Consider the following 115,343-nt stretch of genomic DNA (forward strand, 5'->3'; position numbering starts at 1 on the left):
TTTTGTGTGTAGGCTTCTTCATTTGAAAATTATATCGCTGAAAAAGCCTTTACAGATAGGTTTGTGCAACAAAGCCCCACCAATGGAGGATGAGAGTGAAGAACATATAAAATTATTGAATATATATAGATTTTTAGAATGTTTCTTAACAAAAAATGAGCTTTTAGCTTTTCTAGGTCTAAATAAAAGCGAACAAAAAACAGAATGCCCCGCTTGCTTAATATATTCATTTCTTTTTAGTGATTTTAAAAGTGAATCTGCTAAAATTTTTAAAAATGATGATGGCGAAGATACATTAAAGTGTTATTTATGTCAGCTTGAAACAATAATTGAAAATTGAGTAAAAAAAGCACTGTGAAGTGCTTTAAATATTAACTATATGTAAATTACTATGTGGCTTAAAAACATCCCCACCAATTTTCTTAAATTTTTTTTGCAAAATTTGAAATTTAGTATTAAAGCTCGGAACACTTCCTGAGCCGCCACTCTTTACAATATGGCATTCGAACTTTTTAGTTGGTTTAATAATTCTTACTGTACTTTCTAGTTGATTTAAAGCTTTTACTATGTCTCCACCTTTTAATTCAACAAAGTATAACTTTTCATAACCTTTACCTTTAGGTTCAATAACATAGTCACACCGCTCATCATCTGGCTTTGAAATTTTACACTTACAATCATCAAATTTAACTCGTTCAAATACTATTGGAGTTTTAGCAGCAAGGATAAAAGTTGATCGACCTTCAAACACCTTACAATTCGACATAGGTTTTGTAATTTCTTTCTGGGTACATACATCAAAAAAAAGACTACAGCTCATAACAATTTACCCCAAAAGCTCATCAAAATCACTGCTTAGCTTAGATGAAATTAAATCAATCTCATCTGCGTTAATTAAACCTGTTTCAGCATCAATAATTGATCTAATCTTTCCATTTATTAGAATATATGCTGATACATTACTAGTATTAATAGCCGCATCAATCCACTCTTTAGCAGAAGGACTTTTTATTTCAAAATTTTCATATTTTGCTATATATGCTTGAATAGTATTGTTAATACTCATGAGAATATATGGGCTGTGCGTAGTAATAATAAAATTAGATTGCCCTTGATTTAAGTTATATGTTTTACCAATCAACTTAACTACTTCAGCTTGTGCTGATGGAAATAAATGTGCTTCAGGCTCTTCAATAATTAAAGTATTATTTTTTGATGTTGATACTACAGACAATAACATTGGTAAAGCCTCTTGTTGTCCTGAAGATGCAAACTCAAGATTTACTAACGCTCCATCTTTAGACTTAATAAAATCTCGGTCTTTTAATCTAATATAATTTCCACCAAGAATCGTCAAACAAGTATTTTCAAAATTTAATTTTCCTTTATCAGAATAAAAAAAGTCATCTTGATTCTCTGTACAACCATATTTCATACGCTCATAACGCGCACCAAATTCTTTTAAAAAGAAATCAATAGGTAAATTATTAGTTAAAAAATTAAAAATTGATTTCTGTAAATTTGCAAAAAATGAGCGTCCAGCAGGAACATATACTGATCGTGCTTGATTCATATATAATTTATCAAATTCTATCGCTTTATTGAGTTTAGCTTTAATAGTTTCTAAATCAAGCTGTTCGGAGTCTGTCGATTTCCTTGTAACAAAATATCTCGAGAAGCTATTTACAACATTATCAAAATCCACTCTATTATGGTGTTCTTCACCAATTAATTCGTAAAATGAAGGAAAACTAAAATCATCTTTAATTTTTTGACATTTTTTAAATGTGACCTTTAGCGATTTTAAATTACTTAAAAAATCATCATCGAAATCAATATTTATTTTTGAATTATTCGCTTTCTTGCTAATACTACAAATGAATTTTTCACAAGTAAATTTAATATCAATATCTTTATTTTGAAGATTATCCATATTAAATATTTGTAAAAATTTATCTCTTAACTTAGATTGTAATTGTAGTTTTGTTCCATTATTTAGTACATTACTAAAAACATCTTTTTCCAATCCCTCAAAAAAATATAAGAGTTTTGATATCAAACTTTTACCTTGAGCTTGAGGGCCAATAATAACCAATAAATCAGTATATTCTACTGTAATTGATTTTAGAATTAAGAATTTTTTTATCTCTAAAATTTTCATTGAAACACTCTAGGTACTTTACTGTAAACTATTACTTTCATTAAAAATTAAACCTGCCATCTGCTCAAAGTAGTTACTATCCATATAATCATAAACAGCTAAAGCCAAACCAAGCTCATTCACAACTGTTTTAAGCCCCTGATCATGAGAGACAATGGCTGTAGCATTATTAGCAAGTGCGATCCCAATAATTTGAATATCAACTTTGACTTTTTGGCGCGGATCTTGAGACTTTCTATTTTTTGGCAAACTACGATATTCACGGTAGACTTTTGCTGCACTTAACGCTGCTTTTGCATCAAAATCCAAATTTTTAAATTTAGAGTTGGGTTTAAGTAAACCTAAAGAACGTGCATCATCATTATCACCTGCAATAAATTCAGAAATCACAGGCATTGGTAAAGCCAAAGAAAAATTCTTTCTTTGATTGAGGAAGGAAACAAGATTCTTATATTCAGCCTGATCTTTGTCTGTCACTAATAATGTAATTAAGGCATTCGTATCTAAGATAATCAATCTTGTCGCTCCTTCAGCCACTCAGCTATCGGATCATCGTGTTTAGCCCAATTCGATGCACCTTTTGCTCTAAAATCATCAATCCATTCTTCTAAGCTGACATCCTCAATTACATGAAACTTATTGATGATGTATTTCTTAAGCGTTAATTGATAAGAATTAGATTTCGATAGATAAGTCGCTTCCCCTTCAAATCTTAAACTTTTATCTGTATTAAAGTACGGATGTAATTCTTCTAGTAATTTCTTAGAACACTGTGCAGGAACTTCATTCCCATTATTCAAAATAATCGTGATGTGATCAGACTTATCACGGCCTTTTTGGAGTCGAGTTAAACGACCATCCAAAGACTCTTCTTGAGTGAATGTTTCTTCTGTCTCTAATTCAGGAACAACATATAAAATTTCTTTAGGCTCATACACTTCATCATCTTTTAAAGTGCCGTAGGAAATTTCTGCACGATGATAACCATACTTACCCAATTCTTTTTGTATACGGGCAATTTGCTTATGCTTTGCTGCAGTATCCTTCAACACATTTGACATGGCTAATGATCTACAATCATTCGGGACTGTAACAGCAATGGTCGTAGAGCCTTCTTTAATTGTATTAAAGCTAGCTTCTTTAACGTCAACAATGCGACCTAGTGCAGATAGTAAATTCGCAACACTAGAAATTTCTAAATCATGTAAATGTCCGTCATGGATTTTTAAGACAAAATCAAGATCGCCATCCTGTTCTTTCTGAACGGATGAATCTTGTAGATCAAGACTTTGTTGAGGTGTTTTAGCACCTTTTTTATCCACTTTTGACATTTCAAATCATCTTAAAGTGCAGTTGCTTATATTATGTTCAACTTACAAAACAAATGAAAGACAACTTACATAATCAATTCAATTTCATCTTTTATGATTATTTCAGCTATTTGTCAACTAAAAATTCGGGATATTTCAATGATTTGTCAACCAAACCATTATTTCTAAGACTTCACTCCTACATTCATTGAGCAAGCATACTAAGAGTTGCTAGAATTCACGTAATGTTTTGACTTTAAAATAATTTATGAAATTTTTACTTATTTTAGTTTTGGGATTCACCTCTATCCAAGCTTATGCCAAAAAATGTGCTGACTTTAAAACACAAAAAGAGGCACAGGCTTGGTATGAACAACGCAAAAAATCAGGACAAACAGGTTGGAAAAGTTTAGACCGTGATGGCGATGGTCAAGCATGTGATTGCCTGCCTGGTGGAAACGGGACAAAATGCCCGAAGAACAAATAGTCATTTTTATAAATATTTTAATAGATCTCGCTTAACGGAAGCCCTCATCAGAGGGCTTTTTTAAACAATTCTTTTTCCTTACTGCGACGATTCACCAATCCTTGAATCTTTTTACCGTTATCGTACACCCAGCGATCAAATTGATTTGCAGCTAAGGTCAAACTGTTTTGATTAATAAGCGTAAGCATTGTGCTTTTTACAAATGCAGTTTCGCCTATGTTGTAGACAAAAGAAGCCAATGCATCAAATTGGTTTTGATTAAGATTAACTTTGACATTTTTATCAAGACAAGCATCGACCCATTTACAGTCATTTTTTAACCACTGTTCAGCCTGTTGAGTCGTACATACATCACCCTTTTGAACAGATGTGCCATTTGGGTACTTGATGGTACCAAAGCCAATTGTCCAAACGCCTCCCGTGTCCAAATACGCTTTTGAACGAAATCCCTCAGCATCTCTAATGATTGCATAACCACACTCAGAAATATCTCGTTGTCCAGAAACCATAGTTTTTGGAACATTAAAGCCAATTAATTGTGCAAATACATTCAAACCATTTTCTGCAATAATTTGATCACCAGCAATAACTTGTTCTTGGGTAAGCTTGCCACCTGACATTGCACGTAACCATGAAAAAGCTTGTGCAATTTGCTTATCTTGATGAATGCTCATTCGCTTTTTCCTCCTTTACCATTACCCCAAATTGCAATAAAGGCAGCTTTAATTTCACTAATGATTTCGGCTATTGTTTTACCTTTTAATAATGCAATTGATTGATAAAAAATGCCGATTGCTAATAGTCCAAAAACTGCAAAAATGAGCATTACAAAACCTTGGTACATAATCGATTTTGTTAATAAATTAAAATGCTCAATAAAGGCTGAACCACCATATAAGCTCACTGTTACACTTGCTAAAAACTTACCAATTACACCGAAAGAAACCTTAATTTTTCCATCTTTATCAATATCACCACTCAATACTAGAGCAAGAATTGCACCGACAACAGCTGGTACGACTTTGATAATCCAAGGAATTGTGTTTTCTTGCATGACTTGCCCCAAAACTTTTTAAAAAAATGTGATTTATCTTAGGAACATTTTTAAACATAGAGTTAGGCTTACAGGGGGAATTCATATATACATAATCCATATTAAAATATAGATATATTAATAACCATTAAATAATACCTTAATTACATTCAATAAATTATTATTTAATACCTGATTATTTTTAAAAACATATTAAGCAATTCCTAATTGTATTTAATAAATGTTATGTAGTATCTATTATTTAAAAAATAAAATTAATTTTTGTTTTATTAATTAAAATGCTTTTTTATAATTAAAGAAACAAATTAAATATTAGTTATCTTAATAATAAAACAATAGATAAAGTTACATGAATATTTTTAATAAAACAATATAATTCAATGTTATAAATCATAAATATGATTAATCACATCTATGAATTTATGATTAATCATATTTATGAGTTTATGATTTCATGGAAGTAAGTCAGCGGTGACTTACTTTTTCATCAAAACCACAAACCAAATAAGTAAACGGAAAAATTTAAAATAATCTACTTATTATTAGAAAAACAGATTCATTGGAAAAATAATAAATTTACGTATTGACAAAATAACGTTTTAGAAATTTAATAATCTTAATTTCACGTGGAGTAATAAATGTGATATTCAAAATAAAGGATGCATTAAAAAGAAATTTTTGCTTATATTCAGCATTAAATTTTTTGCACAAAAAAGCCCACAATATCTTGGCGGATCGGGGCTTAGTTGCAGTTGAAAGAGATATATCAACAATGAGTAATATACCTGAATTTACTCAAGGTCGGCAAGTTCAGGTCAGTGAACAGCAATTGCGAAATTTGCTTGCATTTGTCAGTGCGTCAAATCATAAATTTAATGAAATTCAAGTATTAGCGAGTGTTGTTGCTGAAAAGTCAGATGATTTTTCTACGGCACAAACATTAGCTCGCATAACGTCGAGTATGGCAAATAATTTTTGTGATCTATGTTCAGAGGAATTAAATGACTTCAAACAACAGCATCCTGATTTAGTAAAAACTTTTGCAGATGATCTAGCAGCATAAAATGAAGTAAAGCCACCTTAGTAGTGGCTTCTTTTTATTCCACAAAAGTAAGGTGACTCCCTTCACTTATATCTTGAAAATTCTGTGATAAATTATTTGTTCAATACGGTGTATGCCAAACTAAGGATTTAGTAAGCTAGTAAATCTTTCAAGGTATTGATACTACTCTAAAAGTAATCTATCGTAATTTCATAGAATTATTATCTTTGAGATGCACATGAGTTTATTAAAAATTACAATATTTCTTTTACTGTGTACCCCAGTAAATCTATATGCAGAAGTTTACAAATGGGTCGATGCAAAAGGGAATGTTACATATTCAAGTAAACGACCACCAAATGGCGTAAAACAACAGCCTATCGAAACCATTCGATCCCTAGGCACCACACAAAGCCATTCAACAGATAAACCGTATGAATTTAAATCAAATTCATCTATTCCCACAACTTATCGTAGTGCAAGTGAAACATATTATCGACCTACTTATAAAGCCATGACTCCACAACGGACACCTGAAAATGAAGCATTGCGCCAAAAAATTATTCAGGAAGCTAGCACACTATATACAGGAGCTAGAGGTTTAACCTCCAACCAACGTAATACATTAGCAGCAATGAATGGTGTAAATGTATCTAGTAGTGATAGTTACTCCAACTCAAATAGCTCTTACTCTGTCCCCGTGACACAACGTCAACCATCCACAATAACAAACTGTGATAGTGCGGGATGCTGGGGATCAGATGGTGCACGTTATAATCGTGGTGCAGGTGATACTTATTTCCCTTCTACAGGTGGCTCATGCCAAAGTGTTGGTGGGCAAATGCAGTGTAATTAATCACTTGAGTAGAAATTAAGAATAAAAAAAGCCACCTTTAGGTGGCTTTTCCCTTTAACGATTAAACGCAAACCCACCTTGCTCCTCAGCACCTTTCTGCCGTTTAGTAAGGTATACTCCTCCATCACCAGTTTCTTTTGCTTTACGCTCAGTAGCTTTATAGCTTTGCATAAGGTTCATGCGATTAATCCGCATTTTTGGATTTTTCTCACTGACATTTTCATTAAATTTTAAAATTTCAGCCCATGCCTTATTCATTCCATCACTATCATCATTCTGCCTAGCAACAACCCACTTATGCATTAATTCGCTGCGATGTTTTGAAAGTTTGGTTTTATATTTATAAATTGCTGAACGCCCCTCCATTGAAGTCTTAATATCGGAGGGAGAAAAACCAATAGCTTGAGAAAACAACTCAACCGCTGTCACTTCTTCATTATGAATCACATCCTTATTTTTAGTTAATACACCTTCATTTGCAAAACGCATAGATTTCATTGCATTCTTTAGTACCACGGGTAACATGGTTTCTATGCCACGACCATAATCACCATCATTGATTTCCTGAAAGCCTTTAGCAATATTTGTTCCAATTCCTACTACTGGCCCCAGTAATGCCGATTGCATTCCTTTAGCCCAATCAGCACCTTCAAGCCCATCCTGAACATCAGGGAAAATTAAGTTATTTAAACCAACTCGACCAGATAAATCTACTGGGCTGAATGCACGAGGCAAACCACCAAATACTAAATCAGCAAACTTAGGATGAATATCTGCCAACCAATTTCGAATAACAATTTCTAATTCATAGGGATCATCGTCATCACCATCCGCAGCACCAAAGAACCCCACAGCCCAAGCCGCAAAAAATGCAGCAGAACCGAGTTTACTTTTCTTTGCGATTAAAACAGAGGCAGTGAAAAGCATTCCTGTAATTGGTAATCCAATTGCACCAGCTGCCAAAGTCGTCATACCCAAAATACCAGCCAAAGCACGACGAGCCTCTTTTTGTTCCTTAGGGTCGAGCGCATAAATTGACTGATGGGCATTGCGTACCAAGGTATAAATCATATTCTGAGCATATTGTTTAAATAGTAATACCACTTTTGCAATATTACCTTGCATAAAACGTGCTCGGTTTCCTGTTGAATAATCAAAATGACCTTTATATACAGAATCGATTGCTTGTTCAAAAGCTTCACTGTGTGTTGCTTTTGAACCATTAGTACTAACATGCTGACGTGCTAGACGATAGGCTGCAATGAAAGTTACTTCACGGTTAAACCGTTCTGCATGATGAAACATGCCACTTGCCAAACGCATAGCTGGTCGGAAATACCACATTACCTTACTATCTTCACCTTGAGCAATACCTGCTAAATCATGAGCTTGCGTAACATCAATCACACCACGCTTTACAGCTTCTTCATACGCAACTAGTTCATCACCTTTTAATATCGATGCGATATCTGGGTTATAAATATCACCAACACTATTTTTAAAGCCCTCCAAGTTTGAAAAGTCTGGCGTTTTATATCCACTTTTTAAACCAATTCCAAAGTCTTGTGATGCTTTTAACAATTCCTTTCCAGCTTTATCAAAACCCCATTTCGCACCCATGATTGGATAAGCAATCAAAGCTGTCTGAGATAGGTTGACCATAGCTGCAGCAGGAGATAAACCCATGTAATACATGAAACCAACACTTGTGAGAAAACTTGATAATGGATTCCCTTTAGGATTCATTAAAAGCTCATGTCTTTTTTCCATTTCACTAATAACGCGTTGTGCAGAACGCTGATCGTAACCAATGTCTTTATTAAATTCATTGTCTGCATGTTTCTGCATATCAGTAAGTTGTTGGGCTAACTGATCTCCATAGCGCAGTTTCCCCAAATAATTTGCACCACTAAACATATGCTGAGCAAATGCACGACGAGCATCCTGACTGAACCCAGCAGTACCCTTTCGATGAATGCCATGTTTTGCCCAGGATAAATCAGGCATAGATGATAGATATAATTGACTTAAAGTATCTTCAAATTCTGCCCGAGCTTCCGTACTTAAGCCTAAATTTTCAACTTCATTAAAAAGTTCAGACATAAAGCCACGCCCAACACCATCACGACTTGCATTGTACTCTTTGTCTAATTTCACAGGATCCACTTTAAATTGTGGATATTTTTTCATTAATTCAGAACGTATAGATTCAGCTTCATTGTTAGTTTCCGCGCGGCTGACGCTTTCTACATCACCATTTTTATTACGCATTACAATAATATATTCACCAAAACGAGCTAAAGGGAAGTAAACACCTTTAATTTGACCAAAAGAACCCTCTATATTTTTTAGCAAATCTGATTTTTTCTGACTGCTTAACGCTGATCGTAGAATGCGCTCTCGAATCGCTTCACGAACTTTAGCATAATGCCCACTATAGGCATTTCGAGCCCTTTTATACATTGCCTGTGCTTCTGGGGATAAATTATTATACGCATGCAGTAATTGCTGATATTTAACTTTATCATCACCTGGTTGGTGTGGTTTTGCTGGGTCAATTTGAGCAAGAGTTGCATCATGCATTACATTTGCTAAAGCTTCTTCATCCTTTAATTTAGACCACTCACGCACAATATTATCTGCATTAGCAGCAATATCATTTTTATCAGCATCCATTTGAGCAGCAAGTTCATTATATTTATTTAGTGGTGGTAGTAGTTTTCCGTAAACTTCCGTTAAATGCCGACGACTCAACAAACCTAATCCAATTTTCAACCAATCGACACCTTTTTTATTAATCCAGTCACCTGTTTTGGGTAAATTCTTAAACCCATTAGCGATACGATTGGTAATATCATCATAGTTAGAACTACGACTAAATCGAATATCTGCACTTTCACTATTAAATGTGCCAGTGTTGCCCTCAGCCATTTTTACTTGATTAGGCTCTAATGCAACAATATATTCTTGATCATCAAAATGATGAATAACGCCTTGATATTTTCCAGTACTTGTCGCCTTAACAATTTCATCTCTTGATACATTTGCTGTAGTCTGAAATGCGTTACGAATATTGACAAATAAAGGCAATACAAAGCCATTTTTTCCACGAATATTGGCATACACATCAGCTGTATCAAAACTATCGGTTAAGTAAATACCATCACCTAATATGCCATGGCCTTGTTTAAATTCATTAAACTCAGATGCTGTGCCATGATATACAACTTTAGGTTCTCCATTTTCATCTAATACCTGTGAAGCATTTGCAGCATCATTTTCCCAATCACCAAACCATTTTTTAAACTCGGGTGTACGGACTTGTAACCATTGCTGTTCTGAAAGATTGGTAGCTGCACCGTTTGGTGCTTTCATCCATTGATGTGTACCATGATATTTTTGACGAACTAGATCCAACGATGATTGATGTTTAATTTGCCCAATCATGCGCTCTGACAATGCCAGCATATCGCTCGGATTCAAATTAAGATTGATACCAAAATGATCAAATACCCATACTTTTACATACGAAATGATATTGTTAATCAACTTTTGCAATGCATTCCGTTGGAGCACATTACGTTGTTGCATCGTTGCTGAAAGCGTTAATAAATAAGGTAAATATTCAAGCTGCTGACGTTCTGAGCCTTGCTCACGCTCAGCCAATACTTTGGCAGCCATAGCAACAGGATTACCTTGTTCAACCAATTTATTAAATTGATTCATCAATTCATCATATTGCTTTTGATTCATCATGTTTTGAAAACCAGCGTGACCACCCAACTCATGTAAGAATGTTGGTACTGTGCTTTCAGCAGTTAGATTTGATGCAACAAGTACGGCTTTGCCATTGTGATAAAAACCCTCAACACCCTCAACCTGATAGTCTTGAATGATTTCAAGCTTCCCTTGTCGTTCAAGTTCATCAATGGTCTCTTTACCAAAACGATTTACAAGAACATTGCGTACTTGTTGGATTGTAGAACCTGAGTTACTCGCTGATTGACGACTGTATAAAGGTTTATCCTTATTCTTTTCAGCATTTCTGTTTTGTTTGTGTTGCTCATGGTTTAACGCCATGATTCTTTGAACAATATCGTCAAACTCATCTAAAAAGTGTACTTGAGTCCTAGTTTCTCTAGTTCTATTTGAATTATTCTGTCGTTCAGATTGACTTGCCCTATTCTCTGCGCTTTCTCGACTTGCTGAGGAAGATCTTTCAGTACTTGCTGGATCTCTTGAGGGAGTCTGTTGAAATTCTGCATGGTCATTTTTTTGTGTTCCTGCAAAATTTGTTGCTTGCTCTTTTGACTCATTGAAAAGTTGCTCCTGTAATGAAGAAAATGACTGACGCACATCAAATTCAGCGGTAAATACTGCTATTAATTCATTATGATATTGATCATTTATACCATAATCAAAACGATATTCTATCCACTCATCTAACGCCATTGGATTTTTAAACATCCAATTTCTAAGCGTCTCACTCATTTTTTTTAAAAAATTTAGATCGTCTTTGGTAACTTTATTTTGGGCGATTGCCTGATATGTCACAGCATGTACAAGTTCATGATTTACCAAGCTTAAAATATCACTTTCCCAATTACCCTGTGGATAGATATAGATTTTTTCAGTACCATCTTGACTAAAAGGATAATAGCCACCTTCTGATAATCCTGTTGCGAGCTTAGGATTACGTGTAAAAATAACCTCTATATTTGGATTTAAAGTAGCAATTTTATTGAGCAACTGAACAGCATAGTCGTGATCATATTCAACTCCTTCCGTTCTCATCAATGCCAAATCATCAACGACATCACCCAATTTATTCACCGAGTCCATTAGGTGGCTTGGAATAAAATGCGTTTGCCCAATTTCAGAATCAGATTGAATAGCTATAGGCGTGGTAGGTTTGATATTTCGATTATATTGAGGAATATTAGAATCTTGTTTTGTTTCTATTTTTTGATCTTTATACTTTCCAAAATAACGTTGATCGACCACAGCCTTACGAGCTTCTGCCAAAAACATCATGAGGTCAGCATCATTATAACGTGAAAGGAATTTATCAAAACCACGATCACGAAACCATTGGCGGATATAACCAAGCACTTCTTTTAATTTCTGACGCACAAAGGGTTTCTTTTCAGCATTCTGTGCAACAAATGCAAATAGCTCACCGACCAAAGCCTGCTGAACATCATATTCAGTATAAATTTCATCTTTTACACCTTGGATATATGGTTCAATATATGCACTTTCAAATTGCTGCATATTCACGCCATTATCTTTGGCTATTTTGCGGATCCCCTCCAGCCCACCAAGTGCATTAAACAATTGTTGTAACTTGGTTTTATATTCTCGACCAAATATCTGTTGTACACCAAAATGCCCAACAATTTCATGTGCCAATAATTCCTCATAAGCATCAAATGTAGTAAGCTGTTTTTCAGGATCCCCATATATCTGATCAGCAACCACATAGAGTGTTCCATTATGCCAAACACCGCTTACATCATAGTTTTGGGTTTTGCCATTTTCATCTTGGTAGGTTGCATCATTTTGTATGACTTTCGGAAGATCACTAAAACTAGAAATAACCTGAACACTAAACCCATAGGTATTCATATCCCCAACTTTGTTGACCCTGATCCTATCATTAAGACTGACATTGATACGCCCACTAAAAGACGCATCTTGTGTAGCGGTCATTTTGAGATGTTGAAGAACAGAAAGAACTCTACGCGTAGCACTGACAACGGATAAAGGGATGAAGGTTGTATCAAGCGGTGAAACACCTTTACGCTCGTTGTCAGGTTTTAATTTGTCACGGCTATAGTCATCTATTTTTTTATTTCTTTGCTTTAATTCCCCATTCTTACGCGCCTTAATATAAGTTTCCAAATCCACACGATTTTTTAAAAAACGATCCAAAGCACCAGATGCAACAGCTTTACGTGTGCTACGCTTTCCATTGACAACTTCATTCTCACTTTGCCTTTGTGCTTTCTTGATTTCTTTATTTAAATGTTTCAGTGATTCCTGTAATTGTTCATCTGTAGCCAAACCATAAACACTGTTGTGCATATCAGCTAAATCTTTTTGGCGGATTTTTTCGGCACGTATATTTTCAATACTGTCTTTTACATTCTTCTGTATTGCTGGTTTGGAAGTATCCTTATTTTTAAGCCAATCTTTGAATTGTTCCATATCCATGTTATGAATAGGACCTACTTTCCAGCCTTTATCAAAGTTTGATTTATATGCTGTAGCCGCTTCTTCCTGACTGTCAAAACCCAGCATAACTTTATGTTCATCAAAGTTACCTGATTTTTGATCAACCTGATCTACGATAAACACCTGATTAGAATCTGGATTATTACCGATATAGGTATCAATATGCTCGTTATCAGCACCCTTGGTACGTTTGATATAACCATAATGATCGCTCATCGTATGAGCCCATTCTTTCCCATTGGGATCAGTACCACGACGTTCTGAACCTTTTGGATTTTCAATAGATATATCTAAGCCATGAACTTTTATATGACCTTTCTTATAGTTACCAGCTTCAATCTGGGCTTGAGTTGGTTCAGGGGTATTGTTTTGTGAACTTGTTGCAGCCTGATGTGCATTTTCATCAATACTCATAGCATTAGGCTTTTTACCTACCCATTCTCCTGTAGTTGGGTGTTTCATGCCTACAATTTCTACTGAACCATCGGCTTTCTGCACAGCGTTATAATTAGGATTATTTAATGCATTGGTCTTTTTATTTTTATCACGCAAATCAATTGTGAAATCATCACCCAAAATTTCAATATCAGACATTACACTTTCGGCTGTATCACCATATTGTTTTTGAATTTTCTCAGAACCAAATGGTGCTGTAGTAATTTCAGGCTGCTGAGATTTAAGCTGATCAATTTTTTTTTTGATTTTACTTTTTTCAATAGCCTGTTTAAGACTATTTCCCTTTATCGCATTAAAATTTTGCTCTAGTTGCGCAAGTTGATCTGCAATGCCACTAGTTTGAGATTTGTCAGTATTATTTTGAGCATCCAAACTAGTATTTTGACTATTTAAAATGCTATTTTGATTGTTCAAATTATCATTTTGAGTTTGAGCAACTTGAGATTTTGGCTGAATCTCAAAACGCTTACCATCCTGAACTACCTGATAATCATTGCCTAATTTTTTCTTATCAATAAATGCTTGCGCTTTTTCCTGATTACCAAACCATTTATTTTTACCGTCTTGGCCTAAGATTGGTTGAACAGTTTGCGCTGTTGTTGTTTTCGCTCTATCTGTTTCAATTCCTCCACCCATTGCATCCGCTGCATTGGCGTCATACTGTTGAGAAATTGATTCGACTGCATTGTCAGCTTGTGTATTTCCTTGCTGTACTGTTGCATCTTCAAAGCGTGCATCAAAGGGCTGTCCATCGCTCTGACTTCTTAATAATGATTGATAGTTTGACGGCACAGCATCACTGATCGGCGTATTGCCTTGTTCCTGTTCTTGCTGCTGTTCGGTATATCCCAATTGTGCGACCGGTGAAGCACCCGTATCCACAGCCAAGGCTGCTGCGGATGACATAGGCCCATCATTTGGATTAATACCTAATTGTTCAGATTTTTTAGGGATTGGCGTTACATCCACCCAATTCTCACCTCTTAATCGTCTATCATTTTTTTCTTGTTGTATTCCATGACGCTGTTCAGAAGTCCAAGCCTCTCCATTTGGAGATACCTGAATAACGTCCTTAGGTACAGCTAATTGATGGTTTAAATCAACCTCGTCTGGATGATACCCGATTCGATTTCCTAAATTTCCCATTTCTTCTATAGGTTGATTTAGAAATCGTCCTTTTTGATTATTAATATAATGTGATAAGTCGGCTAAAGATTTCGGATCATCATGTTCATTCCAATTTTTTTCTTGTTCTTGTTGTGATCTTAGATTGTAATAATCCTGCAAACGCTGTTGTGTTATATTATCTTCTTGATCCCATTGTCTTTGTTGCTGTCTTTCTGAAAGCTCTTGTATCGTTGGGTTGTGTCTATTAACAAACCAATCACCAGTTTTACCCGCACCACTTACCGCTCCCCCCATTACCATACCTGCCAAAGTCCCCATGACTGCTGCATCTTCAACACCATCATGCCAAGGCTTATCTAGGGCTAAGTTCTGTAAAATTTGCTCAGATACTGATTGAGGTAATTCTTCTAAAAAACCTTCTGAAATTGCACCTTTAACTACAGGCAAAGGTAAATCTTTTGCTTTAACCTTTGAGGTAGCTTCTCCAATTTGTTCCCGTGTTAGACGTCCTGTTTGAAGTGCTGTATCTATATCTGCAACTTTGAATACTTTATTCGCAACCCATCCACCAAATGCACCTATAGCACCACCAAGTGCACCTGTTGTTGCCCCTGCTAAAGACTGATCTGCTGTTAATCGCCCATCTACAGTTTCTTGGCGAATTTGTTCAGCTTGGCTACCTGCCATCACCGCAGCTTCGCCAACAGAACCAGCCACAACAGGATTGGCTATACCAGAAACACGACCTAATGCACCACCTAAAAACATTGAAGGGAGAGATTCAGCAACGGTATTTGTGATAAGTGATGGGTTGCTGATGGCATTTTTTGTTATATCAACCGCATTGTCGAATTTTTTACCAACCTTTGTTGCGAAGTCGTCACCTTCCTCAATTTTTCGATTGCCAATATTTGCAGAATCTTTTAATTGTTGTTGGTATTGTTCAGACTGCCAGCCTGTCATTACATTTTTGGCTGCTTTTGGGTCGTACCCAAGTTTTTCGGAAAGTATTTTACCTGTAGCACCATCGGACATCATGTTGCTTAGACCGACTGCTACCTCACCTACACCTACCGTACCCTTGCCAAAAAAGGAAACTGCATGATCTTTTGCTTGACCAAGAAAACCTTTATCTTTCTTTTCTTTAGGTTGTGAAATTTGACCATTATCCCAATCTATCTGATTTGGTTCTTGAATAGTTCCTTTTTCCCAATCGATTTGGTTTTGATCTGACATGACGCACTCCTAATTTTATGCGTCTATCATGATTTTTATTTAGAATTTGGTCGAACCTTACAGGGGATAATGAAAAATGTGTTACTAGTTTATATAACGTGTAAAATATAACTCTCTTAATTCATCGAAATTTCTGGAGGTAATGGATCATCATTTTTATATGATAATTCATCTAAATTAAATCTCTTATATTGCTTTAATGTACCAACAGAAACCTGAAACTCTGTCACAGTTTTTGTCTCTCCCACATTCATCTTAGCCTCTATTAATGCCTCTTTATACTTATCGGTTATGGAATTAATAGCTTTTAAGTCTTCATCTTCTAAATTTGGTACAACTAAAGCCAATAAATCAACAAAATAATTTTCACCATCTGCAATTTCCTTGTCAGGATAAACTTTTGCATATATTCCGATTAAGTTGTTACTTACCTTTGATACAGCTTTTTTACGCTTGTCTTTTTTCCAAGCAGCGTCTATTCGACGATCAAACTCTGTTGGAAACGCAGGGCGTTTGTATCTAGATGCTAACCAATCAATATAGAAATTTAATTCCTCTTGAGTGAATTGAATTTCCAGGTTTGGTAAAATTCCTTCAGGAATATCGTCTTTAATTATACAAATTTTTTCAAAAGCAATTAAAGTGACATACTTATTTCCCTGTAAAGATTCTAGAGTGCAATTCAATTTTCTAGGGTTTTTGTTAAAGCAAAAATTACCAAAACCAGGGTCTTTATCTACATATCGTGCAATAGAAAATTCAATCACTAAATCTGAACTATTTGCCACATCACACGAACCTGATGCAACGATCAATAAAACATCATCGGCAAATAACTCTGATTTACCAGCTAAATCTAATAAATGGGCGACATCTTCAGGCTTAACAATACAACCTTGCAACCAACCACTTTCTTCCATCCAATGTCGCACAATTCAAACCTCAAATTAAATCAGTTTCACCAATAGATTGATGCATTAAACGATTGCCAGCGAATAATATTTTTTCGCTATCACTATTTGAATCCTGTAACAGATCTTTAATAGTCTTACCATCTAGTACAGGACTATTTAATTTAATGTTGTCTGTAGGAAACTGTGCACCCTTCCAATTCTTTGCAAGAATGTATAACTCAAACATTTTTTGAGTTTTTTCCTTATTTGGTTCGGATTCGTACTTTTTCCAATTGAGTAAAGTTTTCCTTGTAACTCCAATACTTTTAGCAAGTTCTTCTTCTGTTAAAGAAAAAGTTGATTTAATGAAATCAAGATTTTGTTCAAGAATAGTTGTTTGCTTATTAAGAATTGTATATTTTTGGCCAGTTCTTGAATGTTCAGCCAACCAAGCAAAATTAGGCGAAATACTACCAGTTGAATAGTGATTAGGTTCTGATACTACATGTTGAATAAACACTGAACCCGAATGATCACTTAATGCCCTGATGTTCAGTACTGTAGATACAGTGAAAGCTGCTATATCCATTATTTCCAAACCTCCCGACCTTCAAAAGTTGTAATTTCCCAGAAAGCTTTCCTAGTAATTAAGTGTAACTCTTCCATTTTATTTGAAATAAAGTCTAACTCAAATAATTGAGTCTCTCCTTCAGGCTGCCAATAATGATCAAAATCTAATAAAATTCTTTTACTAAAGTTTGTGTCCTTATGAAAAGTAATTGGAGACTCAACTAAATCTTGCCATACAGGTAAATTGAGTACGCCATATAAACTTCTAATTGCAATAATACCTGCTTGTGTTTTATAAATAGTCTCATTAATCCGATGAACCTGATCTCCTACGCCATCCATGCTCCCAGCTTCACAAACTACTGATTGAACATACGATTCAATAGGTTCTTCTTTATTTTTTTCAATAATAGCATCAGAATAACGTAATCCTACTCTTAATAGGAGTGTTGGTTTAACTTCCTGGATTAAGAAATCGAGAGCTTTTTTACAATCATTCCAAAAATTAGGAAAGCGTTCATACTCACTACTGAGAATAACTAATCGACTTCTATCAAGAATTATTGCCCGTTTTTTATTACTTGACAAAAACACCCATCCAGTTGAGCTATTTACACGTATACCTTGTTGCTCAATTATCATTTCTTGTTGTTCTGTTGTTGAAAAAAGAGGGAAATCTTGTCTCAAAAAATTCTGAAATGCAGGGATGTAATTTTCCATTTGTAGAATGCTTGAGAAACGGAATTCTGCCAACACAACAACTAGAGGTTGATTTGTTAGTTTTTCATATTTACTCATAGTTTTTCACAAGATTACCCAATTTATAAAGTATATATTACCCATAAAATTACCCAATTAAAATCATATCTGTATCTTCATCGTAATTTTCGTTTAATTTTTTTATAAAGGCATCTTAATATCAATAATATATTGACTTAAGTTGCCTATATAGTCTGAAACCATCGTTAAAATGGCTTTATATTTACTGCTGAACCCAATTTTCACCATCCCAAACAGCAGTCTTACCACCTACCTTTGAAATTGTACCCACCGCTCGTTGTGGAGGATTCCCTTGTGGCGTATCAACAAATTGCCGTGTCTGAGTATCAAACAAACGTTGCGGTTGAGTGAGTGTTCCTTCAGCTTTGTCATCCCATTGTTGACCTCCACCCACAGTCATATAGCGATCTTTACCTGTATCTGCTTTATTACCTGTATAACGGTTAATTTTTTCTTGAATCGATTTACGATCTTCATCCGATTTCGCAGAATCATATTGCTCGTACAATTTCTCTAATCGTGCTGAGTTGCGAATACCAAAACCTTTTTCAGTGGCATTAAGATTAAATTCTCGATTCGCTAAATCATTGGTCGCTTGGAATTTTTGTGCATCAAAACCTAAATTTGCATTAAATCGGTTATTGGTACCTTGCTCACCTAGTTCTGTACGATAGTTCTGTCCAGCTTGCCCCATGGCTTCACGCTGTAAAGCAGCAACATTGTTTGCATCAGTGGTATAACGTTGATTTGCACGATTATCCTCACCTTGCTGTAAATCAGATAAAGTACGGACTTGATTCGCAGTTAATCCTCTTGCCCCTGCAATCGGTGTGCTTGCTGCACGAATTACAGCTTGACGTTCAGCTTCCTGTGCCTCATTACGTTGTGGCGCTTGAGGTTGACGAATACCACCATAACCTTGCATTCCTAAACTCATTTCACGTTGAGCAATTGCATTTTGAACCTGTTGTTCAGTCGGTCCCATTTCTTGAGTATTTTTCATGAAATTTGCCACACCTTTAGGATCATTTGCAGGTCTTACTTTGAATCCTAGTCCTTCACCTTCTCGAACTCCATCTGCGCGCGCTTGGGCTGCTGCACCAGGATTAGCATAGCTAAAACTGTTTCCTTTTTGTTGAATAGCATAAGGATCAGAGTTCTGTGCAAGGCTTGATGGAGTCTGAACTTCAGGCTGTGTTTGTGTGGTAGGTGGTGCTTTATTATTACCAAATGGATTGTCTACAACAGTATTTGGATTATTTTGTTTGGCATTAAATTCAGGTTGAGCTGCCTTTGCTTCACTTGCAATACGTTGTTTGTCTGCATACAAGCGTCCAGCCTGTCCAAATGTTAAAGCATTCCCTAAGTCCGAAGCATAACCCAATGCACGAACACCAAAATCTTTAGCAAATCCTTTTGCTGTACCTAAATCTTCAGGTGACTGATCACCTAAACCAAAACGTTCACGATAATCTTCACTTGGTGTGGCAGCGTTTGCGAACAAAGATGATGCTGCACCTAAATAACCTACACCTTTTACAAGTTTACTGTTATTCACAAAGTTTCTCACACCTGCACCAAAGCCCACACTTTGTGTGGGTGCTGGAGTAGTTGGACTTGTTGATGGTGCGCTAGTTGTTGAAGATGTATTTGCGGTTGTGCTTGGTAAGGATCTATTCACATCACGAGTGATACCAGATACATCACGCATTTGTGGCCCACCAACTCTATTTTGTTGTGCACGACGAATATCATCTGCACTTGGGTAAGCACTTGGTACCAGTCCACCATTCGCAAAAAATAATTCAGGTTTATTTTGACCGGGTTTAAAACCCAATTGAGGTTGATCAACAGGTACATGCGTTTGATTTTTCATGGCATCAAGTGTTTGCACACCCACCGAATGAACTTGGTCAGGCGAGAGTTGGAACTCACCGTTACTAAGATTGACTGGCGTGGGACTCCCCATGTTTTTTAAATTATCAGTACCAATCTGCTGAGTAGAATCAGCAGGCATAATATAGCTACCTGCTGGAACATTTTTTTTAACATCGTCAGAAGTGCCTGTACCTGCACCTTGAATCAGTCCACTTTCATCTTTTTGGCGTTTTTTTAAACCGTACATGACAAACTCCCATATATATGCCATGTATGGTTAATCAATCTAAGTTATAGGCGTTAGCCTTACAGGGTTAGTACGAGTAATTATGACTCGTACTTGTGCTAGAACTTTCCGATACGCTCCCACCGATAGATGCATTTGCACTAATACCAGCAGAAACATGCATCGCTGACATCGCGCCTGCTGCCAATTGAGATGAAAACTGCCCCACTGCTTTGGCTGCTTCTAATGCAAGTTGTGCTTTTTGTATCGCATTTTGCATCTTGGCTTCATATTCTTTTAATTGCATTTCAGAAAATGCAATATTGGTACGAACATTCATATCTGCATATCTTGCTTTTGTTTCAGCATTTGCAATCTGAGTACGAAGTAGCATGTCATTATATCGTGACTGCGTTTCAGCAAATGCAATATTTGTTCGGCTGTTCATGTCAGCATAACGTGCTTGCATCTCAGCATTTGAAATAGAAACGCGTGACTTCGATTCAATATAACGGTTATAAACATCTGCATTCGCAATCGTCGTTCTTAAACTTAGATCTGCATAACGTGAATGTGCTTCTGATACCGCAATCGCTGTACGTGATTTCATATCAGCAAACCGAGCCAATGATTCACTGTTTGCAATGCCAACACGCATACGCATTTCAGCAAACTTGGCTTGTGCATCTGCAAATGAGATTTTAGTGCGTGATATTGAGTCAATAACGCTTGCTTGAGTATTTACTCTGGATGTTTCAACGTCGGCTTGTGCTTTAAATAACTCTACTTGTGAATTAAATGCTGATGTATTACTTTGAACAACACCCATTTTTGCATCAATTTCCGCCTTGTACGCTTCAATATTGGCTTGATATTCAGATATTTTCACACGTGCAGCTTCGAGGTTGAGTTCAATCTGTTTAGATTTAACATTGGCTTTAGCAGATACGCCATCTACAGTTGCTGCATACATACGAGCAAGCGATTCATACATGGATGCCTTGGAAGTTTCAGCCTTAATTTGGGAATCATATGCTTCGACTTTAAGCTTTTCAGCTCCAATCTGTTCAGAATATGCTTGAACCTCTGATTTATATGCATCAAATTTAGTCGCAATCAATCCAGCTCGTGCAGTCGCACCTTGAACCAATGCTTTATAGACCTCAACATTGGTCATCACCGCTTCAATTTTAGCTTTAAAAGCATCAACTTTTTGTTGGTTGAGTTGCCCAATAACTGCCTGTGCATCAAGCATTGCTTTGTAGGCACTGATCCGTGAAATAGTTGCATCAATTTTAGTTTTATAAACTGTGATCAAACTCTCAAATGCAGAATTTTGAGCATTAAAAATACTAATCTGAGCATTTAGCACACTGATTTTACTGTCAATTTGAAACTTAACCAGTTCCATGGTGTTAGAAACATAAGCAAGCCACATATCTTGCTTCATTTTTTCCAAAGCCATACCTTGCTCAGTCAGGAAACGGATATGCTCAAGCTGTTTATCAAAAGACTGAATTAAAATATCACGATTTAAATCCGCAATAGCGAGTTTACCTTGATCACGAATGTCGCTGACCTGCTTTGCCAACATCCCTTGTGGCATTGAAAAACCACGACTTGCCCACTCGGTAACAGCTTCTTGTACTGCTCGTTCAGTTTCTCGACTGGTACGTTCTCTTGCTCGATTAAATAATGATTGCTCAACCGCTGCTGGTAAACCAAGTCCAGTATGACTTCCATCCAACCATGAACGGATTTCCAATACCAATGGCTTAATTGCACTTTCGGTATTAAAAGCATAATAATCTTGTTTAACAACCTGACTAGCTTCAGAGATTAAAGCATCAATATTATCTGGAATCGCGATATTAAACTCAGGTGGTTGACCTTCAAATACAGGAATTTCTTCATATTTGAAATCGGGCAATTGAATTTTTTCCATGACTTCCATTTCTGGAATGACAATTGTTGGTGCACTAGGCATTTCAACATCGTCATTAATTTCAGGTCTTAATGGAACCGAAATTACATCCATGCTAGGTGCTGTGGGTAAATTTAAAATTGGTGCTTCAGGCGTTGCTGGTAATTCCAGATCGCTTAAATCTAAATCTTTGATTAAATCATTTAAATTAATCCTATCTGGCAAAATACCTGCATCAAAATTTTGCACATTAAATGTGGGTGCTGTGGGCAAATGAATTGCTGTATCAAATTCAGGGACCAATGATGCATCAATAAAATCAGGTGTAGATAAATCTTCTGAAAAAATTGGCGTATCAGGAATATCGATATTTAAACCTGTAAATGCAGGACTCACCATCTCTTTAGGTTGCTGAATATCAAGATTAATGACAGGCGGTACGGGACGCTCAATATTTAATTCAGGTACCTTTAAACCTTCTAATGGTTCAAAACCAGACTCACTAGGCTTAGCCAAATTGGATGGAGGCGTAATTTCTGCAACAGAAATTTCAGTAAGATTACCTAAAGCCTCTGATACATCACCTGCATAACTATTGACTTTACGCTCAAAATAATCGAGTTTTTCCGTGACTTCTTTCGTCACAACATCAATCTGAGGAACTGTAACTGTCATCTTAAACTCTCCGTTTTGTGGCAGATAAATCAATATTTAAATCATTGATATATCCTTGCTCACCCGATATTTTGATTTCAAAAGCAAAGTGGCGACCACGTAAACCACGCCCAAATAAAACACGGCCATTGGTCAGATCATCTGATTTTTCTGTAGGCAATACATAGTAATAAGTTTGCTTGGTACCACTTTGAGTTGTGCTCACACCAATTTCCAACTTTCTGGTATTTCCAGAGAGTTCATATTCAAGATAAGCGCCTAAAGGATGAACTAGCTGTCCTTGTCCTAAATCTAATTGTCCTGTGACCAATTTTGCTTCGATGAATGCTTTAGCATCCAGTTGATGCACACCATCTTCAGCAACACCATAGAGCACACCATTAATGACGGCCAATTCACTAAAACCATAATCTTGGTAACGGCTCATTGCCCATGTATCAACATTTGCTGTCCATGCATAGCCATATTGCTTGTGTTTTGAATAATCATCTTCAATAAAAACAAGATCATTGACGAATTGCTTGGCAATATTTTTCCCTTGACTCAAATCAAATGCCATCAAGGTTTCATTAATTTTTTCTTGTGATTTACGCTGTTGCTGTAATAATTCATTGATGTTGATCGTATCAATAACGCGTTGTTTTGCTCGTATGTGCTGGGTATATTGTTCTGAGTAAGCAACATGATCCACAACAAAATCAGAATATCGAGTGACACAACTGTCCTGTGCCTTCAGTGTTTCTGTAATGACTGATCGTGATAGCTTTTTAAGCCGATAATTTTCTTGATAAACAATATGCTCATTCGTAAACGCGCGTAATTTAGACTTTAAAGAAGTATCCAAAATATTAAGATGATCAGTCATTGCATCTTTAAAACGAGCAGTTCCCTTAAAATTTTCTTTAATTTTTAAGGCTTCATTTAATTTAGATAGACTATATTTTTTACTGTTGAGATTTTCAGCAATTAATAATCGCTCAATATTGATATTTCGTTGCGTATCTTTTTGTGTTGATGTAGAGCTAATATTGTCTTGAATCAATGACTTTGCACGTAGACGGTTTTTAAAACCATCAGAAACGATGATTTGATCCATGATCAAATCTACATGACGTTTACGACCTATGAAATGATCAGTCACATTGACTTCATCTTTGACAGGAAAAATAGCAGAATCAACCAATTCATCTGTAATTAAAACAACATCACCAGACAACACAGCAAGCCGATATAGAGCATCCTCTTTGATTCTAATCAGTTCTTCTGTGACTGCTTTAGACTTCCCTATCGTATTATTGGAATATGCAATCGTCTCCTGAATATCATCACGATATAAGGTCATTCGTTAATTACTCCAATAAAATGATATGCAGACTTATGTTCAACTAAATTAGAATAACCCCACTTATAACGACGGTTATTCTGATCTGTTTCAGATATGTTGGCATACTCACTGTCTCCGAATACAACCTTACAGGCATCTCTGTAAAATACATTTCCATACTCATCTGGTGACACATAAAAATACCATTCTTGCGGTATTCGACTATGTACTTGAAAAGGTGTTTCACTTATATCGAAGTACAATGAACCTGTTGTGCTACTAGGCTCCGTGTTTGATATTGAATACTCTTTAATTTTTGGCGCTCCACCACCACCAGAATGATTCCATTGATTTGTATCTGGGTGAATGAGCCACGTAATGTCATAGGGTAAAGCAGGCAACCAACTGCCTTGATCCGCAAAGTCCGAATATTCCGAAGGGTTATAATTTTCTATTTCTACCCACACTGGGTTGCCATTTACTGGATAAGGCTTTCCAGTCATTTTCTCTAACCCTCCAGCCCAAGCAAACACTGCATCATTTGTCCAATATCTGTAACTAGTAGGATCTTGCATAGATTTCAAAGCTAATGATTCTGATTTTTTTTTACCAATCATTGTATCTTTCTTAGCTAATAGCATTGAATTACGTGTTAGATAAGGAATACAGACCGCTAATCCTACAGCGTCATATTGGGTTTGATTGGTGTGTGTTAAATGTGTGTAATAACGATTGCGCCACAACGTACCAGGTCGCCAAAAATAAGCATCAAAACTAAAAAAAGGCTGACTATCAAAACCTTTATCTTCACCTTTAATTGTTGTCGTTGTGACAACAGGTGAAAACACCTCTCTAAAGTCAAAATCAGTGGTATAGAAATAACCTTGAGGTGATGAACTGCCAGAGCTTTCTGTTTGCTCCCATGAACCCACTGTCATCATTGGTTCATAGTTACTCTCTATTTGTTTTTGATAACCTCGCCAATCAACAAAATATTTGATCACCTTTAAGTTATTGCCAACATAATAGCCATACATAATGGTGTCACAATTAGGTTTCTGTTTTGGCACTGTATATGCGCCAAAATCAAATGAAATACATCCCCCCATTTCAACCATAGGAAATTTAATTTGTGGTTGAAATTCAGGTTTCGCATGGTGATATAAAAATCCTTTTGCGACTTGTGAAATGTTTCCACGCAGTGATGCAATAGGCTCTAATTCTAAATTATCCCAATAACGAACATCATTACCTGTCACACCTAGTGGATCATGTAAGCTTGTTAAAGCACGTTGAAAAATATCCTCAGGATTAACTCGACGTAATTTATAAAGGATGGCTAAGGTTTTTTGATCACCCTTTGGCAAAATTTCATAGAGTTTGGATAAATAATTTGAAATAACTTTGGCTTTTTCACCTGTAATTTTAACTGCTTTTAACCATCCTTGATTTTCAACGGGTGAAAATTCACAGCGTAATTTGTATGCAACACCAACTGCGATCCCCTCGTGATTATACGTATAAGCTGTGTTAAAGCCTTCAGAGCCTGTTAAGTTCAGTGACCAACCACATGCAGGTGAATAATATGTATGTGAGTAAAAATCTGCTGTGTCACAAACCTTTATGATTACACCCGTTCTACGCCATGCTTCAAAGTCTGCACCTGTTGGAAATGTCTCACCACTCGGCATAGCAGCAAAACGATCTAAAATTTTTAGAACTTCTTCATCCCCTACTTCTTCAACATACTCACGAAAAGCTCGCGTTGCAGTCACTGGAACAATAGGCATTGGCATAGCAAAAACGCCATTGGATCTAATTCTTATTAACCAAGGTTTATTTGCTGTATCAAAAACAACACCATCGCTACTATGAAATTTATAATCATACTGAAATGCCCCATCTAGAGGTGGAATACCACTGTAAGCTGGCAACCGAATCCCCTCAATTTCTTGGACTATACGTTCCATATATTTTTCAGGTATTTGAATTCGTGATTTTTCAAATGGTAGATCAGGCAGATTATTAAAATCTTGTCGTCCATAACCCCCCACAATTTGCATGACTTCAGCCATTGCTCCGCTATACCATGTAGGACGTTGTTGCACATACTGCGTGGTAATGAAGTCACTAAAACTGTTTTGCGGTATAAATTCAGGTACAGTCTGAGCATTGGGCTCAATAATAAACCGCTGTAAATGTAATTCTTTATTGGGTAATGTTTCATTAGAATAATTAATTAGACGTCTGCGACTTTGCTCAGTGAGTTTAAGGCTTACACCCTCTGCTTTTCTTATTCTTGCTTTTGTAATCACACCACTATAGAGCATGGGCACATAGACTTTTGCCAAACCATCCGATTCAAACTCATCTAACGATAGCTCTTTGTGAGCAATTGCTTTTAGCATCCCTCCCATATCTTGCAATATGACATAACCACCATCAGGCAAGTCTTTGACCTGCCGAATGCTGTCTAAATTTGAGATGGCTTTTTGATTACTTAATTTTTTAAGTTGGTGATCAATGAACAAGCTGTCATTTTCAGTGAGTTTGCCATTGACCACTAAAAGCCCATAGGGACGTGGACTATGCATCTGTTACGCTGCAGTAAAACTCAGGCGATAACCGATTTCATATTCATCACCATCTTGGAATACACGCGCTGCAGTATATTTTGATGCTGAAATTAAGGTGCCCGTTGTGCCACCTTTTGTACTGTTGGTTAACATCGCAGCACCTGTCACTGTAAGTTGTGAAGATGTAGCAATCGTCACTTTAGCGACAGCATTAAAGTTATCAATTGAATTGGTTGATGTATTTTGCGGTGTCCATTGTGGACGTGTTGCAGATGTATAGCCTTCCGTCATACTCACAATTTCAGCTGCAACAGATGCAAAGTTTGCTGCCGTCCAATTGGCTGCTGGTGCTGTTGCACCACTGAACAACGCAAGATAGTAACCAGCAGGTTTTGCAGTTGTCCCCATGGCAACATTGAGTAAATGCGCAAGACCTTCATTCACCACTAGGTTGTGAGTTGTTTGCCACTCACCACCGTTAATACGGTCAAAATATTCACCTTGTGCCAAAATTCCCTGTTTTGGAAAATAGATGCCTTGCTCAGTCATCTGGTAGTTTTCGGCTGCTAAATCATTCGCCAGTTCTTTCGCGTTCATTATGAGATACCATGTCAGTAAACAATAATGTCACGTTACAATGGTTGTCACCCTTCTCCCTAGCCTTACAGACCTACCTGACTTTGCAGTGATTCCTTTTAATATGCCAGCTTGTAGCTCGATAATCTGACCACTCGATGTTCCAAGAATATAACCATTCTCTGCCAACCATAATGCAGTTGAATTACCACCCTGAGATATATCAGGACCAATATCATTATTGTCAATTTCAATCGCACTATCAGGGACAGGTGCATGGGAGGTCTTAGACTGAAATGTCATTTCTGCTGGATTAGTTCCTGTAAGAAAAACAACATGGGTGACTTGTCCAACCCAAATGCCGCCATCAACTGGCAGAATAAAAGTAATACGTTGGGGCATAACGACAAAGCCAAACTTTTCATCATGCAGATGATATGCCAGTGGTTCTGAAAATCTGAGTATGTTTTTATCTGCAGTGAGCAAACGACCTTGCCAATATTTCATATATCGACCTGTTGGCATAGGCGATAAGCCTTTAAAACGAGCTGTCATCCCCAAATCCAAACTGCTAATTGTGACGTTACTTTTGCTAATTGGATGATCAGAATGATGCAATAGCTCGCCACCATTGCGATCTGTCACATAAATTCTGACATGCGTAATAGATTGATCAAAACAGTAAGGTAAATTTATTTGGATACTCGAAAATGATGGATCGTCAAGATTGCTATTCGATGTAAGACTAATTTGATCTGATGCAATTTGTGATAAAGCTGATTCTTGTTGATCACGTAACCATGAGATTGCCACACTGTAAGTCCCACTTTTCAATGATCCTCCACTGTCTAGCATATTCAACATTGGCGTAGCAGGTGTATCAATCGTTAATGAACGAACGTTTTTCCCATCATAGATCCATAAACCCAATTCACTTGCAATATAGACCAGATTATTGATGACTTCATAACAGAGCTGAATATGACCAATTTTCGCCAATACTTCATGTTGCCATGTTTGTGAATCTAATTGAACAAACTCAGTGTCCAATGTTGCAAATACATCATGATGCAAAGGACTTTGCCAAATATTCTGAAACCTCAAAGGTGAAACTTGCTTTGAGCCTTGTCGTAATTTAACTCGACCTGTATCCGTAATATCAATATTAACAGCATCACGTAAATATAATTTCGGTGAGTCACCACCTTGTTGCAGTCCATCATCTGCTACAACATTATTCATACCAGCAATGGGAAATAATTTTTTAGCTGCCATTTTAAAAAGCCCCTTTCCTAAATTGATCAGCATTACCATCTGGACGAATGTAATGTACTGCTGGCTTGATATTAGGCACTGCGACGATTAAGGCATCAACACCCACAGGCTTGATCAACAGTTTTGGTTTAGGTAACTCTTGGCGAACAACGCGCATACGTTGATCAAATTGTGTGTAGTCATATTCCATGACAAAACTTTCAAAGCCTTGCGCTTCAACATTTCTGACTTTTAAGGAAATGAAAGTATTTCCAAATACTTCATTTTCAAAACCACCGTAATTCCCCTTAATTAGCTCACCGACACGCAAACCTTGCCACATAAAAGGGGTATCACCACTTTTCCTTGTTCCCATTTGTAGGTGGTTACTGCCAACAGTTTTGATCGTGCGATTAAAAAAATCTACAGTAGGTCTATTTAGCGCAGGGGAATTAAGACCATTTGGTTTGATAAAGAATGCACCACCATAAGGAATATTTAATGATGGCCATCCAAAATTCTGCATATCATTTGAATCAAATTGCATGACATTTTGATCAAATGGACCAACAACATGAAATCCAACACGCTGACTTCTAAACCCAAAGTCTTTCAAATTAATATAACGTTTTCTTAACTGAATTTTATGTCCATCATCAAAACGACTTTGATTCCCCAAACCAACAGCTATTTTTCTGTGTCGTAAGGTTATTGTGGTGCGACCAAAAACTTCTCCTGGCTCTCTAATACCACCGCTACTATTCACATAATGTAAGTTATTTGCGCCATGATTTGTTTGTGCTTGAGATGATGCTTCCATAACCGCATAGATGGTGTGTGGCGATAACCTTGGTTTTGAAACAATCATCGAATCACCTAAAGATAATACTGAGATGTTTCTATTTTTTAGACCAATAAAATGACGACCAATCGTCAACTCCTGCAAACCAGGTTGCACCAATATCCCATTAGATTGTGTGTGATGGCTACCATAACGGCTGGCTATAAAACTATCTGGAAAAATTACATTAGATTTAACAACTGGACGTGAAACTTGATCTTTTAAGGTTGGCGGTGGTTCAATACCATAACCATTTTTCTGATCGCCATCTATTTCAACAGCATCTAGCCAAATGTATTGCGGATAATATGGCGGAACACCTGTCTTAATGACTGTGTGTCTCGGTATAGCCCATTGGGTGAACCCATTCACTGAGAATTGTCGATCTCTAAATGCTACTTCACTCCTACCCCATACAACTGTTTCACTACCTAAATGTAATAATTCACGCCATTGTGTACGAATACTAGCCTGCCCAAAGTCTTCACTATTACGACCTTTAGTTCTTAATTCTGGTGTAAGATTTTTAATTGTTGGTGTGCCATAAGCATCTCTCATCGTCCAACGTGGAGTAATGATATTCCAGTGAATACTTAGAGATGGATTACCAAACCTTTGATGATTGTCAAATCTACCAACTTCCTCGATATAGCGTGTGTATAGATGGACTGAATGTATAGGAATATATGGAGGTGCAATGGTATACCTCTGCTCAAACTTTAAGGTTCTGATCCGATCAGTAATCATCGGTTTGCCCATCTCAAGACTTTCAAAATTACCTATACGATTGAAATATCTTCGAGTATTTAGAATAGTCCCTATACCAAAAGCATCAGCTTTAAAACCTTTTTGAGCAATAACAGGTGCAGCATTGTAAATCACTGACCAACTGCTCATATAAGGTGATTCAATACCTTGTAGTTTTAATTTTCTTATTCGATCAGCAATCATTGCCTGACCAAAAGCCAATGCATTCAATCCATTTGCTGACAATAAACGTGCTTTGTTTTCAATATTGGGTTCACCAATATGTGCAAAATTACTCCCTATAGCACCAATTGTTTTGTTTCGATTCTCAATACTTGTCCAACCTGTCCACTTAGGTGGAACTAAACCACTATCACCATCGTAAAATTGAACAATGTATTGTCTTAAATTCCAAAATTTATGTGTACCAAAACGATGACCACCCTCTTGCCCTGTAGTTAAAAATCCATTTGGTTTTATATATTTTTTCCATAAATCTACAATTGTTAAACCAAAGGGATTGATGAAACCTTGAGGATAAATCGACTGGCTTTCAGGGATAATTCGGCTACCAAATCGTGTTGCAACATATCCAAAAGGTTGAATATTTTGTGTTCCACCAACACGATGGTTAGGAATTTTAGGATAATCAATTGAAGATGGCTCAATGAATCTTCGCCCTTGAGATACCCAGACAGCCCCATAACTTGATTGATTCTCTCCTAAAAATAACAATCCTCTACGAGAGTGTTCAATGCGTGGATTAGCATATAGATCGAATGCACTCCCTTGTGTTTTCAAATACCGTGTGTAATGCCATATGGTATGTGAGCCAAACGCTTGTGTATCACGCCCAAGTCCTACATTGATTTCTCTCACACGGTGAGATGCCCAAGCATTACCAAAAACGTTTTTATTAAATCCTAATACATTTAATTCAGGTGTTTTAGTTAAAGTTAGTTGACCAAATTTAGGTTGATAAAATCCATTTGGCTTAATAGTACGAATTCGATAACCAATAGCAGAATTTAAACCAGCAAAAGAGTAAATCCCAATGGGTGCAATAGATGGCGTTTTATTGCGTATTGCACTGCTACCAAAATTTTGACCATCCAATTCTTTAGAAATTATATTCCTTAAGTTACTTTCAACAACTCCCCAATCACTGAAAGATTGTGCATAGAACCCAGATGCTTTAATTATTCTTCTCGTATTTCTTATTGAAATATCACCAAAAACACCGCCAGGAATTACGGTATTTGTCACTCCAATTTTTTGAGTAGGATCAAATACCTTTGGATAGCCTGAATTAAAAGCATCAATATCGTTTGGTTGTAGGTATCTTGGGCTATTTGAGATCCAAGCTACACCATAACTTGTCGCCAAAAAACCCTTCGGATGTGGTGGAAATTGCACTAGAGCATTTCCCCAAAGTGTGGCTATTTGGGATTTAGCATAAATGATACGTGGTGAAACATTAGGACTTGGAATAGCGATTGAAGGTATTCCGCTTAACCCTATATATTGATTTGCTTTAGTATTAACTACTTTTGGATTTGTTAATGCACTTGAATTAAATCCAATAGGCTTTACATATTTAACACCGCCTTGCATAAAAGGGGTGCCAAAACCAGCTGTGTGATAACCAACGTTACGAACATATTGGCGCAGGTTATATGTCGTTGGCTTACCGTAATAAGAGTTTACAAAACCCATAACTTTAATTTCTTTATTAAAGTTATAAATACTCAAATTACCCATAGATGAGGCTACATAACCTTGTAACCTAAAAATCTGAGTTGAGTTGTGTATCTTCCCTGTACCAAAAACACTATGGTTTGACCCACCTACCTTAATAAACTTTTGCTTATTTTCAGTAAATGGTTTGCCAAAATTAGAGTCATCCAATCCTATAGGATTTACAACCTGATTGTATTGTGCGGATACATTGCCGAATGTGGTTGAGACCAACCCTACTACAGAAATACTTAGTGTATTCCAAGTTGCATCTTTGTCATATACGATAAGAATCGGGTATGGCTTTGTTAGTCCACTCGGCTCAATTGTTGCGGAAAACTTTATCGCGTATGGTTTTTCGAAACTGTTAGTCATACCCGATCACTCAATAATTTGTGAACATTTCGCTTGGTGGTGTGAACCCTTCAATATTGTAACGCACAGCACGTGTAATTCTTAGAGAAGAAATATAACCAATTAGATTAGAAGAATAACCTCCAAGTCTAAAATTATTCTTAGTTATAGAGTATTTTAAGAATTGATCATAAGTTGATTGTAATAAACCATCAATGTAGTAGTAAAAAATACCATTTTTTCTCATTAAGCAATGATGCTTTAATTCAGTACCGACTGCAGATGAACTAATGCCCCCCTGTCTAATTGTCCCATTGTTTATATACCATCTGAAAGTACCATTATCCGCTAATTGCAATTGCAATGCTCCAGTACTAACTATTTCTTGTGTGTCGAATATCAATACACGATGGTATACGCTTGTGTATGAGTTAATTTTTGCAAAGAACTCAATTGTAAAATCATCTAAGTTAAGCGATGGAATTGATGCAGCTTGTATATATCTAATACCTGAAGTATTACTAAAATCAAAAGACCCACCATCTATAGTTTGCAATGAACTTACAATAGTGACACCACTAAAGGTTAAAGACCTAGCATATGAGGACTTATCCGTGATATTAGTGGATGGATAAATCGGTACATTTGCGAGTAACAGTAACTCAACTTTATCAAAGTAAATGTCTTTTAATTTTATCTCATCGCTTACAATGTAGTTTACCCCTTGCCAAGCTCTGATTTTATAATAAGCAGTCCTACCCAAAACAAACGTCGTATCGACGTAATACATTGACTTTAGACCGGTCATAATAGGTTCTGGTAGGTTTGCATCGCTTACATTCGCTAAGGACGTGTTCGATCTAATCACATCAAAAGAATCAAAATGACCAAAGTGTCCCCATTCAATTCGAATACCTGCCATTGCAGTTTATCCTTTTAATTGTCCATAAACATCTTCATTCTTCCAATAACCCTTTTCATCATGCCAAATTGAATAAGCATCAAAGAGCCACTGTTCACCATTGGATTGAATACAATCCTGCATCCAGCCAACAATCCACTCCATGACATTGCCGACATGACCATATTTGATGCCAGCGACTTCTACTGCATACATCTGGAACTTTGGTAAATGAATCAATATATGCCACTCGATCTTGGTAAGTTCTTCACTTTTTTCTTCAATATCATTGGCATATAAATCAGCTTTAAAACCTTCAACACCTACGGCTTGCGTAGGTGGTTTAGGGTTATTTTCCATATTCACACCTTGAAAATTTTATTTGTTCCGTTGTCCCAAGTCACAATGATGTCACCGCCATTAGGCGTGATCGGTAAGCCTGTTGCGGTGTCAATGTATGCGATCAATGGGCTTGTGCTGTCAGTCCCTGTATCTGCATAAATAACTATGGCTTCAATAGATGCACCCGATACCGTAGGAAATGTAACGTCTGCCGCATCAGCTGCACCGCCTGTAGTAGCTTTAGCAGTTAGTGTTACTGGTCCTGCAATACGTGCTGATGTTGGAATGTCAGATAAATATTGGTGTACAGATGTTTGTGGTGTATACGCACCTGTATCTACCAACAAAACCTTAATTGTGTCGGTCATCCAGTTGATTTGTGCTTCTAAAAAACGCTGACGTGCGAAATCATAGAGTGTGTTTGCCATGTGCTTGAGTCTCCGTAACTGAATCGGAAGCACTCATGCGCTCATGTTTAATTTCAATGTGATTATCTGCTTCAACACAAATTCGAGCCAATTGTCCTGATTTTTTGATCAATTGAACTTTGGCACCGCCAATGTAAAGCGTATCTTCGGTCTTTAAATCAATTGTACGTTTGCCCATCTTTGTGCATGATTAAATAAAATAAGTGAGATCATTATGTAAAAAAAACCTGAAAAGCTTTAGCCTTACAGGGGTGCTTATGTCACAAGCAAGTTACGGCATGAATGGTTGCACCAAATGTGGTGCATCTTCACGTGTCATACGTCGTAAATCACTATCAGGACGATCACCAAAATAATCAGTAAAAGCCTGTTCTGCTATTGCTGCTCGGTTTGGATCAAAAAATTCTGTATCTGGTACACTATATGCTTTGTGCAATGCCCATTGCACTAGATGCACATGATGAGCCTTGTTAATCTCAGGTGAATCTAATTCGACATCAGCCAATGGAAGTAAAGGCAGACGATACCCTTCTAACTGCAATACCCCATCTTCATCAGGCATAGGTACTAAACGTAATCCAATATCGGATTGAATTGCATAGCATGGTGTTCCCTTTCGAGTACGCCAATCCTCATAATAATCTTTACTCAACATTTCTTCAGAGGTCAGTTCAAGCCCTCGAGTACTACGACCACTTTTTGGATCAAACCGTAATGAAGTCAACTCATATAAGCTATCATGCAAAGTGTATTGTGAGTTCCCAGCAATAATTGCTATAGAGCAAATATCAGGATTAGCATATTCGTGCAGCAGACGTCCACGTATACAGGCTTCATGAACAGCATCATTGAGCCATGCAATAACATCAACATCATCATTAAAATAAGGCTCTACCTTATCATTAGCATCTACACGAAAACGACGTAACAATTCACTCAATACCATTAGATCACTCCAAAGCTATGTACTTTCTCAATTGCAAGGGCTTGAAGATCAGCTAATTTAAGGTTTTCCTTAATTTCATCGCCATAACGTGATTTGATGTACTCTTTAACAGCATCCTTTGTACGCATTCCTTTGATGGCTTCAATTTCATCAAAGATAATATCTTCTTGTTCACGTTCTTCTTTTTGTTTTTGATGCAAATTTTTAGTCATAGAATCTTGAACCAAAGATACATCGGCATTTTCTAAAGCATCAACACGTTCAAATTCGGTATGGCTTAAGAATTTCAATGCTGTAGTTTCAGGAAGAATAACTGTTACATCACGCTCAAAAGTCAAACCTGTGCCATATAAATGATCTGTAAAACGTTCACGGTTTTTGTGAATGAAACGAACTCCAACCCCAATGACCTGCTTTTGTGTCAGCACTGTTGTAGATTTTTGGTTATCCATTACTAATTTCTGAGACTTCACCAATTGGTTACTTAACTCTAAATAATCCTCAGGATCAGGAAGGTCTTTAAGTAAATTGACTGTAGCTTTAAACAGATGGTCTTTTGCACGTTGTTCTGGTGGTAATTCACTATAAGGTACAATATTTGGATGGGTTTTATTATGAATGTCCTTAACCTCATCATACACCCAACCATTGGCTTCTTTATCACGTAACCATTCTTCGTGAGATTGTTCTGGTGTGATATTTGGATTATTTAAGTGAAACTCCACTCCCGACTCAATGCCTTTTTTAACACTTTCTGGTGCATCATTCCAAGCTAGCTGTTCATCACCCATAGATGCACAATAAGCCACATTAATACTGTACGCAATTGCTGCAATTGAACTAATTTTCATTATAACTCTCCAAATAAAACAAAGGGATAGATAATCTAAAAGTCACCTACCCCTATAATTTATCCAATAGAACCGATTAACGCGGACCAGTTAATTCACCAGATACAACAACCTTAATATCTGATGCTTTTGCGTTGGCAGCACCACCAACGGTTAAAGTTAAAATGGCATCCTTAGGTAAGGTAATCAGTTTTGTTCCATTTGCTCGCAAACGCGCAGCACTAGATAATGCGCCTGCATTAATAAAATATGCTGCATCCTGCGGTGCTTCGGCAGAATCAACACCATCTGCATATTTGAAGCCTAATGACCCTGTGACTGTTGCAGACATTGCGGTTGTGATAATCACCTGAGCATCATCTAAACGCATACCACCTGGTAATAAACCAAGTTCGATTACATCTCCTAATGCCACAGCAGTTGTAGAATTTGAATCGATGACTGCACCTGCTGCAGTTGTCGCTAAAGTAAAAGCCAAAGCAGTTAAATTACCAAAAGGCACTGCTCCACCAAACATCAACGGATTACGCTTGCGTGTAATTGTTGCCATGATCGAAATACTCCAAAAAATTAAATAAAAGGCTGTACAGTTCTTGTGACCATACAGCCTGTAAATTAAGAACCTTGCAGTTTCACCACGGTATCAACCGTAACAATGCCATGGTCAGTGTATTGGAACTCGCTACCATCACCATTCACGTCAACATTAAAGCGAATTTTCTTAACACCACGAATCGCCCCGACAAGCAACTCCGCCTTATCGTCATGATCTAGCTCTTTTTCAGACCAGAAATATGAAACGCCTGTGCCTTTATGAGCAGCAAATGCTTCCGCCAATGCCTGTCCACCCAAGATGATTGAACGATCAACTGCATATCCAGCACCCAAAGTAGCAGGGACGATTGCATCTGCCTCAGCTTCACTGGTATAGCTCGTTGCATAGCGAATTGGATCACCAGGATTAAAACGAATCGCATGTGACATTTTGCGAATTAAGAAGTTATTCCATAAGCCCACTTCACCACGGAACAATGGATGATTCTTCGCATTAGAAGAACGCGCTACAGCGTTACTAATAAGCGTTCGGAAACCTTGTTGTTTAGCAAACCAACGATACTGTGCTGGTGAAACAATCCATAAGCGTAATGGCTCGTCAGTCGCTGCTTCATCACCTTCAACTTGGATACATGGTGGTGGTAAAACCATGTCGTCCATAACGGAACGCATGCTGTCTACAGTATCCATGGTAAAAAGATCGGTTGTTGCAAGATCAACTTCTCCACCATTCACTTTAAAGGGCTGCACAGCATCACCAGCGACAATAAAATGACGGTTTTTTGTTGGTGCTTTGACATCATTGACCATGATTTTTTTAAATTTTTCATGTGATGCTAAAGGTACAGCCCATTCAGCACTATTCTGAAAACCACGTGCACCACACAAATGAACTAGGGTCGAACCGTCAGAATAACGATCCATCAGATCTTGTGCGATTGGTCGGCCAATACGTCGAAAATCAACAGGAGAACGGATTGAAGTCATCACGTTACCAAGGTCAATTGGAAAACGTGCTTGGTCTACGCGTAACCGGTCTTCTACAATAGACATACCGGTACCGCGACCTTCTGCATATTCACTTCCCATAATTGGGTAAGCATTTACTGGTTGAATCAAGTTATAAGTTACTTCATCACCCTTCTGTTTACCCAAATCCATAACGCGAAGGATTGGCATATGAGTCGATGATTCATTTTTAATTTGGCTTGCCGCACTAGACTCGCCATTTTGCATTTTGCCTACCATGTTATTGATTAGGCTTTTACGACGTAAACTTTTTGCAAAAAGTCCTACCGACTGTTGTACTGCATTTGTTTTATCGCCATAAGTGGCATTGGTTTTACCTGGCATGATTTATTTCTCCACAATGTAATTAAGCATTGCGTGCGTAATAAGCGTCGATCTGTTCTGGTGTCCAATTACTCATCTCAGCAAGTAATTCTGGGCCAGATAAGTTTCCAAGACGCTCATCATTTGATTGCCCAGTTGGATTACCACTAGGGAAATCAGTCACGCTATGCGGTACTTTTGTTGGAGCTTTATTCACAGCTTGCATCGCTGCTGCACGCACAGCATCACTTTGCTGTTGTACAGACGTTTGAGTTGGTTGTGTTCCAGACTTATACAGTCCTAGTAGTTCCACGACATCAGATGCAGAACCTTTATCTAAAACTGTGTTATACGCATTTCGAGTGATGCTTGGTTGATGACTCAACCAGTCATTAAACTCTTTTGATTCAATGATGGACTCAGCATCAGGATGTGCAGTGAAGATGGCATTAAAGTGTGCTTGTTCAGCACTCTGTTGTCTTGCGGAACGATGTTCCTCATGCATTGGTGCTAAAGCAGTATCTAACTTCTGTTGCACCATTGCTGATACACGCATATCGACAAGTTTTTGAATACCTTCGGTTAAACCTTTCTCGTCAAAGTCCCCAAAAATTGCAGGGTCTATCCCCTGATCAATCGCCTGTTGAGCGATATCAGCTTGGTTATCTTGTACGGTGGGGGCTACACCATGATCCTTACGTTCCTGTGCATTGGCTTGAAGTTCTGCGAGCTGTTGCTGTGCAGCATCAAACTTTTGCTTCCATTCCTTCTCACCGTTACGTGCTTCCACTAACTTTTCATAGGGAATGGTATGCTTACCATCTTTTGCAACGATTACAGCATTTTCAGCATTCATCTGGCTTTCATCTGCCTGTGTTTGCTGCTGCTGTTGCTCTTGAGTCTGTTGCGTATTTTCTGTTAATTCAGGTTCGTTTTTACCATCTTGGGTAGTGTCTGGCTCACTACCAGTTTCCACAGCATTTGAAGCTATGGTATCGCCATTCATCTCCTGACTTAACAGTTGAGATGCAAGTTCTGGTGTTATTTCACCTGATTCAATCAACTCTTGTTGTTGCTCTGTAATATCCATGTCTTTCCTACTACTTATCGCTGTAGCCGCTAAGGTCTGAATGGCTAGAGTTATCTAGCGTTTAGCTGCTGATTGCTCAACATGAGATAAGTTTCAAGGATTTATAGAGGATGGCGTTAGCCTTACAGGGGGGATAAGAAAATGATGAAATTTTAACTTCACCTCTACTAACTTCGACTAAAATGCTCCAAAACCCTTTCAATAAAAAATAGTTCTTAAAAACATAGAGTTAAACAAAAAAATATTTTACAATCCCACCATAAATTTGCTGTAGTCAGATCAAAGATGAAAAAATTAATAGGATTATGTGTATTACTAGCACTTATGGGATGTAATGAGCAAAAAAAACCTGTCAGTGTTGAAGAAGAGCAACAAGAAGAAGACAGCACTCAATTTACTGAAAATTTAGAGGTTGATCCTGAGTTATTCGGATTCCACTCTTATGAGTTAGGTGAATTGGTTAAAAACTTAATGCCTCATGCTCAAAAAAATCAAATTCTTGAAGTTTGGCAATGGGATAATTTAGCCAATGATGCAAAAATTAAGTGGGTCACGGAAGGTTATAAAGAAGAGTATAACCCTCATACTTTAAGCACTATGTCGTATCGAGAAGGTTTGGCACGCGTACATCAATTGGGTGAACGTGTTTCACACTTAAAAGATCGTAAATATGAAGTACCTTGGTCAGTTCGCTATGAAGGCACAGATGCGAGATTTGGTGTAAATCTTATTACTTTACAACCCAAAAGCGATACTATGGTGAGTTTTAATGATCCAATTCCATCACTGAAAGAACAAGGTATCAAGATCACTGCAATTTGCAATCAAAGCTTTGCTGGAGAAATGGTAGATGTTTCCCTACTCGAAGCTAGAAGAAAACAGCCTGTCTACCTTATTGATCGTTCTAGCGGTGGTTCAGGAGGAGAAGTTCGTTGGTTAGAACTCAGTTTGAAAGATTTGAGTACTGAATGGTGCCCAGATGATAATGACACTACCATCTAAAATATATTTATGATTCATTTACTTTATTAAAAAATATCGGGGAAAATATGAAGAAGACATCGCTTATTGCTATGCTTTTAACAACAATGGCAAGTACTGCAAGTTTTGCAGGATTACCTGAAATGATGAAAATTTATAACAATCCTAAACTAGCACCCAAAATCGCAGCGTGTAAGGGAGATGTGTATTGTAATGGTTTTATTGCACTCTCAAAACAATGGAAAGATATTCCGAACGCTTATCGTTATCAAGGTAAGTATGATATTAAGTCATACGCTCGTAAGGGTGTAACCTATGATAATCAAGGTCGAAATATTGGCTTGCATATGGGTTTTTATTTCCGAACCGACCGAACGAATAATTTTATCGAAGGCTTTGATAGCATGCATTACAAAGATCAAGATCTTGTGAATAATCAAGGCGGTTTGGCTGTATTGCTTTATATTGAAGATAAAAATGGTTGGGCAAAAGACTAACTAAGTCGAAGGGAGTTAAAACTCCCTTTTTAGATTCAGTATTTGATATGAGACCCTCAATAAAAAGACAGTCGATTTGACTTGCCTTAGTATCTGTGAACTATAAGAATTACTCTTGCCTGACAGAGGGAAAGGAATACTTTATATTTTTTTCAAATCAGCTATTTTGGATTCTAAATCGCTAATTTTCTCATCGTATTCTTCAACCAATTTTTTCAATTCACTCTCAGTTAAGTTACCAAATAATTTAAGAAAATATTTAGCCTTTTTAACTACGAGCTCTGAGTTCAAATCACTACGTATGTTTGTTAAATATAACTTCTCTGTTTCGTATTCTTCAATTTGTGATAATGACTTTTCGTTGTTAGATTTCAATATTTAGCCTCCTTATAATGAATATCATATAAATAACATCTTTAAACAATTAGATACAGTAGTTTACGTCAAATTATCTTCTGTCCTCTCCGTCTCAATCCCCTGCATTCCTGTTGAACCTTGCTTCGGTACTGGCGGACTCATCGGACTTGTATTCTGTTGCACCTCTGCCAGCCCTTCACTGCCTAACTGAGCCCCTTCACCTTCTAAATATGGTGAACGCACATCACGTGCTGCAGTCTGATCAGCAACAGGGAAATTCGGATCATCACCCATCGGATTAGGACGCTGATAACCTGCACCCTTCATGACTTCATCCGCAATAGGTGCGATCTGTGGCATCTGCGCAACCTGTGCCCCTGCCTGCATAGCAGAATAAGCAGCTTGAACACCAATTTGTACAGAACGTGCATCAATTTCTTTGATTTCACTGCCAGCCTTACGTTCTTTCAACTCAAGCTCACGCAATTTAATTTCATTACCTGCATCAGCCAAGGCTTGTTTAACAGCATCCTGAATTTGCTGTTGAATCTGCTCAGGTGTAGGTGCTTGTGATGCATCTTTGATTGCCTGAATAACATCTTTCTTAAATGGCGTATCAGTAAGAGCAATGATGTATGGCAATACAGCAACCTGAATATTCGCCGGTAAAGACTTAGTAATTTCTGACAGTGCATTCATTTGCTGCTCCATAAAGCTCTTAGAACTTGGAACATCTGATAACGCAACCATAAGTCTAGTACGTTGAACATCATTTGAAAGATAGCTATAGCCTAGTTCATCAACTTCTGGCTTATTGATATGTACTCGACGCTCTTCAGTGACTGCATCACCCTCAATAATAACCACTTCCTCTTTTTGTCCAAGGTCTTCAATGATCAAAGCTATTAGCTGTTCACCAACCAAAGTTCGCGCTGCCCTAAAATTATCCATGACTTTCTGCATTGAACGATCTGATTGTTCAACCTGAATAGCTTCTTGTTTACCTGAGGTCGCTGTACCTTGCTTACCTTGGAATCCAGAAGTAATGCTACTAGTACGCTCAATTGCTAATCGACCATCATTCAACATTTGGAATTGATGTTGATTCAATTCAAAATCTCGATCCACCTCAAAGCGTGAACCTGGTTTAGCCATATGTTGTTGGTTGAGTTCAATATAACTATCTGGTCGCGCGATCTGTTGACGTACTTGCATTGGTGTTAATGGTGTAGCGCCTTTGGTTGCTGTTACTCGAACACTACTCATGCCCCAACGCAACTTGGCTTGTGTGCTATTCACTAGATCCTGTGGATACTTCATGTCACGGATAAAACCAAAAGGTACGCCAGTATTGTCCTCACGAAATGCAAAGAATGGTACGTATGGAAAATGTTTATGAGGATATGGAGAAGGTGAATCATACAATTGATGTGGGCCAATCCAATATGCTCGTCTTACTCGTGCAATTGTGGCACGCTCTGGTTCAGCATGACCATTCGCAGCAGCATACAAGTGTGATGGATTATTTTCATCAAATTCAACGATGCGTCCATCATTGAAACGCAACATAATCACTTCAACCCAACGTCTGTACCAATACTCACACACTAATATTTCTTTAGATGAAGGGTTATACCAATATTGTTCTTCTAATGACCATGCACGTTGATTCGCCCACGCATTGCTTAAATTGGTCCCATGCCCACCATCGAGTACATCGTCATGTTCCCACCAAGAAGAACCATGCTGCGCAATACGTTCTATTAATTCCTTATGTTGAGAAAATGCCACTTTTAATCGTTGAGGGTGCACCCATCGATTGCGTCTAAGCCAACGAGCATCAGACAAATCATCTTCTTGAGCTTTCATATCCCAATGAATTTCATTACGACGAACTGATAAACAACGATAAGGATAATCTAGTGGGTTTGATTCACGCTTTACTTCAACCCAACCTAAACCACAGCAAATTTGGGGACGAAAAGCGTCACTACATGCTTTATCTGCTTTTGATTGACGTTCAGCTTGATTTAATTTGTAGTTGAGCGCATCAGCAACATCTTGTCCACCCGGTTCGCCATTTGCAGTTACACGCCAATCTGTACGTGTACTTGTTTCAAATCCTTCAATTGCCCGTATAGCTGGCCCGATCAAGTTCTCTACCGCAGGCGGTATACCAATCTCTTGCATACGTTTAAGCAAATCACTATCCAATTGATTACCGTCGGCATAGTCCATTTCCTTATCTGCAGTGCTACGCCACAAGGGTTGATGCTCAATTTCGTAATGAATTTCTTGGATTTCATGCAAAGTCAGCTCAAGCTCGTCATTTGCTGGCGTATTGTCTATCATGTTCATCGCTCCGTATTTTTACACTAACCGCCAGTCTGTCGGCTCATCTTGATATGTCTCTCTGTACATATCATCATGTGGATTGTCTGAATCACCAAAACCTACAGCTTTACTTTGGGTATAGACGTAATCACCAAGCAACCCTGCATCTTTAGCCTGTGCCCATTGTCTAAGTGCATCTGCTCCTTCTGAACAACCATTAGATTTATCAGGCTGATCAATAAACATATTGGCTTGATGATTAAACTTCTTCTTATAGCCTTCGATCCGTTCAATACCCAGTTTGCATCTTTCCTCATCAAACCAAGCATTCTTTAAATGTCGACGAGTCTGTTGAATACCTGTTGTGAGTAACGTAATCCGTGGAATAACTTCAAAATTATGACCAGGTAATAATTCCTCAAGCATTTCTAATACTGACTTGTTGTAATCGCCGAGCCTTTGATGTGCTGCATCGTGCGGTAAATAGTGGGTATGGTAAATATAAGGCTTGTCTTTGATCAGCTTTGCGTAAAAGCGTAGGTCTTTAAAATGATCCTCATCATAATCAATGAAACGATCTTGGTTATTTAGCATCTGCTCGTACCAGATAGCACAACCATCATGATTACCAATATCCCAAAAAGTATTTACAGGAATATCCAAAACTTCAATTTGAGTGATACCACCACGTTTACGCAACTCAAGCATGTCGTTTGCGTAGTAGTTCCCTTCTGTACTGACCTGAAATGCTTCATCAGGAAATGAGGGATACTCTTGCCACATCAAAGCTTGATCACCAGATAGATCATTATCACGTGTCGATACATACCAAGCACGTTGATCAGGATCAATCTTGATTCGTTTGCCCAAGTTTTTAGACACAACGATTTCAATATGATCAAAAATATTGTGGTCTTTTTTGGTAATAATCACATTAGATGAATCAATACGGTACTTCGGTTCTTCCCACCAACCATAAAAATGCAATCTAAAGTCTTTTGGCGTGAGCTTTTTACGTGACGCAAAGTTCTTCTGTGCAATCTGAACCTTATCAAAGAAGTCGCCACCACGACCTTCAGCAGTCGATTCAATGACACAAATACCAGTTGTTGGAACTGCTGGTAATGAACCGGTACGAACTTCTTTCGCTTTACCTGGTGACTGAGCACAGATTTTTCCATACTCAGAAATCAGTAAGCGGTGCATGGTACCGCCACGGAATGATGTGGCCACTGAAATTTTAGAACCATTATGGGCGAATTCCATCTCAGTTCCATTATTGGTTTTGAGTGGAAAGCGTTCTAATATTTCAGGTGGTAAGTTATCGTACGCAAATTTAATCTTATCGCTAAAAATATCACCAACAGTTTCAAGGTTCTGTGCAATAACACCGCAATGCTGATTAGCATTAAACAAGGCATGATCAAGCCACAATATACAAATCAATGTAGTGAAACCCAACTGACGCGCTTTTAAAATAATATTGCGGTACCACAACCGATTTAAAAATTTCTTCTGTGCATCATTAGGCTGGAACGGTAATTCAAATGTTGGGGCTTCTTCTACTTGCCCTAACTCATTTACAAAGTCATCACCTTTAATTTTGATCTTATATAAACAGCCACTAAAAATACGCCAAACAGGGTCTGCCAAGCAGCGTTCAAGCTCCTCGGCATTTGTCGGTAGTGGCTGTAAGTTAGTGTTATAAATCAATTTATACTCCATTTTGCACAATATTGGTGCATTTTTGAAGCGTGTACGTGAATGAAATTGTTTTGATGTGGGTGATTAGTCGTTTCATTTACGTACATGCACTAATATTCAGGATCATCGGCAATTGGTTTAAATGCAGAACTATTTCCAGTGCTTACTCGTTCAAGTAATGCGGTCAGTGCATCGACAGGTTTATTGTTCTCATCATCAAGTCCAAACGCTTGACGTTCTAATCCAATCAATGTTTTGAGTGTGTCGCTTAAATCTTTCATAGACTTCACACGACCAGGCATTGAGATGATCTTCATGTAAAGGTCATTTACTTTGTCATTGCCTTTATCATCAGGTGACCACATAAGCTCACCCAACATTTCCAACAATTTGACATTCTCTTGACCGACCATCATTTCAAGCTCATCAAAAAGACTCATAGCAATCTTGCGTGAACGTTGAATATCCTTACGATGTGCTAATCGAACTGACGCTACTTCATTGGCGCTCGCATCAATAGTGTCTTTTTCTGAAATGGTCGTTTTCGTGCGCACACTGCTGCGCACACTCTCCTTGCGCACAATGTCATCTGCTTTAGCTTTAATTTTTTCAGATAGATCACGAACCCATTCGTATTGCTTTGCTCTACGTCTAATGCCTGATTCTGCAATATCATGCTCACCTGCAATTTGACGTAGAGACTTAATACCTGCTCGATAATCAAGTTCGATCTTTTCCCAATCAATTACTTTTTTTTCAGTCATGACCACTCAACCTCATATTGGTTTAATGATCATATTTTTAGATGGGGAGGTCTAACCTTAGAGGGGTATTGATATTTTTATGGTTGTTGGGTAGGTTGAGATTTTTTAAGGGGAATTAAAAATGACTAGAACAACTAAGCTAAGGATTATTTGCGGATTAATTCTTTTATTTAATCTATGGCTGATTGGAAACTACAATATTCAAGGATTACCTGTATTTATCTTAACTTTTGGTTTTGCTGTTGTATTTGAGATGTTGATTACTAGAAAATTTAAGAATAAAGAGTAGCCACCTCTCGGTGGCTACTCTTACTTAAGCCTGACAATTAAACCAATTTGGTTTCACTTCAAACCGCCGACCATTCGATAGTGCAACATTGCGACAATAAATATCAATGGTTGGCTCGCCTGCATTATTTTTAAAATCAAACTGCCATGCAATTTGTCTTGCCAATTCATTACTAGCAACAAGATGTTGGGCATAAGTCATAAAAGTACGATTATCAATAAGACTGACAGCATCACACAGCTTTTTCATCTCATGGTTGGTGACAATCACTTGCTCAACAAAGTCTTGTAATATTTCCATAATATCCAATTTAGGTTTAAGACTATTTGGATATACTTCCGCAACTTTAGGCATGAAATGATTGTATAGAACATCAAAACATTCTAACTGATACTTGATGAGTGTTGGTTTAATTTCAGGCTTTACACGGTTTACATCAATGCCCATTAACCAACCATTTAAATAACCAATGGGCAAACATACAACTTGGCGATTTTTACCATCTTTAGCAACCATGTCCATCATGGACATGGTCGTATTTAAGATATGATTGCGTTGAATTTTTTTATATTGTGCTTCCCATTGCAAACCAATATTTTCACAAATAGGCTTCATTGCTACATAAGGTTTGTTGTTGTGGAAAAATACAGGGATTTCTTGTTTATTAAATTTGATAATTTGATTTGCATTCATGGTGAATACTCCTAGTGATACAGGGAATTTTCCACCACCAAAACGACGCCAATCATTAGGGTGGCAGGATATGCAGAATTGGCGTACCAGTCACTAGGTTCTGGTGTATCTTTCGATACTTCCACATATCCCACCATAACAGGCAAGACTGTGCTAAAGGCGTAAAAAAACCGCATTAGCGGTATTTACATACCTAGTGAAATCATTGGACGCCAATCCAAGCACCCGATTTTGCGGATGCACAATAACGATATAATTATTTTCAATACTTGTCAAATTCACAACAACTCCCTCTGTTTCCCTACATCAAGTAAATCCCCTACTTGCTTCGATAATTTACGCACTTGACCTGAAACTTCACTCTGAAGTATTGCCATATGATGGCCCATTTCAATATTTGCATATTGCATTGCTTCAGCAACCATCAAGTTTCCAAGGTTACGAGCTTCACGGGGTGTAAGCGTTAAAACCTCGTCATCACCAATTTCAATTTTAATTGTCCCATCAGGTAAAACCATCTTAGACATCAAACGTGCTACACGATGCTTAGGGGCTGGAATGAATACACCACGCTGTACACGGATAATCTGACCACTATCAACCAAATAACTTAAACGATCATCAACGATAGATAATTTTAAGCCCGTCAATTGTGACAAAGTTTCTCTAGTAACGATCTGCTCTTGATTATGTAAATCCTCAATGGCTTCAAGGATTGTTTCAGCGTTAGACTTCATTGTCATACTCCCCTAAATCGTTCTCAAACTTCAACTACGTCAATATTGTGAATTAACTTCATCAATTTACGTTTGATGATGTAATCCGCAGTTTTATGACCTTTGGCATCTTCACAGATGAACTGATCATCTTTGGTCCAATAAACAAAGTCTGCTATGTAATCTGTGCCACGTACTTTCTCACCACAAATTTTCTGTGCTGGTATCAGGTTATATCGAACCTGAGTCTGTAAATCCTTGATCTCACCTGCACGCTGTAAGACCTTTAAATCATTTAAACGACGATATTCATGCTGTGAATCAGCAACTTTTTCACCATCAACAATAACTTTATGATTCCCATACTTTGGCTGTTTAGGTTTGTTATCACGTTGGTGAACAAGTCTTTTAATTTGAGATGGTGATAAATTCATTCATGACTACCTAAATATAAAAATGCATGATTCTGCGGTTTAGAATGAATACTCAGGTAACAACACAGAAAAATTAAAATATAAATAAAAAATCTCATTGCATATGCCCTTGCTGTATACGCTGATCTAACCAATTGCACTCCACTACGGTTAAACCATCATGCTGGAAACGTGACCACAACCGATCCCCTAAATCATCTTTTAATTTTTTTAATGTGAAATTTGAAATCAACATGGTTGGTTTTTTACTGTCGTATCGCTTAGTTAAAACCTTATGCACAAGCTCTGTACGTTTTTCACGATCATGCAATCCATATTCGTCAATAATCAATAAATCATATTGAGCAAATTCATAAATTACGGCTTCTTCGGATTGATCTTTCGAATCTCTATCCCAAGCATTCATAATTCGTTGTGCAATTTCTTCGCTTGTGATGTAACGAGCTTTAAGCCCTTTTTTCAAAAGATTTTTTGCAGTTGCACATGCAAGATGTGTCTTACCTGTGCCTGTAGAGCCAACCATGATGAAGTTAGAACATTGTTTTTCAGAAATACGTTGTGCGTAGTTCGCACATTGATTCAATGCATTGGCTTGACCCTGTGTACGAGTTTGATAATTTGAGAATGCTGAATATGCATGACGATCTGGAAGCATTGCACCTGCAATATGCTTTTCAAAAACTGCTTTATTTGTCTCAGCCTGTTGTTTGGATTTTTCAGCTGCTAAAAATTCATTTGCACACATAGGACAAATCAAGTTGCCACCAGCTAAGATTTTTTGAGTTTTATGTAAGCCACAAACTTCATTTGATTTAACAAAAGCATTGAATTGATAATGTGCGTTCATTCCATGCCCTCAGGTAATTTGACCGTGCCGTAAAATGGCTGGTCGTCCATAGGTTGATCTTTCCAGGCATCATTGACGTTCAACCCTGTTGATCGATTAGTGCTCTGTTTTGTTTTAACGTTGGGTTTTTCAGGTGGTGTCAATGGTGTTTGCTGTCGTCGTTCAACCCATTGAACAAGTTTTCCAAGAACTTGGTTTTTAACCATCTGGTTTCTATGGCCATACTCATTCTGTAAATCATCCAGAAGCTTATTCAAATCATTCTGAGTAATTTCTTTCAAACCACGGAGCTTGATTCGTGTATTCACAGTGTCTAAATCAAATAAAAAACGATCATCGCCTTTTGAATTTTCATCGTGCAAATTTTGCTCGTGCGTTATAGAGATATTATTAATAGATGAAGGTGACGATGACGGGCATTCCTCAAGCATACTTTTAGCATCATCTAAGCATTGCTTATGCATTGCTTGAGGATATGCATTAGCATTGCTAAGGTCATGCTTGTTAGATGCATTAGTATTGCTAGAGTTGTGCTCTGTATTTACATTGTCTTGAGATTTATTCCAACGTGCTTCGGCTGCTTTCTTTGCACGTTCAGCTTTTGCGGTCTTATTACTTTCAGCTTGGGTTTTCAAATTATCTAAATATTCAGAACGAATTTCTTCATCATAAACATTCAATAAATTTGCACGAATAAGTACATCTTTTAATGCTTTTGCTTTTGATAAAGAAAGACGAGTAATGCTTGCAATAATATTGTTATCATTTGGAATGGCTCCATTACGCCAGTAATCCATTAACACCAAAAATGACGCACCGATTTGCTCGGTGGTCATTCGTGTAGTTTTAGCCAGCATGTCGCCAATATAGACAGGCATCCAAATATCAACTTCTTGATTACTCATAACACCTCACCACAAATCTTCACTACATAACCCAAGGTGAGAAAATTCCATCTCACCTAAGGCTATTAGCTCTAATTGGTTTGCAGTCCATTCTTGTTGGCCACATTCAACTGCATGTAAAAAAGCTTGTGGTCGTGTATAGAACTTCCCATTTTCACAATAGAAACCCTGATGTGCAGATTTCCCCCATTGATTTTGAATATCTGGTACCAAGCCAAGTGACAGAATGATATTGGTACAATCCGCATGACGATTAGGTTTTGGTAGGGCGACCATAAGATCGCCAGCTTTTACAGCAACTCCGATAATCATGCTGCCACCTTTTTTTCATGACTTGAACGGACTTTATTCACACCTTTAACATGATGTGGTCTATAAACACGGTCATAGCAGCCTTTACATGCTGATTCTGGTCGAAATGTAATGGTTCCATCCTTTAACTTTGATTTCACCATGAACCAAAACTCTGAATCTGTAGGCCAATATTCATCACAGTGCTTACAAAGTTTTTCTTTCCCTAGTTCAGTAAAGATATACATAGGTTTTTTAGCTTCATTTGATTTCATGCTGCTACTCCCTTATGTTTCTTCACATGCTGTGCCCAGCCTTTGCATGGTTTCATGCGCTTACGATCTGTAGCGGATGGACTATGCAAATTCTCAATATCTTTATGGCAATAAAAAACTGCATCCGACTCCAAGGCATGAGCTAAGTCAGATTGAGTAGAAAGACAATGATTTGCTAAAGTACCGCAGCGATAAGCACATGATTCGCATAGAACATCTTGATTAGGAGCCTTTTGCGCCAAGATCAATCCATTCAAAGCACCATGAAAACTAGGTGAAATAAGCTTATCTATTGCGTATGGGTGCATATCGCCAGTGGTGACAAGATGTAAATACAATGTTTCATCACATGATTGGGCATAATTCACAGCAACATTTAAAACATTGCCAAGTAAATTAAGTAATTCATCATGTGATTTTGCTGAAAACTTATCCTTGATTGCCTGTAAGCGTTCAGCTTCAGGCAATTGGATAATGTCTGTTAGGGCGAGAATTGAGGTGTTGTCAATCATGCTGTCACCTCATTCGCTTTTTGTTTTTCTTCACGCTGTTTGAACACACACTCAGCATGAATCAAACGAAATCCTTTAGCGTTTTGACGCTTTTCAAAATGCCCTGCACCTTTTGCAACGAAGTGCGTACAGTAATAGCAATAACCACTGAAGCGATTTCTCATCCCTGCACCTCCACCACTGCACCGCCATGCTCATGTAAGCAAATCTGCACACCGTTTGGGCAGGTACAGTATTTTTTAGAGATTACGCAATAAGCCATTTCAGCCGACTTATCTTCTCCATCAGCAGCTAAATCAATACCAATGAAATACGCACTATCTGGTGCAACACCCAATTCAAACTCACGTTTTTCAATTTGTTGAATCAAGCAATGCGTACATTGTTCCCCATCAAATTCTGGACATTTGCCCTTACACAGATGTTCTGTTAAATTACTCATGTTCATTTTCCTGAATGATTATGAATTGCTGTACTAGAAGCTCGATCTTGACCATCGGGCTTTTTTAATGTCTGCCAAAAACGTTTCAAATTTCTGCATACATTCATAAATACACTCGTAGACGTTGTATTCTTTGATTTTTCTATGTGCTCAGATGATGATTGACCTGTCTCCAGTTCGATCTTTTTATCTATGGCATCTCTTAACCATTTCGCACGATCACTACCTTGGCTTATCGCCAATTCATCAATGATCTCTTGGACTTCCAGCGGTACACGTGTTGACATGGGTGCCAACAGTTTTTTGCTGAATACAAACATTATTTTTGTTTCCATAAGATTTCCTTTTTTCACGCCATCTTCATTTTGATTTGGCGAACATATTCCCAGTTAATATCTGGACGTAACTCTTCAGCCTTAACCTTACCTTGAGTAAATTCTTCAATGGCTTCACATCGGTCTTCTGGGATTTTTTCAATATTCCATTTTGAAACTGCCCAAGGGGTTAAACCGATACCTCTAGCAAGGGCAGCTGAGGAACCTGCAAATTTCACAGCTTTATCAAAAGCCTCATGGGGGGATGACATAATGACACCATTAAAACTACTTAAAGTAGAATATAATATACTACCTAAAATAGAATTGGTACAACAAAAAATTAATAGTAAAATTCTACTAAGGGTAGAAAACAGGCTTAAACCAGTGAAAGACGCGAAACATATTGAGTTTGCTAATCGATTAAAAAAATTAATGGATGCTGATGGCTCACCTATAACAACAGTGAATCAACTAAAAGATGCTATTAATGTGACTTATGAGATGGCGAGACGTTACACACTAGGAACAGCCAAGCCTCGTGAAGATAAATTAAAAGAATTGGCAGATAAATTTTCTGTTGATATTAGTTATTTAGACCACGGTTTTACTCTTGACAATAATGTGGTGCCTATCGTTTCCAAATTATTACCCGTGCTCTCTTGGGTTCAAGCAGGCGAAATGACATCTGTTGAAGAAATAGATCCGTCTGAAATTAAAGAATGGTTACCACAACTCAGCAATGATGATCCAAGTGGTTGTTTCTATTTAAAAGTTGTCGGTGTGAGCAATGCACCATACTATATAGATGGTGACTATATTCTTATTAATCCTCATTTTTCTGTTTCAGACCTACTTTCAGAAGATTTAATTGTTGTACGAAATAATACTGATGCAACATTTAAAAAATTAGTCATAGAAAGTGATGATCGTAAATACTTACAAGCACTTAATCCAAACTTCCAACCCAATATCATTGAGTTTGAAGAAGGGATGGAATTAGTTGGATTAGTGATTGATGCATTCAGACCACTGGGGGGATCAAGACCAAAGCGAGTAAGAAAGATTTAACTATGGAGAATAAAAATGTTCTGCAATCAATGTGGTCAAAAAAACAACGATAATGCAAAATTTTGTAGTGGGTGTGGAAATAAGTTAGAAAACCAAGATGCCCAAAACATCCAAATAAAACCATTACAACCAAATAAAAAGCTTAGTTTATTCAGACGTGTATGGTTGACTTCTCTATTTATAATATCACTTGTCATGCTTCTTGGTGTTTTACCTTATCAAATCATTTCAGGTGATTTTGAGTTTATTTATATATCTGGAATACTTTTATGGGGTGCAGCTTGCCATTATTCATATACACAAATTTTCTCAAAAAAATCAATAACTGAAGCTTTTAATGCTCTCGATGAAGCTGAGCCATGGTTCATTAAGCAAGATATTAAAGTGTCATCTATACAATTTAGTTCCTACAATGATCCTTATCTTATGAAGAATCCAGAATCAACTCTAATTGTCGCAACTGCCAAGAATAATGGGGGTGATCATGTTGGGTTTGCTATAGAAGTTAAGTCAGGATATGGTGTCTTATCAAGCTTAATTATTGAACCATATGGTATAGCAACACATCACAAAAAGGCAGCTCGTATAGCACATCAACATGGAAAAAATCTTATTGATGTTTTGAACCATATGGCAATAGAGCATAGAATAAATCACGTAAAGTAAATAAATCAAAAGTGCTAAATAATTTTTGATGCTCTACACCCGCTACAGCGGGTTTTCTTTTGTCTACAAAACACAAAACTACTTTAAGTAGAATTAATTTTCTATTTTCTATTGACAATTTTTCTACTTAAAGTAGTATTTATTTCACCAACAAACAAAAAAAGCCCCAACACTTGCAGGCGACGGGACTTTTACTCATAGAGTGAAATAAGTATGACTTTATTCAAACAGCATTACAAGACCCTCATGGTCTCAATTGGATTTTCTGCAATCCTTGCCACAGCTTGGGCATTGGAGCCAACATCTCAGGAGCTGCCTGTAAACATCCATCCGAGCAAGTACGAAGTGTTGACCTACTTTCCAAATTGCACAGGCTTCTGCCCTGCTCAGCTTAAAGGTGATGATCTAACTATCAATCTTGATTATCAAATCGTTGATGGTTCTGTTCAGCAAATTGATAGTGTTTCAGTTTTTAAAAACTCGAAAGAGTTAAACAACATCTACCTTGATCGTTCGGAGTACGAAAGGATCAGTATAGCAATTGTTGGGGGTGTGAAGTGAACATCTCTCTACCTCTTTCATTGCTTGCGACACACAAAGAATGCACAGGCTACGGTGAATTTTTATATCGCCAAGTTGGTGACACGGTCCAAAAATGGAATGGTGCGTCTTGGGTTGATTTAGACATTCGTTGTTCAGCTCAGGATTTCTTAAAAAATATGCAGAAAGTGACTGAAAAAAATCAATATTCAAGTCGCACATATTATCCAACAGCTATTTACGACAATCCGATTTACCCGCGCAAAAACGTCGTGGGTGCGTATCAAGGAGATTGATATGAACACTCAAGTTAATCGTGACCAATTTCTTGCAGGTCGTAAAAAAGGTATCGGTGGTTCAGACGTTGCTGCAATCCTTGGTTTTAGCCCATACAAATCACCATACCAATTGTGGTTAGACAAAACAGGTCGTAATGAGCGTAAAGAATCACAAAATGAGTCTGCACATTTCGGCAACCTACTTGAAGATGTTGTAGCAAAAGAGTTTTCTCGTCGCTCAGGTATGAAAGTTCAACGTGTTACTCAGCAACTTTCTTTAGAAAATATTGGTGAGCCGTGGGCTATCGGTAACATTGACCGTGCTGTTGTAAATCCTAAAATCGCAGGTCGTGTTTATTTCGATAAAGAAGGCAAGTTGACAACCGACCAAGGCTTGGAATGTAAAACAGCTTCTGAATATCTTTCTAAATTATTCGGTGAAGAAGGTTCAGACCAAATTCCAGATTATTACCTTACTCAGTGCCTTTGGTACATGAAACTTACAGGCTTCCAAGTATGGCACCTTGCCGTTCTTATTGGTGGTAATAAGTTCCGCATGTATCGCATTGAACGTGATGATGACTTGATTGATTCAATTTTTCGTCAAGTTAAAGCATTTTGGTTCAACCATGTCATTGCTGATGTACCACCTGATCCTACTTGTTTTGATGATGTTTTACATCGTTGGTCAAATCATGTTGTGGGTAAACAAGTCGAAGCTGACTTAAAGCACATCAAATTGGCTGACGAGCTGATCACTGTTCAGAATCGCCAAAAAGCGGACAAGGCACGTGAAGATGAAATCAAGTTAAAGATTGTCTCAACGATGCAGGATGCGGAAATGATGATTAGCCAAGGCATGACTATCTGCACCTACAAAGAACAATCCTCTACTCGTATCGACAGTACGCTGTTGAAAAAAGAACAACCTGAATTATTCACAAAATACAGCAAAACCTCCAGCACCCGAGTTTTCCGTATTTCAAACAAATTTAAAGAAACAGTTTAAGGAATTTTATTATGAACGCATTAACAACCCCACAAAATGGTCAGATTGCCCACTTAACTGCTTTTGATATCATGATGAATCCTGAAATTATGGATCGTTTTGAGCGTATTGCAAGTGTCATGGCTTCATCAAAATTTGCAGTGCCGAAACATCTTCAGGGCAATACTGGAGATTGTTTAGCCATCATTATGCAATCAGCACAGTGGCAAATGGACCCTTTTGCTGTAGCTCAAAAAACTCATCAAATTAATGGTGTATTGGGGTATGAAGCGCAACTTGTGAATGCTGTGATTACCAATCGTGCACCTATCACAGGTCGTTTAAATTTTGAATGGTATGGCGATTGGGCAAAGATCAACGGCAAGGAAGATAAATCATGGGATAAAGGCATTAAAGTCTGGGGAACATTAAAGGGTGAAACTTCTCCACGTGAAATTGATATTTCTATGGGACAAGTAGGTTCAGTACGCAATTCACCTTTATGGGTAAGTGATCCACGCCAACAACTTGCGTATCTTGCTATTAAACGTTGGTCACGCTTATATACACCCGATGTAATTCTAGGTGTTTATACCCCAGATGAAATTGCTGAACGTGAAGAACTTGATGTTACCCCAGTTCAATCAACGGTAAAAAAACATCAAGGTTCGAGTGGGCTTAAAGCTCAGATGGCTGAACGTGAACAGTCTCAAGAAACTGTTATTGATATGGTACCTGAATTCAATACATCAGCCCTTTTAGCTCAAATTACTGAAACTCAAACATTGGAGGAATTAAAAGCACTCGCTGCGACATTTCCAACCAATTTAGGTGAACCAGCACAAATAGATATTAAAAATGCCTATGGATGGCAGAAATATTACCTGCAATTAATTGTAGATCTTGAAGATGCGGCTGATGTTGAAACAATCAATATTGTCATGGGTGAACGTTTCGAGCCAAACAGTTCCAACCTATCTGATGCTCAAATCGACAATATTAATTCAATCTACGAACGTAAAGCTGCTGAATTAACAGCATAACTTTGGCATGTGGTGCCCTCACACATGAGGGTACCAATAGTGAGATAGCAATATGAATCCAACTATTGAACAACAACATGCCATTGATATGGCATTACATGGTCAGTCTTGTAAAGTGACCGCATACGCCGGTGCTGGTAAGACTTCCACCCTTAAACTGATTGGTAATGCAAAGCATCACCAACATGGAATGTACTTGGCATTTAACAAGGCGATTGCAACAGAAGCACAGTCTAAATTTAACCATAATGTTAAGTGCAAAACATTTCACAGCCTAGCTTATAACTCTGTTCCACGTTGGCTGACCAATAAACTTAAAAATCGTCGCTTGATGTCAAACCAATTGGCATCTCGCCATGATCTTGAGAATTATCAAGTACCAGTGGCATTGGTTAAGCAACGTGGTGAAGATGACCAAAAGCGTTTATTTAACTCAAAACGTATGGCCACATCTATGATGAATGCCGTTGGTTATTTCTGCCGTTCTAATTACAGCGAAATTCAACTATCACAAGTTTACGCTGCTTTACCAGATTGGATGGATGACACATACCGTGCTGAATTGGCAAATATCCTTTTACCTAAGGCACATGATTACTGGAATGACATTTTAAATCCTGCTGGTATTAACCGTCTCGAACATGACCACTACCTAAAATATTGGGCATTGAGCAATCCAGTGATTAATGCTGACTTTATTTTATTTGATGAAGCACAAGATGCTGATCCAATCATGTTAAATGTCTTGAGTAAACAACGTGCTCAGGTCATTTATGTGGGTGATCGTCACCAGCAAATCTATGCGTTTCGTGGTGCTGTCAATGCGATGCAATCCCTAGATATTGCTGAAACACGTTTGAGTCAATCCTTCCGTTTTGGTGAAAATATTGCTGATCTTGCGAATAAAATTTTGTTCAATGTTTTGGATGAAGAAATTCCATTACGTGGTTTTGAACAAATAGATTCAAAGGTTAATGAGGTTAGCGATGAAATTGCCGATGCATTTATTTATCGCACCAATGCTGCAGCACTATCAGCCATGGTTGAGCTGGTAAAAATTGGACGTGAACCACGTTTGGAAGTCGATACAAGTTCTTTATTAAAAAACATTGAAGATGCCAAAAAAGTTAAGTCTGGAATAAAAGTCCATGATGGAAGTGTATTTGAAGGCTTTAACAATTGGGAAGAAGTCATCGAATATACCGAAGAAGTTTCAGGAAATGACTTAAAAGCACTCGTGAGTCTGATTAATACAGTTGGTGAAGCTGCTTTGATTGATGCATTGCTAAAAAGCAACTCCAGTGATTATGACTGCATTGTGACCACAGCTCATAAATCTAAAGGCTTGGAATTTAACAAGGTCAAACTTGGTGGTGACTTCTTCTATAAAGAGGCTGCTGCACCTGGTGAAAAAATCCTAACTGAAGATGAAGCACGACTTTTATATGTTGCTGCTACTCGAGCAAAAAAACAGTTAGATATTTCTGCATTAAATCCACTATTTAAAGGCATCGGCTACACCCCTAATTCTACAAAAGATGAGGTAAAAACCTTATGCGTACAGTAGTCAAATCCAAAAACCTCATCGCGTTCAAAATTTGGTTTGAATTATTGGGTTATGAGGTGAAGCCATTAAATGGTGGCTTTGTTGCACGAGCAAAAAGTCGAGAAGCACAACGCGCATATAAAAAGTCACATCATTATGTCCGTGTTGGCGCAGATCTATCAGGTAACAGAATCGCACATGAACTTGGTACAGAGTTTGAGAACCATCTTCGTGCACCTGAACAGACTTGTACAGCAAAAGCAGAAAAGGAAATTCTGCATATTGTTAAAGGTGAATCACATGGAATGGGTTATCTGGTGGCTTGAAATTATGTTGGTCGTGAACGGATTTGTATTTATTAACTTTGAATTATGGTGGTTATAATGCATACGAATAATATTAAAAAAGATTACTCACAAGCAATTGAAAAATTTGTGAAAAATGGTGGTTTAATTTCTCAAGCTGTAAATACCAATAAAGCCGAGTTTAATTACTGCAATGCGGATACTGTTTTGCAAAGTGCTGAAAGACCAAATAGCTATCAAAACCACATTTTGCGTACACGCGCTGAAAAGCAAGGTTTAAAAAGCTATAAGCCAGTTGCCCTATGTAAATCGTGTGGTACTTCCGAGCGATCAGTAAAGACCAATGCATGTTTGGAGTGTGATCGACGTAGAGCAAGAGCAAAAATGACTATTAATGAATCAAAGATAATTCAAATAGGCTTAACTCTTCTTGCTCAAGAAAAAACGATTACTTTCACCCAAAGTGGTAAAAAATACGTCTTAAAAGTGGAGGAAATTTAATGGCTTGTTTAGTAAAAGTTTCAAAATTTCTAGAATTGGTATACGGGAATGATGAAAATGCCACTCCTCCCTCTCCACAAACAATTACACGTGCTTGTCGCAGAGGTGAATTACCAGCACAACAAAAGGGTAAACTTTGGTATATCGATTGGGATATATACCAAAAGCAAATTGGTGATGACTTAGTCGATCAAGTTTTGAGAGGTTAAAATGGCTAGATCACGTTATAAGGGCAACAAAGATGTGCCAGCCAATCTCTATAGAGATAATGGTAACTCTTGGCGATATCGCCACCCTTTAACGGGTAAATTTCATAGCATGGGCACTGATAAAAACAAAGCATTTCAAGCTGCTCGAAAGTTAAATTCTATCCTTATTCAAGAAGAAGATATTATCGCAAAAGTTACTGGTAAGATTGTTACTTTTAAAGACTTCTCTGAAAAATACTTGTTAGAGAAACGTCGTAAAGATGGACGCCCAATTGCAGAAAATACAAAAAGTGCATATCAAATCCATTTAAATAAACTTTATAGATCATGGGGAGAAAAACCTATAGATTCAATTACGCTAAAAATGGTCAATGAATATTTGGATGAACAAACTCCATCGAATAGCAAATCTATTCGTAGCTTATTATGTAATATATTCGATGTCGCAGTCAGCAAAGGTTTATGTCCTGATAATCCAGCAAGAATCACGTTAAGACGATATGTTCCTAAACAAAGGAAACGACACACTATTGAAGGGTTACAGACCATCCGAGATCACTCTCCTCTTTGGTTGCAAAACGCAATAGATTTATCAATGCTAACCACCCAGAGAAGAACCGACATTGTTTCACTTCGTTGGACTGATATCTTCGATGGTTATATACATATTGCTCAACAAAAAACTACTGATGATCCTATGGATGATTTTGAGGTTATGGCTGGTGCTGGATATGTAAGAATAAAAATTGATAGTGAACTACAAACAGTTTTGGATCGTTGTAAGTCAGATAAGATAATAAGTCCATTTGTGATTCATCAAATACCCAAGCGCAAAACTAAAAATCCAAATAAAGAGCATTGGACTCAAGTTCTGCCACTTTATCTTTCTGAAGAATTTCTACGCATTGTTAAAGAGTCAAATGCATATCCTGACTTGAAAGGTAGACAGATCCCTACATTTCATGAAATTCGTGCATTAGCAATTTTTTTGCATAAAAAAGCTGGTCGCAGTGCCCAAGCATTAGCAGGTCATGCATCTGCGAAAATGACTGAACACTATGAAGCTGGACATGAAATTATTTGGAACGATGTTGATGTTGGTATTGCTTTACCATTTGCCAAAGTGACCTAAAAATCATTCACAATTGGGATTTATAAGTCTTTGTTTTCTATAAATTCAATAAGTCCCAAATACTCCATTAAAAAACCTTATTTTTAATCAATAAATTAATATATAACAATTACTTAAATTTAATAGAATTCATATCATTTTGATAGTTCGGATAATAAAAATCCATTTTCCAACGCGCTTTTGGCGGTGGAAAACTACCTAACATCAAAAGCTTAGCATTTTTAGGTAAAAATGGTTCTAAAGGATGTGTTTCGATGATAGATTCAGTCATTGATCAAATATTCATGATTTCACATTTACCCATCAATCATAACATTCAATCTCTATTTTTGAGTAACGCTCAAAATAACATGCCAAATTATATATAGTTCAAGATGATAAACCTATCTAGAAATTTAAATCCATCGATTACATGGACTATTTATCAAATATTGCTGTGCTTGTTGTTCTGTAATCAGCTGATTTTTTTGAAAATGATTTAACAATTCACACAGCCTTACATAAGCATCCCCCTCACCTGTAATCTCACTTAAAAAGGCTAAGTATTCAGCTAATATATTTAAATCATTAATTTCTTTTATCTTTGTAATATGCTGATTTATATATTGTTCAGATAATTCATAACCTTGTGTCTCCGCAATTTTTTCAAAGGTTGCTACAAATTCAGTAAAGTTTTGCATGTCTGTCTCTAGCCGAAAATAAGGATTTAGCTTAACTCATTTTCATAGAAACAGCTCAGTGCTTTAAAATTTACTTTTTTCCATCTTTTTACAGTGGAAAAAAGTAAAAGTGCTGTCGCATATGGATTAGATACTGGGCAAGATTTAACCTAGGTTATAACCTTTGATAAATTCTTTATCTACAACATTACTTTCGTCTAGTGCTTTAAAAAAAACATCCATCATGGGTTTATTCCTGTTGAGCCGTGATAAATAGTAATATCTAATTTTTTCCTCGCCCCCTTACGAAGTATACTTCTCAGGTGGAATGCCAAACTGGTTAATTTTTATATCTAAACAATAGTCAAAAAGCAAACCTATTGATTCCAATCTATATACACATCACATCCGTATCTCATTTTCCATTTTTAAGACGCTGCGTGTATGATGCAACGTTATTTATTCATTTAATTCTGATATGAAAAATACACTTTTTGATCACCATCAAATTGATGTGGTTTCTACTTTTTCTGAACTCACCACCTTAAAGTTTCACGGCGCTGTCAACGCCATGTGTTGGCAAAGAAACTTAGTTGGTGATTTTAAAGAAATTGTCAACAAACTTAAATTGACTGAAAATATTACCGAAGTTTCTGTGGATGATCTATGTGCCTTAAAACTCACAAAAAATGCCCATCTTGCCCGAGAACACATCATCAATGATATACAACTACTGACCGATTTTGGTGCTTCTCCGTGTCTCAATCTATTAAAAAATTATGAACGTGACAATGAGCTTGATTTTATTTCAACCGACGTTTATTCCTATCATGTAGACCGTTCGCCCATTGAAACAGACACTTTTCTATGCACTTATTATGGTGCTGCCAGTGATATTTTACCCAATGCTCAGGTTCAGCAAAAAATCTTGATCCCTGAAATTAGAGCAAAACTGAAAGAACTTCATGATGGTACAGATGCAGAATTTGAAAACTTTCTTGAAGAATATTTCTTTGATCTACATTATGAACCTAAAACAGATGCCAAACCAATCAATTTAGGTCTAGGACATCTTTGGCGTTTAGCTGTAGACCATCCAACACAACATGTTTTGCCTTGTGTGCATCGCGCGCCTCAGGAAAATGAAGATGAATATCGCCTATTGTTAATTTGTTAATGCATTAACCCAATACGATAATGCAATCATCAGCGGATTGGGTTAATTTTGATTTAAATCAATACACTACTCTAAATAAAAGGTTTTTAATGGTGGATAGCCATTAAACTCAACGGATGCATAAGATGTGGTATAGGCACCCGTACTGAGCCAATATAAACGATCTCCCATGACCAAATTTTGCGGCAAAGGATAAGCGATTTTCTCATACATAATATCCGTCGAGTCACAGGTTGGTCCTGCCAAAACGACGTTAGATTTTGCCATATTATTCTGCATTTTGGGTGTATAAATCGGATATTTAATCATTTCTCCTAATGTTTCAATTAAGCCATTAAATACCCCAACATCGGTATAAATCCACCGTTTTTCATCTTGCTTCGATTTATGTGCAATGAGGACAATCTCTGAGACAATCACACCCGCATCTCCCACAAGTGAGCGTCCTGGCTCTAAAAACAGCGTGATTTTTTGCTGAAAATATTCATCTAAATAGCTTTGTATTTGCTGTGCATAGCTTTGAATGCTGTCAATATCTGCCAAATATTGTGCAGGAAAACCACCACCCGCATTGATCAATTCAAGTTGAATACCATGTTGTTGCTCAAGGGTCTCAAATACGTGTTTTACGGTTTTCAGTGCAGTCCGCCATACCGTGACATCATTTTGCTGACTACCGACATGGAAGGATACGCCATACGGTTGTAGCCCCATCTGTTTGGCTTTCACCATCAGATCAATCGCCATATCAGGGGCACAACCAAATTTACGTGATAATGGCCAATCTGAAGTCGTACCCGACTCTACTAGCACACGGACAAATACCCGAGCATTGGGTGCAAATTGTGCGATTTGTTCTAAATCTGCCTGTGCATCAGTCACAAATAAGCGAACACCTTTGTCATATGCATATTTCACATCTGCTGCTTTTTTAATGGTATTACCAAAGGAAATACGTTCAGCGGCAATACCACATGCCATCACGCGATCTAATTCATAAATGGAGGCAATATCAAAATATGAACCCAGTTGGTCTAAACGTTGAATAATTTCACAACTTGGATTGGCTTTGACTGCATAAAATAGATGTGCTTTGGGAAAGCTATCTTGCAGTTCCTGATATTTAAATTCAATTCGCTCTAAATCCACCACTAAAAATGGACTCGGTTTGTTTGCAGCAAAATTTTGGATTTTTTGCCATTGTTGTGAAGAATAATAATTTTCTAAGTTCATCAAACATTTACTCGCTTTTTTTGTGGCGCTTGAATCAAGCGAGATTGTGTTTTAAACGGCACTGCCAATCTTGCAGCGTAGGTTCTTCAACTAAATCTTGAAATTCGACACTGATACCAAGTTCACGCCATTGGCCAACCAAGGTCATCAGGCTCACCGAATCAAGACCGAGCATAAATAAATTGTCATCATTGTGAATTTCACTTGCGTCGATTTCGAGTTGTTTGGCAATGGTTTGACGCAGTCCTTCCAAAGTTAAATCTGCATGCATCATACAGCCTCCATTGTGAGCGCTTCTGTTTGCAATTCAGTTAATACCGTTGCTGTATCTACGACTTTGGCACAGCGACCTGTCGCATATTTCAGTGCCATTTCATGCTCTGCTAAACTAAAATCTGCGAGCGCATCCCCCACTAAAAAGGCTTGTATATCCAACATAAAGGCTTCAGCGGCAGTTAGTAAACAACCAATGTGTGCATACACCCCACAAATCATCAGTTGATCACGCCCTGCATCTTTCATGCGTTGTTCAAAATCACTTTTCTTAAATGCACTATAACGCCATTTGGTCAACACAATATCCTGTGCTGTAGGTTGTAAACTCAGAATAATCTGCACAATATTCGGATCTGCAGCCAAGCCTTTGCCCCAAAAATCGGTTAATAATTGACGATGTTCTACACTCTGATCGCCAGGTTGAGCGGTGTAATACACAGGAATGCCTTGCGCATGACATTGATCAATCAACTGACGGCAATGTTGAATCAACTCAGGAATAGGGGCTTGGCTTTGATCATAAAAATCTAAGAAATATTGTTGTAAATCATGCACCAATAGTACGGCACGACTTGGATCAAGCGTCCAGTTGACTTTGTTTGTTGGGAAATTTTGCGCTTGTGGCATCGGATAACTTGCAATACGTGGAATAGCCATATGTGATTTACCTTGTAATTTATAAAATTTAAAAATATTTTTACGCCACTAAACGTTGTCTGAGCGCTTTTTTATCGATTTTACCCAAAGCGGTATAAGGCATATCGGCAACAAATTCGATACGGTCAGGAATCTTATAAGTCGCCAACCCATAGTTTTGAACGTACTGTCGAAGTTGCATCATTAAGCGTGTTGCACTCGGGTCTTGTGCATCGCTACGCCATTGAATATAAGCGCAACTTTTTTCACCTAACATTGCGTCGGGCATCGACACCAACGCCGACTGAATCACTTGAGGGTGCTGATTTAAGACTTGTTCAACTTCTTCGGTCGCGATTTTTTCACCGCCCCGATTAATTTGCTCTTTACTACGCCCTTCCACAATGATGTTGCCAGCCGCATTGATCCGTACTAAGTCTCCTGTGCGATAAAAACCATCGACAGTAAATGCATTCCGATTATGTTCTGGTGCATTAAAATAACCACGAATGGTATAAGGCCCTCGCGTCAGTAAATGTCCTAACTCACCTTGAGCCAGTTCTTGATCATCATCATCGACCACTTTGATTTCATCATCCGCACTGATTCGACTGCCTTGTGTAGCAATGATTTGCTCAAGATCATCTGTATAGCGGGTATAATTCACCAAGCCTTCAGCCATACCAAAAACCTGTTGTAAACGGCATTGATATTGTTCTATCAGTTGTTGTGCCAAAGCATCTGCCAAACGGGCACCGCCCACTTGTAAAACTTTTAATTGAGCGAAGATATTGTCTGCACCTTTTTGCACAGCTTCTGCCCATGTTGCAGCCAAGGCAGGAACCAATGCCACATGTGAGATCTTGTGCTGTTGAATCAGCGCAAAACACGTGCTTACTGAAGGATCTGGCGATAAAACCAACGTGCCACCTGCATAGAACAGCCCCAATGAGCCTGGGGAACTTAGACTAAAATTATGTGCTACAGGGAGCACCATTAACATTTTGGTCTGAGGATTCAGTTCACAAATTTCCGCACTGGCACGCACGCTATATAAATAATCATCGTGAGTACGAGGAATTAATTTTGGTGTGCCTGTACTACCACCCGACAATTGAAAAAATGCGACATGACGCGCTGTCACTTGAGGTGCAATCATACACTGTTGCTGAAATGCCTGTGTATTTGGCCATGCTTCAAAACATGATTCATCACCCATTACATCACCGACCACTAAAACCTGTTTTAAACTTTCACAACGATTTAAGCATTCACGCGCTAATTTACGATAATCAAAACCCATAAATTGATCGGCACAGATATACAATTTTGCTTGCGTTTGGGTAATAAAATGACTGACTTCTGCATGACGGTGCGCAGGTAAACTCATCACAGGACGCATACCAATTCGTAACGCAGCAAAATAAGCAATAAAAAATTCTGCAATATTGGGCAGTTGAATCACCACACTGTCGCCAACTTGATAGTTTTTTTGTGTTAAATAGACGGCGAACGCATCAATACGTTCTTGTAATTGACGATAACTAAAATGACGCTGACCACAAATTAAAGCGGTATTCTCGGCATATTGATCTGCACATTCGATGAAAAACTCAGTTAAGGTTTGCCCACGCCAATACCCCTTTGCAATATATTTGTCCACAAACTCAGGTGGATATTGCACAATGCCATCCCACAGCTTTTGTTCTAATACGCTTGATTCAGACATGGCTTCACCTTATTGATAGCTGAGTTGATCAGCGTTTAAACCTAAGCCATTCAGCATGGTGTTAAACTTGGCAATAGTTTCATTTAATTCACTGGTCGGTTGCGATGCCTCCACGATTCCTGCACCCGCATATAAGCGCGCGGAATGTTCAAAAATACGACCACAACGTACATTTACTGCCCACGCACCATTGCCTTGAGCATCACTCCAGCCCATGGTTCCTGCAAATAAATTTCTTTGAAAGGGCTCTAGTTCTGAAATTAACTGACGTGCCAAAGATGCAGGTTGACCACATACCGCAGGTGTAGGATGTAAAATAGAAATAAGATCAAAAACATGCATTTCAGGGTCTTTCAATGTGCCCTTAATCTGTGTGGCTAAATGCCATACCGTTTGAGTCTTAATCAGTGATGGTGTTTTTGGAATCGTTAAACTTTGACATAAAGGTGAAAGCTGATCTGCAATAGCTTCAATCACCACTGCATGTTCATGTTGATCTTTGGTCGATGCCAACAAACGCTGTGCCTGTGCTTGGTCTTCATGAGGGTCAGCACTTCTTGCTAAGGTACCCGCAACAGGATTGCTAAAGACATATTGATTTTGTTTGGCAATCAGTAATTCAGGGCTTGCTCCCATAAACCAACCTGATTTTTTCGGGTCTTGCGCCAAAGCAAAGGTATAGCCTTCGGGATTGTTATGAAATAAACGATAGAATAATTCAACCACTGAGAATTTATGCGTACTGTGCAGATCGATTGCACGCGCTAACACCGCTTTTTCTAATTCTGTCTTTTTCATCAATTCCACGAGTTTAGCCACGCCGTTGACATAATCTACTTGTGGCGGTACCAACGTGGCTTGTACGTTTGAATGCCCTTTACTTTCGGCTAAATGCGCTAAACCATCACTGACATAGCTGTTTTTCGCTTCAGCAACGGACATCTCAGGTAAGTCACGATGATCAAAAGGTAAACTCCCAACCAAAATCAGTTCAGCATTTCCTGTTTGCTGAATTTTTTGTTGAAGTTTTTGTTGTGCATGTTGCAACCATGCCTGTTGCTGCTGCTCGAAAGAAAGTGCCCTATTACGGTCAAATTGAATATTTTCAAGTAACTTTTGACTTGAAATTGCCCCTGTAGGTGTTGCAAATACAAACCCTGCGACATCGGTTTCAATTAAATCTTCCTTGGTTATTCCAATCATGTTTTTAAATACTGATGGTTCTACTGGCAACATATTTGCTCTCGCATTTTCAGTTATGTTTTTAACAATTCAGCCTAAAGCCATTTGACTCTAGGGGCTGAACGCAACTACTATAATGATTATTATTCTCATTTATTAATGATAATTGTTATCTTTTGTAAAAATCATAGGGACTTAAATATGTCTTCAGTCTTTATTGTGACGGGTGCCGCACAAGGTATTGGTGCTGTTGTTGCAGCGAAATTACTGCAACAAAACCATCAAGTGATTGGAATTGATCTCAATCCTGAACTTACAGCATGGGAAATCATGCAGAAAATTACGCCATCGCAACAACAAAATTTTTATGCGATTGCGCATGACATTTCTCAAACAAATGGTTTGATTGAACAGATTCAACGGTCACCTTGGGCTGATCAAACCATTACAGGCTTGGTCAATGCTGCGGGTATCTTGGAAATGGGCAGTTTGCTCGATACTACAGCCACCCAATGGCAGCATAATTTAGCCATCAATTTTCTAGGCCCTGCGCTATTGTCACAGTGGGTTGCCAAACAAATGATGCCACATCAAACAGGGGCTATCGTCAGTATCAGCTCCAATGCCGCATTGATTCCACGTATGAATATGGGACTATATGCCACCACCAAAGCCACAGTCAGTCATTATTTTAAAAATCTTGCCTTAGAACTTGCACCGCATGGTATTCGCTGTAATTTGGTATTGCCCGGCTCAACCCTAACACAAATGCAAAAACAATTATGGACAGATGAGCAACCACCACGTGGCATTGTTGAAGGAAATCTTGAACAATACCGTAATGGTATTCCACTCGGGAAAATGGCTGAACCCGAAGATATTGCCAACGCTGTTTTGTTCTTACTTTCAGATCAAGCCAAACAAATCACCATGCATGAACTCGTCGTAGATGGTGGTGCAACACTTGGGGTTTGATGAGTTTTCAGGACCACTGCCAGATTTACTCTGGCAGTTTTTTTTCAATTGTTAAATCGTCTGCTTTTAGCTGAGGTTGCTGTAACCATAGGCGTAACATCCGCATAAAATCATGCCAGTATTCAGCTAAAGCCTCGACATCATAAAGTTCTTTGTGACCATCTACAGCAAGGTATAGACGCTCGACACCATCGACAAATTTATTGGTAATGGCAATATCAAAATCTTCAATTGGACCTGCAGAAATGGTCGTTTTGGTTAATTTACACCCTTCAAATTGTTCAGGCAAAGGATAAGGAATCCAATTGACAATCGGACCAAATAAAATATTTTCCATTGGTTCAAAACCGTCTAGCACATAACGCATTTGCTCAAAATAGCTGTTCTGGTGTGGACGAATTTCATTAAAACGCTGTGCTAATAGTTGTACCGTTTGCGCTAGATTTTCCTGTCCTGTACCTGCCAAACGTAAAGGCAAAATATTCATTACTAAACATGGAATGCGCATCGCCGCCGTACCTAAACGTGACATCATGGGCACGCCAAAACATTGCTGAAGATCTCCTGACTGTTTGGCTAAATAGCGCATCATGACTGCCATCACTATCATCGCACTGGGTAATTTTAGTTGTGCAGCTAAATCATTCATGTGCTGCTGTGTTTCCCAATCAATCATATCTTCATAGCGAGGACCTTGATAAAAAGGCTGTTTTAATTTTCGTTTGAGGCGTTTCTTTGGAGCAAGTTCGTTGGAAAAATTTTCACGCCAAAATGCTAAATCTTGCTGCGCTTTTGGCGATTGTAAATAACGCTGTTCCTCTGCCAAAAAGCGATCAAAATGCTCAAAAGCTTTATTCTTCAATGCTGTGGAATTTTTTAAAGATTGGTAATAATCTAAAAAACGATGAATCATCAACCCATAGGCATAACCATCCAATGCCACATGATGTGCTCTAAAAAATAAACCGTATTTTTCATCATCCAAGTGTACAAAAATATAATCGTAGAGATGCCCTGTGCTGAGATCGAACGGTGGTTCAACGGCTTGATCTGCCCAAGCTAAAACAGCTTGCTCATCTAAATGTGATAAATCAATAAATTGTGCTGCTCGTACAGCGACATCATCAACGCGGTAGGCTTTACCGTCTATGTCAAGCGCACGCCAATGTAATGCTTTGGCTTCTTTGAGCGTAGATGCAATGGCTTGGTGAAAGATTTCCCGATCAAGCGGACCTTCGATCACCAACCATTCTGCGGTATGAAATGGATAACTGCCGTGATAATGATGCCCTTTCCACATACTGTGTTGTGCACGAGTTAAGGGAACGAGAGATTGCATTTTTTGCATGAGTCATTGCCTAAATCAAACAATTTTTATCAAGATCTATAAAAATTTGAACGATATATATTGAAGAAAAATGATGAATACTTTTGTGTCGGAAGCATTGATGTAAATTATTAAATATAATCATTATTATTTGCAAATGATATTTATTATCATTACAATAAACCAACATGATTCGTTTTCGATGGTTAAATCATGAGACCTTGAACCACATTTTTTCAAAGAGTAGACGACACATGTCGAGATCTATTCCCTCAGCACGATACTTCCCACACGTAATGAACAAAGAAAAATCATTTGGGCTAAAGGTAAAAAACGATTACAAGCACGTATACGATCCGTGATTTTTTTAAGGCATAAATGTGAATTTAAAATTTGAAATTATTTTAATCTTAATGATCAGTGGATGGGTCACGGTTATCGTCACTGAATTTTTGTTTCTAAAATTTTATCATTAGCCTAATGAAAAGCTCAACAAGTGATGATGACCACACTGAATTGATCACAAACCCCCTTCTCCTCTTAGCGTAAGCCCTGATGCAACCTAAGAGGAGAAGGAATCATTTGTTGAAACGATATTACATGAAACGTTCATTGGGCATCAAAATATTAAAGAAAGCCTTTGACTAAAAAGAAACTTCCAACACACAGTAATAACACAGCAAAACATTTTTTTAATACGCTTGGTGATAAAGCATGTGCTGCTTTTGCACCGTATTTTGCGGTAAAGAAACTCATGATACTAATGCCTAAAAAAGCATAAACATGAATAAAACCAATGGTATTTGGCACGTTCACTTGTGCATTCATACCAAAGACCATAAAGCCCAAAGCACCAGCGATGGCAATCGGGAGACCGCATGCTGCAGATGTTCCTACGGCTTTTTGCATGACGACACCATAATGTGTCAGATATGGCACCGTTAAACTTCCTCCACCAATACCAAAAATTGCCGAGGCAATCCCAATGCCTGCACCAGCACCCATTTGCTTTGCTGTAGAGGGTAACTGTTTGGTGGAATCAACCGCTTTTTTAGCGCCCATAAACATATTGTAGGCAACCCAAAGTAAAAACAAACCAACAATAAATTGTAAATGTACACCTGACAGCCAACCTGCTATCCCAGCACCTGCAAAACAGCCAATCGCCATCGGCGGGGCTAAATTTTTAAATACAGGCCAAATCACAGCGCCATTTTTATGATGTGCCATGAGTGAACTAATTGATGTAACAATAATTGTCGCCAATGACGTGCCTAAAGCCAAATGCATGATGACATTAGGGTCATAGCCCATTTGCGTAAAGACAATGTATAACAATGGCACAATGATGGTGCCGCCACCGACGCCAAACAGCCCTGCTGCAAAACCAGCCAAAGCCCCGATGACTAAAAATATAATGAGTTCCACAAGATACTAACTTTTAAAAGGGATTAAAAAATGAAGTGAGAAATATTTATAACAAGAAACCTCTATAGCCAATTGCATTCATACACAGTTAAGCAATTTCAACCTGTGTTTGACCCACTTGATGATAAGCACGATTAAAATAAACCAAAGCCTGATCTTCTTGATTCTTTTGAATTGCGACAATTGGACAGATAAAAATCGTATGTGTTCCCACTTCCTGAATATCTGAAATTTCACAATCAAAACTAACCAAAGCATCAGCTAACACAGGTGATCCTGTTTCAAGCTCAGTCCATTTTCCCAAAGCAAAGCGCTCATCTGAATTGAGTTTAGATGAAGCAAATGCATTAGACAGTTTTTCATGCTGGGCACCGAGCACATTTACCGTCAACACTTTATTTTCAACAAAATGCGTATGAGAACGTGATGACTTATTCATACAGACCAATAATGTCGGTGGTGTATCCGTCACACTGCACACAGCAGATGCTGTAAAACCATGAAAACCAGATTCGCCAACGGTGGTCACCACATTGACCGCACTTGTTAACGAAGACATTGCATTTTTAAAGTCTGTTGCATTCACCATGACCGTGTTCCTGTTCGCCTAAAACGCTGTATTTGACTGTAATGTTAAAAATACTGTGCCGTTCAGATGTAAATATTGCTTTATAGTTCCTTCTTCGTTTTAGAAAAAGGAACTTTACATATAAGTTAAATGTTGAATTATCGAGATAATTCCTGACGGATAATCTCTGCACCTGCACTGAGCGCATTCAATTTTCCGCGCGCCACTTCACGTCCTAATGGCGCCATACCGCAGTTAGTTGAAGGATAAAGCTTATCTGCATCTACAAACTGTAAAGCTTTACGCAAGGTATCTGCAACCTGTTCAGGTGTTTCAATTACATTGGTTGCGACATCAATGGCACCAACCATCACTTTTTTACCGCGGATGAGTTCGATTAAATCCATGGGTACACGAGAGTTTTGGCATTCAAGCGAGATGATATCGAGCTTCGATTGCTGCAGTTTCGGGAATGATTCTTCGTATTGGCGCCATTCATTACCCAAAGTCTGTTTCCAATCGGTATTGGCTTTAATGCCATAACCATAGCAAATGTGAACTGCAGTTTCGCATTTCAAACCTTCAAGCGCACGCTCTAAGGTCGCAATCCCCCAATCATTGACTTCATCAAAAAATACATTAAACGCAGGCTCGTCAAATTGAATGATGTCCACGCCTGCCGCTTCAAGCTCTAAAGCTTCTTGATTCAGGATTTTAGCAAATTCCCAAGCCAATTTTTCACGGCTCTTGTAATGACCATCATACAAAGTATCAATCATCGTCATCGGGCCAGGCAAAGCCCATTTGATCGGCTGATGGGTTTGGCTGCGTAAGAATTTTGCATCATCCACAAACACTGCTTTCTTACGCGATACTTCACCTACGACAGACGGTACACTTGCATCGTAACGATTGCGAATACGCATCGTTTCACGCTTTTCGAAATCTACCCCTTCAAGATGTTCAATAAATGTGGTCACAAAATGCTGACGGGTTTGTTCACCATCGCTCACAATATCAATGCCTGCATGGATTTGTTCATGCAAAGATAATTTCAACGCATCACGTTTTGCATCTAATAATTCTTCGCCTTCAAGTTTCCATGCTGACCACAGTTTTTCTGGTTCAGCCAGCCAAGACGGTTTAGGTAAGCTGCCAGCAGTTGACGTTGGAAGTAACTTTTGATGTGTTAATTGGGCCATATTCGATCTTCTATCTCTATTTTCTTTAAAACAGGTGTTTTAACTCACCCGTGTTTCATCTATTTACGTGATTTAAAATTAAGCTGCGTCTGCATTTTCAAGACTAAAATTAGCAGCCCACTCATTCAGAATGTCGTTATATGGCTTGATAAAGTTTTCTTCCGTCCATTTGCCCTGTTTAACCGCCAACTGACCACGTTCAACACGGTCATACACAATACGGGTTAATGAGTAATCGCCAAAGCTTAAGCTTGGTTGATACACTAAGCCTGCTGTCGCATTGGTGTTGTAAATTTCAGGACGGTAGATTTTTTGGAAGCTTTCCATGGTGCTGATCGCACTGATCAATTCAAAATCTGTATAGTCGCTCAGTAAGTTGTCAGCAGAATAGAATGCCAATGGCGCAGTCGCATTTTCAGGTTTGAAATAACGAACGCTTAAGCCCATTTTTGCAAAATACTCATCAGTACGTGAATAGTCATCATTGGTATATTCCACGCCTAAGATCGGATGTACATTTGCAGTACGATAATAGGTTTTTGTCGTTGAAACACTTAAGCAAATTACAGGTTGTTTTTTGAATTCAGCTTTGAATACGTCTGAATTGATCAAGTGCTGATACAGCTTGCCATGTAAATCGCCAAAATCTTCAGGTTTTTCATTGAATTTGCAGCCGAGAGTTGGCAATACCACGCTGAAGTCATAGTCACGTACATACGATGAAAAACTGTTGCCGATCATACCTTCAATGCGTTCATTGGTTTTATGGTCGATGATGGTGCTTTTTAAAGTTTCAATAAATGGGAAAGTTTGACCATTGCCCTCAATGTCAATCTCGGCAGAAATAATATCGATTTCAAGTGAATAACGATCAGCATTCGGATTGTCACAGCTAGCCAAACTATTAAAACGGTTATTAATCATTGCCAAGGTACGGCGCAGATTTTCTTCACGGTGTTCGCCACGTGCCAAATTGGCAAAATTAGTGGTCAGACGTGTGCTGTCAGCTGGTTTATAGTTTTCATCAAAACGAATACGTTTAAGTGAACATGCAAATGCGTTACTCATGGGAAATACCACCGAATTTCAAAAATAAATTTAAATGTTTTCAATGAGGATATTTATACTTCAAAGCCAAGATGAATAAAAATGATTTAATCTAAGGTAAAGCTGAGTAAAATTCATGTAAGATAAAAATGAAACAACAAAACCCAAAAATACAATTATAAAACATTGAAATAATTAATTATTTTTATAAATTAAACTTTCACCCATGGGCAAATAAAAAATCTATTCTTCTTGCAATAAATACGTTGTTGCTGATCAATCTTATGAAATTTTGAGTATTTACATTTATGCTATGTAAAAAATTAATGATTCAAATGCGCCATTTTCTAAAATAAATACATGAATATCATGTTGAATTGGGGTGAAAAAAACCAATGATCATTGTAAAAACGGGGGATGTCCATACTGCTAAGATGAAAAAATATCAATATTGTGTCACTCAAGCTCTATACAGCTTTTACGTTTCAACAGCACCCAACTCAATATTTTTTAAAATCGCACAATCTGCCTGATCATTGCCAGAACAACAATTCGCAGAATGTTGTAGTAAGTCAACCATCGCTTGCAATTGGGCAATTTTGTCATTTAACACTTGAATATGCTGTAAAGTCAGTTGTTTCACTTCAGCACTTTGACGTTCGGTATTTTTCCACAGCGACAATAATTCTTTCATTTGCTCAGAGGAAAAACCTAAATCACGCGCATGTCGAATAAAATTTAAGGTTTTTAAATCTTGTTCTGAATAGATACGATAACCTGAAGCCGCACGCTTTGCTGTATCCAACAAGCCGATTTGCTCATAATAACGAATCATTTTATTGGAAATGCCTGACTGTTTAGACACCTGACCGATATTCATCTTCCACTCCTAATAAATATTTAGAGTTTAAATCCAAGCGTTTAAACTCTAAACATAAGAATCTTTATGCGTCAAATTTAAGTGCATGAAAATATTTTAAACGTAATGCATTAGCCAAGACAAATACGGAAGACAGCGCCATCGCCCCTGCGGCAAAAATTGGTGACAGTAAAATACCAAAACTTGGATATAAAATCCCTGCGGCAATGGGAATCAAGGCAATGTTGTAAATAAATGCCCAAAATAAGTTTTGCTGAATATTACGAATAGTCGCTTTACTCAGCGCAATTGCATTTGGTACGCCTTGCAAATTACCAGACATAAGAACTACTTCAGCAGCTTCCATCGCAACATCTGTACCCGTGCCAATCGCAATACCAACATCTGCTTGTGCCAATGCGGGTGCATCATTGATGCCATCACCAACAAATGCCACACGACCATATTTTTTCTGTAACTGTTTCACCACTTCAACTTTACCATCAGGCAAAACTTCAGCTTCGACTTGATCTATTTTTAACTTTTGGGCAATAGCGTTAGCTGTATGACGGTGATCGCCTGTGATCATGGCAACTTTCAAACCAAGTTGATGTAAAGCATCAATCGCAGCATAGGTCGAGTCTTTAATCGGATCGGCAACAGCAACAATTGCGGCAAGTTTTTGATCAATCGCCACATAAATAGGAGTTTTGCCTTCATTGCCTAAACGTGCAGCTTCGGCTGCAAATGCACTGACATTGACTCCAATTTCATTCATATAACGGTCAGCACCAATTTGGACTGCTTGACCCTCAACTTCAGCTTGAATCCCTGAACCTGTCACCGAGTCAAAAGCGGTTACAGGCAAGAAATGGATATTCTCCTGTTGTGCCGCATCGACAATTGCCAACGCAATCGGATGTTCAGACTTGGCTTCAACCGATGCGACAATTTGTAAAACTTGCTCACGAGCAAAACCATCCATCACTTGAAAATCAGTTAAAGTAGGTTTTCCTTCAGTCAATGTCCCCGTTTTATCGACTGCAACCACGTTTATATCTTGCAAAAGTTGTAAGGCTTCACCTTTACGGAACAATATCCCCATTTCTGCACCACGACCTGTCCCTACCATAATGGACGTTGGTGTTGCTAAGCCCATAGCACACGGACAGGCAATAATCAGTACCGCAACAGCGTTGATCAAGGCGAAAGTCAGTGCAGGATCAGGACCGAAGATTAACCAAACAAAGAAAGTGAGCAGTGCTAAACCCATCACCACAGGAACAAACCACATAGTGACTTTATCGACTACAGCTTGAATGGGCAACTTTGAACCTTGTGCTTGCTCAACCATATGAATGATTTGTGCCAAAACAGATGCTTCGCCAATCGCCGTGGCACGAATATTCAATGTCCCATTTTGGTTAATCGTCCCGCCGACAACTGATTGACCTACAGATTTTTCAACAGGGATGGGTTCACCTGTAATCATCGACTCATCAATATAACTATGCCCTTCAACAACTTCACCATCGACAGGTACACGCTCACCTGGACGAATTTCGACAATAAGATCACTCGTTACATTGGCAATGGGTACTTCTAGAATCTGTCCATTTTGGTGAATACGGGCAGTTTTTGGCTGCATACCGATAAGATGTTGAATAGCTTGAGATGTTCGTCCTTTGGCTTTGGCTTCAAAATAACGCCCCAATAAAATTAAACTCACAATCACCGCAGCGGCTTCATAATAAACGTGCACTGTACCTTGCGGTAAAAGCTGCGGTAAAAATGTAGCCACCAAGGAAAAACTATAGGCTGCCAATGTTCCAACTGCCACTAAGGAATTCATATCTGGTGCAAAGCGCAATAATGCAGGAATCCCTTTTTGATAAAATCTACGCCCTGGAAAAATTAACACTAAGGTCGTCAGTACACATTGAATCAGCCAACTTTGATATTGTCCGATATGATGCATCACCCACATATGAAATGCAGGAATCATATGTGAACCCATTTCTAAAATAAAAACAGGTAAGGCTAAAACCAGTGAAATAATGAGATCTCGTTTTAACTCCTGTAACTCACTATTTTTTTTATCTTGTTGTTGAGTTTTATTGCTTGAAACAAGTTTGGCATCATAGCCTGCTTTTTGCACAGCTTGGATTAAACGATCACTGCTGATATGGGCATCTGCCTGAATCCAAGCTTGCTCAGTGGCTAAATTAACATTGGCTTGTTGCACACCTTCCACTTTTTTGAGTGCCTTTTCCACACGTGCTACACAAGAAGCACAAGTCATGCCTTCGATGGTCAGTTCAATGGCAGGGCTTGCAGCCACATCATAGCCTGCCCGTTCCACAGCTTTGATCAGCAATTCACGGTCTAAAGGATGAGATGATTGAATAACGGCTTTTTCAGTTGCCAGATTCACATGTGCAGTGTCTACCCCTTCGACTTTTTTCAAGGCTTTTTCGACCCGCCCAACACATGAGGCACAAGTCATACCTTCAATTGACAAAGTTTCCTGATACTGTTGTGAGCTCATATTTGACCTCTCATTTAAAATTCTGTTTTAAGCATACAGATTGACATCATGGTAAGGTCAAGTGAATTTTAAAAATAGATTTAAAGCTTGACTTTACCATCGTGTTAAGGTTTAGACTTGCTTTAAACGATACTTCTCTTGGAGAATAACCATGAAATTATTGATCGAGAATATGACCTGTGGTGGTTGCGCGCGTGGTGTCACTGCAACCATTCAAGATGTGGATAGCCATGCCAAAGTTGAGGTTGATTTGGTAAGTAAAATTGTCACTGTTGACACAACTGCGAGTACAGATCAAATAACTGCGGCTTTAGCAGAAGATGGTTTTCCTGCCAAAGTTCAGTAATTCGCTACACTTCATTAAAAAGCCAACTGTTCATCTCATTTGGCTTTTTTTACATCATAAAATGATCAAAAACCGAGATGCTTATTATATGAAATCCCTTCTAAATCATAAACTTGGTAAATACAATCAAAAAAAGATTTAATATCTTCTGTATATTGTTCTTTACGAACAGCCATAACGACATGTGTGATCGCATTCAAATCTAGAATAGGAATAAATTTCAAATTGGTTAAACAAATATTTTTAGCACTTTCAGGTACAATTACCATGCCATCACCAGCAGCAGCAAAACCACATGCCAAAGCCATTTCTCGTACATAACGCACATGCCTAGGCTTTAAATTGTGCTGTTCAAATAAAGTCGCTATATAATGTGAATAATTAAGCTGATCATCTTTTGGATAAAAAATTAAATCTTCATCGACCAATTCTTCTAAAAAAATACCTTTCTTACATGCTAATGGATGACCAGCATGTATCGCTAATACTAAAGGTTCATCTCGTAATTTAGTTCGAATAATCTCAGGATCATCAAAATTGATCCGACCAAAACCAATATCAATTTTTCGATTTTTTAATGCCTCCACCTGTTCAATTGAAGACAGTTCCACCAACTCAATTTTTAGATGAGCATTTCTTTGTTTAAATAAAAAAATTATTTTAGATAAATAACCAAATAATAATGATCCAACAAAACTCAAAGTAATCGTTCGATCAATCATACCGATTTTTTTTGTCATACTTTTTAATTCATCGGCTTGACTTAATAATTGTAAAGCATGATTATAAAAAAATCCCCCGGCATCAGTCGTCATTAAAGGTCGACTGCCCCTTTCAAATAACTGAACACCCAGTTCTGCTTCTAAGTTTTGGATTTGTCGACTTAAAGGTGGCTGAGCAATAAATAATTTTTCAGCAGCTTTGGTAAAACTTTGTTCCTCAACCACTGCCACAAAATATTTTAAATGTCTAAGCTCCATGTCTATATATCCCTGTTTAAAATTTCTGAATCAAGCATCGTTGATATATTGATTTGACATTAAAGAATAATCTATTTTTAGATATAAAAAAAATTATTCAGTAAAAATGAATCTTAAGTACAGAAATTCAATTCAATCTTGAAATAATCAAAGATTTGAATATTCAAAATTTAGATTTAATCAACAATCTATTGATACGCAGCAGTTAAACCTACTATTTATACAAAAAGCGAAGCTTTATACACATACAAAATTCATCTATTAATTTTCAAAAATTAACACCCATTAAATAAAAAACTCAATATTTTTTTAATAATCTGTCCTTATTATCCTATAAGAGATTAAAAATGAAACCTCTTTTCAGCTTATTGACCTTATTCATGATTTCTGTACACAGTTATGCGAGTGACCCCTTAAACGGTACGGTATGGAAAACCATCGATGATCAAACACAAAAACCCATGTCACTTGTCCAATTTAAAGAAAATGCTAATGGCACATTGTCTGCAAGCATTCAAAAAGTTTTTGAAGCGAGCCAAGCACAAAAATGTACAAAATGTATCGGAAAATATCAAAATAAGCCTTTAATTGGACTTAAGATCATTTCCAATTTAAAAAATTCAGGTCATCTGAAATATACAGGGGGAAGTATTACAGATCCACAAACAGGTAAAACATATAAATTTAATGCCAATTTATCTGAAAATGGGCAAGTTTTAAAAGGACGTGGTTTTATCGGTGTATCTGCATTTGGACGTTCACAAACATGGTTAAGGGTAAATTAGGATTACACTATCTTTGCTGTGGACAAAAGACATATTTAACTCAGTGAAATTGTTTAATTTATGCAATTTATCTAGCTGTAATGCTGATCCTTTGCATACAATTCTACCTTTGAAAATAAAGTCGATCTCGAAATGATGAAAAGTTTGAAATTTATATCTATATGGGCAATTTCACTTTACGTTTCGATCTCTTCACATGCGAAAGATACGATCTACCTCATTTCTAGTTCATCTGCCTATGATGAAAGTTACATCCCTAAAATAACTCAGGCTTTTGAAAGTAAAGGCTTTAGTGTGAATACACAATATCTAAACCAGCAGCTTTCAGACTTTGGCTATGTAAACACTGACCATGAACGCGCTAAAAATCTGATTGCTGCTTTAAAAAATGATCACGTTAAATATCTTTGGTTTGTACGGGGTGGCTCGGGGGCTTTAAATTTATTGCCTGAATTACATGCAGAAATTAATCAGATCAAAAAAAGCACACCGAAAGTTCTCATTGGTTTTAGTGATGTGACAGCCATTCATTATTTTATCAACAATGAAATTGGCTGGAAAAGTATTCATGGAACCACCGCCGCAACAGGCAAAATTATCAATGCACCGACTGCTGCTTCTACTGAAACAACGGCAGCAATCACAAATATAAAGCATACTGATGAGAATCAAAATGATGTGGTCGATGAAATCTTTTCAACCTTACAAAATGGTGTGCATTATCAAGGGCTTTTACCGTTAAATCAGGCAGCAAAAAACCACTTTGATCAGGGCATATTAACAGGGGGAAATTTAACGCTTGTACAAACGTTATTTTCGACCAAATATGAACGTCGTTGGCAAAATAAAATTCTGTTACTTGAAGATATTAGTGTGACCTATAAACAACTTGACCGCTTATTACATCAAATTTTATTTAAGAAAGATTTTCACCCTAAAGTCATCGTGTTTGGGCAGTTTTATCCGAGTAAAACCAATGATGGTGAACGTTTAATTTACAAAGAAGTGATCCGAAAATTTGCCGAAAAAAGTCAAATTCCTGTGTATTATTATCCTTATTTTGGACATGGGAAAATCAATAAACCTTTTATTTTAGGTGGAAAAGCACATATTGCTTGTCCTCAGGATTCAGATTATTGTTCCATCTTTCAAGAAAAATTTTAAATAACATTTAAAATAAAAAACCGAGTTAGATCAACTCGGTTTTACAGATATTAACCCAACTCAGCTAAAATTTTATCCAGTGTCGGATTACTTTGTTGCCATTTCGGCTGTTTGTCTTTATCGACGATCAAAGCACGAACACCTTCAACAATATCGCCATGTTCGAACCAAATATCCTGTAAATCACGCTCGATTTGCATACACTGCTGTAGAGACAAACTCCGTCCAAGATGTTGCAACTTTAAACTCGCTTGTTTAGCAATTAAGGAACGTTGCTGCAAAGTATTCAGCACTTTACTTGCCCATGCTTGATATTCTGTATCAGTCTCATTTTCCAGACTATTTTCAATTTCTGCTAGACTTTCAAAACCAAAATGCTTACGAATATTTTCAGCCAACAAGCTTAATTCGCTCTGTGTTGGATGGGTAATAAACTTCGTAATCATTTGACCAATATTTTCTTTCGTTAAATGTTCAGCTTGAACTAAAGCTTGTTGTAAAGCTTCGAATTGCTCACTTGGCACATGATAATCAATCAAATCTAAATATAAGGCATCACTACTGCTGATTTGATCACCCGTCGTTGCCAAATAAACACCAATATCATCTAAACGAGATAAAAAGTGCGTTGCCGCCACATCAGGGAAAAAGCCTATTGCCGTTTCAGGCATGGCAAAACGTGATTTTTCGCTACTGACAATGATATGACATGCTTGAGCCAAACCAAAACCGCCACCCAAAACATAGCCATCAAGTAAAACAATAACAGGCTTTTTTGATGCTCGAATGCTATTTAGCATGTCATATTCGGCACTAAAATAAGCTTTATGGTCTTCAGTACCATTTTTATAACTATCATAAAGATAGCGAATATCACCACCTGCACAAAAGGCTTTAGGGCTATTTGACTTAATTAAAATGGCTTGCACACTATCTTCATTTTGCCAATATTCAACTTGGCTGCGAATGCCATTGATCATCTCTAAAGATAAAGCATTTAAACTCGGTACACGATCTAAAGTGATCATGCCCAATGCACCTTGTTGTTCAATAATTAAGTGATTTTCTGTATTCATGTCAGCATTCTCTTATTGATTTTTAAACTGCGCTTGACGTTTTTCAACAAAGGCTTGCATGCCTTCTTTTTGGTCGAGAGTAGCGAAAATAGAATGGAAAGTACGGCGTTCAAAACGTAAACCTTCAGCTAAACTAACTTCAAAAGCACGGTTAATCGATTCTTTGATCATCATGGTGGCTACAAGTGATTTTTCAGCAATTTTCTCAGCCGCTTGCAAAGTTTCTTGCAATAACTGTTCTTTTGCAAAAACACGCGCCACTAATCCACTTTGCTCTGCTTCTATTGCGCCCATTTGACGTGCGGTTAAGCACATTTCCATAGTTTTCGCTTTGCCAATTGCAAGTGTCAAACGTTGTGTCCCCCCGATCCCAGGAATAACACCCAAGGTGACTTCAGGTAAGGCAAACTTGGCATTATCTGCGCAGTAAATAAAATCACACATCAATGCCAATTCACAGCCACCCCCTAAGGCATAGCCACTCACCGCAGCAATCAATGGCTTACGACGTTGTGCGATACGATCAGCCAAATTAAAGAAATCATCAAAATAAATATTGGGGAATGTTAAATTTGCCATTTCTTTAATATCTGCACCCGCAGCAAACGCTTTTTCTGAGCCTGCAAGGACGATACACCCAATTTCACGGTCTTGTTCTAGATCATCCAGTGCTAAATTGACTTCACGAATGAGTTCAGTATTTAACGCATTGAGTGCTTTTGGACGGTTTAACGTGATTAAACCTACACCATTTTTCTTTTCTAATAAAATCGTTTCAAACTGCATTTTTCATTCCTTGATTTTGAATCTAATCTCTTATTTTTAAATACTTTATAAACTACGTGCAATCACCAAACGTTGAATATCGCTCGTACCTTCATAAATCTGACAAATACGCGCATCACGGTAAATTCGCTCGATAGGGAAGTCTTTGAGATAGCCATATCCACCATGAATTTGCAGCGCTGCTGAGCAAACACGCTCCACCATTTCCGAAGAAAACAACTTTGCCATCGAAGCTTCATTTAAGCATGGCTGTCCTGCTTCTTTTAAGCGTGCTGCATGATGTACCAACTGACGTGCTGCTTCAATTTCCGTTGCCATACTAGCTAAACGAAATGCCACCGCTTGATGCTCAAAAATAGGTTTACCAAACGTAATACGGTCTTTGGCGTATTGCGTTGCTTCTTCAAGTGCGGCACGTGCCAAACCCACAGCTTGCGCTGCAATCCCGATACGTCCACCTTCAAGATTTGACAAGGCGATTTTTAAACCTTCACCTTCTTTACCTAACATCAAACTTTCATGAACGCGTACATCGGTTAGCGCAATTTGACAGGTATCAGACGCATGTAAACCTAATTTTTCTTCAGTACGAATGACTTCATAACCTGCTGTTTCACGCGGGACGATGAAAGCACTGATGCCTTTTTTTCCTGCACTTGGATCTGTCACAGCAAAAACAATAATCACGCCTGCGTTATGACCTGAGGTAATAAATTGTTTTGCGCCATTAATCACCCAGTGATCACCGTCTTTAACTGCACGGGTTTTAATCGCAGCAGCATCTGAACCAGTATGCGGTTCGGTCAAAGCAAAAGCACCGATCATTTCACCTTGTGCCAAAGGTTTTAAATATTTTTCTTTTTGCTCATCTGTGCCAAATTTGGCAATGGGTACACAACCGACAGAGTTATGTACGCTCATAATGGTTGAGGTTGCGCCATCTGCTGCGGCAATTTCTTCTAGCGCTAAAACATAGGCTAAATTTCCAGTTGCTGAGCCGCCCCATTCATCAGAGATCAACATACCTAAAAAGCCCAATTGTCCCATTTGTGACAATGCATCTTTTGGAAATGTGCCATGACGATCCCAATCTGCTGCATTTGGCTTAATTTGCTCTTGTGCGAAATTTCTCGCCATATCCTGAATTAACAATTGTTCTTCGGTAAATTGCATCTTGTTTTCCTTTACAAAAATTCCTTAACTTTCATCAAGTTTTAACATATTATTTTTTATGCTGAATACTCGATGAAAGTCTTATATTCATTAACCTGCTTGCTTTGCCGTTTGTTTGGCAATCTCTTGATTGCGTAGTAAAAAGCGCTGAATCTTACCGCTTGGAGTTTTTGGTAATTCCTGAACAAATTCGACTTGACGTGGATAAGCATGTGCAGATAAACGTTTTTTGACAAATTGTCCAAGTTGTTCAGCGAGTTCGTCACATGCTGTTTTGCCTTCTGCCAAAATCACGAAAGCTTTCACAATTTCAGTTCGCTCAGGATCAGGCACACCCACCACAGCAGCTTCAATCACCGCATCATGCTCAAGTAAAGCGCTTTCTACATCAAAAGGACCAATACGATAGCCTGACGTTGTAATGACATCATCACTACGTCCAACAAAACTCATACTGCCATCTGCATGTAATTCTGCGGTGTCTCCAGTTAAATAATAATGCTTTAAAAATGGAGACTTACGGCTTTCTTTATAGCCACCAAACCACATCATTGGGGATTGTTCGATATCCACTGCAAGGATTCCCGGTGTATCTGTCGGCAGCTCATTGCCTTGCTCATCTACAACCGCCACCCGATACCCTGGACTTGCATAGCCTGCGACACCTGCTCGAACATCATGACTGAGTGCATGATGATTACAGACCACCATGCCTGTTTCAGTTTGCCCATAGTGATCAAAAATTGGGGCATCTAGAACTTGTTTAAACCATCTAAACACTTCTGGATTTAATGGCTCACCTGCGCTACTGACCACGCGGAATTTACCTTTGAGTTTTGCCATTTGCTGAGGATCAGCTGCCATCATCATACGGTAGGCTGTTGGCGCACCTGCCAAATTGGTCACTTGGTAATCATCAACAATCTGACACAAGCTGTCGATACTAAAACCACCTTCGTAGAATAAAGTCGCATGACCTAACAGTAATGGTCCTGTGATGCCATAGTACAAACCATACGCCCAACCGGGGTCAGCAATATTCCAAAATGAATCATCTGCTTTTAAACCAATCGCATCTTTCATGTAGTTGCCAAAAGCGATTAAAGCTTTTAATGGTACTTCTAACGGTTTTGCAGGACCTGTCGTACCCGAAGTAAACATGAGTAAAAATGGGTCTTGGATCGTTTGCATGACCAATTCACATTGATCAGACTGTGCATTGACCACATCCCAAAAGTTTAAATCGCCTGGTTCAACCCCATGACCGTCATGATCTGCAACCGTCACGATTTGTGGGCAATGGGCAATTTCATCCAATTTGCTACGGTTACCTACATCGGAAATTACCAATTTACTTTGTGCTAACTGCACACGATGCTCAATCGCCTTCGGTCCAAAAGCGGTGAATAACGGTTGATACACTGCCCCAATGCGCCAAGTCCCTAAAATCACCACTAAAAGTTCAGGTGTTCGGGGTAATAATCCCGAAACTCGATCACCTTTTTGTACACCTTGCGATTTTAAAAAATTGGCAAATTGGCTTGACCATGTTTTCAATTGGCTAAAGGTATATTGTTCTTTGCGCCCATCTTTTCCTTGCCAATATAATGCGACTTTATTCGCATCTGCTTCTGCATGACGGTCACAGCATTCATAGCAAGCATTAACTTGATCTAATGAACCCGAAAGCATTTCTTGAGCAGCTTGATTTAAATCAAATGCTGCCGCTACATCTTGATAATTCAACATCGTTTAAGCTCCGTCTAGATTTGTTGTTATTCATGACATGAGTGAATATTTATCGTTATGCCATCCTTTGGCATGCAACTATTAAGCTTGTGGTGGTAAATATTGCTGAATAATGCTGGAAAAATCTAAGTGTGCATTACCTTGCAAACACAACTGTTGATACATTTGTTGCACCAAACCACCTAATAAAATCGGTTGTTTGACTTGCCCTGCTGCTTCGATAGCTAAACCTAAATCTTTCAGCATGAGTTGCGTAGCAAAACCATCCGTATAGCCACGACCCGCAGGTGCATTGGCTGAAATATCAGGCCAAGGATTACACACTTCCGAACTCCAACAGCGACCACTTGAACTATTCACGACACCTGCAAGCGCTTGTGGGTCAATACCAAGTTTTGCACCCAATGCCATTCCTTCAGCAACCGCAGCCATTGAAATGCCTAAAATCAAATTATTACAAATTTTAGCAATTTGCCCTGCGCCAACATCACCACAATGCACAATGTTTTTACCCATGTGCTGCAATACTGTTTTCGCTTGTTCAAATACGGCATCATCGCTACCGACCATAAAGGTCAACGTCCCTGCTTGCGCACCAATCGTACCGCCTGACACTGGGGCATCACAGATTTTGATGCCTTTTTCAGCACCAACCTCAGCCATATCTTTGATCGTTTGTGGATCAATGGTACTGCTATCAATACATAAGCTGCCTGCTTTAAGCACGGACAACACACCATTTTCACCCAAATACACCTCTTTCACATGTTTTGCCGCAGGTAACATGCTGATCACCACATCAGCATGTTGCGCCGCTGCCTGAGGACTGTCACACACAATCCCACCAGCTTCGGTGAAGTGCTGAATTGCCACTTCACTGAGGTCAAAACCGTATACCGTTAAACCTGCTTTGAGGAGGTTTTGAGCCATTTTACCGCCCATATTCCCTAAACCAATAAAAGCAATATTCATCCTTGAACTCCTAAATTTTGTGTATTTACACGCAGGTTTTAACGTAGGTTAATGGTGGTGTTGACTTCACCTTTTTCTTGAGTGTCTTCAAACCAACGGCTGGTAATGGTTTTGGTTTGTGTATAGAACTGTACCGCTTGCTTACCATAAGGACCTAAGTCGCCAAGTTTTGAACCACGTGAACCTGTGAAGCTAAAAAATGGCACAGGTACAGGAATTGGAATATTAATACCGACTTGACCGATATCAATGGTATTTTGGAATGTACGTGCAGTTGCACCACTTTGGGTAAATAAGCCCACACCATTACCAAATGGATTAGCATTAATCAGTTCGATTGCTTCATCTAAAGTGTCTACATTGATAATGGCAAGCACAGGACCAAAGATTTCTTCTTTATAAATGCGCATATCTGTTTTGACATCATTGAAAATGGTCGCACCAACAAAGTTGCCATTTTCATAGCCCACAACTTGTACATCACGACCATCAAGTAACAGCTCTGCACCTTGCTCTACACCGCTATTGATTAAGTCCATCACACGAGCTTTGGCACGAGGAGAAATCACTGGACCAATGTCGGTATTTGGCTCATGTCCTGCATTCACTTTTAAAGTTTTGGCTTTTTCGACCAGTTCATCCACCCAGTTTTTACTTTCACCGACCATCACTGCAACAGAAAGTGCCATACAACGTTGACCTGCCGCACCAAATGCCGCCCCGACAAGCGCGTTTAAAGTTTGTTCTTTATTGGCATCAGGCATCACCACGACATGGTTTTTTGCGCCCATCATCGACTGAACACGTTTACCATGTTGTCCTGCAAGGTTATATACATGCGTTCCGACAGCCGTTGAACCAACAAAAGAAATCGCTTTAATATCTTGATGGGTACATAAACGATCAACCACTGCTTTACCGCCGTGTACAACGTTTAATACGCCTGCAGGTACACCCGCTTGTACAGCAAGCTCAACCAACATCATGGTCGACAATGGATCTTGTTCAGAAGGCTTCAATACAAAAGTATTTCCGCAAACAATCGCCATTGGGAACATCCACAAAGGAATCATCGCAGGAAAATTAAATGGTGTAATGCCTGCACACACACCAAGTGGTTGCTGCAGCGTATACGTGTCTACACCACGTGCAACACCTTCGACATATTCACCCATTTGCAACGTACCAATTGAACATGCATGCTCAACGACTTCTAAACCGCGTTGGATATCACCCTCAGCGTCAGCCAAGGTTTTGCCTTGTTCAGCCGTTAATACTTTTGCAATGTCTTTCATGTTGTCACGGATCAAGTCCTGTAATTTCAACATGATACGCATACGTGCTTGAATTGGTGTTAAACGCCATGTTTTAAACGCATCTTGAGCAGCAGCAATGGCAGCATCAACTTCATCCAGTGTTGCCATCGGCACACGACCTAACACTTCCTGTGTTGCAGGGTTAACAATGTCTTGCCAATCCGAAGTTTGTGATTCTACAAACTGTCCGTTAATTAATAATTTAGCCGTCGTTGACTGAATATTTGTGATGCTGTTCATAACCTCTCCATAGGTACTATTTTTTGTTGTTTCATTGTTTGAAAATAGTTTGAAACTCAATTCAGCTTATTTTCTGTATTGCTGTTTCATTTGAGACTAACAAAGAAAAATTTGACGACCAATAGAAATTCACGCACGATTGTTGTGCAAAAATGCACATGGAAGAACAGTAACAATGAAAGTGGATTGGGATCATTTGCAGTATTTTTTAGTCTTGGCACGTGCAAAAACACTGACCAATGCAGCACGCATGATTGGTGTCGAACATAGTACCGTTTCTCGAAGAATACAGGCTTTGGAGCTGGCTTTAGGAACGCCATTATTTAAACGTGAAGCAACGGGTTATGAACTGACCATAGAAGGTTTGGCACTTGTCCCACGTGTTGAACAAATGGAACACGCTTTTTTACAAATCGAAAAACCACATCAACCTTTACAAGGTCGTGTGCGTATTGGCACACCAGAAGGTTTTGGCACTGCATTTTTAGCTAAATTATTGGCAGAATTGTCCAAAAAATACCCCTTACTCACCATTGATCTAATCCCTGTACCGAAAATGATTAAGTTGTCACATCGTGAAGCTGACATTGTGATTTCGATTGACCGTCCTAAATCTGGACCTTATATCATCACCCGTTTGACCGACTATTGCTTAAAAATTTATGGCAGTAAAGACTATCTTTCAAAAACCCAACCCATTCATAAACTTGAAGATTTAAAACAACATCGTTTTGTTAATTATATTGATGATTTGGTCTATAGCCCTGAATTGTATTGTTTAGAACGGCTACCTTTACAGCTCACTGCAAATTTTCGAAGCAGTAGCATTTTGGCACAGCAAATTGCTGTCAGTGCAGGTGCAGGATTGGCAATATTGCCCAAATTTTTAGCCAATGATCAGCCTGAACTTGAACAAGTTTTGCATGACGAAGTGCGCTTTGTACATACTTTTTGGATGCTGACTTTGGTCGATTTACAACATGAACCACGCATTAAATTGGTCTGGGATTTTCTAAGAGCGCAAGCGGATGAATATCAACATTTATTGATGGACTAAGTTTTTATTTTTTAAACAACTTGCATAAGACCCTAAATTTAGGGTCTTATATTTCAAATACTTACAAAAAGTGATGATTTTAACATCACTGTTCAAAAACTTCTTTTAAGTCTTTCGGCATCCCTTGAGCAGACTTAAACTCCCCTTTACTGTCTTTCCAAATCACCGCAGGCGTTGCAAAGAAACCATATTTATCCATGAGTTCCTGATTAGCATCAATTTTTTTGGCAATTTCAGCAGGAATATTTTGCATTGGTTTTAAGGATTGATCACCTGATTTTAAATTGAGTTGGCTAAAAACTTGCTCAGGATTTTTCGATGTTAATAAAGTCGCCACCTGCCCACGACTTTCTTTGCGGATCACAGCCACTTGAATGTGACGTAATTGAACTTTTCCTGAATTGACCCAAGGACGTGCCTTTTGCCAAAACTGATAACAATAAGGACAATTCGGGTCAGAAAAAACATAAACAACACGTGGTGCATCTTTTTTACCGTCTTGAATATATGTTGATTTTTCCAATGACTGCCATACATCATCTAAAACAGCGCCTTTGACATGCTTTTCTAATGCTTCGACAGATAAATTTTCCCCTTTGGCATTATATAAGTCTCCCACGATATAATATTTTTGATCATTTGAAATAAATACTGTCGCAGGATATTGGTCTCTATGTCCTGCCCAACCTTTCATATTTGTAGGTGCAGGAATTTCCTTCACAAATTCAAAGCCTTCATTTGCAATTTGTTGCTGCAATGGCGTGAGCGCAAAACTTGTACTTGCACTACCAAATACACATAAAGTTAAAGCAATTTTTTGTGATAAATAACGAATATTTTGCATAATTTTCACCTATTTTAAATGATCAGAATTCGAAATTTTCTTTAAATACTGTTGCAGCATGACAGGACTCAGTTCGCCCATATGACGATCCATCAATTGTCCTTGTGAGTTAAAAAATAGTGTACTTGGCAAACCAAACATCTTCATTTCTTTGGCAAGTTGACCTTGCGAATCCATCAAAACATATTGAAAAGAAAAGTGATGTTTATTTAAATATTGCTGAATTGTCACCACATTTTCACCTTGATTCAGCATGACAAAATTGACATTTTTAAATTGAGTTTGTGCTTGTGCCAAAACAGGCATCTCACGATGACATGGTGGACACCAACTCGCCCAAAGATTGACAACAGTTGGCTTACCTATAAATTGTTTTAACGGAATTTGTTGCTGTTCAAGGCTATAAAATTGCATTTTAGGGTAAAAACGGTGTGGCTTCTGCCATTGTTTTAAGCCCAAACTAAACGCACAAATTAAAGTGAAAATAGTCACAAAAATGACTTTATTTTCAAGTTTAAATGCACGATTTTTCCATAAAAACCACACAATACCTACAATTACACCACCATATAAATGGAAGCCTTTGTCTTGAACCTTAAGCATGTCGATGGGAGATGCCAAATACACCTCTAGATTGAACAACACAAAAACCAATCGTGCTGCAATCAGCCCCACCCACAGTGTCGTCCATAAAGAATCAGAAAAAGTCTGCCAAGTTTCAGCCGACCAGTGTTGTTTCTTCTGTAAAATTTTGCCAACAATGTAGACCAAGATTAAACCTAAGAGCACCAACAGCAGTGGAAATGGCAACATAAAAGGGCCTAAATGAATGGCTTCAGCAGAAATCATTGCGTATTCTCTTGCTTTAACTGAACAAGTTTTTGCAAAAATTGTGGTGCTGTAAATGTGCCTGTTAAACGTAAATCACGCATTTCTTGCTGCTGTGCATTAAGGAAAATCATGGTCGGTGGACCTAAAATTTGCCATTTTTTCAACAACGCATCTTGTGAAGCTTCAGGATGAGTTAAATCCAATTTAATCCGTACCACATCTTGCACAGCAGCTTGTACATCTGCACGAGGAAAAACTTCTTTTTCAATCGGTTGGCATGCCACACACCAATCTGCATAAACATCTATAATGATGGGTTTTTGCGTATTTTGTGCCAATACTTGTTCAAATTGCTGTGCATTGCTCACTTTGATCCAAGGATGTAATTGCGCTAATTTTTCCGCAGCATTCATTTGTTGAAGTGCTTGACGTGTTTGCCAAATTCCTGCACTGGCTGTTGCTAAAGCAATCACTAGCACCAAGATTTTATAGGGTAATTGAACAACATGACGGATGATCGCAAACAGATAAATCGTCATCGCAAACAGTAAAATTGCCAGTAAAACAAAGTAGATCATGGACGGTAATAAAGGACGTGCAAAGTAAACTGCCATCAACAACATGACAAAACCAAAGCTAAACTTTAAACGATCCATCCATAATCCAGGCTTAGGTAAATATTTCGAACCAAATACACTCGCAACAAACAATGGAATACCAATACCTAAGCCCATTAAGAACAGATAAAAGCCACCCCAGACAGGCTGTTCAAGATGCGAAACATACAATAATGCCCCAGCCAAAGGCGCACTCATACATGGACCCACGATCAGTGCGGAAATTGCGCCCATCATACCTGCACCGACTAAGGTTCCGCCCTTTTGACGTTGTTGTAACTGATCTAAACGTTGTAACAGTCCACGCGGTAAAGAAATTTGATACAGCCCAAATAAATTTAATGCAAAAACTACAAATAAAATCGCAAAAACACTGATAAATATTGGATTTTGAAACCAACGCTGAATACCGAAACCGAGCTGTGAGACCACCACTCCCATCAAGCCATAGACCAAAGCCATACAGATCACAAAGGTTGAGGCAATCGCTGCCGCTTTGTACCCCTTACTACGCTGTACTAAAATGCCTGATAAAATAGGAATCAATGGTAAAGAACACGGCAGAAATGCCAGTAAAATTCCTAATGCTAAAAACAATAAAATATTTAAGAAAATATTTTGCTGATTCAATAGTTTTAAGAAAAATTGATCGTTGTTTAACTCATTTTGCAGTGATTCATTTTGTTGCTCAGGTATTAGTGTTGCTGCATTGCTCGATGTTGCTTGAATCGTTTGTACTTGGCTTGCAGATGAGTCATCTTCTTGCACAAGTGTTGTTTCAGGAGGGATATTTTTTGTTTTATCTAATTCAGCTGTTTGTTCTTTGATCGGCACAGCATCGTCTGCAACTGTATTCTTTAGTAAGCGATTATTTTCACTGGTATTATTTTCTAACAACGGCTCAGATGGATTTATACCCACTTTGGCTAATTTTTGTTGTGGCAATAAACCCGATGCATCCGTTTGAATTGTTGTATGTTGCAAAGGATAACATAACCCATCCTCCGAACAGCCTTGCCATTGCACACGATATTCTTGATTAGGCTTAACATTAAGGGTTGTTGTCACTTGATGATAATGCACATTGGTTTTACCAAAGGTGGGGTCATCTTTTTCTTTTCCCTGTGGTAATTTCAGTGCAAGCTCTTTTTGCGCTACACTGACTTTAAATTGGTCATGATATAAATAATAATGTGGTGCAACTTGCCAATTCAGTTCAGCTTGTTGTTGTGAAATCGAGTGTGCCTGAAATTTAAACGCTTGATCTGGGGGTAAAAAATCCTCATTCGCAAAAATAGCTGTCGAAGCTAAGCTCAGTACGACACCTGTTAAGGTTTTGATAAACATATCTATCAATCTAAATAATGTGACTAAATGCATTATCATCGAAAATGGGTTAAGAGAACATTAAGACTTGTTTTTCTTTGTAAAATCTAGGGTCTATAGGCATTTTATCTACATAAAAAGGAACCTTCATGTTTGTTGTCTTGGTCGAGGATGATCCATTTATTGCACAAAGTATTGTTGCGGCATTGGATTATTTAAATATTTCAATTGAACATGTCAGTACTGCTCAAGCAGCAGACTATTTTATTCGTAAAACTGCGGTAGATTTATGTTTATTGGATTTGGGTTTACCCGACCAAGACGGTCTTGAGTTATTGTCAAATTGGCGTACAGATCAATTGCATGTCCCCGTTCTTGTCCTCACCGCACGTAATCAAACTCAACAATGTGTTGAAGCATTAAATGCAGGTGCCGATGATTACTTGACCAAGCCTTTTGATTTAACCGAGCTAATTGCGCGTATTCATGCATTAACACGGCGTCATCGTGGTTATTCATCAAATGTTTTAAGTATTGCGGATTTAGAAATTAATCAAGATACACAGCAAGCTTACTATCAACAACAAGTTTTGAGTCTATCACGTCGAGAATATAGCCTACTTGAAACTTTTATGCTCTACCCAAATCAGGTATTAAAAACAGAACAATTAATTGATAAAACTTATGGCTTCCAAGACAGCATTGAAAGTAATGCCATTAATGTACATATCCATCATTTAAGACAAAAAACCCATCCCGATTTGATTCAGACCGTGCGTGGTGTGGGCTATATTTTAAAAGTACCGACTGAACAATGAGAAGCAAAGCCATGAAAAGTTATAGCTTAAAATGGCGTTTAGTGTCGACCTTATTAATGGTGTTTATTTTACTTTGGTCGCTGGTTTTTTGCTGGTTATACTATGATTTACAAAAACAATTACAACTGACCTTAGATGAACGTCTGTCAGCATCTGCACACATGGTTGCCCGTTTAATTCGTCATTTACCTGTGCATGATTTACCCAATGTTTTAGAATCTGTAAATGCTGAAAATGCCAATCCCAACTTAATTGCATGTGAAGTTTCATTTTTTAGTTCACATATTTCGACAGCGCAAAAAGTGATTGCACGCACCCAAGATGCGCCAGATAACCTGAGTAACCAAAGTTCAGGCTTTAGCACATGGACACATCATGGCACTGAATGGCGCAGTTATACATTGAAAAAGGGACAGATTCAGGTTGTTTCTGCTGAAAAATTACAATTACGCTCGACGCTATTAGCTCAAATCTTAAAGTCCGTGCTCATTCCTTTAATTTTTACCTTAATTTTATGTGTTTTTCTAATTTTATGGATTATCCGTGTGGAATTTCAGCCTTTAGATCAAATTGCACAACATGTCACGCAAAAAAAGCAAAATTTATCTGAAGCAGCAAGTTATTTATCGGCATTAAAAACTCAAAATATTCCCACTGAAATACAGCCTTTTGTCGACAGTCTGATTGAACTGATTCACAATTTACATGAAAGTTTAGAAAATGAAAAAAGTTTTAGCGCTTTTGCCGCACATGAGCTACGTAGTCCTTTAACAGCGATCAAAACCAACGTGCAATTGAGCCTTTTAATGCTGCAACAATCTGGTCAACAGCAGTCTAAACTTGCACAAAATTTACAACAGGCTGATCATAGTATTCAACGTTATCAACAGCTCTTAGAACAATTACTGTTATTGAGTAAGACTGAATTACATCCTATACAATCGCACGAAAACACGCTAATTGCAGACATACTTAAACAGGTCATTCAAGAATTAAGCCTAAAATATGCGCTTGAAAGCACCTATTTACAGATCCAATGGAACACACTGACAAGCTTGCAATTGCCTGCCTCTAGCTTGCATATCATCTTAAAAAATTTGCTTGAAAATATTTATTTACATGCCCAATCCTATACTGTGATTGATATTTACATGCGAAATAATCACTTGATTATTCAAGATAATGGTATCGGTTTAAATGATACAGAACTACAACTCTTAACCAAACGTTTTTGGCGTAAATCTGCACAAAATACAGGTTATGGCTTAGGCTTAGCTTTAGTCAATGTGCTTTTAAATAAAAACGGCTATGCCATCCATTTTCAACATCATCAACCTCATGGCTTAAAAGTCATGATTTCAAAAATTGAAAATTAAGATGTCATATTTTGGCAGTATCGTCAGCAGATCATAAACAAAATAATTGCAGATGAATAATTGATCAAAAATATAATTTATAAATATATTTTAAATACTTAAAACAAAAATAAATCCACAAATTCTGTGGATATATCTTGGGATAAGATTTAAATTTTATCAGTGATGACGGCATTTACCATTTTCAAGTATAAAATTTTAAGCCCAAATTACCAAAATTGCAGCAATAACCACTAAAAAAAGTCCTATATGCTCCGTTTTGGCTAATTTTTCTTTAAAGAAATACACTGAAATCAACAGGCTAAATAAGATTTCAATCTGTCCCAATGTTTTCACAATCGCGACAGATTGCATGCTCATCGCCGTAAACCACCCCAAAGAAGCTAAAAAACTACAGACACTCACTTTAAATGTGAGTCCAATTTTTTGCCACATCGCAAGCAATGTTTTTCGACTAAAGACAATCAAAAACAACAACATAGACAAACACTGAAAACCAATAATACTGAGCAATACCCATGCTGCCCGATGTAAGTATGGCAAATTCGTCAACTCCAAACTGGCTTCACGAACGAGCAATGAAGTAATGGCAAAACACAATCCACTGCCTATACCTATGGTCAAAGTTTGTAATGAAATCGCTTCTTTTTGTTTGCCATTACTCAGTAAAAATACAGCAATTCCCCCCAACATGACACCAAACCAGCCCAATACAGTTAACTTTTCATGTAAAACTGCTACAGCAATCATCGCTGCCAAAATGGCTTCGCTTTTGGCTAAACCAACCCCAATCGCATAATTTTTTTGCTTAAATAGCCTTACCATCAATGCAGTGGCAGCAATTTGGCTCATACCTGCAATGATGACATATAGCCAATAACGAGAGGTAAATTCAACGTGTGTGCTTAGAGGTTGTTGTAGATATAAAATAAAAATATAGACAATCGCAAACGGTAAACCAAAAATAAAACGTGCTAAAGTCACGCCATAGACATCAACCGTGAGGCTCAATTGCTTTTGAAAAGCATTGCGCCATGCCTGCATAAAGGCAGCCATAACTGTAAAAAAAATCCAAAATGATGTCATAAGCGGTAACTTTAAACATAAAATTCAAAACAGGCTTGAATATACACCTTTCAATTTAAAAAATATGATTTTACAGTTAAATTTTCTTTATTTTCCAAGCATTAAAATTTTTCGTATTTTCCTATCACATGGTCAGTTTATTTTGCTTGGTTTAGTTTTTACCAAACATTCAAATAAACCATTTAAAAGCCGTTTTTTAATCTTAAAATCCGTCCTCTAATTAAATCAAAAAACACTATACTATGCACATCCACCTCTGACCCTAAAACAGCCTATTTCCTAGGCAAAGCAGTCTTGTCATGTCAAAAAATCTTGCTACGCTTCTTGGCTTTAGTGCTATTTTGCTTTGGTCTTCTTTGGTTGGATTATTAAAAAAACTGAGTAGTCTATTAGGTGCCGATTATGCTGTGACCCTGATGTATAGTTTAAGTGCGGTCATCTTATTACTGATATTTAGAATTCCAAATTTAAGAGTCATTCCCAAAAAATATTTGATTTGTGCATCTTTATTATTCTTAGTCTACGAGTTGTGCTTTTCTTATGCGATTGCACTGGCGCAAACGCCACAGCAAGCCATTGAAATTAGTTTGGTGAATTATTTATGGCCAAGTCTCACCGTAGTCATGCTGATCATTTTTAAAGAATTAAAGTTTAGCCTTTTTGTGGTACTGGGTTTAATGGTGAGTATGAGTGGTATCATCTTGATTCAAACAGGCAATAACCAATTTTCGTTATCTCTACTCATCTCGCATTTCATGTCAAATCCCTTAAGTTATATTTTAGCTTTCATCGGCGCGACTTTATGGGCAATTTATTGTGTAATCACCCGAAAATATAGCCAAGGACATAATCCTATTTCCTTGTATTTCATCATGATCACTGTAGTTTTATGGACAAAATTGCTCATGGCACATCCATTTGAGACACTGCCAAGTCTTGATCTAACAGTGCTTCCCTATTTATTTGCTGTTGGTTTTGCAACTGCTTTGGGCTATGCGGCATGGAATATTGGTATTATCAAAGGAAATATCACGTTTTTGGTCACACTTTCTTATTTTAGTCCTATTTTTTCAACTTTATTTTCCATGCTTATTTTACAAACAGCATTATCAATCGAATTTTGGCACGGTGTATGTCTCGTTACCTTAGGTTCACTGATCTGTTGGATTTCAACGAGTTGGCAACACATTAAACCACGGATTCAACGCTTTAAAATGCAATTCTAATTTTGCCAACATGGTATATCGTACAGTAGAACAATATTCAGTATAAATGACATGTAGATATAACAGATACGCTTTATTTGACTCATCTGTTATATTTTTTTAGTACAGTTCTATTTCTAGTGATTTGTTTTCATCTTTTTCATACTATATTTATAGATTGAAATGAGATCACACCAATGAAGCAAGATCATGATTCAAAAAAAGTACCACAATACGCAGACAGCTCTATTTCAGATAAAGTATTTAAGCGTATGATTATTTGGTTTTTTATTTACTGCGCATTATTTTGTATCGGTGTTATTTTGACAGTCGGTGCGGACCATGCATATTTAAATTAATATTTTGAGAATTTATGTATAAAGCTGACCAGTTAGCACAACATCTTCGACAGCTCATTGAAAATGGCACGTTAAAACCCAACGAAAAACTGCCGTCCTTACGGGATCAGGTACAACGTTCGGGTTTTAGCTTAATGACCGTGATGAATGCTTATCAAGCCTTAGAAGCACAAGGGTTAATTTATTCAAAAGCAAAATCTGGTTATTTTGTGAATGATTATTTAAATGAAAAATCACAAAATTCTCAAACTATTGTCTCAATCAATCATCAAATTGAAATTAACTCTCTGATTTTTAAATATCTGAAATCAATTCAACCTTCGACCAATTTAGGTTTAGGTTCAGCATTTCCATCATCAGAATTGGTCTATTCACAAAAATTAACCCAAATTATGGGGCAACTTTCTCGCGCTAAACAGAGTTATTTGCATGTTGATAGTTTTCCTCCAGGCAATATTGAGCTGAGAAATATCATTGCACAGCGCTATAGCCTGCATGGCATTGCGACTCAAGCCGATGATTTGGTCATTACGTCAGGTTGTTTGGATGCACTCAATTTGGCCCTGGCAGCCGTGACACAAGCCGGTGACTATATTGTTTTACAAGAAACGATATTTTACGGCGCTTGGCAAGCCGCTGAAAGATTGGGATTAAAAGTCATTACGGTGCCTGAACACCCTCGTCTGGGCATTGATTTAGATGCATTTGAACATATTTTAAAAAACTACCCGATTAAAGTATGTTGGTTAATGCTCAATAGTCATAACCCGATCGGGTTTACTGCAAACAACGAAACCAAGCAAAAAATTGCTGAACTTTTACACCAATATCAAGTGTATTTGATCGAAGATGATGTCTATGAAGAATTGTATTTCGGTCAAAAAAAGCCACTTTCAGTCAAGCATTTTGATCAGCATAATTGGGTTTTACATTGTTCTTCTTTTTCTAAAACTTTGGGGGCTAACTTTCGAGTAGGTTGGGTACATGCAGGTAAATTTTCAAATAAAATTCAACACTTACAGCTCATGAGCACCATTTCAACCAATTCACTTCTACAAAATGCCTTAGTTGAGTTTTTACAACATCACCATTATGAAAAACATTTGCGTCAACTAAGACGCAACCTAGAACGAAATAAGAAACAAATGTTTCATTACCTTGAAAAAAACTTACCTGAGCAATGTCAAATTTTTTCCTATGCGAGCGGATTTTTCCTTTGGATCAAACTCCCTATTTTTGTGAATAGCATGGATATTTATCACGATCTTATTCAACAAAATATAGATGTCACACCCAGCCAACTGTTTAATATGTTGAGTTCTCAGCAACATTATTTGCGTTTAAATTGTTCTTTTACATGGACAACAGACATTCAGCATGGTTTAGATTGTTTAATTGAGCGTATCCAAGATAAAATTCAGTAGATTAAAAATCACAAAATCATGGATACACAAGAGATAAATCCTAGAATATTCTAGGATTTAAAATAATTGAAGGGAATTTTCAAGTAACGGATTCCGTTACTTTCCGCTTTAGGAAAATGCCCTGCCACCATATTAATTTGAATCGCAGGTAAAATCAGCTTGGGCATACTTAAGGTTGCATCACGTTGTTCGCGCATCTGCACAAAATCTGCTTTTTCAATGCCAATATGCACATGAATATTCTTTAATTTCTGTGCTTTCACCGTACTCTGACATTGATATTCTGTACGTGTTTTAGGCAAATAATCATGACATAAAAATATACGGAAATGTTCAGGTAATGCAAATATTTTCTGTATGGAATCATAAAGTTGTGATGCACTTCCTTTAGGAAAATCACAACGTGCTGTACCATAGTCATGCATAAATAATGTATCACCGACAAATACACAATCTTCAATCACATAGCTTAAACATGCAGGTGTGTGTCCGGGGGTGGCAATGCTATAAGCCTCTAATTGCCCAATTTTAAATCTCTCGCCTGCTTCAAACAAATAATCAAAAGCAACATTAAAATGTGCAGTATTTTCAAAGTGATAAATGTCAGCAAAAGTTTTCTGTACTTCACTGATTTTTTCACTCATTGCAACTTGCCCACCTAATTTTTCTTTTAAATATTGCGAGGCAGTCAGATGATCGGCATGTACATGGGTTTCTAAAATCCATTGAACTTTCAAATCATTGGCTTGAACGTAAGCAATAATGAAATCTGCATGTGTAGTAGTGGTACTCGCTGAAGCTGAGTCATAATCTAGAACACTGTCGATGATGGCACATTGTGAAGTGATGGGATCAGAAACAACATAGCTGAAAGTATTTGTATTTTCATCAAAGAAATCTTGTATCACAATGTTTTGCATATTATTTTGCTCCATCAAATTTACGATACAACCACACACCAAAGAACATCGCGGCAATGAAATAAATGGCTTGATAATACCCTAAACCAATTAAAGTAAATGCGGGTGCTGGACAAATTCCTGCAATTCCCCAACCTGTACCAAAAATCAATGCGCCAATACATAAACGTTTATCAATTTGTGTTGATGTTGGCAATTCAATTTTTTCATGAAAGAGCGTTACAGGTTTACGGATCGCTTTTTGAAATGGAATAAATGCCACACAAATTGCACCAATCATGACAAACATGAGGCTTACATTCCATTCACCGAACAAGTCTAAAAAGCTCAGCACATTTTCGGGGTTTGCCATGCCTGACCACATTAAACCAATAGAAAATAAGCTACCAAAAATAAAAGCGAGAATATTTTTCATGTTTATAGCCCCAGTAAATGACGCATGACGTAGACGGTGATGAAACCTGCGAGCATAAATAGACTCGTTGCAACCATAGAACGCGTAGACAGACGACTCATACCGCAAATCCCATGCCCACTGGTACATCCAGAGCCTAAGCGTGTCCCAAAACCAACCAAAACACCTGCAACAATCATGGCTAAGGGTGATGCGTCGATTTGAATCTCAGGACTAAAAAATAGACCATACACAAAAGGAGTCACAAATAAACCCAATAAGAACCATGTTGCAGGACGTTGAAAAAAGCCTTTTTTATTGAAAAGCTGTCCAATTAAGCCACTGATTCCAGCAATTCTTCCGTTGACATATAAATAGCCAACCACAGCAATACCTAACAGCGCACCGCCAAGCAAGGCATTTAAATAGGGATGCATACTTGATCACTCAATAAACATTATATGTTTTTATAATATATTATTGTTATATCTATTCAACCCTTGATTTGTAATTTTATAGTTATTGAATGACAAAAAATTGAAACTTGAGGTATTTTAATGCATAAAAATCTAAACATATGTATTATTTTCCTTAAAATTTATCAATAAAATCATAGAATAGATACAAAAATCATCGTCTGTTATAGTTTTTTAATGTATTTCTATATCTTTTATTTTGAGTAGAATCGGCCACAATAAGTGATCAACTTTTCAAGGCTGGTTGCTATGGATTTTTTGAGAAAACATAATACAGCAAGTTTTGTATTTTTTATTATTACGGCATATTCATTGCTTGGCTTCGCACTGGGCTATATTATTTGGGAATTTATTCTTTCCAAATAAGTGGAGTAAGCATGACATTCTCCTGAATAAAATAACGTAATTGAATCTTATACATCGTGTCAATTACGTTTATTTTATAGGTTTATGTGTCTATTTTAACGTCCAATACTTTTACATTCGCTCGAACCTTCTAAACAAATTTGTGCAAAACCAAGTTGTCCATAATTTGTGGGCTGTGTTGAGTTTGTCTGATTTGCCTCAGTCGTTGATGCAGGACGAATATCAATATTCACACCTGAAAGATTGAGCAAGTCTGAAGCTAAACTACGTCCTAAACGCTGATAGCCTGACGCTGAAAAATGTACGCCGTCTGCACGTCCTAAACCTTGATTAATCCAAGATTTCATTGAGCAACTTCCCCCCATCGCTTTTTGCCAATCCCAATACAAAGTATGCATCGACTGAGCGACTTGCAACTGCATACTTTGTACGGCGCTTAATTTGATCGGTCGACTACCACATTCACCTGCTGTACGTTTTAAACTTTCAGGTGCAGACACAATCATGACGGCTGTTTGTGGTGAACTTGCTCTAATCTTTTGAATTTTATCCATTAAAATAGAACGTGCTTGTTCAACATCCAGATTATCATTATAGGCTTCGTTGGTGCCGTATGCCAAAATCACTAAATTTGGTGCAACGGCTGTCAGCTCATTTTGCCAATCATTGCTCCAACGATTCCAATAAGACAGCTCAGCACCATTGATCCCCAATGCAGACACAACAGCACCTGAACCATTTTGGTTCTTTGCCCACCATCCGCCTAAAGCTGAATTTTGAGTATTTTGTGCTGTAATGGTAAACGGCAGTTTGGCGGTAAAAGTAACGGTTTGCCAATGGTTATTTTTAACAGGTGCTTCGAGGGTAAATGTTTTTCCGTCTGCATCTATCCCTGTAAATGGCATATCATTTGCTGCTTGACGAATACTGACTAAAATTTTTTGAACTTGCTCAACCTGCTTAGCTTTGATGGTGAGTGTTGCACCTGCATATTGAGGTACAGCATTTAAACCACCTAAAGTATAATTATCATTGCGCTGGGTGCGGCTTGAAACAGGTCGCCAACCTGAATTGTCATAACCAAATCGTGCCATACGTTGACCTGAGAAATACATCGGCATACCCCAGCCCATGCCACCATCACCTAAAGCATTTTGTAATTGTTGACGTAAAACATGCGTCATTTCATCTGCGGCAGTATGTGAATCACCCAATTGCACGACATGCACATCACGATTTTGTATCGCTGCATTTAACTTGGCCGTATTGGGTTCATTAAAATTGCTTAAATTGCTTGCAAAACTTTGTCCAATCGCAAGCGTTGCTAAAATACTGACATTTAAAACTTTTTTAATCATTGTCATGAATGTACCTAAACCGAATTTCTAATTAAATATCGACTACTGAATGACGTTTAAATGCTGACTGATCACATTGGCAATCGCTTTTTGTCCTTCTGCAGAGAAATGAATCCCGTCCGCACTGCGCATTTTGATGGATTGACCATCTTTGACCAAATAATCACTATAAACATTGTTCTTATTACCCAAAATAGGGCGAGAATCTATGAAGAATGCTTTGCTTTTTTGTACCTGATCTGCAACCACTTGATTTAAGTAGATCATCTGCTCATTTAATTGTGGTTTACGCATGTTTGGTGGGGTTAACCACATGACACGTACATTATGTTGCTGAGCCGTATCAATAATTTCCTTAATTCGTGAACGATAGACCGCTTCCCATTCAGGCGATTTAAATTTTAAATATGTTCCGCCTTTCGGGTTGGGCATATCCCAAGGGTCATTCGGTCCTAAAAAAACCACTAAAATTTTAATTTCAGGATGACTTACAATGGTTTCTTGAATGGTTTTTGGCCAATCAAAAAAGCTTGGATAAGATAAACCTGTACTTTGTTTACTCAAATTCACGGTTTTAATGTCATAATTTTCCAGTAAATACTTTTGTACAAACGGTGCAACCCCTTGCATTAAAGAATCTCCTGCAAAAAATACTTGATCATTTTTTGTTAAACTAAATTGATTGAGTAAATTTTGATGCTCACGCGCAGCCGCTTCTTTGGCTAAACGGATTTTTTCCTGTTTGGCTTTTTCAACCAATTGCTGTTTATATTCTGTGGTATACGCATAATCATGATTAAATGTGTCAACAATATATTGATTATGCTGCTGAATTGAATTTTTTACAGCATTATGTTCAGCATAGAACAAAGTGCCTAGTTCTCCCCCTTTTTGCCACATTGGGTATTTATCCAAAACCTTGAGGGGACTGTCTTGATGATAGGTCTGTTGATAATAGGCATTCACTGAATTTTGCATCATCCAAATACCTAAAACAGCAGTGACCACTAAAAATACAACCGTATACAGCACACCTTGCCAATGATCATTTTCAATATGATCCTGTGTTGTTGCGTGATCGTAGTCAAAATTTAAGCGTGTCATTTCGCTTGGATTAGAAGTTGGCATAAATAAATCCTGGAATGCCTGATGGGGCACAAATCACAATGACAATAAAAACAATAAGTAAAGGCACAAATAGAGCATATTTCGGTAAGACTTCAAAACGCATTCTTTGCGTTGAAAACAAACGCTTCACAAATGAATAGGCAATCCAAGAAATGGTCAATAAAGTCAGTAAATACAATGGATTATTCGACCATTGTACATTAACATAATTGGTGAATAAGGCTTGAAATACTTGCATTGCTTCTTCAAAAGTTTTCGCTCGGAAAAATACAAAACAAAAACAGACAAAATGAATAGTGACAAATACACCTAAAACCTTACCGATCCAACTTGATTTGTAGAGTGCATCACGGGCTTCTTTTGTTGAAACTTTAAAGGTTTTTTCATAGAGTTTATCGGCAACATTAAGCAGCACCAAAGCCAAACCGTGAAATAATCCCCATAAGAAAAAATTCCAACCTGAGCCATGCCATACACCTGAAAGTACCATCGCTAGAAGTAAATTAAACTGCGTACGTACAAAACCGCCACGGCTACCGCCCAATGGAATATAGATATAATCACGAATCCATGTTGACAGGCTGATATGCCATTTGTCCCAAAAATCACGGATATTATGTGCAAGCAAAGGTGCTCTAAAGTTAACAGGGAGTTTAAAACCGAGCAGTAGACCAAAAGCGATCATCATTTCGCTATAGCCAGAAAAGTCTAAAAATAGCTGTAAGGTATAACCATAAATCGCCGCAAGTACTTCTAAACTATGATATTGCATTGGATTAGAAAAGACAGGATTGACCCAATTGTCTGCCAACCACCCTGCAATCCACCATTTTTTAACCAATGCCAATGCGATGAATAAAAAAGCTAAACTTGGAAATAAAATATGACGACGCTGCGATGAACGGATTTGTTCACTCATACCGCAGGCATGTCCTTGAATATCTGTTAAGCCTTTGGCACTTTGTGCACGAGCAATGGGCCCTGCCGTAATGGTCGCAAAAAATGAAAAGTGCATGAATAACTCGTTCAATTTAAAACGAGGTACATCCACTTCTTCACGATAACGGCTGACTAAATAACTGATGGCTTGAAATGAATAATATGAAATCCCTAAAGGTAGAATCAGGTTTGCCACCAAACCTGAGCTGTCTAAGTTTAAATGATTCAATGCAAAGCTGATTTGTGCTTTAAAAAAGTCATAAAACTTAAATAAAGATAATTGAGCAATGGTCAGCAAAATACCAATCAAGAATAATGTCTTTTTATGTTGTGCATAGCGCTCCATCAAAACGCTTATTAGAAAAACAGCACAGGTAAATCCCAATAAAATGAAGACAGGTAATTCACCTGCCATCAGATAGATCAATGTGTAGCTAAACAGAATCAAAATCAAATTTTGTATTTTCGGACTAAAACGAAATGACCAATAAATACAAAAAAAAGCAATGAAAAACAGACAAAACTCGATGGACAAAAACGAAAACATTTCAGCTACTGCACTGCGATAACGACGCAAATATAGCACTTGCGTTACAATTTTAAAACAAAAATAAAATTATTATTATCAATATTTTAAATTTATTTAATCGAACTGTTAGACAAAATATGTGGATTTTGTACATTTTACATACAAAAATTTTTAGCACATTAAAATTTAATCAAATTTAAGTGGACACACAGCATGATGCTGTTCAGCCTTTAATCTATTTTTAGAATTGCATTTTGGAAAATTTCGATGCACAATAAATTAGAGTAATTGCTCTAATTTTAAGAAAAGGAATAAAAATGCTTGGTGATCGTGCATGGATGACCTTAACGCAAGGCAAATTAAACTTTAAAGACAAAATCACGTTGCTAAAAAAATTTATACTTCCTGCAGCATTCAATTTTGCAAAATCTCAATGTAACGTGACATCGCCTTCACATCATTTAACACCGCAAGAGATTAAAATTCCTGACACCGCGATTGTTAAAGACGCTCTCTTTGAATTAGAACAGACCCATTGCCAAGCAACCATTTTACATTCTTGGCGTTGTTATTTTTGGGGTGTCGCAATTGCGCAGAGTAAACAATGGCAATTTGATGATGAAATTTTTTTAATTGCAAGTTTACTGCATGATGTTGCTTTGGCAGATCCAAAAAATGAATATCAAAGTTGCCAATGCTTTACTTTTGAAAGTGCCTTACGTTCAGAAAGTATTTGCCATCGGCATGATTATCCTGCACATAAAAGTCAAAAAATTTCAGATGCAATCTGTTTACATATGAATGGCTATTTGGATGAAAAAGACTATTGTTTGGCAAAAGAAAGTTTACTTTTACAACAAGCCACTGCCTATGATGTGATTGGTAGCGAAGCCCAATACATTTCTCACCACTATCAAACAGAAATTTTAAAGCATTATCCTAGAACACAGTTCAAAACACGTTTTCAAGATTTAATGCTACAAGAAGCTCAACGCCATCCACATGCCAGACCGGCATTCATGAATGCGTTCGGGCTAAAATTAATGATTCAATTCAATCATCAATTAAAATAAGGCAATACCCAGATGAATAAAACCATCTTACAAAAACAACTTACATTTCCACAAAGTGATCAAATTTTAGTGGATATTTATAAAATTGCTCAGCAACAGCATGTCATTATTGTATTACCCGCGCTTGGTGTTGCTATTCAAAAATATGAACCACTGATTCAACATTTAATTGAACAAGGCTTTAATGTCATTGCAGCCGATTATCCAGGATGTGGACGTAATACCCCATCCGTTTCTGCAACATTTGATTTTGGTTATGCGGATTTATTGGGGTATTTCATTCCACAATTAGTCAACATTGCACTAGAATTATCACCACAAATACCTATTTTATTAGGACACAGTTTAGGTGGACATTTAGCAACACTCTATGCTCAGCATCATGTCATTAAAGTCATTGGCATTGCTACAGGTAATATTGGTTTAAAATATTGGGATTACAAAGGCAAATTTAATATTTTAAAAGCTGCGGTAATTTTTAATGCCATGATTTTAAAAGATGGGTATTTGGAAGGTTATAAAGTTGGCTTTGGAAATAAAGAAGCAAAAACATTAATGCATGATTGGTCTAAAGTGATTTTTACTGGAAATTATCGCCATATTTTACCAAAAGAATCTCTATCGAAAAATCCAGCATTATTTATCCAATTCAAACAAGATGATTTTGCCCCAATGTCTTCGACACTCGGACTAAGTCGCTATTTTTACACGCCCAAAGTGCAACAGTTAGACTTAACACAGAGTTTAAAAGGTCATCAACATAGTGTTTGGCTCAAACAACCCAAAGCTGTTGTTGAATTGATTAGATCGTTTATACGGGACTAAATCCATAAAGTACAGATATGACATAAGTCCATACCATAAGCATTGCGATGGACATGATGAACAGCATTGCTTTACGCTGCCATTGAAATGTAGCTGCCAATTGAATTCGTTGTCGTTTTTGAGCATTTTTGACTTGTGTTTTATCAAACTTTATAAAAAATACAAAGCCTGCCAATAATATGATGCCTGCACTATAAAATACAGCTGTCCATACCAAATCATATTTGGCTTGCAATAAATGCCGTGAATTTTCGTATGGTTTTATTGGTAGATCGACTTGGACTAATTGGTTATGCTCATCTAAATATTGAAATTGTTTTAATTCATATTCTCTCGTATGCTGAGGTGTCTGCGCAAAATAACGCTCATAAAAACTGACGTTTTGAATTTTATATTGCGGATGATCAAATTCATTGCAAATGTCTTGAGATAATTTAACACACTGTAATTCATAAATTTGCTTTCCATTAATAGAAAAATAAAGTCGCCTCCGATCTCCTTTCCAATCATTTTCTACATATTGTAACTGTTGCGGAATATGGTAATGAACCAAACGATATTCCCCAAAGGCAATATTTTGATAATGTTCAGCATTTGAAATTAACTTCATACCCATAAATACATTGAGCATGAAAAAGTAGAACAAGATTGCATGGAATGTTCTATTTTTATCTTTACTATAAGTCATAATTTTTTAATTTTGCAGTTTCTCAATAATTTGAAATTTAAAAATTTTAAAAATGAATTTTATCACGATGCTGATCGACAATATTTAACCACGCACGTGTTGCTGGGCTCATGGTGACAGAGGTATTCCATGCCATACTGAGTGTCCAATTTAAATTTGGCTGTGTCAAAAGCACGGTTTGATAATGTGTTTGATCTAACTGATCACAATAGATTTGAGGTAAAAGTGCAATACCCATATCAAACTCAACCATTTTTGAAATAAAGTCCCATTGTCCACTTTTACATACCACATGTGGTTCAAAGCCAACGCTTTGTGCTGCTGCGATAATCACATTATTTAAGGTAAAAGAGTCGGCATAGAGTAAAAAAGATTCCTCTTTTAGTTCAATTAGATCGACATTTTTACGATTTTTCCATTTAGCGTTTTTCGCTGACAATAAGCATAAAGGCGAGTCCAAAACAGGAATCGCTGAAAAGTTTGGTCTTAGATTTCCGAGTAAAATCCCAACATCAACTGTTTTTTCTGCAATCGCTTCCTCTACGCCGTTTGCACCTACTTCTAAAAATTTGAGTTCAATCTCTGGATATTGTTGATGAAATAATGCAATTAATGGACTGAATAAGACTGAACCTAAAGGCGGTAAGCCAATGGTGAGTTTGCCTTTTTTTAAATGATGTACATGTTGAATCGTGTCATAAATTTTTTGTTGTTCTTGCAAAATTGTGACAGCATGTTGATAAATTAATTCACCTGTATAGGTTAAATACACCTCACGTTTACGCCCTGCTTCACCCTTTTTAAATAATGCAGTCTGTAATTCATATTCTAAATGTGCGATTGCCTTACTGATTGTAGGTTGGGTCATACATAACTTCTCTGCTGCTAGTGAAAAGCTTTGTACATCTACAACTGTCCGAAAAATTTTTAAGCTTTTTAAATCCATAAATTATTCCTTTTAAGAATAATATTAATTTAATTATTCATAATTTAGCATAAAAGTGCGTAATAAAATAAGACATCTGTTCGCAACAAGCCGCATATTATGTCGCATTCACACCATTTATTTTCTAAGCTGAATTTCTCTGCAAAGTTCAGTTTTATCGGCATAGTCTTTTTACAAATTCTTTTACTACTGGTCTTCTTCGCAATGGGTGGCGTGATCAAAAACGCTTTCAATCTCCCTATTTCAGCCGCTGTTATTGGTTTAATGCTTGTACTGCTCTGTTTATTCAGCGGTATTTTAAAATTAAACTGGATTAAGACAGGTTCTGACATGATTTTGGCAGAATTAGTACTTTTCTTTATTCCTTGTTTCATCGGGCTGATGAAATACAAAGATTTATTTTTGACTGAAGGTTGGCAACTGCTGATCGCCGTGTTTATCGGAACAATTTGTGTCATGGTCTGTACAGCGTATAGCGTACATTTTGGTTTTAAACTTGAGCATAAAATTAAGCAACGGCGATTAGAGCATCAGAACAAATGGCAACATGATCAGGAGAAGCATAAATGTCTTTAATTTCCATGGTCTGTTTTGTTGGAACATTACTTGCCTACATTTTAGCCAAAAAACTGTATCGTAAATTACCTTACTTGGTTTTTTCACCTGCAATCCTTGTGCCTGTGATGATTATCCTGATTTTACTGTGTTCTCATACCACATATGAAACTTATATGCTGGACAGTCAATGGATCGTATGGATGCTCGGACCTGCCACAGTGGCTTTTGCGATTCCTATTTATGAATATCGCAAAGTGATCTACCAACATATTTTATCTATTTCAATGGGGGTGATCTTTGGCATGTTCGCAGGGATGCTCAGTGCATTTTATTTGGCAAAATTATTTCGCTTTGATCAGATGACCACGTATAGCTTAATGGCACGTTCAATCTCTACGCCTTTTGCGATGGAACTGGCGGAACATATTGGTGGCTCGGTGGAATTGGTGATTTTATTTACCATTATTACAGGACTGGTCGGAATGTGTTTTGGTGATGTGATTTTAAGAATGATTCACTTAAAATCGCACTTTGCCATGGGTGCATCTTTAGGCAATGCAGCACATGGTTTTGGCACAAGCAAAGCCTATATGCGTCATCAACAAGAAGGTGTGATTGCAAGTTTGACCATGGTACTTGCTGGTATTTTCATGGTCATTGTAGGGCCTTATTTGGTACAAATGATTTTAGTGTTTGCAGGTTGACCGGGAAAATTGAAATGACCAATCATCTACTATTTGGTTGATGTTTGGTATTTCATTAAATACAAAGCATCAAAATGTCCAATAAAAAGTTTACCAATCTCTATGTGATAGATCCTATAAAGATTTAAAATGCTGTGGACGTTCTTCTTCTATGTTTCACACAAATTTATAAGATTAAAAATAAAAACTTAAAATCACAAAACACAACAAAGTGGCTGTTTCTAAAATTTCAATGCTTGCCCCGACAGTATCTCCCGTAATCCCTGCAATACGTTGTATAAATTTATGCCGTAAATAATATAAACTGAATAGAAATACAAAACTGATGACAAGACCAAGCCATGAAAAAACCAAAGGAAAACTTAAACACACCACAATAAGCAAAACAGCCGTTTTTTGCGGAATAAATTCTGCCAATGCCGAACCCAAACCATTTTTTCTCACATAAGGCGTGGTCAGAAATAAAATCAGAGGTGCAATACGTCCAAGGACTGGAAATATAAGCAAAGCGAGTAACATTTTTTGTTGCAGTAACACATAAATTGCAGACCCCTTCAACAAACAAATCATCACTAAACTTAAAACGCCAATCGGGCCACAATTTGGATCTTTCATAATGGCTAAAGTACGTGCTTGATCACCAAAACCACCGACCCACGCATCAGCAGTATCCGCCAAACCGTCTAAATGCAATCCGCCTGTCAACCAAATCCATGTACACAACACGATAGAAGTCAATAAAATGATTGGTAAGCTTTGAAATAATATCGCTATCGCCCATAAAATAGCACCAATTAATAAACCCACAACGGGATAAAACAACAATGATTGTCCATTTTGCTGTGGGCTGGGCATCGCTTTTAACTGAATAGGAAAGGTTGTTAAAAACTGCAATGCAATTAAAAAAGGGGTCATGTTAAAGTTCTTTACTGTTTAAAGTATCTGATAAATAAAGTATTGAGTTTTGTTCAATATCGATTTCAAAGCGATGCAATGTGCCTAATTCAGCCGACAACGTTAAAATTTCATCTAAGTTTTTTTGTGCTGCAAGACATTTTAATAATTTAATGACTCCACCGTGTGTGACCAATAAAACTCGTTGCCAATGCTGTTGCTGCATTGCATGTTGTATATTTTTCAATGCTGTGCAAATTCTTAAATAAAACTGCTGCATTGTTTCTGCATTGGGCGGTGTATATTGCGTTGGGCTTTGCCAAAATAAACTCAATTCATTTGGAAAATTTTCATAAATCCATTGTGTTGATTTTGCTTCCCAATCTCCAAAATGCATCTCTTGTAAATTCGGTTCGATTCGTAAGCTTTTGCCGTACTGCGCACTTAATTGTTCAGCAAATAACTGACAACGCTGTAATGGTGAACTATAAATTGCCCGCCACGGAACGCCGTGTGAAGATTGATCTAAAAAATCCTGAACCGTCGTCTGCATTTGCAATTGTCCCTGTTCAGTTAAGGCATCATCGGTCGAACCTCTGAGCGTATGACTCAATGTGGTTTCACCATGCCGAAGTAAATCAATCTCCACGATCATTGCATCATCCTACAAATTCAACATAAACTTAATCGGAAGCTTAAATTTTTTCACCGATGACGGCAGCTTCTGCAAAAGTTGCCATATTATTATGTAAACTACAGGCAAGTTTAATCACTCCCAAAGATGCACCGGCCCCGCTGCCTTCACCTAAACGTAAATTTAATTTCAATAAAGGTTCAGCATTGAGTTCTTGCAATAAACGTTGATGCCCATATTCTGCCGATTGATGCCCAAATAACATCCATTGACGTACATCAGGGTTTAAACGCACGGCGATTAAAGCCGAAACACTACTAATAAAACCATCGACCACCACAGGTAAACCGACTTGTGCACAACGAATATAAGCACCTGTCATCGCAGCGATTTCTAAGCCACCCACCGCACAAAGTGCCTTAAACACATCACCATTCACATCCTTTTTATGGAGTTCAAGCGCTTGATGAATGATATTTTTCTTATGTTCTAATTGTTCTGCACGAATACCTGTGCCGACACCTGTTAACTTCTCAGGCGATTCATTTAATAAAAAACATGCAACCGCAGACGCCGAACAAGTATTTCCAATGCCCATTTCACCTGCGACATAAATTGAAGCATTTTGTGTAAATGCTTGGTCAACACTATCTTTCCCGAGTTGCATCGCTGCGTGGCATTGTGCTTCAGTCATCGCAACTGTTTTGGCAAAGTTTGCAGTACCTTCAGCGATACAATGTTGTTCAACACCTTGGTACTCGTAGCTTTCGCCTACAGAGCCACAGTCAATGACTTGTAGTTTTGCATTATATTCTTTTGCAATCACGCTAATACATGCGCCACCTGTAGCGAAATTTTGTAACATCTGTCGTGTCACGGCTTGTGGATATGCAGAAATATTTTCTTCCATTACCCCATGATCACCTGCAAAAATACAAATCCAAGGAAAATCCACATTGGGTTTAGCTTGACCTTGTAAACTCGCCAATTGCACAGCAATATTTTCTAAGGTAGAAAGTGAACCTGTAGGTTTAGTCAATTGTAATTGACGTTGTTCCGCCTCTTGTTTCGTTGCAACATTTGGGCTTTTACATGCATCTAACCACCAATTCATTCTTTCTCTCCTTTTAAATACATGGGAAAACCTGCGACACAAAAAATCACTTGATCGGCAATTTTTCCGAGTTGTTGATGTAAACGACCTGATTCATCTACAAATTTACGGCTCACTTCACCCATCGGCACGACACCAAGCCCTGTTTCATTACTGACTAAAATAATGTGTGCCTGTAAAGTGGGTAATATTTTTAATAACTTTTCACATTCTTGCATTTGTAATTCAGCATGTTGAAATTCCTGTGAATTTTCATCTTGCTTTAACAACAAATTGGTCATCCACAACGTTAAACAATCCACTAAAATCACATGCTCGGGCTGATCTATTTTTTCTAATAAATCTGCCAAATAAATGGGTTCTTCCAGCACAGTCCAATCCGTTGGTCGCTGATTTTGATGATGCTCAATTCGTGATTGCATTTCTGCATCCCATGCCTGCGCTGTTGCAATATAAGTCACGTCCAAAGCAGAGCATTGAGCCAATTGTTCTGCCAAACGACTTTTGCCTGAACGTGCACCACCTAAAATAAGTCGAATCATAGTTGACCTAAATGTATTTGTTGATGGGCATATAACTGCCCTTGGATCATTTTGGCTTTGTAGTAACCAAATGTTAAATGCTCGATGTGAATTTCAAAATGCTTTTGATGAATCTTTTCAATTGTTTGAAAGATCTCTGAGGAATGATAGGCTTGGTTGTAAAGTCCTAAAGTAATATGTGGTAGATATTGTAAAGGTGCTATTTCATGATGCGTTTTTGAAAATAAATTTCTAATATTACTTAGGCTATTTTCAAAATCAAAAATTTCAATAAATAAGGCACTATCAAAACTTTGCAGATTGCCTGTTAATATTTTAAAACTTTGAAATTGCTGTTGAATGATGTATTGAACCTGTTGTTTAAATTGCGCAATTGAAAAATCATCATTTAAAATAGGTTGTTTTTCCGTTAAAAATCCACAAACAAATAAGGTAATATGGAACTGACGAATATTAGGTTGAAATAAAAAATTTGAAAAATATTTTCTTAGGCTATTTAGATATTCTAATAAAGTCGGCTCTGTAATTTCGATATACCATAACGCATAATCTTCCCTGCCCTGATGCCATTCGGCATAGTCATGGGAAAGCGTAGGAATGGCATAGGATAAAGGTTGTAGTAGCACGATGATTTTTACATAAATGAATAATGCTATTAGAACATAAATTTAAATAATTACTACGCATCATCATTGAGTAATCTTCAACTTAAAACTGAATAATCTTCACATTAGGTTAAATTCTAAGCTTGGCTTTCATGTCTGGTGCTTGCTTTAAATTTTACGTCATACAATGCTAAATTTATAACAACTTGCAACGATTTTCATGTACGAGTATGCTTAGGCTATTTAGACTATATTGCATGATATTAATCTCCTCTTACTCACAAGCGCCAATGCAAAGTATGGATCAAAAACTATGGTCACAGTACCTTAATCTATTGAAACTTATATAAAATTATCATATGGATATATTTATATTTAAATTGCATAAAAATAATATACCTTATAAAAAAAACTTAAGATTAATCAGAAATAAATATGAAAGTATTCGTGTTAGGATGGAGCTTGCAATAGAATAGCCCGATTCGTTTACGATATGCATGTATTCGATTATGCACATGAGGCAATATTAGGAGTTTCTGATCTTTATGAGTCAGAGTTTTCAAATTGATGCAATGCGAGCATCTGCCACCGATGTGGTTTCAATTTTAAAATCCTTAGCGAATACCGATCGCTTATTGATTTTATGTCATTTGGTTCAACAAGAACTAAATGTTTCGCAAATCGAGCAACATACTCAAATTACCCAACCAACGTTGTCACAACAACTGATGATGTTGCGTAAAAGTGATATGGTCAGCACTCGACGTGATGGTAAACAAATTTATTATTCAATTAAAGATCCAAAGCTAAGTCTTGTTTTAAATACACTTTATGACTTGTATTGTCCTCAGTGATTTTTAATCTGTAGTCAGATCAACTTTGAATAAATTGAAAATCAAGCATTTAAAGTTGATCAAAATTTGTATTTTAAAATGGGACTATAATTCTTAGCATTTTTTCTGCATAATATATATAAAAATATGATATAGATTTTTATGCCTAAATCTCAATCTAAGTTAAATGCTATCATCCCTGCTTGGCAGTGGCTGCAACATTATAATGCTCCTTTTTTTAAAGCAGATTTACTTGCAGCACTCATTGTCATTGCAATGCTTGTTCCGCAAGGTATGGCATATGCCATGGTAGCTGGTTTACCACCGATCACAGGTTTGTATGCCAGTATCTTACCGATGATTGTGTATGCTATTGTCGGTGGTAGTCCAACATTGTCGATTGGTCCTGTCGCACTGATTTCAATGATGACATTTGCGACCTTACAACCCTTGTATGAAGTAGGTTCACCTGTTTATATTCAAGCAGCGTGTTTATTGGCAGTCTTGGTCGGAGTTTTATCGACTTTATTGGGAATCTTGCGTTTCGGTTTTTTAATTCGGCTAATTAGTCATCCTGTCATCAAAAGTTTTATTATTGCCTCTGCTGTTTTGATTGCACTAAGTCAACTTAAATTTTTAGTCAATTTACCGTTACAATCGGGCAATGTCGTTGAATTTGTAATTTCTGCTGCCGAATATATTTCATTGATTCATTTTCCGAGTTTAATCTTTGGTGGCTTTGCCATTTTACTCTTAATTTACGCCCCTAAAATCATTGGTTTTTCTTTAGCAAAATTAGATAAAAATAGCATTATTTTTATCAATAAATCATTGCCATTATTACTGGTATTTTTTTCGATTGCACTGGTACAGCTTTTAAACCTTGATCAGTTTGGTATCAAAACTGTAGGGGAAATTCCTTCGGGTATTCCCCCACTCTCAATGCCATTTTGGTCTTGGGATTTGGTGATGCAACTATTACCGGGTGCCGCGATGATTACGATGGTCAGTTTTGTTGAATCTATTTCGATCGCTCAAGCGACCGCATTTCAAAAAAGAAGTGAACTCAACAGTAACCAAGAATTGGTCGCTTTAGGTTTAGCAAACCTAAGCGCTGGTTTTAGTTCATCTTTTCCTGTAACAGGTAGTTTGTCACGTACAGTAGTGAATGCTGATGCAGGCGCTAAAACGCCGATGGCAGGAGTTTTTTCCTCTCTATTGATTGTTATCGTTAGTTTGTATTTCACAGGTGTTTTCAAAGCCTTACCTTTGGCTGTGCTTGCCGCAACCATTATTGTTTCAATTTGGAAATTGGTTGAATTTAAGCCTTTTATTGAAGCTTGGCGTTATTCTAAAGCCGATGGTATTGCAATGTGGGTAACTTTTTTTGGCGTACTGTGTATTGACATTTCAACAGGTTTAATTATTGGTATTGTTTCAACCTTTATATTATTGCTTTGGCGAATCAGTCGTCCACATATTGCTGTAATTGGTTTAGTTGAAGGAACACAACATTTTCGTAATATTTCACGACATGAAGTTGTGACCAGTGCCAATATTATTTCGATTCGTATTGATGAAAATTTAACATTTTTAAATGCCAATACCTTAAAAGAATTTATTATTGCCGAAGTCAGTAAAAATCAGCATTTACATCATGTTGTAATCAATTGCTCAAGTATCAGTAATATTGACATCAGCGCTTTAGAAGCCCTCGAGGATATTAATGCTGAACTTGCTAAACTCGAAATTAAATTGCATCTATCTGAAATTAAAGGCCCAGTGATGGATCGTTTGAAGGTGTCAAATTTATTGGACGAACTTAGTGGAAATATCTATTTAACCCATTATCAAGCAATGCATGAATTGGATGCACAAACCTTTAATTCATTTTAATTTTTCTTTATTGGTGAATCAATAAACTGCTACAATTTCTCATTTTCAAAAAATTATATATTTTTTAGTATCTTATTTTTTATGTGAAATTGTTTCATTCTCCAAGCACTTTTAGGTATAGAATAGTCGGCTTGTTTATTGATT

114 protein-coding genes and 2 pseudogenes are annotated in these 115,343 nt (G+C 37.5%); 36 read left to right on the forward strand and 80 right to left on the reverse strand.

Going from position 1 to position 115,343, the window contains the following annotated elements:
• Nucleotides 1-340 (forward strand): annotated as a pseudogene (locus HX129_RS03655) (hypothetical protein); the annotation flags it as partial.
• 24 nt (nucleotides 341-364) lie between these two features.
• On the opposite strand, the gene HX129_RS03660 reads toward HX129_RS03655, so the two are convergent.
• From HX129_RS03660 to HX129_RS03675, 4 genes are read right to left on the reverse strand one after another with little or no spacing between them, the layout of a single operon-like run.
• Complete coding sequence (locus HX129_RS03660; RefSeq protein ID WP_286435998.1) at nucleotides 365-820, reverse strand: hypothetical protein; 456 nt, start codon at nucleotides 818-820, stop codon at nucleotides 365-367.
• A 6-nt stretch (nucleotides 821-826) separates the two neighbouring features.
• Complete coding sequence (locus HX129_RS03665; RefSeq protein WP_286435999.1) at nucleotides 827-2,161, reverse strand: AAA family ATPase; 1,335 nt, start codon at nucleotides 2,159-2,161, stop codon at nucleotides 827-829.
• Between the two features lie 18 nt (nucleotides 2,162-2,179).
• Nucleotides 2,180-2,677: a type II toxin-antitoxin system VapC family toxin gene (locus HX129_RS03670; RefSeq protein ID WP_286436000.1), complete on the reverse strand. Its 498-nt coding sequence runs from the start codon at nucleotides 2,675-2,677 to the stop codon at nucleotides 2,180-2,182.
• The gene (locus tag HX129_RS03675) at nucleotides 2,674-3,492 is read right to left on the reverse strand and encodes a hypothetical protein (RefSeq protein ID WP_286436001.1); all 819 of its coding nucleotides are present in this window, start codon (nucleotides 3,490-3,492) and stop codon (nucleotides 2,674-2,676) included. The genes HX129_RS03670 and HX129_RS03675 overlap by 4 nt, the downstream gene beginning before the upstream one ends.
• Before the next feature lie 247 nt (nucleotides 3,493-3,739).
• Between HX129_RS03675 and HX129_RS03680 the strand changes: the two genes are divergently transcribed.
• On the forward strand, nucleotides 3,740-3,958 hold the full coding sequence (locus HX129_RS03680; RefSeq protein WP_130073549.1) for an excalibur calcium-binding domain-containing protein: 219 nt from the start codon (nucleotides 3,740-3,742) through the stop codon (nucleotides 3,956-3,958).
• 47 nt (nucleotides 3,959-4,005) lie between these two features.
• On the opposite strand, the gene HX129_RS03685 is transcribed toward HX129_RS03680, so the two are convergent.
• Both HX129_RS03685 and HX129_RS03690 read right to left on the reverse strand, forming a co-directional pair.
• The gene (locus HX129_RS03685) at nucleotides 4,006-4,632 is read right to left on the reverse strand and encodes a lysozyme (protein WP_286433897.1); all 627 of its coding nucleotides are present in this window, start codon (nucleotides 4,630-4,632) and stop codon (nucleotides 4,006-4,008) included.
• Nucleotides 4,629-5,012: a hypothetical protein gene (locus HX129_RS03690; protein ID WP_130073547.1), complete on the reverse strand. Its 384-nt coding sequence runs from the start codon at nucleotides 5,010-5,012 to the stop codon at nucleotides 4,629-4,631. The genes HX129_RS03685 and HX129_RS03690 overlap by 4 nt, the downstream gene beginning before the upstream one ends.
• Nucleotides 5,013-5,784: 772 nt before the next feature.
• Here HX129_RS03690 and HX129_RS03695 point away from each other — a divergent pair.
• Together HX129_RS03695 and HX129_RS03700 are read left to right on the forward strand one after the other, a co-directional pair.
• A complete protein-coding gene (locus HX129_RS03695) occupies nucleotides 5,785-6,075 on the forward strand; it encodes a hypothetical protein (protein WP_130073546.1) in 291 nt (96 codons plus the stop codon).
• 217 nt (nucleotides 6,076-6,292) lie between these two features.
• A complete protein-coding gene (locus tag HX129_RS03700) occupies nucleotides 6,293-6,910 on the forward strand; it encodes a DUF4124 domain-containing protein (RefSeq protein WP_286436002.1) in 618 nt (205 codons plus the stop codon).
• Between the two features lie 54 nt (nucleotides 6,911-6,964).
• On the opposite strand, the gene HX129_RS03705 is transcribed toward HX129_RS03700, so the two are convergent.
• The 20 genes from HX129_RS03705 to HX129_RS03800 form a co-directional block, all read right to left on the reverse strand.
• Nucleotides 6,965-15,967 carry a PLxRFG domain-containing protein gene (locus tag HX129_RS03705; protein WP_286436003.1) on the reverse strand — a complete coding sequence of 3,001 codons (9,003 nt, stop codon included), beginning with the start codon at nucleotides 15,965-15,967 and terminating at the stop codon, nucleotides 6,965-6,967.
• A gap of 116 nt (nucleotides 15,968-16,083) precedes the next feature.
• A complete protein-coding gene (locus HX129_RS03710; protein ID WP_228157135.1) occupies nucleotides 16,084-16,887 on the reverse strand; it encodes a hypothetical protein in 804 nt (267 codons plus the stop codon).
• A 22-nt stretch (nucleotides 16,888-16,909) separates the two neighbouring features.
• The gene (locus HX129_RS03715; protein WP_130073544.1) at nucleotides 16,910-17,449 is read right to left on the reverse strand and encodes a hypothetical protein; all 540 of its coding nucleotides are present in this window, start codon (nucleotides 17,447-17,449) and stop codon (nucleotides 16,910-16,912) included.
• The gene (locus tag HX129_RS03720; RefSeq protein WP_111883805.1) at nucleotides 17,449-18,228 is read right to left on the reverse strand and encodes a TIGR04255 family protein; all 780 of its coding nucleotides are present in this window, start codon (nucleotides 18,226-18,228) and stop codon (nucleotides 17,449-17,451) included. Before HX129_RS03720 ends, HX129_RS03715 begins: the two co-directional genes overlap by 1 nt.
• Before the next feature lie 184 nt (nucleotides 18,229-18,412).
• The gene (locus tag HX129_RS03725) at nucleotides 18,413-20,335 is read right to left on the reverse strand and encodes a hypothetical protein (protein ID WP_286436004.1); all 1,923 of its coding nucleotides are present in this window, start codon (nucleotides 20,333-20,335) and stop codon (nucleotides 18,413-18,415) included.
• Between the two features lie 67 nt (nucleotides 20,336-20,402).
• On the reverse strand, nucleotides 20,403-22,913 hold the full coding sequence (locus HX129_RS03730; protein ID WP_286436005.1) for a hypothetical protein: 2,511 nt from the start codon (nucleotides 22,911-22,913) through the stop codon (nucleotides 20,403-20,405).
• A 1-nt stretch (nucleotide 22,914) separates the two neighbouring features.
• On the reverse strand, nucleotides 22,915-24,255 hold the full coding sequence (locus HX129_RS03735; RefSeq protein WP_286436006.1) for a hypothetical protein: 1,341 nt from the start codon (nucleotides 24,253-24,255) through the stop codon (nucleotides 22,915-22,917).
• The gene (locus HX129_RS03740) at nucleotides 24,252-26,831 is read right to left on the reverse strand and encodes a hypothetical protein (protein ID WP_286436007.1); all 2,580 of its coding nucleotides are present in this window, start codon (nucleotides 26,829-26,831) and stop codon (nucleotides 24,252-24,254) included. Before HX129_RS03740 ends, HX129_RS03735 begins: the two co-directional genes overlap by 4 nt.
• A 3-nt stretch (nucleotides 26,832-26,834) precedes the next feature.
• Nucleotides 26,835-27,410 (reverse strand): hypothetical protein, encoded by a 576-nt coding sequence (locus HX129_RS03745; protein WP_286433881.1) that lies wholly within the window; start codon nucleotides 27,408-27,410, stop codon nucleotides 26,835-26,837.
• 30 nt (nucleotides 27,411-27,440) lie between these two features.
• Entirely contained in the window at nucleotides 27,441-28,664 is a 1,224-nt protein-coding gene (locus HX129_RS03750) for a hypothetical protein (protein WP_286433880.1), read from the reverse strand.
• Between the two features lies 1 nt (nucleotide 28,665).
• Nucleotides 28,666-32,343: a hypothetical protein gene (locus tag HX129_RS03755; protein ID WP_286433879.1), complete on the reverse strand. Its 3,678-nt coding sequence runs from the start codon at nucleotides 32,341-32,343 to the stop codon at nucleotides 28,666-28,668.
• A gap of 10 nt (nucleotides 32,344-32,353) precedes the next feature.
• Complete coding sequence (locus HX129_RS03760) at nucleotides 32,354-33,244, reverse strand: LamG-like jellyroll fold domain-containing protein (protein WP_286433878.1); 891 nt, start codon at nucleotides 33,242-33,244, stop codon at nucleotides 32,354-32,356.
• A gap of 6 nt (nucleotides 33,245-33,250) precedes the next feature.
• Nucleotides 33,251-33,583 carry a hypothetical protein gene (locus tag HX129_RS03765; RefSeq protein WP_286433877.1) on the reverse strand — a complete coding sequence of 111 codons (333 nt, stop codon included), beginning with the start codon at nucleotides 33,581-33,583 and terminating at the stop codon, nucleotides 33,251-33,253.
• A 2-nt stretch (nucleotides 33,584-33,585) separates the two neighbouring features.
• Nucleotides 33,586-33,993, reverse strand: a complete 408-nt coding sequence (locus HX129_RS03770; protein ID WP_286436008.1) for a hypothetical protein — start codon at nucleotides 33,991-33,993, stop codon at nucleotides 33,586-33,588.
• Nucleotides 33,974-34,171 (reverse strand): hypothetical protein, encoded by a 198-nt coding sequence (locus HX129_RS03775; protein WP_130073532.1) that lies wholly within the window; start codon nucleotides 34,169-34,171, stop codon nucleotides 33,974-33,976. Before HX129_RS03775 ends, HX129_RS03770 begins: the two co-directional genes overlap by 20 nt.
• A 93-nt stretch (nucleotides 34,172-34,264) precedes the next feature.
• Nucleotides 34,265-34,939, reverse strand: a complete 675-nt coding sequence (locus tag HX129_RS03780; protein ID WP_286433875.1) for a phage adaptor protein — start codon at nucleotides 34,937-34,939, stop codon at nucleotides 34,265-34,267.
• Entirely contained in the window at nucleotides 34,939-35,790 is an 852-nt protein-coding gene (locus HX129_RS03785; RefSeq protein WP_286433874.1) for a RyR domain-containing protein, read from the reverse strand. The genes HX129_RS03780 and HX129_RS03785 overlap by 1 nt, the downstream gene beginning before the upstream one ends.
• 76 nt (nucleotides 35,791-35,866) lie before the next feature.
• A complete protein-coding gene (locus HX129_RS03790; protein WP_130073529.1) occupies nucleotides 35,867-36,340 on the reverse strand; it encodes a hypothetical protein in 474 nt (157 codons plus the stop codon).
• Nucleotides 36,341-36,405: 65 nt separating this feature from the next.
• The gene (locus tag HX129_RS03795) at nucleotides 36,406-37,698 is read right to left on the reverse strand and encodes a phage capsid family protein (RefSeq protein ID WP_130073528.1); all 1,293 of its coding nucleotides are present in this window, start codon (nucleotides 37,696-37,698) and stop codon (nucleotides 36,406-36,408) included.
• Nucleotides 37,699-37,720: 22 nt separating this feature from the next.
• The gene (locus HX129_RS03800) at nucleotides 37,721-38,767 is read right to left on the reverse strand and encodes a hypothetical protein (protein WP_286433873.1); all 1,047 of its coding nucleotides are present in this window, start codon (nucleotides 38,765-38,767) and stop codon (nucleotides 37,721-37,723) included.
• Nucleotides 38,768-39,052: 285 nt separating this feature from the next.
• Between HX129_RS03800 and HX129_RS03805 the strand changes: the two genes are divergently transcribed.
• Both HX129_RS03805 and HX129_RS03810 read left to right on the forward strand, forming a co-directional pair.
• On the forward strand, nucleotides 39,053-39,769 hold the full coding sequence (locus HX129_RS03805; protein WP_286433872.1) for a hypothetical protein: 717 nt from the start codon (nucleotides 39,053-39,055) through the stop codon (nucleotides 39,767-39,769).
• A 47-nt stretch (nucleotides 39,770-39,816) separates the two neighbouring features.
• Nucleotides 39,817-40,245 (forward strand): hypothetical protein, encoded by a 429-nt coding sequence (locus tag HX129_RS03810; RefSeq protein WP_130073525.1) that lies wholly within the window; start codon nucleotides 39,817-39,819, stop codon nucleotides 40,243-40,245.
• Nucleotides 40,246-40,386: 141 nt separating this feature from the next.
• On the opposite strand, the gene HX129_RS03815 is transcribed toward HX129_RS03810, so the two are convergent.
• The 4 genes from HX129_RS03815 to HX129_RS03830 form a co-directional block, all read right to left on the reverse strand.
• Entirely contained in the window at nucleotides 40,387-40,620 is a 234-nt protein-coding gene (locus tag HX129_RS03815) for a hypothetical protein (RefSeq protein WP_130073524.1), read from the reverse strand.
• Nucleotides 40,621-40,683: 63 nt separating this feature from the next.
• Nucleotides 40,684-42,954, reverse strand: a complete 2,271-nt coding sequence (locus tag HX129_RS03820) for a portal protein (RefSeq protein ID WP_286433871.1) — start codon at nucleotides 42,952-42,954, stop codon at nucleotides 40,684-40,686.
• A gap of 18 nt (nucleotides 42,955-42,972) precedes the next feature.
• Nucleotides 42,973-44,649: a terminase large subunit gene (locus HX129_RS03825; protein ID WP_286433870.1), complete on the reverse strand. Its 1,677-nt coding sequence runs from the start codon at nucleotides 44,647-44,649 to the stop codon at nucleotides 42,973-42,975.
• A 101-nt stretch (nucleotides 44,650-44,750) separates the two neighbouring features.
• Nucleotides 44,751-45,404, reverse strand: a complete 654-nt coding sequence (locus HX129_RS03830; RefSeq protein WP_286433869.1) for a hypothetical protein — start codon at nucleotides 45,402-45,404, stop codon at nucleotides 44,751-44,753.
• Nucleotides 45,405-45,525: 121 nt separating this feature from the next.
• Here HX129_RS03830 and HX129_RS03835 point away from each other — a divergent pair, with 121 nt between their 5' ends.
• Entirely contained in the window at nucleotides 45,526-45,693 is a 168-nt protein-coding gene (locus tag HX129_RS03835; RefSeq protein ID WP_286433868.1) for a hypothetical protein, read from the forward strand.
• Between the two features lie 24 nt (nucleotides 45,694-45,717).
• Here HX129_RS03835 and HX129_RS03840 read toward each other — a convergent pair whose 3' ends face one another.
• The 12 genes from HX129_RS03840 to HX129_RS03895 all read right to left on the reverse strand — a co-directional run bounded on the left by HX129_RS03840 (nucleotide 45,718) and on the right by HX129_RS03895 (nucleotide 51,394).
• Nucleotides 45,718-46,386, reverse strand: coding sequence for a phage antirepressor N-terminal domain-containing protein (locus tag HX129_RS03840; RefSeq protein WP_286433867.1), 669 nt, complete (start codon nucleotides 46,384-46,386; stop codon nucleotides 45,718-45,720).
• Nucleotides 46,387-46,664: 278 nt separating this feature from the next.
• Entirely contained in the window at nucleotides 46,665-47,123 is a 459-nt protein-coding gene (locus tag HX129_RS03845) for a hypothetical protein (protein WP_286433866.1), read from the reverse strand.
• Between the two features lie 23 nt (nucleotides 47,124-47,146).
• Nucleotides 47,147-47,536, reverse strand: a complete 390-nt coding sequence (locus tag HX129_RS03850; RefSeq protein ID WP_286433865.1) for a DUF1064 domain-containing protein — start codon at nucleotides 47,534-47,536, stop codon at nucleotides 47,147-47,149.
• Nucleotides 47,537-47,630: 94 nt separating this feature from the next.
• The gene (locus HX129_RS03855; RefSeq protein WP_286436009.1) at nucleotides 47,631-48,383 is read right to left on the reverse strand and encodes an ATP-binding protein; all 753 of its coding nucleotides are present in this window, start codon (nucleotides 48,381-48,383) and stop codon (nucleotides 47,631-47,633) included.
• Nucleotides 48,380-49,288, reverse strand: coding sequence for a DUF1376 domain-containing protein (locus tag HX129_RS03860; protein ID WP_286436010.1), 909 nt, complete (start codon nucleotides 49,286-49,288; stop codon nucleotides 48,380-48,382). Before HX129_RS03860 ends, HX129_RS03855 begins: the two co-directional genes overlap by 4 nt.
• A gap of 6 nt (nucleotides 49,289-49,294) precedes the next feature.
• The gene (locus tag HX129_RS03865) at nucleotides 49,295-49,600 is read right to left on the reverse strand and encodes a Y16D family protein (protein WP_286436011.1); all 306 of its coding nucleotides are present in this window, start codon (nucleotides 49,598-49,600) and stop codon (nucleotides 49,295-49,297) included.
• Entirely contained in the window at nucleotides 49,597-49,854 is a 258-nt protein-coding gene (locus HX129_RS03870) for a hypothetical protein (RefSeq protein ID WP_010112832.1), read from the reverse strand. Before HX129_RS03870 ends, HX129_RS03865 begins: the two co-directional genes overlap by 4 nt.
• Nucleotides 49,851-50,366 (reverse strand): hypothetical protein, encoded by a 516-nt coding sequence (locus tag HX129_RS03875; RefSeq protein WP_120364410.1) that lies wholly within the window; start codon nucleotides 50,364-50,366, stop codon nucleotides 49,851-49,853. Before HX129_RS03875 ends, HX129_RS03870 begins: the two co-directional genes overlap by 4 nt.
• Nucleotides 50,363-50,530: a hypothetical protein gene (locus HX129_RS03880; RefSeq protein ID WP_286436012.1), complete on the reverse strand. Its 168-nt coding sequence runs from the start codon at nucleotides 50,528-50,530 to the stop codon at nucleotides 50,363-50,365. The genes HX129_RS03875 and HX129_RS03880 overlap by 4 nt, the downstream gene beginning before the upstream one ends.
• A complete protein-coding gene (locus tag HX129_RS03885) occupies nucleotides 50,527-50,808 on the reverse strand; it encodes a hypothetical protein (protein WP_286436013.1) in 282 nt (93 codons plus the stop codon). Before HX129_RS03885 ends, HX129_RS03880 begins: the two co-directional genes overlap by 4 nt.
• A gap of 2 nt (nucleotides 50,809-50,810) precedes the next feature.
• Nucleotides 50,811-51,143 carry a hypothetical protein gene (locus HX129_RS03890; protein ID WP_286436014.1) on the reverse strand — a complete coding sequence of 111 codons (333 nt, stop codon included), beginning with the start codon at nucleotides 51,141-51,143 and terminating at the stop codon, nucleotides 50,811-50,813.
• 14 nt (nucleotides 51,144-51,157) lie between these two features.
• Complete coding sequence (locus tag HX129_RS03895) at nucleotides 51,158-51,394, reverse strand: transcriptional regulator (RefSeq protein ID WP_130073511.1); 237 nt, start codon at nucleotides 51,392-51,394, stop codon at nucleotides 51,158-51,160.
• 1 nt (nucleotide 51,395) lies between these two features.
• Here HX129_RS03895 and HX129_RS03900 point away from each other — a divergent pair, with 1 nt between their 5' ends.
• The 11 genes from HX129_RS03900 (at nucleotide 51,396) to HX129_RS03950 (ending at nucleotide 59,401) form a co-directional block, all read left to right on the forward strand.
• Nucleotides 51,396-52,193 carry a S24 family peptidase gene (locus HX129_RS03900; protein ID WP_286436015.1) on the forward strand — a complete coding sequence of 266 codons (798 nt, stop codon included), beginning with the start codon at nucleotides 51,396-51,398 and terminating at the stop codon, nucleotides 52,191-52,193.
• A gap of 15 nt (nucleotides 52,194-52,208) precedes the next feature.
• Nucleotides 52,209-52,859 carry a zinc-ribbon domain-containing protein gene (locus HX129_RS03905; RefSeq protein WP_286436016.1) on the forward strand — a complete coding sequence of 217 codons (651 nt, stop codon included), beginning with the start codon at nucleotides 52,209-52,211 and terminating at the stop codon, nucleotides 52,857-52,859.
• A 213-nt stretch (nucleotides 52,860-53,072) separates the two neighbouring features.
• Nucleotides 53,073-53,420 carry a hypothetical protein gene (locus HX129_RS03910; protein ID WP_286433857.1) on the forward strand — a complete coding sequence of 116 codons (348 nt, stop codon included), beginning with the start codon at nucleotides 53,073-53,075 and terminating at the stop codon, nucleotides 53,418-53,420.
• Nucleotides 53,417-53,695 (forward strand): hypothetical protein, encoded by a 279-nt coding sequence (locus HX129_RS03915; RefSeq protein ID WP_286436017.1) that lies wholly within the window; start codon nucleotides 53,417-53,419, stop codon nucleotides 53,693-53,695. The genes HX129_RS03910 and HX129_RS03915 overlap by 4 nt, the downstream gene beginning before the upstream one ends.
• A 1-nt stretch (nucleotide 53,696) precedes the next feature.
• Nucleotides 53,697-54,686 carry a YqaJ viral recombinase family nuclease gene (locus tag HX129_RS03920; protein WP_286436018.1) on the forward strand — a complete coding sequence of 330 codons (990 nt, stop codon included), beginning with the start codon at nucleotides 53,697-53,699 and terminating at the stop codon, nucleotides 54,684-54,686.
• Nucleotides 54,687-54,697: 11 nt separating this feature from the next.
• Entirely contained in the window at nucleotides 54,698-55,708 is a 1,011-nt protein-coding gene (locus HX129_RS03925; RefSeq protein ID WP_286436019.1) for a RecT family recombinase, read from the forward strand.
• 52 nt (nucleotides 55,709-55,760) lie between these two features.
• The gene (locus tag HX129_RS03930; protein WP_286436020.1) at nucleotides 55,761-57,275 is read left to right on the forward strand and encodes a 3'-5' exonuclease; all 1,515 of its coding nucleotides are present in this window, start codon (nucleotides 55,761-55,763) and stop codon (nucleotides 57,273-57,275) included.
• Complete coding sequence (locus HX129_RS03935; RefSeq protein ID WP_130073502.1) at nucleotides 57,263-57,580, forward strand: hypothetical protein; 318 nt, start codon at nucleotides 57,263-57,265, stop codon at nucleotides 57,578-57,580. The genes HX129_RS03930 and HX129_RS03935 overlap by 13 nt, the downstream gene beginning before the upstream one ends.
• 57 nt (nucleotides 57,581-57,637) lie before the next feature.
• The gene (locus tag HX129_RS03940; RefSeq protein WP_286436021.1) at nucleotides 57,638-58,060 is read left to right on the forward strand and encodes a hypothetical protein; all 423 of its coding nucleotides are present in this window, start codon (nucleotides 57,638-57,640) and stop codon (nucleotides 58,058-58,060) included.
• Nucleotides 58,060-58,269, forward strand: coding sequence for a helix-turn-helix domain-containing protein (locus tag HX129_RS03945; protein ID WP_130073500.1), 210 nt, complete (start codon nucleotides 58,060-58,062; stop codon nucleotides 58,267-58,269). The genes HX129_RS03940 and HX129_RS03945 overlap by 1 nt, the downstream gene beginning before the upstream one ends.
• 1 nt (nucleotide 58,270) lies before the next feature.
• Nucleotides 58,271-59,401 carry a phage integrase Arm DNA-binding domain-containing protein gene (locus HX129_RS03950; protein ID WP_130073499.1) on the forward strand — a complete coding sequence of 377 codons (1,131 nt, stop codon included), beginning with the start codon at nucleotides 58,271-58,273 and terminating at the stop codon, nucleotides 59,399-59,401.
• A gap of 130 nt (nucleotides 59,402-59,531) precedes the next feature.
• On the opposite strand, the pseudogene HX129_RS03955 reads toward HX129_RS03950, so the two are convergent.
• A pseudogene (locus HX129_RS03955) lies at nucleotides 59,532-59,672 on the reverse strand (uracil-DNA glycosylase family protein); the annotation flags it as partial.
• 124 nt (nucleotides 59,673-59,796) lie between these two features.
• Nucleotides 59,797-60,081: a hypothetical protein gene (locus HX129_RS03960; RefSeq protein WP_130073498.1), complete on the reverse strand. Its 285-nt coding sequence runs from the start codon at nucleotides 60,079-60,081 to the stop codon at nucleotides 59,797-59,799.
• A gap of 457 nt (nucleotides 60,082-60,538) precedes the next feature.
• Between HX129_RS03960 and HX129_RS03965 the strand changes: the two genes are divergently transcribed.
• Nucleotides 60,539-61,237 carry a DUF1826 domain-containing protein gene (locus tag HX129_RS03965; RefSeq protein ID WP_286433852.1) on the forward strand — a complete coding sequence of 233 codons (699 nt, stop codon included), beginning with the start codon at nucleotides 60,539-60,541 and terminating at the stop codon, nucleotides 61,235-61,237.
• Between the two features lie 66 nt (nucleotides 61,238-61,303).
• On the opposite strand, the gene HX129_RS03970 is transcribed toward HX129_RS03965, so the two are convergent.
• Genes HX129_RS03970 through HX129_RS03990 form a run of 5 tightly spaced genes read right to left on the reverse strand, consistent with a single transcriptional unit; the run spans nucleotide 61,304 to nucleotide 66,347 of the window.
• Nucleotides 61,304-62,470: a type III PLP-dependent enzyme gene (locus HX129_RS03970; RefSeq protein WP_286433851.1), complete on the reverse strand. Its 1,167-nt coding sequence runs from the start codon at nucleotides 62,468-62,470 to the stop codon at nucleotides 61,304-61,306.
• A gap of 34 nt (nucleotides 62,471-62,504) precedes the next feature.
• Nucleotides 62,505-62,744 (reverse strand): phosphopantetheine-binding protein, encoded by a 240-nt coding sequence (locus HX129_RS03975; RefSeq protein WP_286433850.1) that lies wholly within the window; start codon nucleotides 62,742-62,744, stop codon nucleotides 62,505-62,507.
• On the reverse strand, nucleotides 62,741-63,403 hold the full coding sequence (locus HX129_RS03980; RefSeq protein WP_286433849.1) for an isochorismatase family protein: 663 nt from the start codon (nucleotides 63,401-63,403) through the stop codon (nucleotides 62,741-62,743). The genes HX129_RS03975 and HX129_RS03980 overlap by 4 nt, the downstream gene beginning before the upstream one ends.
• A gap of 40 nt (nucleotides 63,404-63,443) precedes the next feature.
• Nucleotides 63,444-65,111 carry a (2,3-dihydroxybenzoyl)adenylate synthase gene (locus tag HX129_RS03985; protein ID WP_286433848.1) on the reverse strand — a complete coding sequence of 556 codons (1,668 nt, stop codon included), beginning with the start codon at nucleotides 65,109-65,111 and terminating at the stop codon, nucleotides 63,444-63,446.
• Nucleotides 65,112-65,120: 9 nt separating this feature from the next.
• Nucleotides 65,121-66,347, reverse strand: a complete 1,227-nt coding sequence (locus HX129_RS03990) for an isochorismate synthase (protein WP_286433847.1) — start codon at nucleotides 66,345-66,347, stop codon at nucleotides 65,121-65,123.
• Between the two features lie 147 nt (nucleotides 66,348-66,494).
• On the opposite strand from HX129_RS03990, the gene HX129_RS03995 reads away from it, so the two are divergent.
• The gene (locus tag HX129_RS03995) at nucleotides 66,495-67,268 is read left to right on the forward strand and encodes an SDR family oxidoreductase (protein ID WP_174492615.1); all 774 of its coding nucleotides are present in this window, start codon (nucleotides 66,495-66,497) and stop codon (nucleotides 67,266-67,268) included.
• Nucleotides 67,269-67,293: 25 nt separating this feature from the next.
• Here the strand turns inward: HX129_RS03995 and HX129_RS04000 are convergent, their stop codons facing one another.
• From HX129_RS04000 to HX129_RS04030, 7 genes are all read right to left on the reverse strand, one after another.
• Nucleotides 67,294-68,616, reverse strand: coding sequence for a condensation domain-containing protein (locus tag HX129_RS04000; RefSeq protein WP_286433846.1), 1,323 nt, complete (start codon nucleotides 68,614-68,616; stop codon nucleotides 67,294-67,296).
• Between the two features lie 606 nt (nucleotides 68,617-69,222).
• Nucleotides 69,223-70,023: a sulfite exporter TauE/SafE family protein gene (locus tag HX129_RS04005; protein WP_286433845.1), complete on the reverse strand. Its 801-nt coding sequence runs from the start codon at nucleotides 70,021-70,023 to the stop codon at nucleotides 69,223-69,225.
• 88 nt (nucleotides 70,024-70,111) lie between these two features.
• Nucleotides 70,112-70,612, reverse strand: a complete 501-nt coding sequence (locus HX129_RS04010; RefSeq protein ID WP_130073488.1) for a flavin reductase — start codon at nucleotides 70,610-70,612, stop codon at nucleotides 70,112-70,114.
• Nucleotides 70,613-70,749: 137 nt separating this feature from the next.
• On the reverse strand, nucleotides 70,750-71,793 hold the full coding sequence (locus HX129_RS04015; protein ID WP_286433844.1) for a methionine synthase: 1,044 nt from the start codon (nucleotides 71,791-71,793) through the stop codon (nucleotides 70,750-70,752).
• A gap of 78 nt (nucleotides 71,794-71,871) precedes the next feature.
• On the reverse strand, nucleotides 71,872-72,861 hold the full coding sequence (locus HX129_RS04020) for a putative oxygenase MesX (protein WP_286433843.1): 990 nt from the start codon (nucleotides 72,859-72,861) through the stop codon (nucleotides 71,872-71,874).
• A gap of 457 nt (nucleotides 72,862-73,318) precedes the next feature.
• A complete protein-coding gene (gene cueR, locus HX129_RS04025) occupies nucleotides 73,319-73,720 on the reverse strand; it encodes a Cu(I)-responsive transcriptional regulator (protein WP_174492610.1) in 402 nt (133 codons plus the stop codon).
• A 64-nt stretch (nucleotides 73,721-73,784) separates the two neighbouring features.
• Nucleotides 73,785-76,247, reverse strand: a complete 2,463-nt coding sequence (locus HX129_RS04030; protein WP_286433842.1) for a heavy metal translocating P-type ATPase — start codon at nucleotides 76,245-76,247, stop codon at nucleotides 73,785-73,787.
• Between the two features lie 151 nt (nucleotides 76,248-76,398).
• On the opposite strand from HX129_RS04030, the gene HX129_RS04035 reads away from it, so the two are divergent.
• Nucleotides 76,399-76,593 carry a heavy-metal-associated domain-containing protein gene (locus HX129_RS04035; protein ID WP_130073483.1) on the forward strand — a complete coding sequence of 65 codons (195 nt, stop codon included), beginning with the start codon at nucleotides 76,399-76,401 and terminating at the stop codon, nucleotides 76,591-76,593.
• Nucleotides 76,594-76,658: 65 nt separating this feature from the next.
• On the opposite strand, the gene HX129_RS04040 is transcribed toward HX129_RS04035, so the two are convergent.
• The gene (locus HX129_RS04040; protein WP_286433840.1) at nucleotides 76,659-77,573 is read right to left on the reverse strand and encodes a LysR family transcriptional regulator; all 915 of its coding nucleotides are present in this window, start codon (nucleotides 77,571-77,573) and stop codon (nucleotides 76,659-76,661) included.
• Nucleotides 77,574-77,920: 347 nt separating this feature from the next.
• Here HX129_RS04040 and HX129_RS04045 point away from each other — a divergent pair, with 347 nt between their 5' ends.
• Nucleotides 77,921-78,358, forward strand: coding sequence for a DUF2147 domain-containing protein (locus HX129_RS04045; RefSeq protein WP_286433839.1), 438 nt, complete (start codon nucleotides 77,921-77,923; stop codon nucleotides 78,356-78,358).
• A gap of 135 nt (nucleotides 78,359-78,493) precedes the next feature.
• A complete protein-coding gene (locus tag HX129_RS04050; protein ID WP_502872628.1) occupies nucleotides 78,494-79,522 on the forward strand; it encodes an LD-carboxypeptidase in 1,029 nt (342 codons plus the stop codon).
• A 50-nt stretch (nucleotides 79,523-79,572) separates the two neighbouring features.
• Here the strand turns inward: HX129_RS04050 and HX129_RS04055 are convergent, their stop codons facing one another.
• From HX129_RS04055 to HX129_RS04080, 6 genes are all read right to left on the reverse strand, one after another.
• On the reverse strand, nucleotides 79,573-80,598 hold the full coding sequence (locus tag HX129_RS04055; protein WP_286433837.1) for an enoyl-CoA hydratase/isomerase family protein: 1,026 nt from the start codon (nucleotides 80,596-80,598) through the stop codon (nucleotides 79,573-79,575).
• A gap of 12 nt (nucleotides 80,599-80,610) precedes the next feature.
• Nucleotides 80,611-81,384 carry an enoyl-CoA hydratase gene (locus HX129_RS04060; protein WP_130073478.1) on the reverse strand — a complete coding sequence of 258 codons (774 nt, stop codon included), beginning with the start codon at nucleotides 81,382-81,384 and terminating at the stop codon, nucleotides 80,611-80,613.
• A gap of 45 nt (nucleotides 81,385-81,429) precedes the next feature.
• Nucleotides 81,430-82,557: an acyl-CoA dehydrogenase family protein gene (locus HX129_RS04065; protein ID WP_174492603.1), complete on the reverse strand. Its 1,128-nt coding sequence runs from the start codon at nucleotides 82,555-82,557 to the stop codon at nucleotides 81,430-81,432.
• Nucleotides 82,558-82,647: 90 nt separating this feature from the next.
• Complete coding sequence (locus HX129_RS04070; protein ID WP_286433836.1) at nucleotides 82,648-84,306, reverse strand: AMP-binding protein; 1,659 nt, start codon at nucleotides 84,304-84,306, stop codon at nucleotides 82,648-82,650.
• A gap of 81 nt (nucleotides 84,307-84,387) precedes the next feature.
• Nucleotides 84,388-85,278, reverse strand: a complete 891-nt coding sequence (gene mmsB / locus HX129_RS04075; RefSeq protein WP_286433835.1) for a 3-hydroxyisobutyrate dehydrogenase — start codon at nucleotides 85,276-85,278, stop codon at nucleotides 84,388-84,390.
• A 38-nt stretch (nucleotides 85,279-85,316) separates the two neighbouring features.
• Nucleotides 85,317-86,834 carry a CoA-acylating methylmalonate-semialdehyde dehydrogenase gene (locus HX129_RS04080; protein WP_130073474.1) on the reverse strand — a complete coding sequence of 506 codons (1,518 nt, stop codon included), beginning with the start codon at nucleotides 86,832-86,834 and terminating at the stop codon, nucleotides 85,317-85,319.
• Nucleotides 86,835-87,009: 175 nt separating this feature from the next.
• On the opposite strand from HX129_RS04080, the gene HX129_RS04085 reads away from it, so the two are divergent.
• Nucleotides 87,010-87,891 carry a LysR family transcriptional regulator gene (locus HX129_RS04085; RefSeq protein ID WP_286433834.1) on the forward strand — a complete coding sequence of 294 codons (882 nt, stop codon included), beginning with the start codon at nucleotides 87,010-87,012 and terminating at the stop codon, nucleotides 87,889-87,891.
• Between the two features lie 85 nt (nucleotides 87,892-87,976).
• Here the strand turns inward: HX129_RS04085 and dsbG are convergent, their stop codons facing one another.
• From dsbG to dsbD, 3 genes are read right to left on the reverse strand one after another with little or no spacing between them, the layout of a single operon-like run.
• A complete protein-coding gene (gene dsbG, locus HX129_RS04090) occupies nucleotides 87,977-88,735 on the reverse strand; it encodes a thiol:disulfide interchange protein DsbG (RefSeq protein WP_286433833.1) in 759 nt (252 codons plus the stop codon).
• A 9-nt stretch (nucleotides 88,736-88,744) separates the two neighbouring features.
• Nucleotides 88,745-89,584: a TlpA disulfide reductase family protein gene (locus HX129_RS04095; RefSeq protein WP_286433832.1), complete on the reverse strand. Its 840-nt coding sequence runs from the start codon at nucleotides 89,582-89,584 to the stop codon at nucleotides 88,745-88,747.
• A complete protein-coding gene (gene dsbD / locus HX129_RS04100; RefSeq protein ID WP_286436022.1) occupies nucleotides 89,581-91,530 on the reverse strand; it encodes a protein-disulfide reductase DsbD in 1,950 nt (649 codons plus the stop codon). Before dsbD ends, HX129_RS04095 begins: the two co-directional genes overlap by 4 nt.
• A 128-nt stretch (nucleotides 91,531-91,658) precedes the next feature.
• On the opposite strand from dsbD, the gene HX129_RS04105 reads away from it, so the two are divergent.
• Complete coding sequence (locus HX129_RS04105) at nucleotides 91,659-92,327, forward strand: response regulator (protein ID WP_130073469.1); 669 nt, start codon at nucleotides 91,659-91,661, stop codon at nucleotides 92,325-92,327.
• Nucleotides 92,328-92,338: 11 nt separating this feature from the next.
• On the forward strand, nucleotides 92,339-93,703 hold the full coding sequence (locus HX129_RS04110) for an ATP-binding protein (RefSeq protein WP_286433830.1): 1,365 nt from the start codon (nucleotides 92,339-92,341) through the stop codon (nucleotides 93,701-93,703).
• A 198-nt stretch (nucleotides 93,704-93,901) separates the two neighbouring features.
• Here the strand turns inward: HX129_RS04110 and HX129_RS04115 are convergent, their stop codons facing one another.
• Complete coding sequence (locus HX129_RS04115; RefSeq protein ID WP_286433829.1) at nucleotides 93,902-94,789, reverse strand: DMT family transporter; 888 nt, start codon at nucleotides 94,787-94,789, stop codon at nucleotides 93,902-93,904.
• A 299-nt stretch (nucleotides 94,790-95,088) separates the two neighbouring features.
• Here HX129_RS04115 and yddG point away from each other — a divergent pair, with 299 nt between their 5' ends.
• The 3 genes from yddG to HX129_RS04130 all read left to right on the forward strand — a co-directional run bounded on the left by yddG (nucleotide 95,089) and on the right by HX129_RS04130 (nucleotide 97,777).
• On the forward strand, nucleotides 95,089-96,015 hold the full coding sequence (yddG, locus tag HX129_RS04120; RefSeq protein ID WP_286433828.1) for an aromatic amino acid DMT transporter YddG: 927 nt from the start codon (nucleotides 95,089-95,091) through the stop codon (nucleotides 96,013-96,015).
• 176 nt (nucleotides 96,016-96,191) lie between these two features.
• A complete protein-coding gene (locus tag HX129_RS04125; protein ID WP_165353049.1) occupies nucleotides 96,192-96,353 on the forward strand; it encodes a hypothetical protein in 162 nt (53 codons plus the stop codon).
• A 14-nt stretch (nucleotides 96,354-96,367) separates the two neighbouring features.
• Complete coding sequence (locus tag HX129_RS04130) at nucleotides 96,368-97,777, forward strand: aminotransferase-like domain-containing protein (RefSeq protein ID WP_286433827.1); 1,410 nt, start codon at nucleotides 96,368-96,370, stop codon at nucleotides 97,775-97,777.
• Between the two features lie 50 nt (nucleotides 97,778-97,827).
• On the opposite strand, the gene HX129_RS04135 is transcribed toward HX129_RS04130, so the two are convergent.
• From HX129_RS04135 to HX129_RS04145, 3 genes are read right to left on the reverse strand one after another with little or no spacing between them, the layout of a single operon-like run.
• Complete coding sequence (locus HX129_RS04135) at nucleotides 97,828-98,697, reverse strand: MBL fold metallo-hydrolase (RefSeq protein WP_286433826.1); 870 nt, start codon at nucleotides 98,695-98,697, stop codon at nucleotides 97,828-97,830.
• A 1-nt stretch (nucleotide 98,698) separates the two neighbouring features.
• On the reverse strand, nucleotides 98,699-99,112 hold the full coding sequence (locus HX129_RS04140) for a DUF6691 family protein (protein ID WP_286436023.1): 414 nt from the start codon (nucleotides 99,110-99,112) through the stop codon (nucleotides 98,699-98,701).
• Nucleotides 99,113-99,114: 2 nt separating this feature from the next.
• Entirely contained in the window at nucleotides 99,115-99,528 is a 414-nt protein-coding gene (locus tag HX129_RS04145; RefSeq protein WP_130073462.1) for a YeeE/YedE family protein, read from the reverse strand.
• Nucleotides 99,529-99,816: 288 nt separating this feature from the next.
• Between HX129_RS04145 and HX129_RS17765 the strand changes: the two genes are divergently transcribed.
• The gene (locus tag HX129_RS17765) at nucleotides 99,817-99,933 is read left to right on the forward strand and encodes a hypothetical protein (RefSeq protein WP_372403037.1); all 117 of its coding nucleotides are present in this window, start codon (nucleotides 99,817-99,819) and stop codon (nucleotides 99,931-99,933) included.
• Between the two features lie 95 nt (nucleotides 99,934-100,028).
• Here HX129_RS17765 and HX129_RS04150 read toward each other — a convergent pair whose 3' ends face one another.
• The 3 genes from HX129_RS04150 to HX129_RS04160 are packed head-to-tail and all read right to left on the reverse strand — an operon-like array spanning nucleotide 100,029 to nucleotide 103,773.
• Nucleotides 100,029-101,297: a GDSL-type esterase/lipase family protein gene (locus tag HX129_RS04150; RefSeq protein ID WP_286433825.1), complete on the reverse strand. Its 1,269-nt coding sequence runs from the start codon at nucleotides 101,295-101,297 to the stop codon at nucleotides 100,029-100,031.
• 36 nt (nucleotides 101,298-101,333) lie between these two features.
• The gene (locus HX129_RS04155) at nucleotides 101,334-102,419 is read right to left on the reverse strand and encodes an SGNH/GDSL hydrolase family protein (RefSeq protein WP_286436024.1); all 1,086 of its coding nucleotides are present in this window, start codon (nucleotides 102,417-102,419) and stop codon (nucleotides 101,334-101,336) included.
• Nucleotides 102,406-103,773 (reverse strand): MBOAT family O-acyltransferase, encoded by a 1,368-nt coding sequence (locus tag HX129_RS04160; RefSeq protein WP_286433823.1) that lies wholly within the window; start codon nucleotides 103,771-103,773, stop codon nucleotides 102,406-102,408. The genes HX129_RS04155 and HX129_RS04160 overlap by 14 nt, the downstream gene beginning before the upstream one ends.
• A 431-nt stretch (nucleotides 103,774-104,204) precedes the next feature.
• Here HX129_RS04160 and HX129_RS04165 point away from each other — a divergent pair, with 431 nt between their 5' ends.
• Both HX129_RS04165 and HX129_RS04170 read left to right on the forward strand, forming a co-directional pair.
• Entirely contained in the window at nucleotides 104,205-104,960 is a 756-nt protein-coding gene (locus HX129_RS04165; protein ID WP_286433822.1) for an HD domain-containing protein, read from the forward strand.
• A gap of 12 nt (nucleotides 104,961-104,972) precedes the next feature.
• Nucleotides 104,973-105,785: an alpha/beta fold hydrolase gene (locus HX129_RS04170; protein ID WP_286433821.1), complete on the forward strand. Its 813-nt coding sequence runs from the start codon at nucleotides 104,973-104,975 to the stop codon at nucleotides 105,783-105,785.
• On the opposite strand, the gene HX129_RS04175 is transcribed toward HX129_RS04170, so the two are convergent.
• Complete coding sequence (locus tag HX129_RS04175; RefSeq protein ID WP_286433820.1) at nucleotides 105,772-106,395, reverse strand: MFS transporter; 624 nt, start codon at nucleotides 106,393-106,395, stop codon at nucleotides 105,772-105,774. The two genes, HX129_RS04170 and HX129_RS04175, sit on opposite strands and share 14 nt — an antisense overlap.
• A 124-nt stretch (nucleotides 106,396-106,519) precedes the next feature.
• The gene (locus HX129_RS04180; RefSeq protein ID WP_130073456.1) at nucleotides 106,520-107,419 is read right to left on the reverse strand and encodes a LysR family transcriptional regulator; all 900 of its coding nucleotides are present in this window, start codon (nucleotides 107,417-107,419) and stop codon (nucleotides 106,520-106,522) included.
• 99 nt (nucleotides 107,420-107,518) lie between these two features.
• On the opposite strand from HX129_RS04180, the gene HX129_RS04185 reads away from it, so the two are divergent.
• Both HX129_RS04185 and HX129_RS04190 read left to right on the forward strand, forming a co-directional pair.
• The gene (locus tag HX129_RS04185) at nucleotides 107,519-107,995 is read left to right on the forward strand and encodes a CidA/LrgA family protein (protein ID WP_286433819.1); all 477 of its coding nucleotides are present in this window, start codon (nucleotides 107,519-107,521) and stop codon (nucleotides 107,993-107,995) included.
• Complete coding sequence (locus HX129_RS04190; RefSeq protein ID WP_174492583.1) at nucleotides 107,986-108,681, forward strand: LrgB family protein; 696 nt, start codon at nucleotides 107,986-107,988, stop codon at nucleotides 108,679-108,681. The genes HX129_RS04185 and HX129_RS04190 overlap by 10 nt, the downstream gene beginning before the upstream one ends.
• Nucleotides 108,682-108,855: 174 nt before the next feature.
• Here the strand turns inward: HX129_RS04190 and HX129_RS04195 are convergent, their stop codons facing one another.
• Genes HX129_RS04195 through HX129_RS04215 form a run of 5 tightly spaced genes read right to left on the reverse strand, consistent with a single transcriptional unit; the run spans nucleotide 108,856 to nucleotide 112,491 of the window.
• Nucleotides 108,856-109,596: an adenosylcobinamide-GDP ribazoletransferase gene (locus tag HX129_RS04195; RefSeq protein ID WP_286433818.1), complete on the reverse strand. Its 741-nt coding sequence runs from the start codon at nucleotides 109,594-109,596 to the stop codon at nucleotides 108,856-108,858.
• A gap of 1 nt (nucleotide 109,597) precedes the next feature.
• The gene (locus tag HX129_RS04200; RefSeq protein WP_286433917.1) at nucleotides 109,598-110,224 is read right to left on the reverse strand and encodes a histidine phosphatase family protein; all 627 of its coding nucleotides are present in this window, start codon (nucleotides 110,222-110,224) and stop codon (nucleotides 109,598-109,600) included.
• 46 nt (nucleotides 110,225-110,270) lie between these two features.
• Nucleotides 110,271-111,323: a nicotinate-nucleotide--dimethylbenzimidazole phosphoribosyltransferase gene (gene cobT, locus HX129_RS04205; protein WP_286436025.1), complete on the reverse strand. Its 1,053-nt coding sequence runs from the start codon at nucleotides 111,321-111,323 to the stop codon at nucleotides 110,271-110,273.
• Nucleotides 111,320-111,865 (reverse strand): bifunctional adenosylcobinamide kinase/adenosylcobinamide-phosphate guanylyltransferase, encoded by a 546-nt coding sequence (gene cobU / locus HX129_RS04210; RefSeq protein ID WP_286433816.1) that lies wholly within the window; start codon nucleotides 111,863-111,865, stop codon nucleotides 111,320-111,322. Before cobU ends, cobT begins: the two co-directional genes overlap by 4 nt.
• Nucleotides 111,862-112,491 (reverse strand): 2'-5' RNA ligase family protein, encoded by a 630-nt coding sequence (locus tag HX129_RS04215; RefSeq protein ID WP_286433815.1) that lies wholly within the window; start codon nucleotides 112,489-112,491, stop codon nucleotides 111,862-111,864. Before HX129_RS04215 ends, cobU begins: the two co-directional genes overlap by 4 nt.
• Nucleotides 112,492-113,015: 524 nt before the next feature.
• Here HX129_RS04215 and HX129_RS04220 point away from each other — a divergent pair.
• Both HX129_RS04220 and HX129_RS04225 read left to right on the forward strand, forming a co-directional pair.
• Complete coding sequence (locus HX129_RS04220; RefSeq protein WP_130073449.1) at nucleotides 113,016-113,324, forward strand: ArsR/SmtB family transcription factor; 309 nt, start codon at nucleotides 113,016-113,018, stop codon at nucleotides 113,322-113,324.
• 141 nt (nucleotides 113,325-113,465) lie between these two features.
• Nucleotides 113,466-115,199: a SulP family inorganic anion transporter gene (locus HX129_RS04225; protein WP_286433814.1), complete on the forward strand. Its 1,734-nt coding sequence runs from the start codon at nucleotides 113,466-113,468 to the stop codon at nucleotides 115,197-115,199.
• The last annotated feature ends 144 nt before the right edge of the window (nucleotides 115,200-115,343 follow it).

Origin of the sequence: Acinetobacter sp. 251-1 (genome assembly GCF_030329305.1) — a bacterium.
In the GTDB taxonomy this organism is placed as follows: Bacteria; Pseudomonadota; Gammaproteobacteria; order Pseudomonadales; family Moraxellaceae; genus Acinetobacter; species Acinetobacter piscicola_A.

What these genes read in the sequence shown, in the direction of transcription:
- HX129_RS04125 (WP_165353049.1), top strand. Translation starts at nt 96,192, where the DNA reads ATGAAGCAAGATCATGATTCAAAAAAAGTACCACAATACGCAGACAGC.
- HX129_RS04115 (WP_286433829.1), bottom strand. Translation starts at nt 94,789, where the DNA reads ATGACATCATTTTGGATTTTTTTTACAGTTATGGCTGCCTTTATGCAG.
- HX129_RS03845 (WP_286433866.1), bottom strand. Translation starts at nt 47,123, where the DNA reads ATGAAGTCTAACGCTGAAACAATCCTTGAAGCCATTGAGGATTTACAT.
- HX129_RS03975 (WP_286433850.1), bottom strand. Translation starts at nt 62,744, where the DNA reads ATGATGCATGCAGATTTAACTTTGGAAGGACTGCGTCAAACCATTGCC.
- HX129_RS03980 (WP_286433849.1), bottom strand. Translation starts at nt 63,403, where the DNA reads ATGGCTATTCCACGTATTGCAAGTTATCCGATGCCACAAGCGCAAAAT.
- HX129_RS04175 (WP_286433820.1), bottom strand. Translation starts at nt 106,395, where the DNA reads ATGAAGTTAATTTCAAATGCTGAACATTATCAAAATATTGCCTTTGGG.
- HX129_RS03770 (WP_286436008.1), bottom strand. Translation starts at nt 33,993, where the DNA reads ATGGCAAACACACTCTATGATTTCGCACGTCAGCGTTTTTTAGAAGCA.
- HX129_RS03660 (WP_286435998.1), bottom strand. Translation starts at nt 820, where the DNA reads ATGAGCTGTAGTCTTTTTTTTGATGTATGTACCCAGAAAGAAATTACA.
- HX129_RS03965 (WP_286433852.1), top strand. Translation starts at nt 60,539, where the DNA reads ATGAAAAATACACTTTTTGATCACCATCAAATTGATGTGGTTTCTACT.
- HX129_RS04055 (WP_286433837.1), bottom strand. Translation starts at nt 80,598, where the DNA reads ATGAATACAGAAAATCACTTAATTATTGAACAACAAGGTGCATTGGGC.
- HX129_RS04155 (WP_286436024.1), bottom strand. Translation starts at nt 102,419, where the DNA reads ATGCCAACTTCTAATCCAAGCGAAATGACACGCTTAAATTTTGACTAC.
- HX129_RS04085 (WP_286433834.1), top strand. Translation starts at nt 87,010, where the DNA reads ATGAAAGTGGATTGGGATCATTTGCAGTATTTTTTAGTCTTGGCACGT.
- HX129_RS04095 (WP_286433832.1), bottom strand. Translation starts at nt 89,584, where the DNA reads ATGATTTCTGCTGAAGCCATTCATTTAGGCCCTTTTATGTTGCCATTT.
- HX129_RS04170 (WP_286433821.1), top strand. Translation starts at nt 104,973, where the DNA reads ATGAATAAAACCATCTTACAAAAACAACTTACATTTCCACAAAGTGAT.
- HX129_RS04190 (WP_174492583.1), top strand. Translation starts at nt 107,986, where the DNA reads ATGTCTTTAATTTCCATGGTCTGTTTTGTTGGAACATTACTTGCCTAC.
- HX129_RS03690 (WP_130073547.1), bottom strand. Translation starts at nt 5,012, where the DNA reads ATGCAAGAAAACACAATTCCTTGGATTATCAAAGTCGTACCAGCTGTT.
- HX129_RS03805 (WP_286433872.1), top strand. Translation starts at nt 39,053, where the DNA reads ATGAAAAAATTAATAGGATTATGTGTATTACTAGCACTTATGGGATGT.
- mmsB (WP_286433835.1), bottom strand. Translation starts at nt 85,278, where the DNA reads ATGAATATTGCTTTTATTGGTTTAGGGAATATGGGCGGTAAAATGGCT.
- HX129_RS17765 (WP_372403037.1), top strand. Translation starts at nt 99,817, where the DNA reads ATGGATTTTTTGAGAAAACATAATACAGCAAGTTTTGTATTTTTTATT.
- HX129_RS03715 (WP_130073544.1), bottom strand. Translation starts at nt 17,449, where the DNA reads ATGGATATAGCAGCTTTCACTGTATCTACAGTACTGAACATCAGGGCA.
- HX129_RS03795 (WP_130073528.1), bottom strand. Translation starts at nt 37,698, where the DNA reads ATGCCAGGTAAAACCAATGCCACTTATGGCGATAAAACAAATGCAGTA.
- HX129_RS04160 (WP_286433823.1), bottom strand. Translation starts at nt 103,773, where the DNA reads ATGGCAGGTGAATTACCTGTCTTCATTTTATTGGGATTTACCTGTGCT.
- HX129_RS03720 (WP_111883805.1), bottom strand. Translation starts at nt 18,228, where the DNA reads ATGAGTAAATATGAAAAACTAACAAATCAACCTCTAGTTGTTGTGTTG.
- HX129_RS04065 (WP_174492603.1), bottom strand. Translation starts at nt 82,557, where the DNA reads ATGCAATTTACCGAAGAACAATTGTTAATTCAGGATATGGCGAGAAAT.
- HX129_RS04145 (WP_130073462.1), bottom strand. Translation starts at nt 99,528, where the DNA reads ATGCATCCCTATTTAAATGCCTTGCTTGGCGGTGCGCTGTTAGGTATT.
- HX129_RS03900 (WP_286436015.1), top strand. Translation starts at nt 51,396, where the DNA reads ATGACACCATTAAAACTACTTAAAGTAGAATATAATATACTACCTAAA.
- HX129_RS03985 (WP_286433848.1), bottom strand. Translation starts at nt 65,111, where the DNA reads ATGTCTGAATCAAGCGTATTAGAACAAAAGCTGTGGGATGGCATTGTG.
- cobT (WP_286436025.1), bottom strand. Translation starts at nt 111,323, where the DNA reads ATGAATTGGTGGTTAGATGCATGTAAAAGCCCAAATGTTGCAACGAAA.
- HX129_RS03945 (WP_130073500.1), top strand. Translation starts at nt 58,060, where the DNA reads ATGGCTTGTTTAGTAAAAGTTTCAAAATTTCTAGAATTGGTATACGGG.
- HX129_RS04060 (WP_130073478.1), bottom strand. Translation starts at nt 81,384, where the DNA reads ATGCAGTTTGAAACGATTTTATTAGAAAAGAAAAATGGTGTAGGTTTA.
- HX129_RS03870 (WP_010112832.1), bottom strand. Translation starts at nt 49,854, where the DNA reads ATGAAATCAAATGAAGCTAAAAAACCTATGTATATCTTTACTGAACTA.
- HX129_RS03885 (WP_286436013.1), bottom strand. Translation starts at nt 50,808, where the DNA reads ATGAGTAATTTAACAGAACATCTGTGTAAGGGCAAATGTCCAGAATTT.
- HX129_RS04040 (WP_286433840.1), bottom strand. Translation starts at nt 77,573, where the DNA reads ATGGAGCTTAGACATTTAAAATATTTTGTGGCAGTGGTTGAGGAACAA.
- HX129_RS03840 (WP_286433867.1), bottom strand. Translation starts at nt 46,386, where the DNA reads ATGAATGCAAATCAAATTATCAAATTTAATAAACAAGAAATCCCTGTA.
- HX129_RS04220 (WP_130073449.1), top strand. Translation starts at nt 113,016, where the DNA reads ATGAGTCAGAGTTTTCAAATTGATGCAATGCGAGCATCTGCCACCGAT.
- cobU (WP_286433816.1), bottom strand. Translation starts at nt 111,865, where the DNA reads ATGATTCGACTTATTTTAGGTGGTGCACGTTCAGGCAAAAGTCGTTTG.
- HX129_RS04035 (WP_130073483.1), top strand. Translation starts at nt 76,399, where the DNA reads ATGAAATTATTGATCGAGAATATGACCTGTGGTGGTTGCGCGCGTGGT.
- HX129_RS04165 (WP_286433822.1), top strand. Translation starts at nt 104,205, where the DNA reads ATGCTTGGTGATCGTGCATGGATGACCTTAACGCAAGGCAAATTAAAC.
- HX129_RS03895 (WP_130073511.1), bottom strand. Translation starts at nt 51,394, where the DNA reads ATGTCATCCCCCCATGAGGCTTTTGATAAAGCTGTGAAATTTGCAGGT.
- HX129_RS03880 (WP_286436012.1), bottom strand. Translation starts at nt 50,530, where the DNA reads ATGAGAAATCGCTTCAGTGGTTATTGCTATTACTGTACGCACTTCGTT.
- HX129_RS04080 (WP_130073474.1), bottom strand. Translation starts at nt 86,834, where the DNA reads ATGAACAGCATCACAAATATTCAGTCAACGACGGCTAAATTATTAATT.
- HX129_RS03950 (WP_130073499.1), top strand. Translation starts at nt 58,271, where the DNA reads ATGGCTAGATCACGTTATAAGGGCAACAAAGATGTGCCAGCCAATCTC.
- HX129_RS03665 (WP_286435999.1), bottom strand. Translation starts at nt 2,161, where the DNA reads ATGAAAATTTTAGAGATAAAAAAATTCTTAATTCTAAAATCAATTACA.
- HX129_RS03700 (WP_286436002.1), top strand. Translation starts at nt 6,293, where the DNA reads ATGAGTTTATTAAAAATTACAATATTTCTTTTACTGTGTACCCCAGTA.
- HX129_RS04020 (WP_286433843.1), bottom strand. Translation starts at nt 72,861, where the DNA reads ATGAGTAACGCATTTGCATGTTCACTTAAACGTATTCGTTTTGATGAA.
- HX129_RS03925 (WP_286436019.1), top strand. Translation starts at nt 54,698, where the DNA reads ATGAACGCATTAACAACCCCACAAAATGGTCAGATTGCCCACTTAACT.
- HX129_RS04135 (WP_286433826.1), bottom strand. Translation starts at nt 98,697, where the DNA reads ATGCAAAACATTGTGATACAAGATTTCTTTGATGAAAATACAAATACT.
- dsbG (WP_286433833.1), bottom strand. Translation starts at nt 88,735, where the DNA reads ATGCAAAATATTCGTTATTTATCACAAAAAATTGCTTTAACTTTATGT.
- HX129_RS03790 (WP_130073529.1), bottom strand. Translation starts at nt 36,340, where the DNA reads ATGGCAACAATTACACGCAAGCGTAATCCGTTGATGTTTGGTGGAGCA.
- HX129_RS03865 (WP_286436011.1), bottom strand. Translation starts at nt 49,600, where the DNA reads ATGATTATCGGAGTTGCTGTAAAAGCTGGCGATCTTATGGTCGCCCTA.
- HX129_RS03780 (WP_286433875.1), bottom strand. Translation starts at nt 34,939, where the DNA reads ATGGTATTGAGTGAATTGTTACGTCGTTTTCGTGTAGATGCTAATGAT.
- HX129_RS03810 (WP_130073525.1), top strand. Translation starts at nt 39,817, where the DNA reads ATGAAGAAGACATCGCTTATTGCTATGCTTTTAACAACAATGGCAAGT.
- HX129_RS03910 (WP_286433857.1), top strand. Translation starts at nt 53,073, where the DNA reads ATGACTTTATTCAAACAGCATTACAAGACCCTCATGGTCTCAATTGGA.
- HX129_RS04110 (WP_286433830.1), top strand. Translation starts at nt 92,339, where the DNA reads ATGAAAAGTTATAGCTTAAAATGGCGTTTAGTGTCGACCTTATTAATG.
- HX129_RS04105 (WP_130073469.1), top strand. Translation starts at nt 91,659, where the DNA reads ATGTTTGTTGTCTTGGTCGAGGATGATCCATTTATTGCACAAAGTATT.
- HX129_RS03710 (WP_228157135.1), bottom strand. Translation starts at nt 16,887, where the DNA reads ATGGAAGAAAGTGGTTGGTTGCAAGGTTGTATTGTTAAGCCTGAAGAT.
- HX129_RS04130 (WP_286433827.1), top strand. Translation starts at nt 96,368, where the DNA reads ATGTATAAAGCTGACCAGTTAGCACAACATCTTCGACAGCTCATTGAA.
- HX129_RS03890 (WP_286436014.1), bottom strand. Translation starts at nt 51,143, where the DNA reads ATGGAAACAAAAATAATGTTTGTATTCAGCAAAAAACTGTTGGCACCC.
- cueR (WP_174492610.1), bottom strand. Translation starts at nt 73,720, where the DNA reads ATGAATATCGGTCAGGTGTCTAAACAGTCAGGCATTTCCAATAAAATG.
- yddG (WP_286433828.1), top strand. Translation starts at nt 95,089, where the DNA reads ATGTCAAAAAATCTTGCTACGCTTCTTGGCTTTAGTGCTATTTTGCTT.
- HX129_RS04185 (WP_286433819.1), top strand. Translation starts at nt 107,519, where the DNA reads ATGTCGCATTCACACCATTTATTTTCTAAGCTGAATTTCTCTGCAAAG.
- HX129_RS04225 (WP_286433814.1), top strand. Translation starts at nt 113,466, where the DNA reads ATGCCTAAATCTCAATCTAAGTTAAATGCTATCATCCCTGCTTGGCAG.
- HX129_RS03730 (WP_286436005.1), bottom strand. Translation starts at nt 22,913, where the DNA reads ATGACAGTTACAGTTCCTCAGATTGATGTTGTGACGAAAGAAGTCACG.
- HX129_RS04195 (WP_286433818.1), bottom strand. Translation starts at nt 109,596, where the DNA reads ATGACCCCTTTTTTAATTGCATTGCAGTTTTTAACAACCTTTCCTATT.
- HX129_RS04050 (WP_502872628.1), top strand. Translation starts at nt 78,494, where the DNA reads ATGAAAAGTTTGAAATTTATATCTATATGGGCAATTTCACTTTACGTT.
- HX129_RS03750 (WP_286433880.1), bottom strand. Translation starts at nt 28,664, where the DNA reads ATGGCAGCTAAAAAATTATTTCCCATTGCTGGTATGAATAATGTTGTA.
- HX129_RS03755 (WP_286433879.1), bottom strand. Translation starts at nt 32,343, where the DNA reads ATGACTAACAGTTTCGAAAAACCATACGCGATAAAGTTTTCCGCAACA.
- HX129_RS03675 (WP_286436001.1), bottom strand. Translation starts at nt 3,492, where the DNA reads ATGTCAAAAGTGGATAAAAAAGGTGCTAAAACACCTCAACAAAGTCTT.
- HX129_RS03830 (WP_286433869.1), bottom strand. Translation starts at nt 45,404, where the DNA reads ATGACTGAAAAAAAAGTAATTGATTGGGAAAAGATCGAACTTGATTAT.
- HX129_RS03735 (WP_286436006.1), bottom strand. Translation starts at nt 24,255, where the DNA reads ATGACCTTATATCGTGATGATATTCAGGAGACGATTGCATATTCCAAT.
- HX129_RS03760 (WP_286433878.1), bottom strand. Translation starts at nt 33,244, where the DNA reads ATGGCAGGTATTCGAATTGAATGGGGACACTTTGGTCATTTTGATTCT.
- HX129_RS03940 (WP_286436021.1), top strand. Translation starts at nt 57,638, where the DNA reads ATGCATACGAATAATATTAAAAAAGATTACTCACAAGCAATTGAAAAA.
- HX129_RS03745 (WP_286433881.1), bottom strand. Translation starts at nt 27,410, where the DNA reads ATGAACGCGAAAGAACTGGCGAATGATTTAGCAGCCGAAAACTACCAG.
- HX129_RS03850 (WP_286433865.1), bottom strand. Translation starts at nt 47,536, where the DNA reads ATGAATTTATCACCATCTCAAATTAAAAGACTTGTTCACCAACGTGAT.
- HX129_RS03905 (WP_286436016.1), top strand. Translation starts at nt 52,209, where the DNA reads ATGTTCTGCAATCAATGTGGTCAAAAAAACAACGATAATGCAAAATTT.
- HX129_RS03705 (WP_286436003.1), bottom strand. Translation starts at nt 15,967, where the DNA reads ATGTCAGATCAAAACCAAATCGATTGGGAAAAAGGAACTATTCAAGAA.
- HX129_RS04010 (WP_130073488.1), bottom strand. Translation starts at nt 70,612, where the DNA reads ATGGTGAATGCAACAGACTTTAAAAATGCAATGTCTTCGTTAACAAGT.
- HX129_RS03740 (WP_286436007.1), bottom strand. Translation starts at nt 26,831, where the DNA reads ATGCATAGTCCACGTCCCTATGGGCTTTTAGTGGTCAATGGCAAACTC.
- HX129_RS03935 (WP_130073502.1), top strand. Translation starts at nt 57,263, where the DNA reads ATGCGTACAGTAGTCAAATCCAAAAACCTCATCGCGTTCAAAATTTGG.
- HX129_RS04180 (WP_130073456.1), bottom strand. Translation starts at nt 107,419, where the DNA reads ATGGATTTAAAAAGCTTAAAAATTTTTCGGACAGTTGTAGATGTACAA.
- HX129_RS03930 (WP_286436020.1), top strand. Translation starts at nt 55,761, where the DNA reads ATGAATCCAACTATTGAACAACAACATGCCATTGATATGGCATTACAT.
- HX129_RS03970 (WP_286433851.1), bottom strand. Translation starts at nt 62,470, where the DNA reads ATGAACTTAGAAAATTATTATTCTTCACAACAATGGCAAAAAATCCAA.
- HX129_RS04140 (WP_286436023.1), bottom strand. Translation starts at nt 99,112, where the DNA reads ATGAAAAATATTCTCGCTTTTATTTTTGGTAGCTTATTTTCTATTGGT.
- HX129_RS03695 (WP_130073546.1), top strand. Translation starts at nt 5,785, where the DNA reads ATGAGTAATATACCTGAATTTACTCAAGGTCGGCAAGTTCAGGTCAGT.
- HX129_RS03855 (WP_286436009.1), bottom strand. Translation starts at nt 48,383, where the DNA reads ATGAACGCACATTATCAATTCAATGCTTTTGTTAAATCAAATGAAGTT.
- dsbD (WP_286436022.1), bottom strand. Translation starts at nt 91,530, where the DNA reads ATGTTTATCAAAACCTTAACAGGTGTCGTACTGAGCTTAGCTTCGACA.
- HX129_RS04070 (WP_286433836.1), bottom strand. Translation starts at nt 84,306, where the DNA reads ATGTTGAATTATCAAGATGTAGCGGCAGCATTTGATTTAAATCAAGCT.
- HX129_RS03680 (WP_130073549.1), top strand. Translation starts at nt 3,740, where the DNA reads ATGAAATTTTTACTTATTTTAGTTTTGGGATTCACCTCTATCCAAGCT.
- HX129_RS04030 (WP_286433842.1), bottom strand. Translation starts at nt 76,247, where the DNA reads ATGAGCTCACAACAGTATCAGGAAACTTTGTCAATTGAAGGTATGACT.
- HX129_RS03835 (WP_286433868.1), top strand. Translation starts at nt 45,526, where the DNA reads ATGACTAGAACAACTAAGCTAAGGATTATTTGCGGATTAATTCTTTTA.
- HX129_RS03785 (WP_286433874.1), bottom strand. Translation starts at nt 35,790, where the DNA reads ATGAAAATTAGTTCAATTGCAGCAATTGCGTACAGTATTAATGTGGCT.
- HX129_RS04045 (WP_286433839.1), top strand. Translation starts at nt 77,921, where the DNA reads ATGAAACCTCTTTTCAGCTTATTGACCTTATTCATGATTTCTGTACAC.
- HX129_RS03990 (WP_286433847.1), bottom strand. Translation starts at nt 66,347, where the DNA reads ATGTTGCCAGTAGAACCATCAGTATTTAAAAACATGATTGGAATAACC.
- HX129_RS03800 (WP_286433873.1), bottom strand. Translation starts at nt 38,767, where the DNA reads ATGGATATTACAGAGCAACAACAAGAGTTGATTGAATCAGGTGAAATA.
- HX129_RS03960 (WP_130073498.1), bottom strand. Translation starts at nt 60,081, where the DNA reads ATGCAAAACTTTACTGAATTTGTAGCAACCTTTGAAAAAATTGCGGAG.
- HX129_RS03685 (WP_286433897.1), bottom strand. Translation starts at nt 4,632, where the DNA reads ATGAGCATTCATCAAGATAAGCAAATTGCACAAGCTTTTTCATGGTTA.
- HX129_RS03875 (WP_120364410.1), bottom strand. Translation starts at nt 50,366, where the DNA reads ATGATTGACAACACCTCAATTCTCGCCCTAACAGACATTATCCAATTG.
- HX129_RS04015 (WP_286433844.1), bottom strand. Translation starts at nt 71,793, where the DNA reads ATGGCCCAATTAACACATCAAAAGTTACTTCCAACGTCAACTGCTGGC.
- HX129_RS03775 (WP_130073532.1), bottom strand. Translation starts at nt 34,171, where the DNA reads ATGGGCAAACGTACAATTGATTTAAAGACCGAAGATACGCTTTACATT.
- HX129_RS04150 (WP_286433825.1), bottom strand. Translation starts at nt 101,297, where the DNA reads ATGACAATGATTAAAAAAGTTTTAAATGTCAGTATTTTAGCAACGCTT.
- HX129_RS03725 (WP_286436004.1), bottom strand. Translation starts at nt 20,335, where the DNA reads ATGTACGGTTTAAAAAAACGCCAAAAAGATGAAAGTGGACTGATTCAA.
- HX129_RS03820 (WP_286433871.1), bottom strand. Translation starts at nt 42,954, where the DNA reads ATGATAGACAATACGCCAGCAAATGACGAGCTTGAGCTGACTTTGCAT.
- HX129_RS03995 (WP_174492615.1), top strand. Translation starts at nt 66,495, where the DNA reads ATGTCTTCAGTCTTTATTGTGACGGGTGCCGCACAAGGTATTGGTGCT.
- HX129_RS04000 (WP_286433846.1), bottom strand. Translation starts at nt 68,616, where the DNA reads ATGCAAAAAATGCAATCTCTCGTTCCCTTAACTCGTGCACAACACAGT.
- HX129_RS03765 (WP_286433877.1), bottom strand. Translation starts at nt 33,583, where the DNA reads ATGGAAAATAACCCTAAACCACCTACGCAAGCCGTAGGTGTTGAAGGT.
- HX129_RS03920 (WP_286436018.1), top strand. Translation starts at nt 53,697, where the DNA reads ATGAACACTCAAGTTAATCGTGACCAATTTCTTGCAGGTCGTAAAAAA.
- HX129_RS03860 (WP_286436010.1), bottom strand. Translation starts at nt 49,288, where the DNA reads ATGAGTAATCAAGAAGTTGATATTTGGATGCCTGTCTATATTGGCGAC.